The organism is Frigoribacterium sp. ME-P-080, assembly GCF_030209595.1.
GTDB lineage: Bacteria > Actinomycetota > Actinomycetes > Actinomycetales > Microbacteriaceae > Frigoribacterium.
On record NZ_JARVRR010000004.1, the window covers coordinates 344,949 to 460,291 of the forward strand.

Sequence of the window (115,343 nt, forward strand, 5' to 3'; positions counted from 1 at the left end):
CGTCCCAGGCGGCCGCCGGATCGGCCGAGGGATCCGTGGCGACCAGTCGCGTGGCGGAGTACTTGCGGGTGGCCTGGGGCCAGGCGCCCGCGAGGAGCACGGTGGCGACTCCGAGGAGCGCGGCGAGGACGCCGGCCACGAGCCCGAGCCAGGGCCAGGCCGTGGGCTCGACCGAGGAGACGATGGCCCGGATCGAGTCGGTGCCGTCGACGCCCGTGGCGGTCGTCACGGCGCTCCCCGAGGCGCGCACGGGGTCGGCCAGGGCGGTCGACGTCGTGACGACCACGCTGACGCCCAGTGCCACCTGGAGAACCCCCAGGACGACGCGGAAGACGCGGCCGGCGATCGTGAGCGCCCCGAAGAGCGCCAGGCTGGCCAGCGACAGGGCGGACAACGGCGCACCGGCGACGTCACCGGCGACGTCGAGCGGGAGGTCTCCGCCCTGGGGGGAGGCGACGACGACGTGGAACCAGTCCTGCGTCCAGGACAGCAGGGCGAGTCCCGCGAGCAGGATGCCCCCGAGGATCGTCGTGAGCTTCAGGCGACGAGCGGGCATCAGCGGAGCCGTGCCATGGCGTTCGCGACCGCGACGGCACGCAAGGGGGCCGCGGCCTTGTTGCGTGCCTCCTGGTTCTCGGCGACCGGGTCGCTGTCGGCGACGAGACCGGCACCCGCCTGCACGCGGGCCACGCCGTCCTGCAACAGGACGGTGCGGATCGCGATCGCGACGTCGGCCGAGCCGGCGAAGTCGAAGTAGCCGACCACTCCCCCGTAGACGCCCCGCTGGGCGGGCTCGAGCTCGTCGATGATCTCGAGGGCCCGGGGCTTGGGAGCACCCGACAACGTGCCGGCCGGGAAGGTGGCACGGAACGCGTCGATGGCGTCCTTGCCGGGAGCGAGGTCGCCCTCGACGCTCGAGACGAGGTGCATGATGTGGCTGAACCGTTCGACCTGCATGAACTCGGTGACCTCGACGGTTCCCGGCGTGCACACCTTGAGCAGGTCGTTGCGGGCGAGGTCGACCAGCATGAGGTGCTCGGCGCGTTCTTTCTCGTCCGAGGCGAGTTCGTCGGCGAAGCGCTGGTCCTCGTCGGGCGAGGCTCCGCGGGGCTTCGACCCGGCGATGGGATGCGTGTAGGCCCGCCGGCCGTCGACCTTGACCAGCGCCTCGGGCGACGAGCCCACGATCGTGTACGGCCGGCCCTGCACGTCGTCGAGGGTCACCAGGTACATGTACGGGCTCGGGTTGAGCGTCCGCAGCACCCGGTAGACGTCGAGCGGCTCGGCCGTGACCTCGTGGTCGAAGCGCTGGGAGACGACGACCTGGAAGACGTCGCCGTCGTGGATGAACTGCTTCGACCGCCGGATCGCATGCGCGTACTCGTCGTCGGTCGAACGCCGGGTCGGCGTGGCCTCGATCGTCAGGTCGACGTCGGACAGGAACGCCTCGCTCGGGGCTGCGAGTCGGGATTGGAGGTCGTCGAGTCGGGACTGAGCGTCGGCCCACAGGACGTCGGGCTCGTCGGTTCCGTCGTTCAACGCGGTGGCGACGAGCAGGACGGCACCCGTGCGGTGGTCGAGGGCCACGAGCTCGGACACGAAGCTGAGCGCCTGGGAGGGCACCGTGAACTCGGCCGGCGGCGCGTCGGGAAGGTGTTCGAGCTCGCGCACGGCCTCCCAGCCGATGAACCCGACGAGGCCACCGGTGAGGGGCGGCATGCCGTCGATGCGCGGGGTCGCCCACCGGTGGTGCAGGGCGGAGAGCACCTCGAGGGGACGGCCGACGGCATCGCCCAGCGCCCGATCGCGGTCGATGCCGTAGTCGATCCAGCGGGCCTCGCCGTCGTCGGTCGTGAGCACGCCGAACGACGAGACGCCGACGAAGGACCACCGGGACCAGATGCCGCCCTGGGCAGCCGACTCGAGGAGGAAGCTGCCGGGCCTGCCGTCGGCGAGCTTGCGGTACACCCCCACGGGCGTCTCGCCGTCGGCGAACAAGTCGCGGACGACCGGAACGACCCGGTGCCCGGCCAGCCGCTCGTCGAACTGGGCCCGGGTCGTCGAGGTGCGGATCGGGGCGTCAGCCACGGAGGCCTCCGGTGGGGTCGGTGTCGCCGGACGGCAGGGACGAGGAGGCGGTGGCCGGCTCGAGCGGGTCGACCTCGAAACAGGAGTGCGAGCCCGTGTGGCAGGCGGCGCCGATCTGTTCGACCGTGACGAGCAGCACGTCGTCGTCGCAGTCGAGGGCGGCGGCGCGGACGAACTGCGCGTGACCGGACGTGTCGCCCTTCCGCCAGTACTCCTGTCGAGAGCGGGACCAGAAGGTGACGCGCCCCTCGGTGAGGGTGCGGCGGAGCGCCTCGGCGTCCATCCACCCCATCATGAGCACGTCTTTCGTGCCCTCTTGTTGGATGATGGCGGGCAGCAGGCCCGACGCGTCGAACCGGGCACGGGCGACGACGGGCTCGACCGTCTCACGCGTCAGCTGGTCGGTCATGGTGTGCTCCTCGATGCGATGCGATGCGATGTCGGCTGGTCGGCTGCGGACCGGTGCGGTGACGGCCCGCCTCAGCGGACGACGGCCCCCGACCGGGCCAGCTCGTCCTTGACCTGGCCGATGGTGAGTTCGCCGTTGTGGAAGACCGACGCCGCGAGCACGGCGTCGGCACCCGCCTCGATGGCCGGGGCGAAGTGCTCGAGCCGACCCGCCCCTCCGGACGCGACGACCGGCACCCGGCTGAGCTCGCGCATGGCGCGGACGAGTTCGAGGTCGAAGCCCTGCTTGGTGCCGTCGGCGTCGATCGAGTTGACGAGCAGCTCGCCCGCCCCGCGTTCGATGGCCTCACGCGCCCAGGCGAGCGCGTCGAGGGTCGTCTCGGTGCGACCGCCGTGGGTCGTGACGACGAAGCCGGAGGGAGTGCCGCTCGAACGCTTGACGTCGAGCGAGAGGACGACCGCCTGGGCTCCGAACCGGTCGGCGATCTCGCCGATCAGGTCGGGCCGCGCGATGGCGGCGCTGTTCACGCCGATCTTGTCGGCCCCCGCCGCCTGCAGCCGGGCGACGTCGTCGGTGGTGCGCACGCCGCCCCCGACCGTCAGCGGGATGAAGACCTGCTCGGCCGTCGCCCGGACGACGTCGTAGGTCGTCGACCGCTCGTCGACCGTGGCGGTGACGTCGAGGAAGGTGATCTCGTCGGCACCCTGCTCGTAGTACGTGCGGGCCAGCTCGACCGGATCGCCCGCGTCGCGCAGGTCGAGGAAGTTGACGCCCTTCACCACGCGGCCGGCGGCCACGTCGAGGCACGGGATGACCCGGACGGCGAGGGAGGCGTCGGCGGCGACCGCGCCGGGGACGACCGCGTCGTCGGCGGTCACGGCTACAGCCTCGCGGCGTGGATCGGGCTGACCAGGATCGCCCGGGCGCCGAGGTCGTAGAGGGCGTCCATGACCTGGTTGGTGTCGGGCCGAGGGACCATCACGCGGACGGCGGCCCAGTCGCGGTCGTGCAGCGGGGAGACGGTGGGCGACTCCATGCCGCCGGCGACGGCGGTCGCGGCGTCCAGCTTGTCGACCGGGACGTCGTAGTCCATGAGGACGTACTGCCGGGCCACGAGGACGCCCTGCAGGCGACGGTGGAGGACCGCCAGACCGTCCACCTCGGCGTCGGACGAGATGAGGACGGCCGTCGACTCGAGGATGACCGGCCCGAAGATCTCGAGCCCGGCCGCACGCAGGGTCGCACCGGTCGACACGACGTCGGCCACGGCGTCCGCGACGCCCAGCTGCACGGCGCTCTCGACCGCTCCGTCGAGCGGCACGAGGGTCGCGGTCACGCCGTGGCTCTCGAGGAACGAGCCGACGAGGCCGGCGTAGCTCGTCGCGACCCGGGTGCCCTGCAGCTGACGGAGGTCGGCGAAACGGCCGGGAGGGCCCGCGAAACGGAAGGTCGAGCCGCCGAAGTCGAGGGGTGCGACCTCGTGTGCCGGCGAGTGCGAGTCGAGCAGCAGGTCGCGACCCGTGATGCCCACGTCGAGGGCGCCCGACCCCACGTAGGTCGCGATGTCGCGCGGGCGGAGGTAGAAGAACTCGACGCCGTTGCGCGGGTCCTCGACGTGGAGGGTCTTGGGGTCTCGGCGACCGGTGTAGCCGGCCTCGGCGAGCATGGCGGAGGCGGTCTCGCTGAGCGATCCCTTGTTGGGCACTGCGACGCGGAGCATGGGGTTCTCTGTCTGCTGGGGTGCCGCGCGAGCGGCGTGACGAACGGGGGTGACGGAGGCCGACTCAGAGATGTCGGTAGACGTCGGCCGGGGTGATGCCCTTGGCGATCATCATGACCTGCAGGTGGTAGAGCAGCTGGGAGATCTCTTCGGCGGTCGCGACGTCGCCCTCGTACTCGGCGGCCATCCAGACCTCGGCGGCCTCTTCGACGATCTTCTTGCCGATCTGGTGCACGCCGGCGTCGAGTTCGGCCACGGTGCCCGACCCCTCGGGCCGGTCGCGGGCCTTGTCGCTGAGCTCGAGGTACAGGTCGTCGAAGGATTTCACGACGTCAAGGCTACCGTCGCGGCGGCGGCCCGGAGTGCAGCGATGTTGTCGACGGGCGACCCACCGTAGACGGCGGACCCGGCGACCACCGTGTCGGCACCGTTCTCGACGGCCGTGACGATGGTCTCGGTCGTGATGCCGCCGTCGACCTCGAGCCACACGTCGAGCCCGGAGGCGCGCACGGCCTCACGGGCACGGGCCAGCTTGGCCATCGTCTCGGGCATGAAGGACTGCCCGCCGAAGCCCGGCTCGACCGTCATGACGAGGATCATGTCGTACGAGTCGAGGGTCTGGAGGTAGGGCTCGAGGTCGGTGCCCGGCTTCACGGCGACGGAGGCGCGGGAGCCGTTGCTGCGGATGGCCTGCGCCGTCGAGACGGGATCGGACGCCGCCTCGGCGGAGAAGGTCACCGAGAAGGCGCCCGTCTCGGCGTAGCGGGGTGCCCAGCGGTCGGCGTCGTCGATCATCAGGTGCAGGTCGAGCGGTACGGGGCTGACCTCGCCGAGACGCTGCACGACGGGGAGTCCGAGGGTGAGGTTGGGCACGAAGTGGCCGTCCATCACGTCGACGTGCACGAGGTCGGCGGTCGAGATGCGCTCGAGGTCGCGCTCGAGGTTCGCGAAGTCGGCCGAGAGGATGCTGGGGCTGATGCGGATCGACACGGGACGAGCCTACCGTCCGGCACGTTTCTCGATCAGGGCGACGAACATGGCGTCGGTGCCGTGACGGTGCGGCCAGAGCTGGACGAACGGTGCCGACGCCAGGTCGACGGCGCGGCCGGCGATGCGCTCGACGCCGGCCGTCGCGTCGAGCAGGACGAGATCGTCGTCGCGGCCTCGGAGGCCCGCCTCGACGACTCCGCGCGTCTCGGCCGTGTGCGGGGAGCAGGTCACGTAGGCCAGGACTCCCCCGGGCGCCAGCGCGTCCAGGGCGCTGGCGAACAGGCGCGACTGGAGGGCCGTGAGCTGACCGACGTCGGCCGGCTGCTTGCGCCACCGGGCCTCGGGTCGCCGCCGCAGGGCCCCGAGACCGGTGCAGGGGGCGTCGAGCAGGATGCGGTCGAAACCTCCGGGCCGTTCCGCCCCGAAGCGGGTGGCGTCACCCTCGAGGACCTCGACGTCGCCCGGGACGGCCTCGAGCGCCTGTCGGACGAGCCCCGCCCGTGCCGGGACGAGCTCGTTGGCGACGAGGTGGGCACCCGCCCGAGCGGCCTCGGCACCGAGCAGGGCGGCCTTGCCGCCGGGCCCGGCGCACATGTCGAGCCACCGTTCTCCGGGTGTGGCGGGGCGGTGGCGGCTGAGGAGGAGTGCGGCGAGCTGCGACCCTTCGTCCTGCACGCGGGCACGCCCCTCGCGGACGGCCGTCTGCTGGGCCGGATCACCCCCACCGCTCGTCGCCGCCAGCGGCGACAGGCGCCCGCTCGGGGCGCCGAGCTCGGACACCTCGGCGAGGCCCGGCAGGGCGACGAGGCTGACCTTCGGGGCGTCGTTGTCGGCCGACAGCAGATCGACGAGCTCGCCCTCCCGCCCCTCGGCGGCCAGCGAACGACGGAACGCCCGCACCACCCAGGCGGGGTGCGACCACTCCGCGGCCAGACGGTCGTCGTCCCCGGTCGTGCCGGCCAGGACCCGCTCGCGCCACTCGTCGGGCGTCGACCGCGAGATGGTGCGCAGGACGCCGTTGACGAATCCGGTCCCCGATCGGCTGCCCACCTGACGCGCGAGCTCGACGCTCTCGTCGACGGCGGCGTGGACGGCCACGCGCGTCGAGAGGAGCTGGTGCGCGCCGAGGCGGAGGACGTCCAGGAGTGCCGGGTCGATCGCATCGGTGCCCCGACGGGCGGCCAGCGCGATGACGCGGTCGTAGTAGCCCCGGAGGCGCAGGGTGCCGTAGGTCAGTTCGGTCGCGAGCCCCGCGTCCTGGGCCCCAAGACGGGCCCGGACGATGCGCTGCGGCAGCAGGAGGTTGGCGTAGGCGTCGTCCTGCTCGACGGCCCGGAGGACGTCGAGGGCGACCTGGCGGGCGGGCTGGACTCGGCTCATGAGGTGCTCTTCGGGTCGGTGTCGGTGTCGGTGTCGGCCGGGACGGGCGGGGTGGGCGGGGTCACGCGACGGTCGACCCCGCGGGGCAGCCCCCGCCACCAGTCGGCCGCCGACATCTCTTTCTTGCCCGCCGGTTGCACCCGGACCAGCTCGACGGGCGAGGAGGCGGTGCCCAACAGCACACGGCGGCCCCGGGACTCGAGGCGACCGGCCTCGAGAGGTGCCTCGTCGTTCGACGTCGTCCGCGCCTCCGTGATCTTGAGGCCCGAGCCGTCGAGGTCGACGCGGGCGCCGGGCTCCGGCGTGACGCCTCGGAAACGGGCGATCACCTCGGTCGCCGGTCGCGAGGCGTCGAGGACGCCGTCGGCGAGGGTCAGCTTGGGGGCGAGCGTGACCGCGCCGGTCTGGGGCGTCGCCGTGGCCGTGCCGTCGGCGAGGCGGTCGACGACGTCGACCAGCAGGCCGGCACCGGAACGCGCGAGCTCGGCGAGGAGCTGGCCTGCGGTCTCGGTGCCGTCGAGGAGGCGCTCGAGGGTGCCGTAGACGTCCCCCGCGTCGAGCTCGGGGACGAGCTGGAACACCGCGGCGCCCGACACGGCGTCGCCCGCCATGAGCGACCGCTGGACGGGGGCGGCGCCGCGCCAGGCGGGAAGGAGGGAGAAGTGCAGGTTGACCCAGCCGAGCCGGGGGGCGCCGAGGAGGGGCTCGCGGAGCAGGGCACCGTAGGCCACGACGACGCCGAGGTCGGGATCGAGCCCCGTGAGCTCGGCCGTGACCTCAGGCGTGATGCGGCGGGCCTTGACGACGCGGAGACCGAGGCGGTCGGCCTCGACGGCGACGGGGGTGGGGGTCAGGACACGTCTGCGTCCCTGCGGGGTGTCGTCGCGGGTCAGCACGGCGACGATCTCGTGAGGACCGTCGGCGAGGGCGGTGAGCGAGGGAACGGCAGCGGCGGGGCTGCCGGCGAAGACGAGGCGCATGGGGTTCCTGGCGGGTCAGTCGGCGAACGGCTCGACGTCGTCGAACCGCACTCTGAGTGTAGGGACGGCCCGCGCACGCTTCTGACCGAGCGCCTTGCGTCGGTCCGTGGCCGCCCGGATGACCTGGGAGCGGAGGGCCAGCGCCACGTCGTGACCGCGCGAGTAGTCGAAGCGGACGATGGCGCGGACGCCGGCGGACTCGACGTCCACCGGGCCGAGGGTCTCGGCACGGACTTCGTCGGGAAGGTCGTCGAGCGCACGCGCGACGGTGTCGACCGTGCCGGTCACGGTCGCCACTCGGACGGCCGGGGGGAAGCGCAGGACGCGACGGTCGGCGAGCTCCGAGGAGACGAAGCGGGCGAGCTCCCACGTCGCGAGGGCAGAGGCGATGGCGCCACCCACCCCGACCAGCACGACCGGGGCGCGACGTGCGGCCAGGGCCGTGGCGTTGGCCCACCAGCGGAGGCAGTCCTCCGCGACGCGGAGGCTCTCTCGGGCGAGCATGCGCTCACCGTCGAGCAGCAGCACGGCTCGGTAACCGCCGGCGGCGATCGGCTCGGCCCCGCGGGTCGCGACGACGATCGCCGGGTCGGCGTCGACGTGGGTCAGGGCCCTCGCGCCGTCCGAGACGATGACGCGCACCCCGGGGAACGCCTTGCCGAGTTCGTCGGCCGTCCGCGACGCGCCGGTGCCGACGGCCCGCATGCGCGTTCCCTCGCAGGTGCGGCAGTGCCACGAGACGGCCAGGGCGCCACACCAGGCGCAAGCCGGGGTCACCCCTCGCTCGCGTTGCTGGAGTGGGCCGTTGCAGCGCAGGCAGCGTGCCGTGTCGCCACAGTCGACGCAGGCCAGGCGTGGCGAGTAGCCGGGCGAGGCCACCTGGATCAGGACCGGTCCGTGCTCGACCGCGGCCCGCGCCTCGGCGTAGGCCGAGGAGGGGATGCGGGCCTGCGCGGCGAATCCGTCCGTGGCGGCCTGACGGACGGTCGGCACGACCCGGGGCTGGTAGCGCGGATCGGGACGCACCTCGGCCAGGAAGCCGATCTCGACCAGGCGCTGGACGTCGGTGCTGCGGGAGTGGCCGAGGAACACCAGGGCGCTGTCTTGTTGGGCCTGCCGGAGCAGCGCGGTGTCGCGGGCGTGCACGTACGGGGCGAGCGGCTCGCCGAAGGACGGGTCACCGTCGTCGAACACCACGACGACCCCGAGCCTGGCCGAGGGGGCGAGCAGGACGGACCGGTTGCCGACGACGACCACGGGCTCGTCGCCTCGGGCACGGAGGAGCGCTCGGTAGCGGTCGGCGTTCGACTGTCGGGAGTCGAGCCGGACGACGCGGTCGGGCGGGAGGACGGCGGCGAGGGCCTGGAGGACGTGCTCTTCGTCGCGGTAGTCGGGGACGGCGACCACGGCGTTGTCGCCTGCTCCGACGGCGACCGCGGCGAGCTGGGCGGCCGTGAGGGCCCAGTGACCCACCCATGCCCCGTCGGGCAGTTCGACCAGCAGCGGAACGGCGTCGACCGCCGCGCGACCGCGGGCCGCAACGAGCCCGGCGAGGTCGGTCGACCGATAGCCGACGACGACCGGGACGGGTTCGGGGTGGGCGTCGGCGTCGTGGTCGGGAGTCGAGGGTGCCACGGGAGCCACGGTCGGGGCAGTGAGGCCGGTGGGGCCGGAGGCCGGTGAGGACGAGTTGTCGGCGGCGGCCAGGTGGGCCTTCTCGACCCGGACCTGACGCGGTGGGATCGCGAGCCGCACGACGTCGCTGGCCGATCCGCCGGCCCGGTCGGCCACGGCGCGCGCGAGGCGCCACACCTCGGGTGCCAGGACCGACACGGTCGACACGACGTCTTCGATCTCGGACAGGTCGCCGCCGTGCTCGGACGACGACGCGACCTCGACGACGAAGCCGTCGGCGATGCGCCCGGCGGAGCGGAGCGGAACCTTGACGCGGATGCCCGGGGCGATCTGGTCGCGCAGCCGCTCGGGCACGGCGTAGTCGAACAACCGGTCGAGTTGCGGCAGCGGCGATTCGACCATCACCCGGACGACGCGCGGCACGCTGTCGACGGGGACGTCGGCGACCGCCGCCACGGTCAGAGCCCGGCGGCGGCCCGGAGGGCGTCGACGCGGTCGAGCGCCTCCCAGGTGAAGTCGGGCAGGTCGCGACCGAAGTGGCCGTAGGTCGACGTCGCCGCGTAGATCGGCCTCAGCAGGTCGAGGTCGCGGATGATCGCCGCCGGGCGGAGGTCGAACACGCTTTCGATGGCGGCCGTGATGACGTCGTCGCCGACGTGCCCGGTGCCGAAGGTCTCGACGTAGAGGCCGACGGGTGCGGCCCGCCCGATCGCGTAGGCCACCTGGAGTTCGAGCCGGTCTGCGAGGCCCGCGGCGACGGCGTTCTTGGCCACCCACCGCATGGCGTACGCGGCGGACCGGTCGACCTTCGAGGGGTCCTTGCCCGAGAACGCGCCCCCACCGTGACGGCTCGCCCCGCCGTAGGTGTCGACGATGATCTTGCGGCCGGTGAGTCCGGCGTCGCCCTGCGGGCCGCCGATCTCGAACCTGCCGGTCGGGTTGATGATGAACCGGGTGTCCGTGGACGAGAACCCTGCCTCGTCGAGGACGGGGCGGATGACGTGCTCGATGACGTCGGACTCGAGCTGAGCGCTCGAGACCGCAGGCGAGTGCTGGGTCGACAGGACGACGGTGTCGACGGTCGTGGGCACGACCCCGTCGTAGCCGACCGTCACCTGCGTCTTGCCGTCGGGCCGGAGGTAGTCGAGGGTGCCCGACTTGCGCACGGCCGCCAGTCGCTCGGCGAGCCGGTGGGCCAGCCACACGGGGAGCGGCATGAACTGGGGGGTCTCGTTGGTGGCGTAGCCGAACATGATGCCCTGGTCGCCGGCACCCTGGCGGTTGAGCAGGTCGTCGTCGCCGCCACGCGCCTCGAGGGCGGTGTCGACGCCCTGGGCGATGTCGGGCGACTGGGACCCGATCGACACCTCGACGCCGCAGGTACGGCCGTCGAAGCTCACGGCCGACGAGTCGTAGCCGATGCCCACGATGAGGTCGCGCACGATCGTGGGGATGTCGACGTAGCCCTTGGTGGTGACCTCGCCGGCCACGTGCACGAGTCCCGTGGTGACCATGGTCTCGACCGCGACCCGGCTGGCGGGGTCGACAGCCAGCAGCGCGTCGAGGATGCCGTCCGAGATCTGGTCGCAGATCTTGTCGGGGTGGCCCTCGGTGACCGACTCGGAGGTGAAGAGTCGAAGGGAGGTCGATGCCGTCGGGGCGGGGGCGGTCGTCGTGTCGGTCGGGGTCACGGTGTTCCTCTGGGTGTCGTTCTGGGTGGGGACGCGATGAGGCCCCGCGGGATGGACTCCCGGGGGCCTCGTCAGATGATAGGACCGACCACCGTCAGAGGGGCTGGTCGTGTCGCCCCGCTACTCGGAGGGGACGGCGAGCGGCTTCACCTCGAGCTTGTCCTCGTTGATCTCGTGCATCGCGACCGACAGGGGCTTGTCGTCGATGGAGCTGTCGACCAGGGGGCCGACGTTGTCGAAGAGGCTGCCCTCGTGCAGGTCGGCGTAGTAGTCGTTGATCTGACGCGCGCGCTTGGAGGCGAAGATGACGAGTGCGTACTTCGACTCGACCTTCGACAGCAGCTCGTCGATGGGGGGATCGATGATGCCCTGGTTCTTGTCGGCCATTGGTTGCTCCTCGTGTCGATGGGGGACGGTGCCGGCTCCGCTCGGGACGAGCGTGGGCACCAAGATGGGGGCGCGGGTCACGCGCGGGTGCGGCCCGGTTCGGGCGCAGTCATCAATTCTACGACCTCCCGGGCCGCTTCGGCCACGTCGTGGTTGACGACACGCGCGTCGAACTCGTCCTGGGCGGCCAGTTCGACCTTCGCGGTCTCGAGTCGGCGTTGCTGTTCGGCGGCGTCCTCGGTACCCCGACCGATGAGTCGACGGACGAGTTCGTCCCAGGTCGGGGGCAGCAGGAACACGAGCACGGCCTCGGGCATGGCGGCCCGGACGAGTCGAGCCCCCTGCAGGTCGATCTCGAGCAGCACGCTGCGCCCCTCGTTCAACGCGGCGTCCAACGGAGGGCGGGGCGTGCCGTAGCGGTACGAGTTGTGCACCGTGGCGTACTCGAGCAGTTCGCGGTCGCGGATCATGCGGTCGAACTCCGCGTCGTCCACGAAGTAGTAGTGGACCCCGTCGACCTCGCCGGGTCGCGGGGCACGGGTCGTCGCCGACACGCTGAGGTGCACGTCGGGGTAGTTCTCGCGGATGTAGGTCGAGACCGTGCCCTTGCCCACGGCCGTGGGGCCCGCCAGGACGACCAGCCGGGACCGGAGGCGTCCCTTCGACTCGCGGACGGCCAACCAGTCGCCGAGGATGCGGCGTTGCCTCACCCCGAGGCCGCCGACGCGCTTCGACTCGGCGATGCCGAGCTCGGTCATGATGCGGGCGACGCGGGTCGGACCGATGCCCGGGATGCTGGTGAGCAGTTCGCGGACCCTGAGCGACCCCTCGGGGCTCGTGGGTTCACCGGCCCAGGCGGACTCGGCGACGTCGAGGGCGCTGCGGGTCCGGGAGGCGACGGCGTTCTTGACGGCGGCACGACCGCGACGCGCGGCCACGGCGGCTCGGGCCGCCGCGGCACGGTCGACGGGAGGCGGGGTCAGACGAGGCACGAACGCACCTCGTCGGCATCACGACGGACCGCGTCGGCGAAGCCTTGCGGACCCGCCGAGAGGAGGGCTCGGGAGGCGGAGACGAGCACGGCACCGGCCGCGGGGCCGAAGAGCCGCGGCAGGTCGGCATAGGTCGCGCCCTGGTGGCCGAACCCCGGGGCGAGCACCGGCGTCGTCGTCAGTCGGGCGGCGTCGATGCCGTAGTCGTCGAGGTCGACGGTCGCGCCGAGCACGAGGCCGACGCTGCCGAACGGAGCGTCGCCCGCCGTCTGGTTGTCATGGAGCACGTCGTCGACGATACCGCTCGCGACGGTGCCCTCCGCGCCGTGGTCGTCCGTCCGGACGGCCGTCTGGGTGGCGAGGGCCTCGACGTTGGACGTCGCGGCCAGCACGAAGACGCCGGCGCCGACGGCCCGTGCCCGGGTGACCAGTCCGGTCATGGAGTCGAAGCCGAGATAGGGCGAGACCGTCAGCGCGTCGACCCGCAGCGGTGACGACGCGTCGAACCAGGCCTCGCCGTAGGCGTCCATCGTCGAGCCGATGTCGCCCCGCTTCGCGTCGCCGATCTGCACCAGGCCCCGCTCGCGACCGGCCTCGAGGACGTCTTCGAGGGCTGCGAACCCCGCGGAGCCCCACCGTTCGAAGAACGCGACCTGCGGTTTCACGATCGTCGCCGAGCCGACCAGACCGTCGAGGACGCGCAGGCCGAACTCACGGACACCCGAGGCGTCGGACGGCAGGCCCCACTGGTCGAGGAGGTAGGGATGCGGATCGATGCCGACGCAGAGCGGACCGGTCGCGGCGAAGGCCGCCGCGAGCCGGTCGCCGAACGACGAGCTCACCGTCGGGCCGCCCGGGCGAGGCCGTAGTCCTGCAGGCTCGTCACCTCGAGGTCGCTCTGGACGGCCTCGATGGAGGCGACGGCCGCACCGAGCTGGGCGATGGTCGTGAAGAGCGCCTTGTCCGCTGCGACCGTCGCCGCACGGATCTCGTAGCCGTCGGCCCGGGCGCTCGAGCCGCTCGGGGTGTTGATCACGATGTCGACCTCGTCGGCGTTGATCAGGTCGACGACCGAGTGGCCTCCGGCGCTGAACTTGTCGACGGTGTCGGCGTGGATGCCGTTGCGGACGAGGACGGTGGCCGTCCCCTCGGTCGCCAGGATGCGGAAGCCGAGCTGCTGGAGGCGCAGCACCGGCAACACGATGGCCCGCTTGTCACGATCGGCGACGCTGACGAAGACGGTGCCCGAGGTGGGGAGGCCGCCGTACGCCGCCGTCTGGCTCTTCGCGAACGCCCGGGGGAAGTCGCGGTCGATGCCCATGACCTCGCCCGTGGAACGCATCTCGGGGCTGAGGACGCTGTCGACGACCTGGCCCTCCTTCGTGCGGAACCGCTTGAAGGGGAGCACGGCTTCCTTCACCGAGATCGGCGAGTCGAGGGGGACGTCCGAGCCGTCCTGCTCCGGCAGCAGGCCGGTCTCCACGAGGTCGCGCACGCTGTGGCCGACCATGATGAGCGAGGCCGCCTTAGCCAACGGGATGCCGAGGGCCTTCGAGACGAAGGGCACCGTGCGGCTCGCCCGGGGGTTGGCCTCGATGACGTAGAGCACGCCGGCCGCGATCGCGAACTGCACGTTCAGCAGACCGGACACGCCGATGCCCTTCGCGATGGCGAGGGTCGCGTCGCGGACGCGGTCGATCTCGCCCTTCCCGAGCGTGACGGGCGGAAGGGTGCAGCTCGAGTCACCGGAGTGGATGCCAGCTTCCTCGATGTGCTCCATGATGCCGCCGACGTAGAGCTCGGTGCCGTCGTAGAGCGCGTCGACGTCGATCTCGACGGCGTCGTCCAGGAACCGGTCGACCAGCAGGGGTGCCTCCGGTCCGATGATGGCCTGGTCGGCGACCCGCTCGAAGTAGTCGGCGAGCGAGGGGCTGTCGTAGACGATCTCCATGCCGCGGCCACCGAGCACGTACGACGGGCGCACCAGCACCGGGTAGCCGATCTCTTCGGCGACGGCGACGGCGCTGTCGTAGTCGGTCGCCGTGCCGTTGCGCGGCGCGAGCAGGCCGGCGGCGTCGAGGATGCCCTGGAAGAGGCCTCGTTCTTCGGCCGAGTCGATCGCGTCGGGCGTCGTGCCGAGGATGGGCACGCCCGCGGCCTCCAGGCCCTTCGACAGGCCGAGGGCCGTCTGGCCGCCGAGCTGCACGACGACGCCGACGAGCTCGCCGCTGGCGCTCTCGGCGTGGACCACCTCGAGGACGTCCTCGAGGGTGAGCGGCTCGAAGTACAACCGGTCGCTCGTGTCGTAGTCGGTCGACACCGTCTCGGGGTTGCAGTTGATCATGATCGTCTCGAACCCGGCGTCGCTCAGGGCGAAGCTCGCGTGGACGCACGAGTAGTCGAACTCGACGCCCTGCCCGATGCGGTTCGGCCCGGAGCCGAGGATGATCACCTTGCGGCGATCGCTGGCCACGACCTCGGTCTCGGCGTCGTAGCTCGAGTAGTGGTACGGCGTCAGCGCGGGGAACTCCCCCGCGCAGGTGTCGACGGTCTTGAAGACGGGACGCACGTCGAGGGCGTGCCGGTGATCGCGGACCTGCTGCTCGGAGAGACCGCGCAACTGGCCGATCTGGTCGTCGCTGAAGCCGTGGTCCTTCGCGAGCACGAGCACGTCCGCGTCGAGCTCGGCCGCCGCGGCGACCTGCTCGGCGACCTCGTTGATCAACACGACCTGGTCGATGAACCAGGGGTCGATCTTCGTGGCGTCGAAGACCTGCTCGGCGGTGGCGCCGGCCCGCAGGGCCTGCTGGACGGTGACGATGCGGCCGTCCGTGGGCGTCGACGACAACGCGAGCAGCGCCTCCTCGTCTCCGGGCTCGCCCTGCCAGTGGAAGCTCGAGCCACGCTTCTCGAGCGACCGGAGCGCCTTCTGCAGCGCCTGCGTGAAGTTGCGGCCGAGGGCCATGGCCTCGCCCACGCTCTTCATCGTCGTGGTCAGCGTCGTGTCGGCCGCCGGGAACTTCTCGAAGGCGAACCGGGGCACCTTGACGACGACGTAGTCGAGCGTCGGCTCGAAGGAGGCGGGGGTCACCTTCGTGATGTCGTTCGGGATCTCGTCGAGACGGTACCCGAGGGCGAGCTTCGCCGCGATCTTGGCGATCGGGAAGCCGGTCGCCTTCGACGCCAGGGCGCTCGAGCGCGACACGCGGGGGTTCATCTCGATGACGATGACGCGGCCGTCCGCGGGGTCCACCGCGAACTGGATGTTGCAGCCGCCCGTGTCGACGCCCACGCGACGGATGATGTCGATGCTGATGTCGCGCAGGTTCTGGTACTCGCGGTCGGTGAGGGTGAGCGCCGGGGCGACGGTGATCGAGTCGCCGGTGTGGACGCCGACGGGGTCGACGTTCTCGATCGAGCAGACCACGACCGTGTTGTCGGCCGTGTCCCGCATCATCTCGAGCTCGTACTCCTTCCAGCCGAGGATGCTCTCCTCGAGGAGCACCTCGGTGGTCGGGCTCTGGTGCAGGCCGTCCGTGACCATGCGGACGAGCTCGTCACGGGTGTAGGCGAAGCCCGATCCGAGCCCGCCCATGGTGAACGAGGGCCGGATGACCAGCGGGTACCCGAGGTCTTCGGCGTACTCGACGGCCTGGTCGACCGTCGTGGCGATGTACGACTTGGCGACGTCGGCACCGGACTCCAGCACGAGCTTCTTGAAGAGCTGGCGGTCCTCGCCCTTCTGGATGGCCTCGACCTTGGCGCCGATCAACTCGACGCCGTGCTTGGCGAGGATGCCTTCTTCGTCGAGGGCGATGGCGGCGTTCAGGGCCGTCTGCCCGCCGAGGGTGGGCAGGATCGCGTCGGGGCGCTCCTTCACGATGATCGCCTCGAGCACCTCGGACGTGATGGGCTCGATGTACGTCGCGTCGGCGAAGTCGGGGTCGGTCATGATCGTGGCCGGGTTCGGGTTGACGAGGATGACCCGGACCCCTTCTTCACGCAGCACGCGGCACGCCTGGGTGCCCGAGTAGTCGAACTCGGCCGCCTGGCCGATGACGATCGGCCCGGAGCCGATCACGAGGACGGAGTTGATGTCGTCACGCTTGGGCATCAGTTGCTGCTTTCGATGTCGGAGCCGAAGTCGACGGCCTGGCCGTTCGTGCGGGCGACGACCGCCTCGCGGAAGCGGTCGAAGAGGTGGTTGCTGTCGTGGGGGCCCGCGGCGGCCTCGGGGTGGTACTGCACCGAGAACGCGGGGATGTCGAGGGCACGGAGGCCCTCGACGACCTGGTCGTTCAGGCTGTAGTGGCTGACCTCGACCCGGCCGAAGCCGGCCGGGGAGTCGAGGACGCCGTCGATGGGTGCGTCGACCGCGAAGCCGTGGTTCTGGCTGGTGATCTCGACCTTGTTCGTCGTCTTGTCGAGCACGGGTTGGTTGATGCCGCGGTGGCCGAAGGGCAGCTTGTACGTGCCGAATCCCAGGGCCCGGCCGAAGAGCTGGTTGCCGAAGCAGATGCCGAAGTAGGGCAGCCCGTCCCGCAGGGCACCCTGCAGCAGTTCGACCTGGGAGTCGCTCGCCGCGGGGTCGCCCGGGCCGTTCGAGTAGAAGAGGGCGTCGGGGGCGAGGGCACGGAGCTCGTCCAGGGTCGTGGACTGCGGCAGCACGTGCACCTCGAAGCCGCGCTGCGCGAGGTAGCGGAGCGTCGAGGTCTTCACGCCCAGGTCGAGCACCGCGACGGAGCCGATGCGGTCGCCCTCGGCGTGCAGGACGTACGGCTCGACCGTCGACACCTGGCTCGAGAGGTTGAGGCCGCGCATGTCCGCCCCGGCGGTGACGAGGGACAGCTGCTCGTCGGGGTCGAGCTCCGCGTCGGGCCCGCTGAAGACCCCGCCCTTCATCGAGCCGACTTCGCGCAGCCGGCGCGTGACGGCGCGGGTGTCGATGCCGCGGATGCCGACGATGCCGTCGGCGACGAGCTGGTCGTCGAGGCTGCCCTGCGCCCGGTGGTTCGAGACCACCCGGCTCGCGTCCCGCACGACGTACCCGGCGACCCAGATGCGGCGTGACTCGGGGTCCGTGTCGTTGACCCCCGTGTTGCCGATGTGCGGTGCCGTCATGACGACGATCTGCCCGGCGTACGACGGGTCGGTGAGGGTCTCCTGGTAGCCGGTCATGCCGGTCGCGAAGACGACCTCGCCGAGGGTGCGTCCGACGGCGCCGTAGGCACGACCCGTGTAGCGGGTGCCGTCGGCGAGGACCAGCACGGCCCTCTCGGTGGTGGAGGCGTCAGTCAATGGTCTTCTCCTTGGTGGTGCCGGCCCCGGGGGCCGTGGGGACGAGGGGGCGGATCGCGGCGACGACGGGTGCCGGGTCGTCGGTGATGCGCAGGTAGGTGTCGAGGTCGACGTCGCCGAGGCGCCAGCCGACGAGGACGAGGCCGTCCCGCTCGACGACGCGGTCGATTGTCCAGGTCGCACGGTCGACCCCCCGCAACGAGGAGGCGCGGATCAGCACGGCCGGTTCGCCCGCGATCTCGAGGCGCACGCCCTCGGCGTGGACGGACACGATCGCCCGACCGCGGAACCCGAGGCCGTGCACGACGACGCGGTCGAGCGGGTCACCGCCCCGTGACGTGGCGACGTAGAGGGCGTCGACGGCGAGGACGGGGGCCGAGAGGTCGTCGGGCGCCCGGTCGGGCGCGGGGATGTCGGACTGACGCCGCCCCCTGGCGCGCCAGGAGCGGGCCATCAGACCGATCAGCAGTCCGACGCCGACGAGGATGAGCGCGGCGATGATCCACTGGCTCATCGGGCGGGCGTCCCCTCGGAGGCGGCGAGGGCGGCGGCGCTGTCGACGAGTCGAGCCGCGTGGGCGACGACCTCGCTCTCGACGACGTTCCCGTCGACCACCGTCGCGTAGCCCTGGTGGAAGGTCGCCCGCACCTGTCCGGGCAGGACGCGACCGAGGTAGGGCGAGTTGCGGCTCTTGCCCGCGAGGTGCTCGGTCGAGAACGTGCGGGTCACCCCACGATCGTAGAGCGTGAGCTCGGCGGGCTCGCCCACGGCGAGGGGACGGCCGTGGCCGGCGACCTGCCCGATCTCGGCCGGGGCGATCGACATGACGCGGGCGACGTCGGCCCAGCCGACGAGCCCGGTGTCGACCATCGTGTGGTGGACGACCGACAGGGCCGACTCGAGGCCGACCATGCCGTTCGCGGCCGCATCCCACTCGCAGCACTTGGCCTCGGACGTGTGCGGGGCGTGGTCGGTGGCCACGATGTCGATCGTGCCGTCGGCCAGGGCGGCACGCAACGCCTCGACGTCTTCGGAGCGACGCAGCGGCGGATTGACCTTGAACCGTGAGTCGTAACCCGACACGAGGTCCTCCGTCAGCAGGAGGTGGTGCGGCGTCACCTCGGCCGTGACCTCGATGCCGCGCGACTTGGCCCAGCGGATGACCTCGACGCTGCCCGCCGTCGACACGTGGCAGACGTGCAGTCGGGCGCCGACGTGGTCGGCGAGCAGGACGTCGCGGGCGATGATCGCCTCTTCGGCGACCGCGGGCCAGCCTCCCAGGCCCAGTTCGGCCGACAGTGCGCCCTCGTTCATCTGGGCGCCCTCCGTGAGCCTCGGCTCCTGGGCGTGCTGGGCGAGGACTCCCCCGAACCCCTTGATGTACTCGAGGGCCCGACGCATCAGCAACGGGTCGGCGACGCAGGAACCGTCGTCGGAGAAGACCCGGACGGCGGCCCGCGAGCGGGCCATGGCACCGATCTCGGAGAGGTGGGTCCCCTTCAGCCCCTGGCTCACGGCACCGATCGGGCGGACGGTCACGAAGCCGGCCCGCTCCCCCAGCGCCTGCACCTGTTCGACGACCCCCGCGGTGTCGGCCACCGGCGACGAGTTCGCCATGGCGTTGACCGCGGTGTACCCGCCGGCGGCCGCTGCGCGCGATCCGGTCAGGACGGTCTCGCTGCCCTCGCCCCCCGGCTCGCGCAGGTGGGTGTGGAGGTCGACGAGGCCGGGGAGCAGGAGCAGGCCGTCGGCGTCGGTGACCGTCGCACCGGCGGCGGTGAGGCCGGTGCCGAGTTCGGCGACGACGCCGTCACGGACGACGACGTCGGTGCGGGTGCCGTCGACGGTCTCGGCGCCCCGGATGAGGTGGGTGGTGGTCACGATGCGTCCTCCCGGTCGCCGGCGAGGGTGAGGTAGAGCACGGCCATGCGGACGGCCACGCCGTTCGTGACCTGCTCACGGACGGTGGACCGCGGCGAGTCGGCGGCCTCGTCGCTGATCTCGAGGCCGCGGTTCATGGGGCCGGGGTGCATGACGAGCGTGGACTCGGGCAGAGCCCGGAACCGCATCGCACCCAGCCCCCAGGACCGGGCGTACTCGCGGGGATTGGGGAAGAACGCGTCGTTCATGCGCTCCTGTTGGATGCGCAGCATCATGACGACGTCCGGTCGCACCTCGGCCAGGGCCTCGTCGAGGTCGTAGCGGACGGAGACGCCGAAGCGGCTGACGTCCACCGGGATCAGCGTGGGAGGCGCGACCACCGTGACGTGCGCCCCGAGCGTCCGCAACAACCACGCGTTGGAACGGGCCACCCGCGAGTGCAGGATGTCACCGACGATCATCACCTCGACGCCGTCGAGGTCGCGCCCCCGGCTCGCCGCGCCGTGGACGCGCCGGCGGATCGTGAACGCGTCGAGCAGGGCCTGCGTGGGGTGTTCGTGGGTGCCGTCGCCGGCGTTGACGATGCCGGCGTCCACCCAGCCGCTGTCGGCCAGCACACGAGGTGCGCCGCTCGACGGGTGGCGGATCACGATGCCGTCGGCCCCCATGGCGGCGAGGGTCTGGGCCGTGTCCTTCAGGGACTCGCCCTTGGAGACGCTCGACCCCTTGGCGGCGAAGTTGATGACGTCCGCACTGAGCCGCTTGGCGGCGGCCTCGAACGAGATGCGCGTGCGGGTGCTGTCCTCGTAGAACAGGTTGACGACCGTGATGCCGCGGAGCGTCGGCAGCTTGCGCACCTCGCGGGTGGCGACGTCCGCCATGTCCTCCGCGACGTCGAGGACGCGGATCGACTCGTCGCGCGAGAGGTCGGCGGTGCTGAGCAGGTGCCTCATCGGTTCGCCCCCGGGGTGGTGACGGGCGCGGAGGCGGCCCCCGCGCCTCCTGCGGTCGTGGCGTCGTCGATGGCGACGAGTTCGTCGTCGTCGACGCCGTGCAGCCGCACGAAGATGCGCTCGACGGTCGAGGTCGGCAGGTTCTTGCCCACGAAGTCGGCACGGATGGGCAGTTCTCGGTGGCCGCGGTCGACGAGGACCGCGAGGCGGACGGCCCGGGGCCGACCGATCGAGCTCAGGGCGTCCAACGCGGCACGGATGGTACGGCCCGAGTAGAGGACGTCGTCGACGAGGACGACGGTCTTGCCGTCGATGCCGCCGGAGGGCACCGAGGTGGGGCGGGGCGACCGGGTGGGCTGGCGCCGGAGGTCGTCCCGGTACATCGTCACGTCGACGGACCCCACGGGAACGGTGCTCCCCGAGATGGACGAGAGGGTCGCGGCGAGCCGATCGGCGAGCACGACCCCCCGCGTCGGGATGCCCAGGACGACCAGGTCGTCGGCACCTTTGTTCGACTCGAGGATCTCGTGCGAGATGCGCGTGAGGGCACGCGCGATGTCAGCCTGACTCAGCACGGTACGGGTGCTCAATCGGACCTCCTTCCCCGCCTCTCGGGACGGAATTTAAAGGATGTCGGTGTGGGTCGCTCAACCCTAGCGGTTCGTCGGACGCCCGACGAGCCGGCCGGCGACGACGGCGGCCGGTCGGCGGTCAGTCCGCGGTCGCGATCCGACCGAGCAGTCCGTTGACGAACGAGGCGGAGTCGTCGGTGCTGAGGGTCTGGGCCAGTTCGACGGCCTCGCTGATCGCCACGGCGTCGGGGATCTCGTCGTTGTGACGCAGCTCCCAGATGCCGATCCTGATGATGCCGCGGTCGAGGGTGGGCATGCGCGCGAGGGTCCAGCCCTGCGAGTACGTCTCGATCAGTTCGTCGATCTCGTCGCGGTGGTCGATGACGCCCTGCACGATGTCGCGCGCATAGCCCCAGCTCGAACCCCGCTCGGGCTGGTCGAGGGCCCGCTGGGTCTCGGCGACGAGCGCGTCGGTCATGCTGATCTGTCGGATGTCGGCGACGTACAGGACGTCGAGGGCGCGCTTGCGCGCCTTGGTGCGTGCGCTCACCGACTAGTCGTTGACGCGGCCGAGGTAGCCGCCGTCGCGGGTGTCGACCTTGACCTTGGTGCCGGTCTCGAGGAACAGCGGTACCTGGATCTCGTAGCCGGTCTCGACGGTGGCGGGCTTCGTCCCGCCGGTCGAGCGGTCGCCCTGGAGGCCGGGCTCGGTGTACGTGACCTCGAGGATGACCGAGGCGGGCAACTCGATGTACAGCGGGTCGCCGTCGTGCAGGGCCATCTGCACGTTCTGGTTCTCGAGCATGAAGTTCTTCGCGTCGCCGACGATCGTGGCGGGCACGTTGATCTGGTCGTAGTCGCTCGTGTCCATGAACACGTAGCCGTCGGCCTCGGCGTAGAGGTACGTGTACTCACGACGGTCCACGTTGGCGAAATCGATCTTGGTGCCCGCGTTGAACGTCTTGTCGACGACCTTGCCCGACATCACGTTCTTCATCTTGGTGCGGACGAACGCGCCACCCTTGCCCGGCTTGACGTGCTGGAACTCGATGACGTTCCAGAGTTGACCGTCGAGGTTGAGGACGGCACCGTTCTTGATGTCGTTGGTAGTCGCCATGCGCGGATGATCCGTTCGGGGTGGTGGGAGGTCGGCCGGAATCGGCCATCGTCGAGTGTAGCGGACGCCCCGAAGGGCCGAAGGGCTACGAACCGATCTCTTGGTACGCCGCGAAGAGCAGGCTCTGGTCGGGCCCCTGCAGCACGGTGGGCCGACCGATCTCGTCCAGGACGATGAAGCGCAACAGGCCCGCGCGGGCCTTCTTGTCCCGTTGCATGGTGGCGAGCAGGGTGTTCCAGCGCCCGAGCGGATACGACACGGGAAGGGTCAGCGACTCGAGGATGCGGCGATGACGGTCGACCGCCTCGTCGGACAGCCGGCCGGTCAGGCGGGCGAGTTCTGCGGCGAACACCATGCCCACGGACACCGCAGCCCCGTGGCGCCACTGGTAACGCTCGGCGTGTTCGACGGCGTGGCCGAGGGTGTGGCCGTAGTTCAGGATCTCGCGCAGGCCCTGCTCGGTGAGGTCTTCGCCCACGACGCGGGCCTTCAGCCCGATCGCCAGTTCGACCACCCGCCGGAACTCCGGCGTGGTCGGGTCGGTCGCCCGGTCGACGTCCGCCTCGACGATGTCGAGGATCTCGGGTTCGGCGATGAACCCGACCTTCACGACCTCGGCGAAGCCGGCGAGGATCTCGTTCTTCGAGAGCGTGTCGAGGTGGTCGAGGTCGGCGAGCACCGCCACCGGCGGGTGGAAGACACCGACGAGGTTCTTGCCCTCGGCCGTGTTCACTCCGGTCTTGCCGCCGACGCTCGCGTCGACGAGCCCCAGCACGCTGGTCGGCATCTGGACCAGCGGGACGCCTCGGAGCCAGGTGCCGGCGACGAAGCCGGCCAGGTCGGTGATCGCCCCGCCGCCGAGACCGATGACGGCGTCGGTGCGGGTGAAGTCGGCCTGGCCCAGCACCTGCCAGCAGAAGGCGGCGACCTCGACGCGCTTGGCGTCCTCGGCGTCGGGCACCTCGGCGATGAGGGCCTCGTAGCCGGCCGCCACGAGCGCGTCGCGGACCTCTCCGGCCTTGCGGCCCAAGGTGGGGGCGTGGACGATCAGCACCTTCTTGGTCTGCGGGTGCAGGACCGCCGGCAGGTGGCCGGTGAGGCCCCGACCGATCAGGACGTCGTACGGGGCGTCTCCCCCGACGTGGATGGTGGTGGTGTCGGTCGCGTCGGTCATGCGGTGCCTCTCTCGGAGTCGAGCCAGGTCTCGATGTCGTCGACGACGGTCGAGACGGGTCGGTGGGACGTGTCGAACACGGCGGACGCCAGTGCCCGGTAGACCGGATCGCGCTCGGCGGCGATGGCTCGCCAGGCCTCGATCCCGCCCCTCTGCAGCAGCGGCCGGGTGCTCCCGGCCAGCCTCGACTCGACGGCCTCCGCCGTCACGGTCAGCAGGACGACGGGCAACCCGGACAAGGAGGCGCGAGTGCGTTCGTCGAGGACGGCTCCCCCGCCCAGCGACACCACCCCGTCGCCGGTCAGGGCCTCGAGCACGGCCTCGTGTTCGAGTGCCCGGAAGTGGGCCTCGCCGTGACGGTCGAACAGGTCGGCGATGGGCCCGTGCCGCCGGACGACGAGACGGTCGCTGTCGACGAACGGGACGCCGAGACGACGGGAGAGCTTCTTGCCGATGCTCGTCTTGCCCGCCCCCATGGGCCCGATCAGGACGACCGGCCGCGCGACCGTCACTCGGCGGCGGACGCCGGCTGAGTCCGCAGGTTCTCGGGGATGGCGTCGAGGTAGCCCCGCAGGTTGCGCGCCGTCTCGCCCAGCGAGTCGCCGCCGAACTTCTCCAGGATCGAGTTCGCGAGGACGAGGGCGACCATCGACTCGGCGACGACGCCGGCGGCCGGGACCGCGCAGACGTCCGAGCGCTGGTGGTGCGCCTTGCTCTCTTCGCCGCTCGTGACGTCGACGGTGGCCAGCGCCCGGGGCACGGTCGCGATGGGCTTCATGCCGGCACGCACGCGGAGGACCGTGCCGGTGCTCATGCCCCCCTCGGTGCCGCCGGCTCTGTCGGTGTCACGCGAGATGACCCCTCCCGTGCGGTGGAGCTCGTCGTGGGCGACGGAACCGCGCCTCCGGGTGGTCTCGAAGCCGTCGCCGACCTCGACTCCCTTGATCGCCTGGATGCCCATCAACGCGGCGGCCAGCTGCGAGTCGAGACGGCGGTCCCACTGGACGTGCGAACCGAGCCCGGGCGGCACCCCGTAGGCGAGCACCTCGACGACGCCGCCCAGGGTGTCGCCGTCTTTCTTGGCGGCCTCGACCTCGTCGACCATGAGGGCGCTGGTCGCCTGGTCGAAGCAGCGCAACGGGTCGTCGTCGAGACGGTCCACGTCCGTCGGGACGGGCACCGGGCTGCCGTCGGGCACGCGCACGGGCCCGATCGACAGGGTGTGGCTGACGAGCTCGATGCCGAGCTCGGCGAGGAACGACCGGGCGACGGCTCCGAGCGCGACGCGCGCTGCCGTCTCGCGTGCGCTCGCCCGCTCGAGGATGGGACGGGCCTCGTCGAAGTCGTACTTCTGCATGCCGACGAGGTCGGCGTGGCCGGGACGGGGTCGGGTGAGGGGCGCGCTCCGCCCCCGGGAGGCCTCACTCACCTCGACGGGCTCGGGGTTCATCACCTCGACCCACTTCGGCCATTCGGTGTTGCCGATCCGCAGGGCCACGGGGCTCCCCATGGTCAGACCGTGACGGACGCCGCCCGAGATGTTGAGTTCGTCCTGCTCGAACTTCATGCGGGAACCGCGGCCGTAGCCCAGTTTGCGTCGGGCGAGGTCGGCACGGATCGCGTCGAGCGACACCGGCACGCCGGCCGGCAGCCCTTCGAGGACGGCGACGAGCTCGGGCCCGTGAGATTCTCCAGCGGTCAACCAACGAAGCATGGTGTCGATCTTCCCACAGAGAGAGGGGCCGATCGACCGTGTGACGGTCGATCGGCCCCTCGGGACCGGTGGGTCGGCCCAGAGGTCGACCGTGGGTCGGTCACTGGTACTCGGGGTGCTCCCGCATCCAGGCCTGCCACTGCTTGACCGCGGCCTGGTGCTCCGCGAACGTGGTCGAGAACGCCGTCTCGCCCGAGTCGAGATCGACCGTGACGAAGTAGAGCCAGGTCCCGTCGGCCGGCTTGAGGGCGGCGTTCAGGGCGAGGTCCCCGGGGTTCGAGATCGGCCCGACCGGCAGACCCTCGTGGACGTAGGTGTTGTAGGCGTTGTTCGCGTCACCGCGCTCTTCGTCGGTCGTCGTGACCCGGTGGGTGTTGCCGGTGCCGTAGGCCACCGTCGCGTCGGACTGGAGGAGCATGCCCTGGTCGAGACGGTTCTGGAAGACCCGCGCGACCTTCGGGTAGTCGTCGGCCAGACCGGCCTCTTTCTGGACGAGCGACGCGAAGACGATGGTCTTCTGGTAGTCGGCGGGCTGTGCGCCGGCGGACTGCAGGTGCTGGGTCATGGTCGTCACCATGTCCTGCAGGTAGTCGTGGGCGGTCTTGCCCGGGTCGAGTTCGTAGGTCGCCGGGAAGAGCCATCCCTCGAGGCTCGTGGCCTCGGCGGGCAGCCCGAACGTCGTGTAGTCCGCAGCGGCGGCCTGGACGTCGGCGATGGGGATCGACGTCGCGGTGGCCAGGAGTTCGTAGACGTCCGCCGCCACGGTCCCCTCGGGGATGACGACCTTGTTGGTGATGCGGTTGGCGCTGTCCTGCAGTGCATCGAGGGCCGACTGGGCGCTCATCTGCTGCTGCAGGGTGTAGGTGCCCGGTTGGAAGGTCATCGACGGGTTCGACAGGAGGAGCGAGTAGGCCGACTCGTAGCTCTGCGTGACGCCCGCGTCCGCGAGGTTCTGCGCGATGTCGGAGCCGACCTGACCCGAGACGATGGCGAACTCGACGGGCGTGCCGTTGCCGCTGCCGGCGTAGTCGGCCGGTTCGTCGTCACCCGTGAACTTGGCGATCAGGGGCTGCACCTGCCCCCAGGCGGCGGCGACGCCGGCGGTTCCGCCGGCCAGGACGAGCACGAGGATGGACGCGAGGACGATCGGGCCCTTCTTGGAACGCCGTTCGCGCGGCTCGCGCGTCGTGCGTCCGCGGGGGCGGTCCCCCCCACCGTCGGAGGGGGGAACGACGCCGGGTTCGGCCTGTCGCTCGCGCTCACGCTGTTCGCGGCGGGACAGGGCGGGGGCGTCGACGTGGGTGCTGCGGCGGAGGGGTGCACCGTCGGCGTCGCCCGGTCGACCATCACCCGGATCACCCCGTCGTCGTCCGGAGGTGTCGGCAGGGCGGTCGTTCTGGGGTTGGGACGCGAAGATGTCGTCCCAGTCGGGTTCGTCGGCCACGAATCACTGTCTCTCGTCGGTGGCGGGTGCGGCACCGTCGCCGCTCGCCTCTCGGGTCACGTCGACCATCCGCCCGGGCGGTCGACCACTCGAGCGCTCGAGGTCGAGCGCGTGCTGGACGATGATAACAGCGGCCACTTGGTCGATGACGGACCGCTGGCTCCTGCCCTTCCGGCCCGAGGCCCGGAGGGCGCCCTGGGCGCTCACGGTCGACAGGCGCTCGTCGACGAGGCGCACGGGCACGGCCACGGCCTGGGCGACGGCCGCGGCGAAGTCCCGGGCGTCCTGGGTGGAGGCCGTGTCGCGACCCGAGAGGGCGATGGGCAGCCCGACGATCACCTCGAGCGCGTCGAGTCCGACGACCAGGTCCCGGACGGCACCGATGTCGGCCACGCCGTCGGCCGAACGCGCCAGCGTCTCGACCGGGGTGGCGAGCAGACCGTCGGGATCGGTGCGGGCGACACCGACCCGGGCCTTGCCCACGTCGATGCCGATCCGGACTCCGCGCCGCACGAGCGTCCTCAGGACCCGAGCTCGGCGACGATGCCGGCCAGCGCGGTGGGGATGGCCGAGACGTCGGATCCGCCGCCCTGGGCGAGGTCGTCCTTGCCGCCGCCCCCGCCACCGAGAGCTGCGGCGGCGCCCTTGGCGAGACGGCCGGCCTTGACGCCGGCCTGGCGCGCGCCGTCCGTGGTGGCCACGATCACGGCGGGCTTGCCCGCGACGTCGGCTGCCAGGGCGACGACGGAGGCGCTGGACGCGCCCAGGCGTTCGCGGACCGACAGGGCGAGCGACCGCAGGTCGTCGGTCGAAGCGAGCGACCCGACCGATTCGGCGACGACCGTGAGGTCGCCGATCCGACTCGCCGTCTCGGCCAGCGCCGGGACGCGGGTGGCGAGGCGGGCGGACTCGAACTCGGCGATCTTCTTCTCTGCCGTCCGGAGGCCCGTGACCAGGTCGCCGATGCGGTCGGCCAGCTGATCACGGGGAGTCTTGAGCGACGAGGTCAGTTGGGACACGAGAGCCCGCTCGGCGGCGAAGTCACGGAATGCGTCCATGCCGACGAGGGACTCGACGCGGCGGTTGGTCGACCCCACCGAGCTCTCGCTGACGAGGTTGATGAGGCCGACCTGCGAGCTGGTCGAGACATGGGTGCCCGCGCAGAGCTCGCGCGACCAGGGACCACCGATGTCGACCATGCGGACCGTCTCGCCGTACTTCTCGCCGAACAGCGCCATGGCGCCCAGCGCGCGGGCGTCGTCGAGGGGCATCTCGCGGGTGACGACCTGCAGGTCGTCGCGGATGGCGTTGTTCGCGATCTCCTCGATCTCGGAGCGTGTCTGCGGGCTCAGCGCCTGGTTCCAGTTGAAGTCGAGCCGCATGTATCCGGCCTTGTTGTACGACCCCGCCTGGTGCGCCTCCGGGCCGAGCACCTCCCGGAGGGCGGCGTGGATCAGGTGCGTCGCCGAATGCGCCTGCGTCGCGCCGCGGCGGTAGGCCGGGTCGACCACGCTGGTCGCCGTGTCGCCGACCCCCACCTCGCCGGACGTCACCTGGACGCGGTGGCTGATCAGACCCTTGACGGGCTTCTGCACGTCGAGGACCTCGAGGTCGAAGCCCACGCCGACGATGCGGCCCGAGTCGGCTTCCTGACCGCCGGACTCGGCGTACAGGGAGGTCTCGGCGAGGATCACCTCGGCGATGTCACCCGCCACGGCCCGGTCGACGTCGGCCCCGTCGACGATCAGGCCCAGCACGCGCGTCTCGGTGTCGAGCTCGTCGTAGCCGGTGAAGACCGTCTCGCCCTGGGCCCGGAACGCGCTGTAGACGCTCAGGTCGGCCAGCGCCACCTTCCGGGACTTGGCATCGGCCTTCGCCCGGGCACGCTGCTCGGACATGAGTCGGTCGAATGCCTCGCGATCGACAGTCAGACCGCTCTCTTCCGCGATCTCGAGCGTCAGGTCGATGGGGAACCCGAAGGTGTCGTGCAGGAGGAACGCCGTGTCGCCCTGCAGCTGCGGGGTCGTGCCCGCCGAGGCACGCTGCTTCGTGTCGTCGACGGCGATGTCGAGGATGTTCGTCCCGGCGGCCAGGGTGCGGAGGAAGGTCTCCTCCTCGGCGTAGGCCAGGCGCGAGATGCGCTCGTAGTCGGTCTCGACCTCGGGGTAGGCGGCCTTCATCGCGTCGCGGGACTCGGGGAAGAGCGAGGGGAACGTGGGGCCGTCGACGCCGAGCAAGCGCATCGACCGGACCGTGCGGCGCAGGAGGCGGCGGAGGATGTAGCCCCGACCCTCGTTGGACGGGCGGACCCCGTCGGACATCAACATGAGCGAACTGCGGACGTGGTCGGCGATGACCCGCATCCGCACGTCGTCGTCGTGGACGGCTCCGTAGCGCCGTCCCGACAGCTCGGCGGCCTTGTCGAGGACGGGGCGCACCTGGTCGATCTCGTACATGTTGTCGACGCCCTGCTTGAGGAACGCCACGCGCTCGAGACCCATGCCGGTGTCGATGTTCTTGTTCGGCAGCTCGCGGACGATGTCGAAGTCGACCTTCGAGCGCACGTTCTCGATCTGGTACTGCATGAACACGAGGTTCCAGATCTCGACGTAACGGTCGTCGTCCGTCGCCGGGCCACCGTCGGCACCGTAGGCGGGACCACGGTCGAAGAAGATCTCCGAGCACGGACCCGCGGGCCCCGGCTGGCCGGTGTGCCAGTAGTTGGAGTCCTTGCCGAGTCGCTGGATGCGCTCGTCGGGCAGACCGGCGACCTTCTTCCAGAGGGCGATGGCCTCATCGTCCTCCTCGTACACCGTCACCCAGAGATCGTCGGGCGAGAACGCGAGTCCTCCGTCGGCCTCGCTCGAGGTCAAAAGCTCCCAGGCGTAACCGATCGCCTCTTCCTTGAAGTAGTCGCCGAACGAGAAGTTGCCGTTCATCTGGAAGAACGTGCCGTGCCGCGGCGTCTTGCCGACCTCTTCGATGTCGTTGGTGCGGATGCACTTCTGGACGCTGGTGGCACGCGGGTACGGCGTCGGGACGAGCCCCGTGAGGTACGGGATGAACGGGACCATGCCCGCGACCGTGAAGAGCAGGCTGGGATCGTCGCTGACCAGGGACGCGGACGGGACGACGGTGTGGCCCCGATCGCCGAAGTAGTCGAGCCAACGGCGGCGGATTTCGGCGGTCTGCATGGTTCTCCCGAGGGTGGGTTGGTCGTGTGTCAGGACGAGGAGGCGCGGCGGCGCACTCAGGACTCGTCGCGGTCGGAACGCAGTTCGGCTTCGCGGGCCTTGTAACCGTCGACCACGGCGGCACGGAACGACTTCACGTTGCCGTCGAGGTCGCCGAAGAACTGCTGACCCCGAGGCGTCTTGTTGAGCTGGTGGGCGACGGCGAAGCCGCCGACGACACCGACGGCGAGCAGGAACAGGCTCTTCACGGGGACTCCTCTTGGGGCTGGTGCCGCGACGTGCGAGCGCGACGACTCGACAGCTTACCCGGCCCCGGGAACGCGAAAGGAGCGGGCCACGACCGTGGCCCGCTCCTGACGGGGTGACGAGTTCTAGCGCGCGGCGTAGTACTCGACGACGAGCTGGACCTCGCAGGTCACCGGGACCTCGACGCGCTTCGGGCGACGCACGAGGCGGGCCTGCAGCTTGTCGATCTCGACCTCGAGGTAACCGGGCACCTTGGGCAGCAGGTCGACGTGACCGCCGGCCGCGGCGACCTGGAAGGGCTCGGTCTTCTCGCTGCGCTCCTTGACGTGGATCATCTGACCCGGCTTGACGCGGAACGACGGGCGGTCGACGAGCTTGCCGTCCACCAGGATGTGGCGGTGGACGACCATCTGACGGGCCTGGGCCGTCGTGCGGGCGAAGCCGGCACGGAGGACGAGGGCGTCGAGACGGGTCTCGAGGAGCTCGACCAGGTTCTCACCGGTCAGGCCCGAAGCCTTGCGGGCCTCGTTGAAGACGATCTTGAGCTGGGCCTCGCGGATGCCGTACTGGGCGCGCAGGCGCTGCTTCTCACGCAGACGGACGGCGTAGTCGCTGTCGGTCTTGCGCTTGGTGCGGCCGTGCTCGCCGGGAGCGTAGGGGCGCTTCTCGAGGTAACGAGCAGCCTTCGGGGTCAGGGCGATGCCGAGGGCACGCGAGAGACGGGTCTTGCTGCGGGTACGTGACTTGGTGGACACTTGTTCCTTTTTCTTGTCGGTGGTTCGTCAGGGACCGCCCCAGCGCGCGAGCGCCGGGCGGCGTAACAAGAGGGGTGAGTGCCGCGGTGGCGACCGGCTACAGGTCGTCGCACCTTGATCGGGTCGTCGTCAGCAGCCGCGCGTCGACGCCCGAGAACAGGCAACCCCCCGAGCATACAGGAGCCCGGGCGCCGATGCGAGCAGCCAGCGATCGTGGCGTCAGTGCCCCCGGGTGATCCGGCGCAGCTTCTCGAGACGGGCCGCCACGTCGCGTTCGTTGCCGTTGGCGGTGGGATCGTAGTACTCGTGGCCGACGAGTTCGTCGGGGAGGTACTGCTGCTCGACCACCCCGAACTCGGAGTCGTGGGCGTAGCGGTAGCCCTTCCCGTGGCCGAGGCGTCGGGCCCCGGGGTAATGGGCGTCGCGCAGGTGCTTGGGCACGCGGCCCGCCTTGCCGGCCCGGACGTCCGCGATCGCGGCGTCGAGGGCGGAGTAGGACCGGTTCGACTTGGGTGCGGTCGCCAGGTAGACGACGGCCTCGGCCATCGGGATGCGTCCCTCGGGCATGCCGATCATCTGCACGGCGGTCGCGGCCGAGACCGCGACGGTGAGTGCGTTCGGATCGGCCATGCCGATGTCCTCACCGGCCGACACGATGATCCGACGGCAGATGAAGCGGGGGTCCTCACCCGCCTCGATCATGCGGGCGAGGTAATGGAGCGACGCGTCGACGTCGGACCCCCGGATGGACTTGATGAAGGCGCTGATGACGTCGTAGTGCTCGTCGCCGTTGCGGTCGTACCGCAGCAACGCCCGGTCGACCGACTGGGCGACGATCTCCGACGTGATCGTCGGACGGTCGTCGTCGGGATCGTTCTCGTCGTACTCGGCGTCGGGATCGAAGTCGGCGTCGGACGCGTCGTCGGCCGAGGCCGCCGGCACCGCGTCGGCCTCGAGCTTCGTGGCCCACGCCGACTGGGCGGACGCCTCGAGGGCCGTGAGCGCACGTCGGGCGTCACCGGAGGCCAGTCGGACGATGGTGGCCAGGGCTTCGTCGTCGAGGCGCACGGATCCGTCGAGACCGCGGGGGTCGCCGACCGCCCGCTGGACCAACTGGGCCAGGTCGTCGTCGCTGAGCTGTTCGAGCGTCAGCAGGAGCGAACGGGACAGCAGGGGCGTGATGACCGAGAAGGACGGGTTCTCGGTGGTGGCGGCGATGAGGATGACCCAGCCGTTCTCGACGCCGGGCAGCAGGGCGTCCTGCTGGGCCTTGGTGAAGCGATGGATCTCGTCGAGGAAGAGCACGGTCGTCGTGCCGTAGAGGTCACGGTTCGACAGGGCCTTCTCCATCACCTGTCGGACGTCCTTGACTCCCGCGGTCACGGCTGACAGCTCGATGAACTGTCGGCCGGAGCTGCGGGCGATGGCCTGGGCGAGGGTGGTCTTCCCCGTACCCGGCGGACCCCAGAGGATGACGGAGACGGCCCCCTGGTCGGCACCCGTGTCGGACGCCAGGGTGACCAGAGGCGAGCCGGGCCGCAAGAGGTGCCGTTGACCGGCGACCTCGTCGAGGGTGGTGGGACGCATGCGGACCGCGAGAGGGGTCGAGCTCTGCGGGAGCGGGCTCATGGTGACCCATGCTAGACCGGCCCTCCGATACAGTGCAGGCTGGACATCACCGAGCTGGAGGACCCGTGGCACCGAGCAAGAACCCGGACCGTGAGAGCCGGGACCGGCTCCGCAGGTACACCGCTCGTCAGCAGGTGCACGCGACGCAGGTCGCCCGACGCCGTCGGGACAACGTCCTCGCCGTGACCGCCGTCGTGGTCGTGGTCGGAGTCGCGGCCGTGTCCCAGGTGTTCTGGTCGACCAGCGGTCCCGGTGCCCCCGCGGCGGCTCCGTCTGACGCGCCCAGCGCCTCCTCGACGCCCGCCGCCGGCGAGAACGTCGGGGACGTGCCCAGCGAGGCGATCGCCGACGGCCGCTCCTGGACGGGCGGCCTCACGCTCAACGACGGCGTCGAGCTCGGGATCGAACTGGACGGGGCGAAGGCCCCGCAGGCGTCGAGCGTCGTCATCGACCTCATCCAGAAGGGCTTCTACACGGGGACGACCTGCCACCGCATGAGCGACGCTGCGACGGCGAAGTTCATCCAGTGCGGGTCCGCCAACGGCGACGGGACGGGCGACGCCGGTTTCACCTTCGGCCCACTCGAGAACGTCCCGTCGGACGGCGTGTACCCGACGGGGACGATCGCCATGGCTCGGAGCACCGACCCGTACTCGCAGTCGACGCAGTTCTTCATCACCTACGGCGACACCACCCTCGACGGCTCGACGGGTGGTTACACCGTGGTCGGACGCGTCACGAGCGGACTCGACCAGCTCGAGGCGCAGATCACGGACGCGGGCCTGACTCCCGGTACGAGCGAGACCGACGGCGCTCCCGTCGTGCCGACGACGATCACGGGCGCGACCATCGAGTAGTCCGCCGCGGTCCGCTGTGCAATAGGCTGAGCACCCATCGTGGTGGCCTGTCCTGGTCCCGCGACGAGCACGTTCAGCAAGGGATAAAAGTGGCTACTGACGATCAGGCACCCTGGGGCCGCGTCGCCGACGACGGCACGGTCTACGTCCGCGAGGGCGACGGCGAACGCGCCGTGGGGCAGTACCCCGACGCGACGCCCGCCGAGGCTCTCGCGTACTACGAACGCAAGTTCATCGAACTCGCCGGGCAGGTGACGTTGCTCGAGCAGCGCATCAAACGCGGCGCATCGGCGGGCGACGTCGTCAAGACGGTCACCCACCTGCGCGAGCAGCTCGTCGAACCGAGCGCGGTCGGGGATCTCGAGGCCCTGCGCCTTCGGGTGTCGGCACTCGACTCCACGGTCGATGAGCTGACGCAACAGCAGAGCGCCGAGGCACAGAAGGCCCTCACCGAAGCGGTCGCCTACCGCACCGCTCTCGTCACGGAGGCCGAGGCCCTGGCGGCCCAGGACCCCGCCCGCGTCCAGTGGAAGCAGGTCACGGCCACCCTCGACGACATCTTCGCCCGGTGGCAGAAGCATCAACAGGACGGTCCTCGCATCCCGAAGGGCGAGGGCAACGACCTCTGGAAACGATTCCGTGCTGCGCGCACCACCATCGACCAGCACCGCAAGGCCTTCTACGCCGAACTCGACGCGACCCACCGTGACGCTCGTCAGCGCAAGCAAGCCCTCGTCGAAGCGGCCGAGGCCCTGGCGCCGAAGGGTGTCGACGGCATCTCGGCCTACCGGGGGCTGCTCGACGACTGGAAGCGCGCCGGCCGTGCCGGAAAGAAGTACGACGACGCCCTGTGGGCGAAGTTCAAGCGTGCAGGCGACGTCCTCTACGCAGCCAAGTCCGAGGTCGTCGCGCAGGACACCGCCGAGTACGAGGGCAACCTCGAACAGAAACTCGAGCTGCTCACCGAGGCCGAGAAGATCCTGACGGTCACGGACCGGGTCCCGGCGCGCGAGGCCCTCACCTCGATCCAGCTGCGATGGGACGAGATCGGTCGCGTTCCTCGCGAGCAGGTCCGGGTGGTCGAGGATCGCCTCCGCAAGGTCGAGTCCCACGTGCGTCAGCTCGACGAGCAGTTCTGGGAGAAGAACAACCCCGAACGCCAGGCACGGTCCCAGGGGCTCGCGAGCCAACTGCACGACGCCATCAGCAAGCTCGAGGACGAACTCGCGACGGCCGAGGCCAGCGGCGACGCTCGTCGTGTCCGCGAGGCTCGTGAAGCTCTGGACGCCCGGAAGGTCTGGCTCGACGCCCTGGGCTGACCGTCAGGGGCCGACCGCCCACCGACGTCGCGAACCGTCCGATTCTCCACAGGGAGGGCCGGGCGGTTCGTCGTCGTCGGCAGGGTCGGCCAGGCTGGGCGCATGCCTGCTCGTCTCCCCCTGGTCCTGACCGACGACGACCTGCCCGAGCCCGAACTGCGTGCGGCTGCACTGGACGGGCAGGTCTACGCGGTCGGTGGCTCGTGGCGGAGCGTCGCCGAGATCGACGACGCCGGGGGCAGGGCGATCGCGATCGGGATCGCCCTCGGCGCCGGAGTCGTCGCGGCCGAACGGAGTGCCGCCTGGGTCTGGGGTGCCCGAGGCCCGGCACCACTCCCCCACTCCGGGCTGGTGGTGTCGCCGGCCAGGGTGAAGCATCGTGGTCGGGGTTCGATCGTCCGACAGGTCGTCATCGACGAGGGCGAGATCGTCACCGTCCATGGTGTCGCCGTCACCACACCGGCCCGGACCGTCGTCGACCTCGCTCGCTGTGAGGGCTGGGCGTCTCAGGACGAGACGGCCGCGCGGGACGTCGCGTCTCAGCAGGGCGTGACGTACGCCGACGCGATCGCCGTCCTCGATCGACGTGGACGGCTCCCCCACCGAACGCGAACCGTGGAGCGACTCGATCGAGTCTGTCCAGCCGGCGCCGACGCGGCCCGCGCCGACGACGAGGTGCGACGAGACGCAGACGCACCCGGTCGGTCGGCGGAGGCAGCGTCTCAGCCGGCGCTGACCCGGTAGACGTCGTACACGGCGTCGATGCGTCGGACCGCGTTCAGGACGCGATCGAGGTGGGTGGTGTCACCCATCTCGAACACGAAGCGGCTGAGGGCCAGGCGTTCGTCAGAGGTCGAGACGCTCGCCGACAGGATGTTGACGTGGTGCTCGCTCAGGACCCGGGTGACGTCCGACAGCAATCCGCTGCGATCGAGGGCCTCGATCTGGATCTGCACCATGAACACGCTCTTGGAGGACGGAGCCCACTCGACCTCGATCATCCGCTCGGGCTCTTTCAACAGGCCCTGGACGTTGTGGCAGTTCGCCTGGTGGACGCTGACGCCCTGGCCGCGGGTCACGAATCCGACGATCTGGTCGCCCGGCACGGGCGTGCAGCACTTGGCGAGTTTCACCAGGATGTCCGGGGCCCCTCGGACCAGCACGCCCGAGTCGCTGTTGCGCAACGGCCGTGCTCGTCCTTGGCTGGGGAACTCGAACTCGCCTTCGTCGACCTCGGTCTGCGTGTGAACCGCGGCGAGGATCTTCTCGATGACGGACTGGGTCGAGATGTGGCCCTCGCCGACGGCCGCGTAGAGACTCGACACGTCGTCGTACCGCATGGTGGCGGCGACTTCGGCGATGCTGTCCTGGGTCATCAGCTTCTGGAGCGGCAGGTTCTGCTTCCGCATGGCACGGGCGATGGCGTCCTTGCCCTGCTCCATGGCCTCGTCGCGGCGTTCTTTCGTGAACCACTGCCTGATCTTGTTCCGGGCGCGGGGGCTCTTGACGAAGGCGAGCCAGTCCTGGCTCGGCCCCGAGTCGGGGTTCTTCGAGGTGAAGACCTCGACGACGTCGCCACTCGACAGGACGCTCTCGAGGGGCACGAGGCGGCCGTTGACCTTGGCGCCCATCGTGCGGTGTCCGACCTCGGTGTGCACGGCGTACGCGAAGTCGACCGGGGTCGCTCCCGACGGTAGGCCGATGACCTTGCCCTGAGGCGTGAAGACGTAGACCTCCTTCGCGCCGATCTCGAAACGGAGGCTGTCCAGGAACTCACTGGGGTCCGCCGTCTCGGCCTGCCAGTCCGAGATGTGGGCGAGCCAGGCCATGTCCGTCTCGGTCTTCGCTCCGCCCTGGTCGTCGCGCCCGCCGTTCATGCGCTGCTTGTACTTCCAGTGGGCGGCCACGCCGAACTCGGCCCGCTGGTGCATCTCGTGCGTGCGGATCTGGATCTCGACGGGTCGCCCCTTGGGACCGATCACGGTCGTGTGCAGCGACTGGTAAAGGTTGAACTTCGGCGTGGCGATGTAGTCCTTGAAGCGGCCGGGGATCGGGTTCCAGCGGGCGTGGATCGATCCCAACACGGCGTAGCAGTCGCGGAGCGAGTTGACGAGGATGCGGATGCCGACGAGGTCGTAGATCTCGTCGAACTCCCGACCCCGGACGATCATCTTCTGGTAGATCGAATAGTACTGCTTGGGTCGACCCATGACGTCGCCGCGGATCTTCGTCGACTTCAGATCGGACTTGACGGCGTTGATGACGTTCTGCACGAACTGCTCGCGTTGCGGCGTGCGCTGTTTGACCAGGTTGTCGATCTCGACGTAGAGCTTGGGGTGGAGCACCGCGAACGAGAGGTCCTCGAGCTCCCATTTGATGGTCTGGATGCCGAGCCGGTGCGCCAGGGGGGCGTAGATCTCGAGGGTCTCGGTGGCCTTGCGGGTCGCTGACGCCGACTCGACGAAACCCCAGGTCCGGGCGTTGTGCAGCCGGTCGGCGAGCTTGATGACGAGGACCCGGATGTCTTTCGACATGGCCACGACCATCTTCCGGACGGTCTCGGCCTGAGCGCTGTCGCCGTACTTCAGCTTGTCGAGTTTGGTGACCCCGTCGACGAGCATCGCGATCTCGTCCCCGAAGTCGCGTTGGAGCATCGCCAGCGTGTAGTCGGTGTCCTCGACGGTGTCGTGCAGCAGTGCAGCCGCGACGGTCTTGGCGCCGATGCCCAGGTCGGCGAGGATCTGCGCCACCGCGACGGGATGGGTGATGTACGGTTCGCCGCTCTTGCGCAGTTGCCCCGTGTGCGCCTTCTCGGCCACCGAGTAGGCCCGCTCGATGATGACGATGTCGGCCTTGGGATGGTGCATGCGCACGGTCTTGATCAAGCGGTCGACGGCGCCCGCCGGTTGGCTGCGCGAGAAGAGTCGAGGCAGGAGCGTCCGCAACGAGGCCGTGTTCTGACCGCCGGGCGTCTCGGGCGGTGCGGAGTTGTTCCGTGTGGTGATCTCGGTCACGGCTGCACCTCGTTCTCTCGGGTCGGAGCGCCACCGCCGGCCGTCGTGGTCGGACGTGGACTCCGTGGGGTCAAGGGTACCCGTCGGCCGTCAGTCGACCGACGCCCCGGGGCGGCCGTCGTCTGCCACGACCGTGCCCCCCGCGTCCCGCCAGGCGAGCATCCCACCGACGACGTTGCGGGCGTCCACGCCGACGCCTCGGAGGGCGTCCGTTGCGCGGGCCGACCGCATGCCGGAGTGGCAGACGACGAGGACGGGGCGGTCGGTGGGGACCTCCCCGACCCGTTCGTTCAGCTCGGACAGTGGGATGGACGTCGCGCCGGGCGCATGACCTTCATCCCATTCGTGCGGTTCTCGGACGTCGAGCACGTAGGTGCCGTCGGACAGGGCGTCGATGGCGGCGTCGGCCCCGATCTCGGGTCGACGGTGGTCGCCGATCATGCGCCCACCGTCTCGTCGACGGTGAGGGGCTCGGTCTTCTGTGCCTCGAGCTTGCGGGCATCGCGTTTCGCGATGTCCGGCTCACGGAGGCGGAGCGTGGCGTAGAGCGGTGAGGCGATGAAGATCGTCGAGTAGGTACCGACCAGGATGCCGATGAAGAGCGCCAGGGAGATGTCGCGGAGGGTGCCCGCTCCCAGGACGAATGCCCCGATGAAGAGGATCGCCGCGACGGGGAGGAGCGCCACGACCGACGTGTTGATCGACCGGACCAACGTCTGGTTGACGGCCAGGTTCACGGACTGTCCGAACGTGCGTCGTGAGCCCTCGCCGTCGTCGGCGGTGTTCTCGCGGATCTTGTCGAACACCACCACGGTGTCGTAGAGCGAGTAGCCGAGGATCGTCAGGAAGCCGATGACCGCCGCCGGGGTGACCTCGAAGCCGACGATGCCGTAGATGCCCGCGGTCAGCACGAGGTCGTGCAGCAGGGCTGCCATGGCGGCCAACGACATCTTCCAGGTTCGGAAGTACAGCGTCATGCCGATCGCGGCGAGGATCAGGAAGATCACGAGACCCTTGATGGCCTGGCTCGTGATGTCGGCACCCCATGAGGCACCGATGAAGGACGAGGTCACTCGATCGTCGGGGACGTCGTACGCGGTGGCCAACGCCGCCGCCACGTCGTTCGTCTGAGCGGCTTCCAGCTGCGAGGTCTGCACGCGGATCGTGTCGGTGCCGACCTGGGTGACCCGCGGGTTCGAACCGGGTACGACCTCGTCGACGGTCGTCGTGGCGACGTCCTGGTCGAGTTCGGCCGGCTGGGCGACCTGGAACTCCGACCCACCCGTGAACTCGATGCCGAAGTGGAAGCCGCCGCGGAGGAACGGGACGGTGACCGAGATGAGGATGACCAGGGCGGCGATCCAGTACCAGCGGCGGCGGTGGCCGACGATGTCGTACGACCGGGCACCCGTGTAGAGGTCGTTGCCGAATTTCGAGAAACTGGCCATCAGGAGTCCTTCTTCCCTTCACCGGCGGTCGACGAGTCGACGCGCTCGGTGTTCTTCTCGGCGGCTTTGCGCTCGGCGATGGTCTGACGCTTGACGGCCTCGCGACCGCCCGCTTGCTTGCGGCCGACGACGGCCGGGGTTCGGAACTGCGCCCGCCCCCGGTAGACGGCGCCGAGGGCGCGTGGGTTGAGCCCGCTGAACGAGTGGCCTTCGCCGAAGAACCGCGTCCGGGCGATGAGCTGGAGCATGGGGTGGGTGAACAGCGAGACCACGATCAGGTCGATCACCGTGGTGATGCCCAAGGTGAGCGCGAAGCCCTTGACGTTGCCGACCGCGAGGATGAAGAGCGTGATGGCCGCCAGGAAGTTCACCGTGTCGGACGCGATGATCGTGCGGATGGCGCGCTTCCAGCCCGATTCGACGGCGCTCTCGAGGATGCGACCGTCGCGGAGTTCGTCCCGGATGCGTTCGAAGTAGACGATGAATGAGTCGGCCGTGATGCCGATGGCCACGATCAGACCGGTCACCCCCGCCAGCGAGAGGCGGTAGCCCTCTCGCCAGGACAGGATGGCGATCACGAGGTAGGTGAGCACGGCGGCGATGACCAGCGACAGGACGGTCACGAAGGCGAGGGCCCGGTACTGGATCAGCGAGTAGATGACCACCAGGATCAGGCCGATGAGGCCGGCGATCAGGCCGCTGATCAGCTGGGTCTGTCCGAGGGTCGCGGTGATCGTCTCGTTGCTCTGGACCGAGAAGCTGAGCGGGAGGGCACCGAACTTCAGCTGGTCGGCGAGGGTCTTCGAGGAGTCCTGCGTGAACTGGCCCGTGATCTGGGCCCGGCCGTCGGTGATGGCGGCGTTCGCGGACGGCGCCGTGATGACCTGGTTGTCGAGGGTCACGGCGAACTGGTTCTGCGGCGCCTGCAACGAGACGAGGCGCGAGGTGACCTGGGAGAACCGGTCGGTGCCCTGGCCGTTGAACTCGAGGTTCACGGCCCAGGTGTTCGTCGAGTTGCCCTGCGAGTCGGCGGCGAGGCCGTTCGTGGCGTCGCTGATGTCGGAACCCTGCACCTCGACCGGGCCGAGGATGTACTTGGCCGTGCCGTCGGTGGAGCAGGTGACCAGTGGCTCGTCGTCACGGGCCGTGGCCAGGTCGTTCTCGGCCGCGCAGTCGTAGTTCTGGTAGAGGTCGGCGAGTTGGGGGGTGATCCACGCCAGGTCGGACGCGTTCGTCGGGGACGCGGTCGGCGTGCTCTCGAGCTCGGGGTTGGGGGTGTAGGGCGTGGCGCTCGGGCTGGCAGTGGCGCCGTCGCCTTCTCCGCCGACCGCGGCGTTCGAGACCGCCTCGGTGTAGAGCACGGGGCGGAAGGTCAGCTTGGCCGACGCCTCGATGCGTTCGAGGGTCGCGTTGTCGGGTCGTCCGGGGATGGACACGACGATGTTCTGCGTGCCCTGCTTGGTGATCTCGGATTCCGAGACGCCGGCCGAGTCGATGCGCTGCCGAATGATCGTGACCGCCTGGTCCAGCTGCTCCGACGACACCGTCTCGCCGCTCTGGAGCTGGGCCGCCAGGGTGATCTGCGTGCCGCCCTGCAGGTCGAGGGCCAGTTCGGGTACCCAACTCGCTCCGTTCCACCACCCGTCACGACCGGAGTCGTTCAGGAACGTGGCCGTGCCGTTCAGGGCCGTGAGGCCGGCGATGATGACCAACAACCAGGTCAGGGATCGTATTGCTTTCTTCACCGGCGTCGAGCGTGCCACGGAGGAACTCTGCTTTCTCATGGGAGCGCGCGCTCACGTGGAGCGCGCGCCGTGGATCGGACCCGGCCGCGCCAGGCGGCCGAGGCGGTCGTCGGGTCAGGCCTTGGTGTCGGAGTCCTTGGCGACCGTCGAGTCGACCGGGGCGGACGTGGCGCGTTCACCGAACTCGGGAGCGTCGTCGATGACGCGGTCGTGCTCGGTGGAGCCGTCGGCCAGCGAGTCGGCGTCGTCGGCGACGGGCTCGTCGATGACCGGTTCGACGACGCGACCCAGGGTCTGACGGTGGACCTTGAGGACGGTGCCGGGCGAGACCTCGACCTCGGCGACGTTGTTCTCGTCGTCGATGGAGACGACGGTGCCGTAGACGCCGAACGAGAGCATGACCTCGACGCCGGGGACGAGCTTGTTCTGCAGTTCGGCCTGCTGACGGTCGCGCTTCTTCTTGTTGCGGAACATGAAGACGACGAGGACCACCAGGAGGAGGACCATGATGAGGGTTGCGGGATCCATGCGGAACTCCCTTTCGCTGTTGGGGGTGTGGGCCGAGCGGGACTCGCTTCAGCGAGCGAAGGCCTCGGACCTGCAGGAATTATAGGTCATCGCCGAAGAGCGCCCCTGAGGCGTGCGCCAGACCGAAGTGCCGCCAGGCCTCGGGAGTGGCGATGCGTCCCCGCGGCGTGCGGGTGAGCAGGCCCACCCGGACGAGGAACGGCTCGACGACCGACTCGATCGTGTCGGCTTCTTCTCCCACCGAGACCGCAAGGGTGTTGAGGCCGACGGGTCCGCCGCCGAACCGGGTCAGCACCGTGCGGACGACCTCACGGTCGAGCCGGTCGAGCCCCAGCGAATCGACGTCGTAGAGATCGAGCGCTTCGCGCACGGTCGTCAGGTCGGCATCCCGCCCGTGGACGAGCGCGTAGTCGCGGACGCGTCGGAGCAGGCGGTTCGCGATGCGAGGCGTGCCCCGGCACCGTCCGGCGATCTCGGCCAGGGCGGCACCGTCGATGACGATGCCGAGGAGGGACGCCGCCCGGCGGAGGACCTCGGTCAGCTCGGCCTCGTCGTAGAACTCGAGGTGCGCCGTGAAGCCGAACCGGTCGCGCAGGGGGTTGGGCAGCAGTCCGCTGCGGGTGGTCGCACCGACGAGCGTGAAGGGCGACAACTCGAGGGGGATGCTGGTCGCTCCTGCCCCCTTGCCCACCATGATGTCGATCCGGTAGTCCTCCATCGCGAGGTACAGCATCTCTTCGGCCGGCCGTGCCATGCGATGGATCTCGTCGATGAAGAGCACCTCCCCCGGCACGAGCGCCGAGAGGACCGCGGCCAGGTCGCCCGCGTGCTGGATCGCGGGACCCGACGACATCCGCAACGGCCGAGCCCCTTCGTGGGCCACGATCATGGCCAGGGTCGTCTTGCCGAGCCCGGGCGGTCCGGCGAGCAGGATGTGGTCGGGGGTGCGGCCCTGCATCGTCGCGGCCTTGAGCAGCAGCTCGAGCTGGCCCCGCACCTTGGACTGCCCGACGAACTCGCCGAGCGAGGTGGGCCGCAGCGCCCCTTCGAAGGCCAGCTCGGCCTCGGACTCGAGCGTGGGACGGGTCAGGTCGTCGTCGCTCACGCTCGGGACCCGGTGGACTTCTGCGGACCGAGGTGACCGAGTGCGGCACGCAGCAACTGCGGCACGGCCACCGCGACGGCGTCGCCACGGTCCGCCACGACGGCGTCGATGGCGGCCTGCGCCTCACGGTCGGACCACCCGAGCCCGACCAACGCGACGAGCACGTCGGCAGCCGTCGTCGACGCCGCCGTGACGGTCGGCGCGGTCGGTGCCACGTCGAGCTTGCCGGTGAGCGAGAGGACGATGAGCTTGGCCGTCTTCGGCCCGATGCCCGAGACGCGTCGGAACGCGGCGTCGTCGTCGTCGGCGACGGCGGTGGCGACCTGATGGGGCGTGAGCGTCGACAGCACGCCCTGGGCCGACTTCGGGCCGACGCCGGTGACGCTGCGGAGCAGGTCGAAGACCTCGAGTTCTTCGCGGTCGGCGAAGCCGAAGAGCGAGAGGTCGTCTTCTCGGACGATCAACGCCGTGTGGACGAGCGCCTGCTCGCCGACGCGGACCGTCAGTGCGAGCTGTGGGGTGACCGAGACGCGGAGGCCCACCCCGCCGACCTCGACCACGACCGATGTGCCGGACGCGGACAGGACGGTACCGCGGACACTCGAGATCATGCCCCCAGCCTAGGAGTGCGCACCGACTTCTCGGCGTCGCGCCACGCTCGCTGGGCCGGCGTGAGGGAACCCGAGGAGGCGCGGGCAGCGACGGGCGCACCCCGCCAGGCATGGCAGATGGCCAGGGCCAGGGCGTCGGCGGCGTCCGCCGGCCGGGGCGCCTCGGCCAGCCCGAGCAACCGGGCGACCATCGTCCCGACCTGCTTCTTGTCGGCCGACCCGTACCCGGTCACGGCAGCCTTCACCTCGGACGGCGTGTGCAGCGTGACGGGGATCTCGCGTTCGGCTGCGGCACGCAGGGCGAGGCCGCTGACCTGTGCCACCCCCATGACGCTGCGGACGTTCTGTTGGGCGAAGACCCGCTCGATCGCCATGGCGTCCGGCCGGTGCTCGTCGATGAGCGCCTCGAGACCGCGACCCAGGGCGAGGAGACGCAACTCGAGGGCGAGGTCGGGGGCGGTGCGGATGACCTGCACGTCGACCAGGGTCGCACGCCGCTGGGCGTCGACCTCGACCACCCCGACCCCGCATCGGGTGAGCCCGGGGTCGATGCCGAGCACCCGGAGGGTCACCGCGGCGGCCTATTCTTCGTCGTCGAGCGCGGCCTGCACGTCGGCGGGGACGTCGTGGTTCGCGTAGACGTTCTGCACGTCGTCGTCGTCGTCGAGGGCGTCGATGAGTCGGAAGACCTTGCGCGCCGTCTCGAGGTCGACCTCGATCTTGAGCCCGGGCACGAACTCGATGTCGGCCGAGTCGTAGTCGATGCCGGCGTCCTGGAGGGCCGAACGGGCCGGGACCAGGTCGGAGGCCTCGGTGACGATCTCGAAGCCTTCACCACGATCGGTGACCTCTTCGGCTCCGGCGTCGAGGACGGCGGCGAGGACGTCGTCTTCGGTGAGGTCGTCCGTCTTCATGACGGCGATGACGCCCTTGCGGCTGAAGTTGTAGGCCACGCTGCCGGGGTCGGCCATGGTGCCGCCGTTGCGCGACATCACCGTACGGACGTTGGCGGCCGCGCGGTTCTTGTTGTCGGTGAGGCACTCGATCAACAACGCGACGCCGTTGGGGCCGTACCCCTCGTACATGATCGTCTGGTAGTCGACGCTCTCGCCGCTGAGACCGGCACCGCGCTTGACGGCCCGGTCGATGTTGTCGTTGGGGACCGAGGTCTTCTTGGCCTTCTGGACGGCGTCGACCAGCGTGGGGTTGCCGGACATGTCGGCCCCGCCCTGCTTGGCCGCGACCTCGATGTTCTTGATGAGCTTGGCGAACGACTTGGCACGTCGACTGTCGATGACGGCCTTCTTGTGCTTGGTCGTTGCCCACTTGGAATGCCCGGACACGGTGCTCCTTCAGACTGCTGACGTGGATCGCGACGAGTCTACCGCGACGCCCGCGCGCGGGCCTTGTCGAGGAACCGCGAGTGGAACCGCAGGTCGTCGGTGACCTCCGGGTGGAACGAGGTGCCCATCAGAGGACCCTGCTCGACGGCGACGACCCGGCCGTCCTCGAGGACGCCGATCGCCGTCGCGGCCGGCCCGACCGCGTCGACCACCGGGGCACGGATGAAGACCGCGTGCACGGGTGGACCGTCGAGCACGGGGACGTGGACGTCGGTCTCGAACGAGTCGGTCTGCGAGCCGAACGCGTTGCGCCGGACCGAGACGTCGAGGCCCCCGATGCTCTGCTGGCCGGGGATGCCGTCGACGATGCGGTCCGCGAGCATGATGAGGCCGGCGCAGGTGCCGTATACGGGCAACCCCGAGCCGATCGCCCGTCGGAGCGGCCCGTCCAGGTCGAACATCCGCGACAGCTTGTCCATGACGCTGGACTCGCCGCCCGGGATCACGAGACCGTCGATCTCGTCGAGCTCGGAGGCTCGGCGTACGGGGACGGCCTCGGCCCCCAGCGAGGTCAGGACGGCCAGGTGTTCACGGAAATCGCCTTGCAGGGCCAGGACGCCGACCCGGGGCGTTCGGTCGGGCATCACCGACGATCGACCGCCGAGGTCACCAGCCGCGCTCGGCGAGGCGGTGCGGTGCGGGGAGGTCGGGCACGTTGATGCCGACCATCGCCTCGCCGAGACCGCGCGACGCGTCGGCCACGACCTGGGGGTCGTCGAAGAAGGTGGTGGCCTTGACGATCGCCTTGGCACGGTCGGCCGGGTTGCCCGACTTGAAGATGCCCGAACCGACGAAGACGCCGTCGGCACCGAGCTGCATCATGAGCGCCGCGTCGGCGGGTGTCGCGACGCCGCCCGCGGTGAAGAGGACGACGGGGAGCTTGCCGGTCTCGGCGATCTCTTTCACGAGCTCGAAGGGAGCCTGCAGTTCTTTCGCGGCGACGTAGAGCTCGTCGGACTTGAGCCCACGGAGCTGGGCGATCTCTTTCGAGATCGTGCGGATGTGCTTGGTGGCCTCGGACACGTCACCGGTGCCGGCCTCGCCCTTGGAGCGGATCATGGCCGCGCCCTCGGTGATGCGACGCAGCGCCTCGCCCAGGTTGGTGGCCCCGCAGACGAAGGGGACGGTGAAGTTCCACTTGTCGATGTGGTTGACGTAGTCGGCCGGGCTCAGCACCTCGGACTCGTCGATGTAGTCCACGCCGAGGGTCTGGAGGATCTGGGCCTCGACGAAGTGGCCGATGCGGGCCTTCGCCATGACGGGGATCGAGACCGCCGTCACGATCTCGTCGATCATGTCGGGGTCGCTCATGCGGGCGACACCGCCCTGGGACCGGATGTCGGCGGGAACGCGCTCGAGGGCCATGACGGCCACGGCCCCGGCGTCTTCGGCGATCTTCGCCTGCTCGACGTTGACGACGTCCATGATGACGCCGCCCTTGAGCATCTCGGCGAGACCGCGCTTGACGCGGCTCGAACCGGTGGTGGAGGACTGGTGGGAGGCAGGGGTCGTGTCGCTCATGATGGCCCCTATCTTAGGCCCGATCAGACCGCCGACGCCGCCGTCGGCGTCGTGCCGTCGCCGTCCCTCGGCCAGGCCTCGGAGACCGCGACGCGGACGTCGCCGAGCAGCTGCGTGACGGCCTTCGTCTGAGCGATGATCGGGAAGAAGTTCGAGTCGCCGCCGTAGCGCGGCACCACGTGTTGGTGCAGGTGGGCCGCGATGCCGGCGCCGCCGACCTGCCCCTGGTTCATGCCGATGTTGAAGCCCTGTGCGTGGGACACCTGCGTGAGGACCCGCATGGCGATCTGGGTCAGGGACGCGATCTCGGCCACCTCGTCGGGGGTGGCGAGGTCGTAGGTGGAGACGTGCCGGTACGGGCAGACCAGCAGGTGCCCCGGGTTGTAGGGGTAGAGGTTGAGCAACACGTAGGCGTGTTCGCCCCGAGCCACGATGAGCGCCTCGTCGTCCGACCTCGAGGGGGCACTGCAGAACGGGCAGGAGTCGTCGTGGGCGCCCTGGCCCGCCTCGACGTAGACGGCGCGGTGCGGCGTCCAGAGTCGCTGGAACGCGTCGGGGACCGCGGCGAAGTCGGCGGAGGACTCGGCCGCGGACCCGTCGGCGACCACGCTCAGACCTGGGCCTTGGTCTCGATGGCCGCGACGATCTTGGCGATCGCCTCGTCGAGCGGCACGCCGTTCTCCTGTGAGCCGTCCCGGTAGCGGAAGCTGACGGCCCCGGCCGCGCGGTCGTCCTCGCCGGCGATCAACTGGAACGGCACCTTGGCCTTGGTGTGCGTGCGGATCTTCTTCGGCATGCGGTCGTCGCTGTGGTCGACCTGCGCCCGGACGCCGACCTCGCGCAGACGTGCCACGACGCCGTCGAGGTAGTCGCCGTACTCGTCGGCGACGGGGATCGCCACGACCTGGACGGGCGCCAGCCAGACCGGGAAGGCCCCGGCGTAGTGCTCGGTGAGCACGCCGAAGAAGCGCTCGATCGAACCGAACAACGCCCGGTGGATCATGACCGGACGCTGACGCGACCCATCGGCAGCCGTGTACTCGAGGTCGAAGCGCTCGGGCAGGTTGAAGTCGAGCTGCACCGTCGACATCTGCCAGGTGCGTCCGATCGCGTCGCGTGCCTGGACCGAGATCTTCGGCCCGTAGAACGCCGCGCCGGCCGGGTCGGGTACGAGTTCGAGGCCGGTCTCTTCTGCGACCTGCCTCAGCGTCGCCGTCGCCTCGTCCCAGGTGGCGTCGTCGCCCACGTACTTCTCGGGGTCCTTGGTGGACAGCTCGAGGTAGAAGTCGTCGAGGCCGTAGTCGCGCAGCAGGCTGAGGACGAAGTCGAGCGTGCCCTTGAGCTCGGCCGCCATGTCGTCACGGGTGGTGAAGATGTGCGCGTCGTCCTGGGTCATGCCGCGCACGCGGGTGAGCCCGTGGATGACGCCGGACTTCTCGTTGCGGTACACGGTGCCGAACTCGAACAGGCGCTGTGGCAGGTCACGGTAGGACTTGGCCGACGAACGGTACGCCAGGATGTGCATCGGACAGTTCATCGGCTTGAGGTAGTAGTCCGCACCCTGACGGGTGATCTCGCCCTCGTCGTTGCGTGCCTCGTCGAGGTGCATCGCCGGGAACATGCCGTCCTTGTACCAGCCCAGGTGGCCCGAGGTCTCGAACAGGGCCGCCTTGGTGATGTGCGGCGTGTAGACGAACTCGTACCCGGCCTTCTCGTGGCGTTCGCGCGAGTAGTCCTCCATCTGGCGACGGATGATGCCGCCCTTCGGGTGGAAGATCGCGAGACCCGAGCCGATCTCGTCGGGGAACGAGAAGAGGTCGAGCTCGGCGCCGAGCTTGCGGTGGTCGCGCTTGGCGGCCTCCTCGAGTCGGGCCTGGTAGGCGCGCAGGTCGTCCTTGGTGGGCCACGCCGTGCCGTAGATGCGCTGCAGCTGGGGGTTCTTCTCGGACCCGCGCCAGTAGGCGGCCGCCACGCGCATCAGCTTCGTGGCGTTGCCGAGGAGGCGCGTGCTGGGCACGTGGGGACCGCGGCAGAGGTCGAACCAGACGACCTCGCCGGTCTTCGGGTCGAGGTTGTCGTAGACCGTGAGCTCGGCCCCGCCCACCTCGACCGACTCGCCGTCGGCGCCGAGCTCGTCGGCCGACCCGCCCTTGAGCCCGATGAGCTCGAGCTTGAACGGTTCGTGGGCGAGCAGCTCGCGGGCCTCGTCGTCGGTCACGACGCGACGACGGAAGCGCTGGCCCTGACGGATGATGCGCTCCATGCCCTTCTCGATGGCCTTGAGGTCGTCGGGGGTGAAGGGCTCCGCGACGTCGAAGTCGTAGTAGAAGCCGTCGGTGACGGGCGGTCCGATGCCGAGCCTGGCCTCGGGGTTGATCTGCTGCACCGCCTGGGCCATCACGTGCGCAGCCGAGTGCCGGAGGATGGCCAGGCCGTCGGGCGAGTCGATCGTGATCGGCTCGGCCACGTCGCCCGCGTGCAGTTCGGTCGCGAGGTCGCGGAGTTCGCCGGACACGCGGACGGCCACGACCGACTTGTCGGTGAACAGCTCGGAGCCGGTCGTCGTCGCGGTGGCCTCGACGGCCGAGAGGCCGGGCGCGGCTGAGGAGGCGGTCGGGTCGATGTCGGTCTGGTCGGACACGGCGGTGGTTCCTATCGTCGAGGGGCGGGGACCACTTTAGTCGCCGACCGACCGCCGACCGGCCGACCAGGGCCTCGACGGGCGACGAGGCCCGGGTCGGCTCAGACGGCGCGCAGTTCGGTCGAACAGGCCTCCGCCGCGACCCACGCGAGCATGCCGCACTTCACCCTCATGACGAACTTCGAGACACCGTGGAACACGACCGCGTCGCCGAGGACCTCGTCGTCGGGCTCCCCGGCGCCCCGGGACCGCATCATCTCGCGGAACTCCCCGACGAGTGCGTCGAGCTCGGTCAGCGTGCGACCCGGAGCCAGCTGCGCCAGCACCGAGGCGGAGGCCATCGAGATGCTGCAGCCGGCGCCCTGCCAGCGGAGGTCGGCGATGCGGTCGGTCCCGGGCTCGAGGGCGACGCGGACGGTGATCTCGTCACCGCAGGTCGGGTTGCGTTCGTGGTGCTGCGCGTCGGCCCCGGGCAGCTCGCCGTCGCCGTGCCGCGCCTTGGCGTGGTCGAGGATGACCTGCTGGTACAGGCCGTCGAGGGCGGCGCTCACCGCGCCTCCTCGACCTTCTCGTCGACGGGCTCCGGGCCGACGACGCCGAAGTAGCCGCGGACCTCGGCGATCCCGGCGACCAGCCGGTCGACCTCGTCGCTCGACGAGTACAGGTAGGTGCTGGCCCGCGTCGTGGCCGTCACCCCGAGACGACGGTGCAGTGGCTGGGCGCAGTGGTGGCCGACCCGCACGGCGACGCCGCGCGCGTCGAGGAACTGGCCGACGTCGTGGGCGTGCACCCCGTCGACGACGAAGCTGGCGAGTCCCGATCGCGGCACGCCGGCCGGCGGACCCACGACCGTGACGCCGTCGACGGCCTCGAGGCCGCGGACGAGCAGGTCGGCGAGGGCCTCCTCGTGGGCGCGCACCCGGTCCATGCCGACGGCGTCGAGGTAGCGCACGGCCTCGGCCAGGGCGACGGCCTGGGACACGGGCTGCGTGCCGGCCTCGAAGCGCTGCGGAGCGGGGAGGTACTCGGAGCCCTCCATCGTCACCGTCGTGATCATCGAGCCGCCGGTCCGGAACGGCGGCAGGGCGTTCAGCAGCTCGGCCCGGCCGTAGAGGACGCCGATGCCCGTGGGCCCCAGCATCTTGTGGCCCGAGAATGCGGCGAAGTCGACGTCGAGGTCGTGGAGGTCGACGGGGCGGTGCGGGACCGACTGGCAGGCGTCGAGGACGACGAGGGCGCCGACGTCGTGCGCCAGCGCCACCAGCTCGGCGACGGGCGCGACGAGGCCGGTGACGTTCGAGACGTGGGCGAAGGCGAGGAGGCGCGTGCGGGGTCCGATCACGGCGGCCGCGTCGGCGGTGGTCCAGGTGCCGTCATCGCGGACCGGCACGAATCGCAGGCTGGCACCGGTCGTCGCGGCGAGTTCTTGCCACGGGACGAGGTTCGCGTGGTGTTCGGCCTCGGTGACGACGATCTCGTCGCCGGGCGCGAGGGCGAAGCGTCGCGCGGCCTCACCACCCCGCCCGTGCGTCGCGTTCGCGACGCCGTACGCGACGAGGTTGAGGGCGTCGGTGGCGTTGGAGGTCCAGACGATCTCGTCGACGTCGGCACCGACGAAGCGGGCGACCGTCTCGCGCGCCTCTTCGTAGGCCTCGGTCGACAGGGCGGCGAGCGTGTGGGCGCCCCGGTGCACGGCCGAGTTCGTCGTCTCGAGGAAGCGCCGCTCGGCGTCGAGCACGGACGCCGGCCGTTGGGCGGTCGCCCCCGAGTCGAGGTAAGCGAGCGGCTCGCCGTTGACGTCCTGCCCGAGGAGCGGGAAGTCGGCGCGCAGACGGCGGGCGTCGTCGTCGGACAGCCCCGGACGGTGGGTGGATGGTGCGGAGGAGGTGGTGGTCACGGTGTCCCTTCCCGTCGATCGTACCGAGACCCCCCGAGGGGCCCGGCTCCGGCCGACACGGGACGCAACGGCCGACGGCCGCCCGATGTTCCCGAGCGCACGGCTGTGACGTCCCGTGTCGTGCCCGTCGCACTCGTCCGGGGTCGGGGGCCAGAGTGGTGGCGACGAACGGAGCACCCCATGACGACCACCCCCGGCCGCATCGAGACCACCCACGCGGGAAGCCTGCCGCGCACGCCCGAGCTGATCGCCGCGAACGACGCACGCGCCCTCGGCGAGGACGGCTTCACCCTCGAGCGCACCCCCGAGTTCGACGCCCTGCTGACCGACGCCGTCGTCGATCTCGTCCGGCGCCAGAGCGATCTCGGCATCACCATCGTCGGCGACGGCGAGTACGGGAAGGCCATGACGAGCGCGGTCGACTACGGCGCCTGGTGGTCGTACTCGTTCCAGAGGGTCGGCGGGCTGTCGCTGACCGGGTCGGACGTCTTCAGCCAGCCGGCCGTGCGGTCCTCGCCCGGCGACGTACGACTGACGTCGTTCCCCGACCGCCGGGACTGGCGGGCCTTCCACGACGCCTACACCGACCCGACCTCGGGCATCGGCACGGGCTCGGGTGCCACGCCGTTCCCGAGCACGACGGGACCCCTGGCCTACGTCGGACACGCCGCCATCGCCTCGGACATCGCCAACCTGAAGGCCGGGCTCGAGGCGAGCGGTTCGACCTCGGGCTTCCTCACGTCGTTGTCCCCGGGCAGCGGTGCCCGCATCGCCAACGACTTCTACGCCACCGAGGAGGAGCACATCTGGGCCTGGGCCGAGGTGCTGCGCGAGGAGTACACGGCGATCGTCGAGGCCGGCCTGACCGTCCAGATCGACGACCCCTCGATCGCCGAGAACTGGGACCAGATCAACCCGGAGCCGAGCGTCGAGGACTACCGGGCGTTCACCCGAATCCGCGTCGAGGCGCTCAACCACGCCCTCCGCGGCCTGCCGCCGGAGCACGTGCGCTTCCACCTCTGTTGGGGCTCGTGGCACGGTCCCCACACGACCGACGTCGAGTTCCGTCACATCGTCGACCTCATGCTCGAGATCGACGCCGGCTCGTACTCGTTCGAGGCGGCCAACGTCCGTCACGAGCACGAGTGGAAGCTCTGGCGCGACGTCGAGCTGCCGACCGGCAAGACGATCGTGCCGGGTGTCGTCAGCCACGCCACGAACGTGGTCGAACACCCCGAACTCGTGGCCGACCGCATCGAACGGTTCGCCTCGCTGGTCGGCCCCGAGAACGTCGTCGCCTCGACCGACTGCGGCCTGGGCGGTCGCATCCACCCGCAGATCGCGGTGGCCAAGCTGGCCTCGCTCGGCGAGGGCGCGCGCATCGCCTCGCACCGCCTGTTCGGCTGAGCGTCCGCGGGGTGACGACCCGCGCCTCCTGGTCCGGTGGACGAGGAGGCGCGGGTCGACTCGCGAGCGGACGCCCCGTCAGTCGTCGAGCGGCTTGAGCACCCGCCGCAGGAACTGCTGCGTGCGGGCCTCGCGCGGGCGGGACAGCACGTCGGCGGGACGGCCCCGCTCGACGACGACACCGGCGTCCATGAAGAGCAGCTCGTCGGCCACCCGGCGGGCGAACTCGAGCTCGTGGGTGACGACGATCATCGTCCAGCCCTCGTCGGCGAGTTCTTTGACGACCGTGAGGACGTCGCCGACCAGTTCGGGGTCGAGGGCCGAGGTCGGCTCGTCGAAGAGCAGCAGTTCGGGCCGCAGCGCGAGTGCGCGCACGATGCCGACGCGCTGCTGCTGGCCGCCCGAGAGCTCGGACGGGTAGGCGTCGGCCTTCTCGGCGAGGCCCACCCGCGCGAGGAGCGCCTCGGCCTCGGCCCGCGCCTCCTTCGGATCGCGTCCCTGGACGCGCACCGGGCCCTCGACGACGTTCTGCAGCACCGTGAGGTGCGGGAACAGGTTGAAGTGCTGGAACACCATCGACGACCGGTCGCGCAGGGCGAGCAGGTCGCGCTTGCCGACCTTGGCCCCGAAGTCGATCGACCGACCGTCGGAGAGCGTGACGACTCCCCCGTCGGGCACCTCGAGGCTGTTGAGCGACCGCAGCACGGTCGTCTTGCCCGACCCCGAGGGGCCGATGATCGCGACGACGCGTCCACGCCGCACCTCGAGGTCGATGCCGCGCAGCACCTCGTTCGCGCCGAACGCCTTGTGCAGGCCGCGGACGGTCAGCACGGGGGCACCGGTCGCCCCGGAGGGCCGTGGCGGGGTGACGTCAGCGGGCAACGTGGCGGTCCAATCTCTTCTCGAGGGCGTCCTGCCCGAACGACAGGATCAGGCAGATCACCCAGTAGACCAGGGCGGCCTCGAGGTAGATGAGCAGGAACTGGTTCGAGACCGTCGCGATCTGCTGCGCCTGACGGAAGAGCTCGACGACGAGGATGACACTCGCCAACGAGGTGTCCTTGACCAGGCTGATGAAGGTGTTCGACAGCGGCGGCACCGAGACGCGGGCCGCCTGCGGCAGGATGATCCGCCGCAGGGCGAGCCCCCGCGACATGCCGATCGTGTGGGCGGCCTCCCATTGACCCTTGGGCACCGAGAGGATCGCGGCCCGGATGACCTCGGCGGCGTACCCGCCGACGTTCAGCGAGAACGCGATGATCGCGCTCGGCCAGGGATCGAGCCTGACGCCGATCGACGGCAGCCCGTAGAAGACGACGAAGAGCTGCACGAGCAGGGGCGTGCCCCGGATGATCGAGATGTACACCCGGGCGATGCCCGCGAGCACCGCCTTGCCCGACAGGCGCATGAGCGCGATGACGACGGCGATGACCAGCCCGATCGCCATCGACGCGAAGGCGAGCGGGATCGACGCCACGAGCGCCCCCGACACGATCGGCCAGAGCGACCGCAAGAAGAGGTCGAGGGAGGACTGCACGCCTACTCGCTGACGTCCTGGCCGAAGTACTTCTCACTGATGGTCGACAGCGTGCCGTCGGCCTTCAGCTCGGCGAGGGCGTCGTCGATCGCCGTCACGAGGTCGTCGCTGCCCTTGGTGGTGACCAGGGCCGAGCGCGACACGTCGTCGGTGGTCGCCGCGATCTTGATGCCGGCGGCCTGGTCCGGGTTGGTCTTGACGTAGTCGAGGAAGGTCAGCTCGTCGTTGACCGTCGCGTCGATGCGGCCCTGCTCGAGGAGTGCGACCGACTGGGCCCAGCCCTCGACGACCTGCACGTCGGCGCCCGCGTCCTTTGCGGTCGTGTAGAAGTTGCTCGACTGCGACTGGGCAGTCGTCTTGCCCTTCAGGTCGGCGAGCGAGGTGATGTCGGTGTTGTCGGCGGGCGTGATCACGACACCGCGGCTGACCGTGTAGGGCGTCGAGAAGTCGTACGTCGCCTCGCGCTCGTCGGTGATCGAGATCTGGTTCGCGACGAGGTCGAAGCGGCCGGCGGTGAGCCCGGCGAGCAGGGCGTCGAACTGAGTCTCTTCGAAGGTCGGCGTGACGCCGAGCTTCTCGGCGACGGCCGTGGCGACGTCGACGTCGTAGCCGGTCAGCGCGCCGGCCCCGCCCTCGTGGTAGGTGAAGGGCTGGTAGGTGCCCTCGGTGCCGATGACGATCTCGCCGGCCGCCTGGATGTCGGACAGGCTCTTCGCCGCGCTCGTGTCGGCGGTCGCGCTGCCGGTGGACTGGACGACCCCGTCGGTGGAGGCGGGCGCGCAGGCGGCCAGGGCGACGGCGGCGGCGGCGATGACGCCGACGGAGGCGAGGCGGCGGACGGTGCGGACGGCGGTGATCTTCACGAGGGTTCCTTTGCTGCGGCTCGGGGGTCGGACGAGCCTCCCGACACTAACGCCGCGGGGGCGGGCGTGATTCCCGATGACTCCGCATGACCTTGCGGCCACGGAGGCCGGGCGTCGTCGCACACCCGTCGGCGTCGCCACGCGCCCGTCAGCGTCGCGCGATCGCCTCCGCCACCGAGGGGGCGCCGTCGAGCCGCACGTGCCGGTGGGCCACGTCGTCGGCCGAGACGGCGACGGTGCTCAGCGACAGCGAATGGAAGAGGTGACCGTCGACCAGGTCGGCCCGCACGAGCGCGTCGTCGTCGTCGGTCGGCAGCGCGCTGCTCTCGCGCAGCAGGTCGAGCCACGGCGTCCAGCTGCCCTCGCCCTCTTCCGCCGTCGGCAGCGGACCGGTCGGAGGCGCGACGTCACGGAACCGAGGCAGCCAGCGGTCGACGCGCGGCACGGACCGGTCGTCGGGGGCGGCGTGCGTGAGCAGGTGCACCCCGGGGGCGAGGCGGGCCGTCTCGGTGGCGGTGCCGTCCCAGACGGAGTGCACCGCGCCTCCTGCGTCCGCCGTGAGCAGGTTGAAGGTGCGGGTCGTCTGCGGGCCGTCGGGCAGGACGCCGTCGGCGGCCGCCCAGAGGGGCAGGGCACCGCGGGTGGTCCATCCACCGGGCGGTGACGCGGGGGCCTCGTGACGGTTGAGCACCACGCTCGCCCGGCTCGGGCCCCGGGCGGTCGCCAACCAGGCCCCGCCCGCCTCGCGGTCGTGCACCCCGGTCACCCGCTCACCGAGGCCGGGCCACCAGGCGCCGGGCTCGTCCCAGGGGCGGTCGGGCGACTCGTCCCGGAGCCCGAGGAAGACGACGGGCCAGGGCGCGTCCGGCTGGACGGCGACGACGACGGTGCACATGGGGTCCTCAGGGTGGGGGCTCGTCGGGGCGGGTGCCGACGCTCGACCGCGGGATGCGGCATCGTGGTGGGCAACGCTACCGACCCGGCACCGGGTCGGCCGACCGACGCATCGATCGACGAGGCCCACCGTGACGCACGACCACCCCCGCTCCTCCCCCGCCGACGCCCCGCGTCGCCTGTCCGTCGTCGTCGGCGTCTCGGGCGGCATCGCGGCGTACAAGGCCGTCGGGGTCGTCCGCGGCCTCGTGCTGCGGGGACACGACGTCCACGTCGTGCCGACCGAGGCCGCCCTGCGCTTCGTCGGGGCGCCCACCTGGGAGGCCACGAGCCGCAACCCCGTGCACACGTCCGTCTTCGACGACGTCGCGGAGGTGCGGCACGTGGCCCTGGGGCAGCGCGCCGACCTGATCGTCGTGGCCCCCACGACCGCCCACACCCTGGCGAAGATCGCCCACGGCCTGTCCGACGACCTGCTCGGCACGACGATCCTCGCGAGCACCGCGCCGCTCGTCGTCGCGCCCGCCATGCACACCGAGATGTGGCGGAACCCGGCGACGGTCGCGAACGTCGACCTGCTGAGGTCGCGCGGGGTGACCGTCGTCGGGCCGGACGACGGGCCGCTGACCGGGGGCGACGTGGGGCCCGGCCGGCTCAGCGAACCCGACGAGATCGTCGCCGCGGCACTCGCCCTCGTGACCGGCCCGGGCTCCCTCGACGCCCCACCCGCCGCCGTCCCGGGGGCTGGGGACCAGGAGGCGCGGGTCGGTGACCTGGACGGCCTCCGGTTGGTCGTCTCGGCCGGCGGCACCCGTGAGCCCCTGGACCCCGTGCGGTTCGTCGGCAACCGGTCGAGCGGTACGCAGGGGGCGGCGCTCGCCCTCGGGGCGGCCCGCCGCGGTGCCCACGTCACCGTCGTCGCGGCCGCACTCGACGGAGCCGTGCGGCAGACGCTCGAGACGGAGGGGACGATCGACGTCGTCGAGGTCGGCACCGCCCTCGAGCTCGACGCCGCGATGGGCGAGCACGCCCCGGCGGCGGACGTCGTGATCATGGCGGCCGCGGTGGCGGACTACCGGCCGTCGTCGGTGGCCGACGGGAAGATCCGGAAGGACGACTCGGGCGACGAGCTGACCGTCCGTCTCGTCCGGACCCCGGACGTCCTGGCCGGGCTCGTCGCCCGTCGGGCCGTGGGGCAGGTGGTCGTCGGCTTCGCGGCCGAGACGGCCGCCGACCGGGACGAACTGCTCTCGCTCGGGCGCGCCAAGCAGCGGCGGAAGGGAGCGGACCTGCTCGTCCTCAACACGGTGGGCTGGACGACCGGCTTCGGCAGCGACGACACGGCCGTCGTCGTGATCGACGCCGACGGTGACGTGGTGTCCGAGGCCGAGGGGTCGAAGACCGCCGTGGCCGAGACGGTGCTCGACGCCGTGGTGTCCCGTCGGGTCGCGAGTCGGGGGTCGGGTGGCGGCACTCCTCCCGTGCTCCCCGGCGCGTCGACGGGAGCGGGCGCATGAGCCCCCGCGAGCAGGCCGATCCCCGCCTCGGCACGACCGTCGGCGGTCGCTACCGCCTCGACGCGATCGTCGGGCGCGGAGGCATGGGGGCCGTCTACCGGGCGAGCGACCTCGAGCTCGGCCGGGTCGTCGCCGTCAAGCTCTTCTCCTCGGACGGGCACGACGTCCACGACCTCAGCCGCCAGGTCAGCGAGGTGCGCCTCCTCGCCTCCCTCAACCACCCGGGGCTCGTCACGCTCTACGACGCCCGGGTCGAGGGCGACGGCCACGACGACGACGCCTACCTCGTGATGGAGTACGTCGACGGCCCCACCCTGCAGACCGTGCTCGCCGACGGTCCGTTGTCGCACGGCGAGGCCGCGGCGTTGCTCGGCGACGTCGCGGACGGCCTGGCGGCGGTGCACCGCGCCGGCGTCGTCCACCGGGACGTCAAGCCCGCGAACATCCTGCTCGCCGCGCCGCACCACGAAGGCGACCCCCGACGGGCCAAGCTCGCCGACTTCGGCATCGCCTACCTGATCGACTCGACGCGGGTGACGGCCACGGGAACCCTGATGGGCACCGCCGCCTTCGTCAGCCCGGAGCAGGCCGAGGGGCGTCCGCCGGCCCCCGCGTCCGACGTCTATTCGCTCGGGTTGGTGCTGGTCGAGGCGCTGACCGGGCGGCGCGTCTTCACGGGGTCGGTCGTCGAGTCGGTCATGGCCCGTCTCACCCGCGACCCCGAGATCCCGGCCTCGATCGGCTCGGGGTGGGCGGAACTGTTGACGCGCATGACCGCGCGAGCACCCGACGACCGTCCGGCCGCCGCCGAGGTCGCCCGAGCGGCCCGCACGCTGGCCGTCGAGGGCGCCGGGTCGACCGATGCCGTCACGCGCGTCATGGCCGCTCCCGACGTGCCGACGGCTGCCCTGCCCGGCGGCGACGCCCCCACTCGCGTCCTGCCCCGGGACGATGCCCGCACGCCGGTGTTCGGGGCGGGGGCGGCCTCCCGCGCCGACGCCACGGACCTGGTCGCCGACGTCACGGCGGACGACGGGACCCGGAAGCGTCGGCGTTGGCCCCTCGTGCTGGCGGCGATCGTCGTCGCCGGGCTGCTGGCGGCGGGCATCGGTTGGGCCGCCACCCGCGACGCTGGGACGGTCGACCCGACGGAGAGCACGAGTCCGAGCGTCGAGACGGATCCCTCGACGACGCCGTCCGAGTCGTCGGACGTCGACTCGCCGTCACCGTCCGACGACTCCACCGACGACTCACCGGCGGACCCGGCTCCCTCTGACGAGGTGAGCCCCACCCAGGAGGCGCCGGTCGAGCCGACGACGCAGCCGACGGTCGACCCCGTGACGCCCCCGACGGTCGACGTCCCTGGCGTCGACGTCCCCGGAGGGAACAGCGGGCCCGGCAACAGCGGCAACGGCGGCCCGGGCACCAACGGGAACGGGAACGGGAACGGCCGGGGCAACGGGGTCGGTCTCGGGACGGGGACCGACACCCCCTAGGCGGATGCCGCGGGACGTCACGACCCGTCGCTCGCATCGTGAGGTGGGCGACAGGTCGTGGCCTCTCGGCAGGAGAGGCGGGCCACCCGTGAGAGAGGAAGCCCGGACATGACGAAAGCCCCGGCCGAGGCCGGGGCTTTCTGTGTGTGAGCGATACTGGGATCGAACCAGCGACCTCTTCCGTGTCAGGGAAGCGCGCTACCGCTGCGCCAATCGCTCATGTCTCAACGATCCGAGAATCTTCCCTCGAACCGCACTATTCAATTGCAACATCGAGTCTAGACCTAGGTCTAGATCGAATGGAGGTGGAGACGGGATTTGAACCCGCGTGAACGGCTTTGCAGGCCGGTGCCTCGCCTCTCGGCCACTCCACCATACGAGTAGCCCCCCAGAGGGAGGCCACCAGTCGGTGGACCACCCTCTGGTGAGCATTACACTCGAGCGGATGACGAGATTCGAACTCGCGACCCTCACCTTGGCAAGGTGATGCGCTACCGCTGCGCCACATCCGCATTTCGCTTTGCATTTCTGCGTGCAAAAGAACAATACCCACACCCCGGGGCAGAAACCAAATCGAGGGAAGTTCGTGTCTTGATCGATCACGGGGCAGCTCACGACGGTGCCCTCGACGACCGGCCGAATGGCGTTCGAGCACCGCGATGCACTAGCATCGTCGAGTCCCACACGGGCGATTGGCGCAGTTGGTAGCGCGCTTCCTTCACACGGAAGAGGTCATCGGTTCGAGCCCGGTATCGCCCACGATCATCATCGAGAGGCCCTGCTCCTGCAGGGCCTTTCGTCGTTCCTGGCCCGCGATCCCCGGCCCGGTGCCGCGGTCGGGGCATCGACGCCGCCCGCTGCCGAGACGTGGCATCCTCGCCCCATGACCGACTCCCCCACCTCCCGCGCCGCCGCGACCCGCCCGACGCCCGTCCCCGACGCCGACTGGTGGCGGCAGGCCGTGGTGTACCAGGTGTATCCGCGCAGCTTCGCCGACGCGAACGACGACGGCATCGGTGACCTGGCCGGCGTGACCTCGCGCGTGCCGTACCTGCAGCGGCTCGGGGTCGACGCCGTCTGGCTGAGCCCCTTCTATCCGTCCCCGCTCGCCGACGGCGGGTACGACGTCGCCGACTACCGCGACGTCGACCCCCGCCTCGGCACCCTCGACGACTTCGACGAGATGGTCGCCGCCCTCCACTCGGCCGGGCTGAGGGTCGTCGTCGACATCGTCCCGAACCACACCTCGAGCGACCACGAGTGGTTCCGTGAGGCGGTGGCATCCGAGCCCGGCAGCGCCGCCCGTGGCCGGTACGTGTTCCGGGACGGCCTCGGCGAGGGAGGAGACACTCCCCCGTCGACCTGGGTCTCGAACTTCGGCGGTGGCGCCTGGACCCGCCTGCAGCGCCCCGACGGCACGCCCGAACAGTGGTACCTGCACCTGTTCGCCCCCGAGCAACCCGACCTCGACTGGACCAACCCCGAGGTCCGCACCGACTTCGAACGCACGCTGCGGTTCTGGTCGGACCGTGGCGTCGACGGATTCCGGGTCGACGTCGCCCACGGGCTCGCGAAGGACCTCACCGAGCCCCTCCGCGACGCGGCCGAACGTCAGCTCCTGCCGGTCGACGGCAGCGATCCGCTCTACGACCGTGACGAGGTGCACACGATCTTCGAGGGGTGGCGCCGGGTCCTCGACGAGTACGACCCGCCCCGGAGCGCCGTGGCCGAGGCCTGGGTGCAGCCCGAGCGGGTGCCGCTCTACGCCCGCCCCACCGAGCTCGGCCAGGCCTTCAGCTTCGCCCTGACGCGCGCCGACTTCGATGCCGACCAGTACCGGACCATCATCGCGTCGACCCTCGAGCAGGCGGCCGTCAGCGGGGCGACGAGCACGTGGGTGCTCTCGAACCACGACGTCGTCCGTCACGCCACGCGCTACGGCCTGCCGAAGGGGCAGGACCTCGACGCCTTCGTGCTGAGCGACGGTCGCCGACCCACTCTCGACCCCGATGCGGGCCTCCGTCGGGCCCGCGCGGCGACGGTGCTCATGCTCGCCCTCCCGGGTTCGGCCTACGTCTACCAGGGAGAAGAACTGGGCCTCTTCGAGGTGGCCGACCTGCGTCCCGACGACCTGCAGGACCCGGTCTGGGTCCGCACGGGCCACCGGCGCAAGGGCCGTGACGGCAGCCGGGTGCCGCTGCCCTGGGACACGAGCGAGCCCGCCCTGGGCTTCGGGGACCACGCCCCGCACCTGCCGCAACCCGAGTGGTTCGAGGACCTCGCCGTCTCGGTCCAGGACGACGAGGACGAGTCCACGTTGTCGATCTACCGGCGCGCCCTCGCCCTCCGCCGCGAGCTGCAGCGGGGTGAGGCGTTCCTCTGGGCCGACGGCACCTCGGAGGACGTCGTGCACTTCTCCCGCCACGAGGGGTGGCACTCGCTGACGAACTTCGGCGGCGGCCCGGTCGACCTGCCCACCGGGGCACGCGTCCTGGCCTCCAGCGAGCCGTTGCACGACACGCTCGCCGGCGTCACCGAGGTGCCGGGCGAGACCACGGTCTGGTTCTCGCTGACCTGAGACCCGGGCCCGGTCCGACCGGGCGACCACCCGCAGGAGGCGCGGTGCGACGCGGTCGCGCGCCGCGCCTCCTGCGTTCTGCCGCGGTCCGGACGCAGAACGGCCCCGGTCCGAGGACCGGGGCCGTTCGTCGTGCGACGTGGGTCAGGCGCGCGAGTTCTCGAGGACGTAGCCCTCTTCACCGTGCAGGGCGAGGTCGATGCCGGCCACCTCGTCCTCGTTCTTCACGCGGAAGCCGATGGTCTTCTCGATGACGAAGCCGATGACGAAGGCCAGGACGAACGAGTAGAGCATGACGGCCAGGGCCGAGAGGGCCTGGATGCCGAGCTGCGTGAAGGTGCCCGAGAAGATGAGGCCGGTGTCGTTCGCGAAGATGCCGAGGTACAGCGTCCCGATGAGGCCACCGACGAGGTGGATGCCCACGACGTCGAGGGAGTCGTCGAACCCGAGTTTGAACTTGAGGTCGATGGCGAGGGCGCAGACGGCACCCGCGACGACGCCGAGGACGACGGCCCACCCCGGGGTGAGGGCGGCGCAGGCCGGGGTGATGGCGACGAGGCCGGCGACGGCACCCGAGGCGGCGCCGACCGAGGTGGCCTTGCCGTCCTTGAGCTTCTCGACGACCAGCCAGCCGAGCACGGCGGCGGCCGGTGCGGCGATGGTGTTCAGGAACGCCAGGGCGGCCACGCCGTCGGCCGCGAGCTCGGAGCCGGCGTTGAAGCCGAACCAGCCGAACCAGAGCAGCCCGGCACCCAGCAGGACGAAGGGCGGGTTGTGCGGCTTGTCGGCACCCTTGGCGAAGCCGACGCGCTTGCCGAGGACGAGTGCCAGGGCGAGGGCCGCGGCACCGGCGTTGATGTGGACGGCCGTGCCGCCGGCGAAGTCGATGACGCCCATGGCGGCGATCCAGCCACCGACGGTGTTGCCGTCGGCGTCCTTCGTGAAGTTGAAGACCCAGCTGGCGACCGGGAAGTAGACGACCGTGGCCCAGACGCCGGCGAAGATCATCCACGCCCCGAACTTGGCCCGGTCGGCGATGGCGCCCGAGATGAGGGCCACCGTGATGATCGCGAAGGTGGCCTGGAAGGCGGCGAAGGCGATCGTCGGGTAGGCGCCGGTCGGGTCCAGGCTGTCCTCGAAGGCGGCGCCGAGGCCGAGGTTCGCGACGTCGAGGCCGATCAGGCCCTGGACGCCCACGAAGCTCTCGCTCCCACCGGGGATCGAGGTCGGGTTGCCGAAGGCGATCGCGTAGCCGAAGAGCACCCACAGGACGCCGATGAGGCCCATCGCGCCGAAGCTGAGCATCATCATGCTGATGACGCTCTTGGCCTTGACGAGGCCGCCGTAGAAGAAGGCCAGGCCGGGGGTCATGAGCAGCACGAGTGCCGCGCAGATCAACATGAAGGCGGTGTTGCCTTGGTCCATGGGTGGGTCACCTCTCGAGTTTCGGAGCCGGGGAGGCACCGACGTCGAGGCCGACCGTGTGGGTTCACGGGCTGTGGTGACGAACGCTCTCGTCCGGTGCGGCCCCCAGTGTCGCGGGGAGAGGTTTCGGGCCGTGTGCGGGATTGTTTCCCCGATGTAACACGATTCGGGCGCAGGTAAACAACGTGTTACCGGATGCCCGGTGCGGGGTGGGGATCTCGTCAGAGCGAGGTCAGGGCCACCAGGCGCGACACGGCCCGCAGGTACTTCTTGCGGTAGCCGCCGGCGAGTATCTCGTCCGAGAAGACCTGGTCGAGGGGCGTGCCCGAGGCGACCACCCGGATCTGCGCGTCGTACAAGCGGTCCACGAAGGCCACGAGGCGCAGGGCGTCCACCTGGCTCGTGAGGACGTGGACGTCACGCAGCCCCACCGCGTCGAGGTCGTCGACGAGCTTCACGTACTTGCTGGGGTGGACCGTCGCGAGGTGGGCGACCACGCCGTCGAAGTCGTCGAGCGACACGGTCCCGCCGAGGGCGGCCGCCGCCGCGTCGACGTCGTCGACCACGTGCGCCCGGGCCTCGACCTCGCGACGCCGGTAGTCGTCCCCGTCGATGCGCAGGGTGAGGAACTTGTCGCTGAGCCCCTGGATCTCGCGGAGGAAGTCGGCGGCGGCGAACCGGCCCTCACCGAGGGCGTTGGGCGGCGTGTTCGAGGTGGCGGCGATGCGCGTGCCGTCGTCGGCCAGGTCGCCGAGCAGTCGGGTCATCATCATCGTGTCGCCCGGGTCGTCGAGCTCGAACTCGTCGATGCAGACCAGGGCGGCGCCCTTCAGCTGCGACGCGGCCCCGGCGTAGCCGACGGCGCCGACCAACGCGGTGTACTCGATGAAGGTGCCGAAGTACCGCCGGCCGGGCGTGCGGTTCCAGAGGGCGGCGAGCAGGTGGGTCTTGCCCACGCCGAAGCCGCCGTCGAGGTACAGGCCGGGACGCACGGCCGGGGCAGCCGGCTTCTTGCGGAACAGGCCCCTCCGCGGCGCGTCGGGACCCGCGCCTCCGAACGCCGTCACGGCGGCCACCGCCTCGGCCTGGGAGGCGAAGGCCGGGTCGGGACGGTAGTTCTCGAGCGAGGCCTCCGCGAACTGACGAGGAGGCACGAGTTGCGTCACGATCTCGGCCCCCGTGATCGCCGGGGTGCGGTCGCTCAGCGAGACGAGGGTGCTGACGGATTCGGGGGGCATGGGCGCGGCCTCGCGGTGGGGTGGGCGGGGATTTGTGTCAGAGTCGTACGGTTCCCGGGCGACGGTCACGCGGCATGCGTAACCTCGACGGGGCCGACCAGAGGCGATCCTACGCCGCCGGGCACCACGCGTCGCCCGGCGTCGGCTCCACCCCGACCCCCGCACAAGGAGACACCATGGCCGTCGAGCACGACACGTCCGCCCGCTTCGGCGAGTACGCCCATCCCGAGCGTCTCGTCGGCACCGAGTGGCTGCAGCAGCACCTCGGCACCCCCGGGCTCGTCGTCGTCGAGTCCGACGAGGACGTCCTCCTGTACGAGACCGGCCACATCGCCGGCGCCGTCAAGATCGACTGGCACCTCGACCTCAACGACCCGGTGCAGCGCGACTACGTCGACGGCGAGGGCTTCGCCGCGCTGATGAGCCGCAGCGGCATCACGCGCGACAGCACGGTCGTCATCTACGGCGACAAGAACAACTGGTGGGCCGCCTACGCGCTGTGGGTCTTCTCGCTCTTCGGGCACGAGGACGTCCGTCTGCTCGACGGTGGCCGCGCGAAGTGGGAGGCCGAGGGACGCGACTACACGACCGAGGCGCCCGAGGTCGAGGCCACCGACTACCCCGTCGTCGAGCGGGACGACAGCGTCATCCGCGCCTACAAGGACGACGTGCTGGCGCACCTCGGCAAGCCCCTGATCGACGTGCGCTCGCCCGAGGAGTTCTCCGGCCAGCGCACCACGGCCCCGGCCTACCCCGACGAGGGCGCCCTGCGGGCCGGTCACATCCCGAGTGCCCAGAACGTGCCGTGGGGCAAGGCCGCGGCCGACGACGGCACCTTCCGGCCGCTCGCCGAACTCGACGCCATCTACCGCGACGGGGCGGGCCTCTCCGACGGCGACGAGGTCGTCGCCTACTGCCGCATCGGTGAACGGTCGAGCCACACCTGGTTCGTCCTGACGCACCTGATGGGCTTCGAGGACGTGCGCAACTACGACGGCTCCTGGACCGAGTGGGGCAGCGCCGTGCGGGTCCCCATCGTGCAGGGCACCGAGCCGGGCGAGGTGCCGGCCCGGTGACCGACGCGGCCCTGCCCGAAGCGCTCGTCGAGATCCGCGAGGAGTTCCTCGCCCTCGACGTGCGGAACCGTCTTCAGTTGTTGCTCGAGTTCTCGAACGAGCTGCCCGAGCTGCCCGCCCGGTACGCCGACCATCCCGACCTGCTCGAACGGGTGGTCGAGTGCCAGTCCCCCGTGTTCCTGTTCGTCGAGGTCACCGACGGTCGGGTGCACCTGCACGCGACGGCACCGCGTGAGGCGCCGACGACCCGGGGCTTCGCCTCGATCCTCGCCCAGGGGCTCGACGGGTTGACCGTCGAGCAGGTGCTCGACGACGTCCCCGACGACTACCCGCAGACGATCGGCCTGACCGAGGCCGTGAGCCCGCTGCGCATCCGCGGCATGACCGCGCTGCTCGGCCGCGCCAAGCGTCAGATCCGCGAACGGACCGCCGCCGCGTGACGCTCCGGGTGCTGCACGCCCTCGGACGTCCCGGCGACGTCGGGCTCGAACTCGAGATCGACGAGGACTCGACCCCCGACCGGATCCGCGAGCTGTACGCCCCGCCGAGCGAGACGTGGCTGCGACTCAACCTGATCGCGGCGGTCAGCGGTGACGCCGCGGGGTCCGACGGCACCTCCGAGACGCTGAGCAACGCCACCGACCGCACGATCCTGGCCGCCATCCGCTCGCTCGCCGACGGTGTCCTCGTCGGTGCGGCGAGCGTGCGCGCCGAGGGCTACCGGGTGCCGAAGTCCTCGCGACTCGTCGTCGTCACGGCGTCGGGCGACCTCTCGGGCCACCGGATGGACCCGGCCGAAGCCGAGCGGGTCGTCGTGGTCTGCCCCGAATCCGCGCGGGCACGGGTCCGCGAGACCCTCGGTGAGGCGATCTGGGCGGCCGCCCGCGTGCTGACGGCGACCGACGACGGTGGCCGGTTGGAGCCCGCCGCGATCCTCCGGTGCCTGCGCGAGCAGCGCCTTCGTTCGCTCGTGTGCGAGGGCGGTCCCTCGCTCGCCGGGCAGTTCCTCCGGGACGGCCTCGTCGACGAGCTGTGCCTGTCGACCTCGCCGGTCGTGATCGGCAGCGGCTTGCCCGTCTTCGGTCGCGAACGTTTCGACCCGGCGTCGCTCGTGCTCGGCCAACTGCTGGTCGACGAGCAGAGCACGCTCTACGCGCGGTGGTCGGTGGACGGTGGCCCCGCGAGTCGGTGACGGTCGAGCCATCGACCGATCGCCCCCTCGAACCGCTCGGGGTCGAGGTTCCAGAGCTTGGTGTGCCGGGCGACGTCGAACACCTCGAAGGTCACGATGTCGGGCCGGGCCTCGGCCAGCGCGTGTGACGCGGTGGACGGCACGAAGCCGTCGTCGTCGCTGTGCAGCACCAGCACCGGGAGGTCGAGCTCGCCCGCGCGTGAGACGAGGTCGAGCCGGTCGAAGTCGATGGGCTCGGCGCGGCCGGCCAGCCGGCAGAGCAGGGGCGACCCCAGGAGGCGCAGCACCAGACCCTGGACGACCCCCGGCACCCGCATGGCCGCGCCCTGGTAGGCGAGCGTCGTCCGCCAGTCGACGACGGGCGACTCGAGCACGAGACCCGAGACGGCGCCGCGCAGGGTGGAGCGGGTGGCGGCCTGCAGCACCAGCGCTCCACCCATGGACCAGCCCATCAGCACGACGGACCTCGCCCCGTGGTCGAGGGCGAACCGGATCGCCGCCTCGACGTCGCGCCACTCGGAGTCGCCCAGCGCGTAACGGCCGTCGGGCGAACGGGGCGCCTCGCCGTCGTTGCGGTACGACACGAGGAGCGAGGTGAAGCCCTCTCGCCGGAAGACCGGTGCCGCACGGATCGTCTCGGCGCGCGTCACCCCGCGACCGTGAACCCCGATCATCCACGGGCCGTCGAGCCCGCCCTCGGCGGGGACCAGCCAGGCGGGCGCCGGACCGACCTCGGTGTCGACCACGACCTCGTCGGCCGTGAGGCCCGCGTCGTGCGGCGTCGGGTACAGCCAGCCGCCGATGCGACCCCGGTGGGCGCGCCGCAGGCCGGATGCCTCGACTCCTTCGACGCCCCCGACGCCGTCCTCGTGTTCGACCCGACGTTCGACGTACCGGCCGTCGTCGTGCACCACCTCGCCGATGCGGGCGTGCCCTCGGCCCCGGTCGTACCAGAAGCTGTAGCGACCGGGGAGGCGCGTGTCGGGCGTCGAACGCAGGGTGATCGTCCCGGCCACGGCGTCGTGGGCCTCGATGCGCACGTCGTCGCGTCGCCTCCGGGCAGGGGTGACGATCTTCCGGGCCATGGCGACGATCCCCGAGACGAGGGCTGCGGACGACACCACCACGGTGCCCCCGACCGCGATCGAGACGACGGTGAGCGGGCCGACGCCCCGTCGACCGGTGGATGCGGGGCGGTTCACGGGCGGCTCCTCGGACGGCGTGAGGCGGGTCGAGGAGACCTGTGGATCTGCTGAGCCGGGCGCGGCGTGCCGCGGGGGTCGCCCTCGGGATCGACCCTAGTCTTCCAGGGTGTCCGAGATCCCCCCGACGTCGACCCGCCCGCCCGCGTTCGCCGCGGCCGTCGAGTCCGTCCACCGTGCCGCCGCGCGGGATGCCCTCGCCGTGACCGAGATCCCCGCTCCGAACGGCCTCGCCCCCCACGCCCTGGCCCTCGCCGGGGACGTCATCGGCGCGTCCGGTCGCCCGGACCCCGACCTCGGCACCGGACGCTTCGTGTTGCTCTACGACGACGACGAACCCGAGGCGTGGGGCGGACCCTTCCGGGTCGTCAGCTTCGCGCAGGCGCCCCTCGAGACCGAGATCGCCCTCGATCCGTTCGTGGCCGACGTCGCGTGGTCCTGGCTCGTCGACAGCCTCGACGCCCGCGGTGCCGTCTACGACCGGGCATCGGGCACCGCCACCAAGATCCTCTCGACCGGATACGGTGAGCTGGCCAACCACGGTGACGGGGCCCAGCTCGAACTCCGGGCGTCCTGGAGCCCCGCCACCACCGACCTGGCCCCGCACATCGAGGCCTGGAGCGAGCTGATCTGCACGCTCGCCGGCCTGCCCCCGACCGTCGAGGGCGTCACCCTCCTCGCCTCGAGGCGGGTCGGACGAGACTGAACCACCGGAACAGAACAGCGCCCCCGGAGAGAACAGCGGAGACATGACCACAGCGACACCAGACGAAGCCGCACCAGACGCGGCGGCGGCCGACGCGGCAGCACCCCACGGCTCCGAGCCGCGCGACACCCGCCCCCGGGTCTCCGTCCGACCCGTCGTCGAGACCGCCGACTCGCAGCACGGCGAGGTGACCGTCATCGACGACCGCGAGGGGTACCTGGCCGCCGTCGAGGCGATCCGCGCCGGGACCGGGCCGGTCTCGATCGACGCCGAGCGCGCCTCCGGCTATCGCTACTCGCAGCGGGCCTACCTCATCCAGGTGTTCCGACGCGGCTCGGGGGTGTTCCTCCTCGACCCACCCGCCATCGGCTCGTTCGCCGAACTGCAAGCCGTCATCGGCGACGAGGAGTGGGTGCTCCACGCCGCCAGCCAAGACCTCGCGTGCCTGCGCGAGGTCGGCCTCGATCCGAGCCGCATCTTCGACACCGAACTGGGTGCGCGCCTCGCCGGGCTCCCCAAGGTCGGGCTCGGAGCCGTCGTCGAGCAGCTCCTGGGCGTCCACCTCGCGAAAGAACACAGTGCCGCCGACTGGTCGACGCGACCGTTGCCGCAGAGCTGGCTCGTCTACGCGGCGCTCGACGTCGAGCTGCTCGTCGACCTCCGGGACGCCATGGAGGCGGTCCTCGCGGACGCGGGCAAGCTCGAGATCGCGCGCCAGGAGTTCGACGCGACCCTGAGGCGGGAGGCAAAGCCCGCGAAGGTCGACCCGTGGCGTCGACTGACCGGGCTGCACAGCCTGCGCGGGTCCCGTTCCCTCGCCGTGGCTCGTGAACTCTGGCAGGCGCGGGACGACTACGCGCGCGAGATCGACACGGCCCCGGGCCGTCTCGTCCCGGACTCCTCGCTCCTGGCCGCCACGAAGGCGATGCCCACCGACAAACGGTCCCTCGCCGGCATCAAGGAGTTCGTCGGCCGGGCCAGTCGCAGTGAGCTGGACCGCTGGTTCGCGGCGATCGAACGCGGCCGTGAGACGACGGACCTGCCCTCGCACCGGGGGCCGGCGAGCGACACCCTCCCCCCGCCCCGATCGTGGGCGGACAAGAACCCGCTGGCCGACGCGCGCTACAAGGCCGTCCGCCCCAAGGTGACCGAGATCGCCGAGGGGCTCGACCTGCCGGTCGAGAACCTGCTCACACCCGAGACCCTGCGCCGGCTGGCCTGGGACCCTCCCATCCCCTTCGACGCACCGACCATCGCGGCTGCACTCGTCGAGCTCGGTGCGCGGACCTGGCAGGTCGAGGCCGTGGCCGAGGCGGTCGCCGAGGCCTTTGTCGACGCCCACCAAGAGCCCGAGGCGACGGGCGACGGCGCTTCGTAGGATTGCTCGAACGATTCTCGGGCCCCCGGCGTCGTCCCTAAGATCAGGACCAGATCCTGACACTGGAGGCACTGTGGCCGAGAGCAACGATGTCGTGTTCGTCGACGGGGTACGCACCCCGTTCGGTCGGGCCGGCGACAAAGGCATGTACTGGCAGACCCGCGCCGACGACCTGGTCGTCAAAGCGATGAAGGGTCTGCTCGAACGCAACCCGTCCCTACCGCCCGAACGCATCGACGACGTCGCCATCGCGGCGACCACTCAACAGGGCGATCAAGGCCTCACCCTCGGACGCACGACGGCGCTCCTCGCGGGTCTCCCCCAGTCCGTGCCCGGGTACGCCATCGACCGGATGTGCGCCGGCGCCATGACGAGCGTGACGAGCGTCGCCGGCGGCATCGCCTTCGGCGCGTACGACGTCGCCCTCGCCGGCGGAGTCGAGCACATGGGGCGTCACCCCATGGGGTTCGCCGCCGACCCCAATCCGCGCTTCGCCGCCGAGAAGCTCGTCAGCGGCGAGGCCCTGAACATGGGCAACACCGCGGAGCGCATCCACGACCGGTTCCCCCAGCTCACCAAGGAACGCTCCGACCGGTACGCCCTGCGATCGCAACAGAAGCTCGCAGCGGCCTACGACGCCGGCCAGATCCAACCCGACCTCGTCCCGGTGGCCATCAAGACGGACCAGGGCTGGGGGCTCGCCACCCGAGACGAGGCGCCTCGACCCGAGACCACGATGGAGGGTCTTGCCGGGCTGCGCACTCCCTTCCGGCCGCACGGCCGCGTCACGGCGGGCAACTCGTCGGGTCTCAACGACGGAGCGACGGTCAGCCTGATGGCGTCGGGTGCCGCCGCGAAGGAACTCGGGCTCACCCCCAAGATGCGTCTCGTCAGCTTCGCCTTCGCCGGCGTCGAGCCCGAGATCATGGGCATCGGTCCCGTGCCGTCCACCGAGAAGGCCCTCCGCAAGGCGGGGCTGTCGATCGACGACATCGGCCTCTTCGAACTGAACGAGGCGTTCGCGGTGCAGGTCCTCTCCCTGCTCGACCACTTCGGCATCGACGACGACGACCCGCGCGTGAACCCCTGGGGCGGGGCCATCGCCGTCGGTCACCCCCTCGCGTCCTCGGGCGTGAGGCTGATGATCCAGCTCGCCCGCCAGTTCGAGCAGCACCCCGAGGTGCGGTACGGCCTCACGGCCATGTGCATCGGCCTCGGTCAGGGCGGCAGCGTCATCTGGGAGAACCCCCACTACTCGAAGAAGGCGGCACGCGCATGAGCACGGCGACCGAACAACTGACCGAGCTGTCGGCCGACGAGGTCGTCACGCACTCTTACGTCCGCGACGTGCCGTTGCCCTCCGGCGGCGTCCTGGCCCTCATCACCCTCGACAACGGCCGCGACCACACCCGGCCGAGCACGCTGGGGCCGGCGACGCTGCACGAGTTCGGCGCGACCCTCGACGCCGTCCGCAGCCGCGCCTCCTCGGGTGAGATCGCGGCGATCGCCGTCACGGGCAAGCCGTACTTCCTGGCGGCGGGTGCCGACCTCAGCAAGGTGAGCGCCATCCCCAGCCGCGAGGTCGCCCGCGAGCTCGCCCGGCTCGGCCACGCCGTGCTCGGCAAGCTGCACGACGCCCCGGTGCCCACGTTCGTCTTCGTCAACGGGCTCGCCCTGGGCGGTGGCGTCGAGATCGGGCTGCACGCCGACTACCGGACGGTCGACTCGTCGGCCGCCGCCATCGCCCTGCCGGAGGTCTTCCTCGGCATCATCCCCGGGTGGGGTGGCGCCTGGTTGTTGCCGAACCTGATCGGCATCGAGAACGCCCTCAAGGTCGTCATCGAGAACCCCCTGAAGAACAACCGCACCCTGAAGCCCGCCCAGGCGCTCGAACTCGGCATCGTCGACGCGATGTTCGGCCCCGCGTCGTTCCTCGAGGACAGCATCCGGTGGGCCGACGGGGTGCTGACCGGCCGCGTCGGCGTCAAGCGGCCGAACGTGCCGGGCAGGCTCGAGCGTGCCGTCAAGTGGGACGTCGCGATCTCGGTGGCGCGCAAGTCGCTCGAGTCGAAGATCGGCACCGTCGCGAAGTCGCCCTACGCCGCTCTCGACCTGCTGAAGGCCGCGAAGAACACCGACCGGACGACCGGCTTCGCGGCCGAGGACGAAGCGCTGGCCGACCTCGTGGCAGGCGACCAGTTCCACGCCAGCATGTACGCCTTCGATCTCGTCCAGAAGCGGGCCAAGAAGCCCGCCGGTGCGCCCTCCCCCGACCTCGCCCGGAAGATCGGCAAGGTGGGCATCGTCGGCGCCGGACTCATGGCGAGCCAGTTCGCGCTGCTCTTCGTGCGCCGTCTGCGCGTCCCGGTCGTCATCACCGACCTCGACCAGGCTCGGGTCGACGCGGCACTCGCCCGCATCAGAGGCGAGATCGACGAGTTGCAGGGCGGGGGCAGGATCTCGCGGGACGAGTCCAACCGCCTCAAGGCGCTCATCACGGGCACGACCGATCTCGCCGACTTCGCCGACGCCGACTGGGTCATCGAGGCCGTATTCGAAGAGCTGTCGGTCAAGCAGGAGGTGTTCGCGAACGTCGAGGCCGTCGTCTCGGACACCACGGTGCTGGCGACCAACACGTCGTCGCTCAGTGTCGAGCAGATCGGGGCGCGCCTCGCTCATCCCGAGCGACTGGTCGGATTCCACTTCTTCAACCCGGTCGCGGTGATGCCCCTCGTCGAGGTCGTCAAGACCCCGGCGACCGACGACGAGACGCTGAGCACGGCGATGGTGACGGCGAAGGCCCTGCGGAAGAACGCCGTCATCACGGCCGACACCCCGGGGTTCGTGGTCAACCGGATCCTGGCCAAGCTGCTGGGCGAGGCCATGCACGCCGTCGAGACGGGGACGCCGTTCGAGGTCGTCGATCGGGCGACGGCGCCGTTCGGCCTCCCGATGACGCCGTTCGAGTTGCTCGAGCTGGTGGGACTGACCGTCGGGGCGCACGTCCTGGACACCCACCATGCCGCCTTCCCCGACCGGTTCTTCGCCAGTGACGGACTGCACCGCCTGGCCGAGCACGGCACGATCTTCGAACGCGACTCGAAGGGCCGTCGCAAGGGATTCGACAAGAAGGCCGTCGCCCTCGCCGCCGGACCGGGAACGGCCCTGACCGACGACGAGTTGCGCGTCCGCATCGAGGACGGTCTCGCCGACGAGGTCGGGCGCATGCTCGACGACCACGTCGTGGCCGCGGCCGAGGACGTCGACCTCTGCCTGATCCTCGGCGCCGGGTACCCGTTCCAGATGGGCGGGGTCACGCCGTACCTCGACCGGGTCGGTGCCTCACGTCGGGTGCGGGGACGCGACTTCCACGAACCCGCGATCCGCGGCGTCGAGTAGACCACCCACGCCGAACGCCCCGTCTCGAGAGGGACGGGGCGTTCGACGTCTGTCGTGTGGCGTGACACCGCACCGGGGCTCAGTCGTGCCGGGCATCCTCGTGCCGAGACGCGGCAGCGGTCTCGTCCAGTGGCCTCGCCACCGGGATTCGGCTGCCGAGCACCTGGGCGACGACGTCGCGAGCGATGTGCTGCGGCGTGAGGCCGGCCTCGTCGAGGATCTCGGCCCGGGACCCGTGTTCGAGGAACTCGTCGGGCAGTCCCAACTCGGTCACGGCCGTGTCGACGCCTGCGCCACGGAGGTCCTGTCGCACACGGGTGCCGATCCCGCCCACCCGCACGCCGTCCTCGATCGTGATGACGAGCCGGTGGGCCGCCGCCAGCTCGATGATGCTGGCCGGGACGGGGACGACCCATCGAGGATCGACGACCGTGGCACCGATGCCCTGGGCCTCCAGTCGTTCGGCGACCTCGAGTCCGATGCCGGCCATCGGGCCGACGCAGACGATGAGGACGTCGTCACGGCCGGTGCGTCGCAGCACCTCGACACCGTCCTCGAGTCGTTCGACGGCGTCGTGCTCGACGCCGACGGCGCCTTTCGAGAACCGGATGACGGTGGGAGCGTCGTCGACCGCCACGGCCTCCCGGAGCTCTTCGCGGAGTCGCGTCGCGTCACGAGGGGCGGCCAGACGGATGTGCGGCACGATCTGCAGGAGGGCGAGGTCCCACATTCCGTGGTGGCTCGGGCCGTCCGGTCCGGTCACACCGGCGCGGTCCAGGACGAAGGTGACACCGGCCCGGTGGAGGGCGACGTCCATCAGCACCTGGTCGAAGGCTCGGTTCACGAAGGTGGCGTACAGCGCGACGACGGGGTGCAGTCCACCGAACGCGAGACCCGCGGCACTCGTGACCGCGTGCTGTTCGGCGATGCCGACGTCGAAGACCCGCTTCGGGAACCGTTCGGCGAGCTTGTGCAGGCCCACCGGACGCAGCATCGCCGCCGTGATGCCGACGACCTTCTCGTCGTGCTCGGCGATGTCGACGATCTCGTCGGCGAAGACCGACGTCCACGACGGCGAGGTGGCCGCCTCGAGGGGTTCGCCCGTCTCGGGGTCGATCTGCCCGACCGCGTGGAACTGGTCGGCGACGTCGGCGCGCGCCGGATCGAATCCCCGGCCCTTCTCGGTGATGGCGTGCACGATCACGGGCGCCCCGTAGTTCTTCGCCTGGAGCAGCGCTTCTTCCATGGCGACCTGGTCGTGACCGTCGACCGGCCCGATGTACTTGATGTCCAGGTTCGAGTAGAGGGCCTCGTTGTTCGTGAACCGGCTCAGGAAGCCGTGCAGACCACCCCGGACGCCGCGGTAGACCGCGCGACCCGGATGTCCGAGTCGGTCGAAGACGGCCCTGCTGCCGACGTGGAGCTCGCGGTAGGCCTGGCGGGTGCGGACCGTGTTGAGGAAACGGGCCATTCCTCCGATCGTCGGGGCGTAGGACCGGCCGTTGTCGTTGACCACGATGGTGAGGCGGCGGTCGTTGTCGTCGCTGATGTTGTTCAGGGCCTCCCACGTCATGCCCCCGGTCAACGCGCCGTCGCCCACGACGGCTACCACGTGCCGATCGTCCCGGCCCGTCAGTTGGAAGGCCCGGGAGATGCCGTCGGCCCACGAGAGCGAACTCGAGGCGTGTGAGCTCTCGACGATGTCGTGCTCGGACTCGGACCGCTGCGGGTATCCGGCGAGACCGCCCCGGAGCCGGAGCCCCGAGAAGTCCTGGCGACCGGTGAGGAGCTTGTGGACGTACGACTGGTGGCCGGTGTCGAAGACGAAGGCGTCGTGCGGCGAGTGGAACACCCGGTGCATGGCCAACGTCAACTCGACGACGCCGAGGTTCGGCCCGAGGTGGCCCCCGGTCTTCGACACTTCGGTCACGAGGAACCGGCGGATGTCGGCGGCCAGTTCGACCATCTGTTCGTTCGTCAGGCGGTCGAGGTCACGAGGCCCCGTGATCGTCTGCAGCAGGCTCATGCTGGCCTTCCCTCTCGGCCCTCTCGGGCATCCCGCCAGTCTAGGCACGCGTCCGGCGAGAACGCCGTGCGACCCCCGGACGACGCGGGCGATCGTCCGGGGGCCTGGTCACTGCGGGGTCCGTCGCTCAGACCAGGCTGCGCAGGACGTACTGCAGGATGCCACCGTTGCGGTAGTAGTCGGCCTCGCCGGGGGTGTCGATGCGTACGACGGCGTCGAACTCGACCGGCTGCTTGCCCGCGGGCGAATGGGTGGTGGGGGTCGCCGTGACGTGGACCGTCTTCGGCGTCGTGCCCTCGTTGAGCTGCTCGATGCCGACGATGTCGATCTGCTCCGTGCCGTCGAGACCGAGCGACTCCCAGCTCTCGCCCTGCGGGAACTGCAGGGGAACCACTCCCATGCCGATCAGGTTCGACCGGTGAATGCGTTCGAAGCTCTCGGTGATGACCGCCTTGACCCCGAGCAGGCTCGTGCCCTTCGCGGCCCAGTCCCGGGACGAGCCCGAGCCGTACTCCTTGCCGCCCAGGATGACCAAGGGCGTGCCCTGCTCCTGGTAGCGGGCACTGGCGTCGTAGATGAACGACTGCGGCCCCTCGGCCTGGGTGAAGTCGCGGGTGTAGCCACCCTCGACCCCGTCCAGCAACTGGTTCTTGAGACGGATGTTCGCGAACGTGCCCCGGATCATGACCTCGTGGTTGCCGCGACGGGACCCGTACGAGTTGAAGTCCTTGCGGTCCACGCCGTGCTCGTCGAGGTAGTGGCCGGCCGGGCTGTCGACCTTGATCGACCCGGCGGGGCTGATGTGGTCGGTCGTGACCGAGTCGCCGAGCTTGGCCAGCACGCGGGCGCCCTGGATGTCGGTCACCGGCGTGGTCTCGATCGTCATGCCCTCGAAGTACGGAGGTTTGCGCACGTAGGTCGACTCGGAGTCCCACTCGAAGGTGGCGCCCGTCGGGGTCGGCAGGGAGCGCCAGCGCTCGTCGCCGTCGAACACCCCGGCGTACTCGTGGGTGAACATCCCCGTGTCGATGGACGAGTCGATCGTCTGCTGCACCTCGGCCGCGTCGGGCCAGATGTCGCGGAGGTAGACGTCGGAGCCGTCGTCGGCGGTGCCCAGGGCGTCGTTCTCGAAGTCGAAGTTCATCGACCCGGCGAGGGCGTACGCGATGACCAGCGGCGGGCTGGCGAGGTAGTTCATCTTGACGTCGGGGTTGATGCGACCCTCGAAGTTGCGGTTGCCCGACAGGACGGCCGTGACGGCGAGGTCGTTGTCCTGCACCGCCGTGGAGATCTCGTCGAGCAGCGGGCCCGAGTTGCCGATGCAGGTCGTGCAGCCGTAGCCGACGGTGTAGAAACCGAGGTCCTCGAGATAGGTGGTCAGGCCGGCCTTCTCGTAGTAGTCCGTGACGACCTTCGACCCGGGCGCGAGGGTCGTCTTGACCCACGGCTTGGCCTTGAGCCCCTTCTTGCTGGCGTTGCGGGCGAGCAGGCCCGCGGCGAGCATGACGGAGGGGTTCGACGTGTTCGTGCACGACGTGATGGCCGCGATGGCCACGGCGCCGTGGTCGAGCGTGAAGGTCGAGCCGTCGCCGAGTGCCACGGAGGTGGGCTTGGAGACCTTGGCCGGTGCGTGCGACGTGTGCGAGATCGAGTGCGGCTGGGCGTCGTCGTCGTCTTCGGCCGTGAAGCCGATCGGGTCGGAGGCCGGGAACGTGCCCTCGACCGCGGCGTCGACGTGCGAGTGGTCCGTCGTGGCGTAGTTCTCGAGGTCGACCTCGAACTGCGACTTGGCCTCGGTGAGTTCGATGCGGTCCTGCGGACGCTTCGGCCCGGCGATGGACGGGACGACCGTCCCGAGGTCGAGCTCGAGGTACTCGCTGAACACGGGTTCGGTCGAGGGGTCGTGCCACAGGCCCTGCAGCTTGGAGTACTGCTCGACGAGGTCGATCTGCTCCTCGGAGCGCCCGGTCAGACGCAGGTAGTCGAGGGTCACGTCGTCGATCGGGAAGATCGCCGCCGTCGAACCGAACTCGGGGCTCATGTTGCCGATGGTCGCCCGGTTGGCCAGGGGCACCTCGGCGACGCCTTCGCCGTAGAACTCGACGAACTTGCCGACGACGCCGTGCCGGCGCAGCTGCTGCGTGATGGTGAGCACCACGTCGGTCGCCGTCACGCCGGTCGGAATCGAGCCGGAGAGCTTGAAGCCGACGACCTTGGGGATCAACATCGACACGGGCTGACCGAGCATCGCGGCCTCGGCCTCGATGCCCCCGACGCCCCAGCCGAGCACGCCCAGGCCGTTGACCATCGTCGTGTGCGAGTCGGTGCCGACGAGGGTGTCGGGGTACGCCTGCAGCACTCCGCCGACCTCGCGGCTGTAGGTGACGCGCGCCAGGTACTCGATGTTGACCTGGTGGACGATGCCGGTGCCCGGCGGGACGACCTTGAAGTCGTCGAAGGCCGTCTGCCCCCAGCGGAGGAACTGGTACCGCTCGCCGTTGCGCTCGTACTCGATCTCGACGTTGCGTTCGAGCGCGTTCTCGGAGCCGAAGAGGTCCGCGATGACCGAGTGGTCGATGACGAGCTCGGCCGGTGCCAGCGGGTTGATCTTGGTCGGGTCTCCGCCGAGCTCGGCGACGGCCTCTCGCATGGTGGCGAGGTCGACGATGCAGGGCACCCCCGTGAAGTCCTGCATGACCACGCGCGCCGGCGTGAACTGGATCTCGGTGTCGGGCTCGGCGGTGGGCTGCCACGAGCCGAGGGCCCGGATCTGGTCACCCGTGACGTTCGCACCGTCCTCGGTGCGGAGCAGGTTCTCGAGCAGGACCTTGAGGCTGAACGGAAGCGTCGAAGAACCCTCGACCGCGTCGATGCGGTAGACCTCGTAGTCGGTGGACCCGACCGTGAGGGTGTTCTTCGAGCCGAAACTGTTGATTGCAGACACGTGCCGTCTCCCTTGCTGACTACGCCCTCATCTTGGCCGGTGCGCGCGACGCCCACCAGCGAGGTCAGCCTAAGTCCGCGGGGTGTCCCCGGGGCCGATCCCAGCGATTTGTCTCGATGTCGAGACAAAACATAGCACCAGGAGGCGCGGGTCAGGCCGAGGGGCCCCGCGCGTCGTCCGCCGCCTCGCGTCCGCGGTAGACCGTCCGCACGAGGAGCCAGGTCACCCAGAGCAACCCCGCGTAGAGGGGCACGCCCATGACGAGCTTGAGCGTCCCGAGGAGAGCGACGTCCCCGGCCAGCCACAGCGGCACCTGGACGGCGAGGCGGGCGGCGAACAGTCCGGCCCACAACCAGGTGGCCAGGACGAGGACGCGTCGTTTCGCCCGGTCCCCCCGCCAGCCCGTGCCGTCGTTCGTGAGGAGTCCGACCACGATGCCGATGAGCGGCCAGCGCACGGCGATGCTGACGAGCATCGCGGCGAGCGACGCGGCGTTGATCAGGAGGCCGGGCACGAAGTTGTTCTCGGCACGGCCGGAGAGCAAGGCGATCCCCGCGGAGAGGGCGATGCCGAAGACACCCGCGAGGGCCTGGGCGACCGGACCGCGCTGGACCGCGCGTGCGACGACGAACGCCACGGCCAGGACCAGCGGGATGAGGACCGACGGGACGACGTCCTGCGTGATCGTGTAGACGACCACGAAGCCGAGCCCGGGGACGATGGACTCGACGAGCCCCCGCACCCCGCCGATGGCGGTGAGCAGCGCCGACGCCGTCGGGACCTCGCCGGGGGCGACCTGGCCGATGCCGGCCCGTCGGGCGGCGGCTTGCAACTGGGCCGCGAGCGACACCCGGGGGTCGTCGAGCGGCGACGGATCAGCCGGATCGGGCCGGTCGTCGGACGCGGACACGTCGGGTCAGACGACCGAGGGCGTGGTGCCCGGGGCGTCGGTCGGGCCGGCCTTCGGCATCGACAGCGGGATCAGCTCGCGCGGAGGCATCGGGGTCGTCCCGCGGACCACGACGATGCTGCGGAAGAGTTCTTCGATCTTCTCGGCAGCGTCGCCTTCGTGAGCCGCGTCGCCCGCGATCACGCCGCGGAGGAACCAGCGGGGCCCGTCGACGCCGATGAAGCGTGCTCGCCGGGTCGTGCCGGGGTCACCGCCCATCACCGGGATCTCGGCGCGGACCTCGGGACCGAAGGGCCCCTCGACCTCGGCCGTCGTGCCGCCCTGCTTCTCGATCTGCTCGCTGATCTGACCTCGGATCTCGTTCCAGAGTCCCGTCGTGCGGGGCGCCGCGAACGGCTGCACCTGCAGCGTCGACTTGGCGAAGTCGAGGCCGACGGCGACGACCCTCTTGCTTCCCTCTTCGACTTCGAGTCGGAGGTGGAGCCCTTCGCGGGGCAGGATCTTGACGCCACCGAGATCGACGTACGGGCGGACGGGGTTGGCCTCGGTCTCGTCCAGCGGGCCCACCTCGGAGCGGTCCGCGGGTGCCGACTTGGAGTCGTCGAACACCTCGACCTCGGCGTCGTCGAGGGACTCGATGTCGATCTCGACGTCGGCGACGTCGGCCGACTCGACGTCGATCTCGACTGCGGCCAGTTCTTGCTCGCGGCGTTTGGACTTCCTCACGCGGTGCCTCCTGGGTTGTGTGCGTATCCGGTGGATCCGTGACCGTCGACCCCTCGGACGCTCTCGGGGAGCGTCGCGACGGGGACGAAGGTCGCGCGGACGACCGGCATGATGACGAGCTGGGCGATCTTGTCACCGACGGCGACGTGGTGCTCGGCCTCGAGGTCGGTGTTGAGCAGCGAGACCTTGATCTCTCCGCGGTACCCCGCGTCGACGGTGCCCGGGGCGTTCACGACGGTGATGCCGTGCTTGGCGGCGAGGCCGCTGCGGGGCATGACGAACGCGGCGAAACCCTCGGGAAGGGCGATGGAGACGCCCGTGCCGACCAGGGCGCGGTGGCCGGGCCTCAACACGAGGTCCTCGGTCGAGACCAGGTCGGCACCGGCGTCGCCCGGGTGGGAATACACGGGCACCGACATCGCCTCGGCGGCGATGAGGACGTCGAGGGTCTGGATCACGTGTCGAGGGTAGTGCAGAAGTCTGGTCGAATGGACGTCATGAACCCCTACCGTGAGCGCCTGCTCCCGCCGCTCTCCGTCTTCGTGGCCTGCGCGCTCCTCGTCCCCGCCACCCTCCTGGTCTTCCTGCCGATCAACTCGACGGTCGGCGTGGTGATGGCCGTCGTGTTCTACGCGGCCGCCGTCGTCCTGCTCGTCCTGACCTCGCCCGTGCTGACGATCGACGACGAGGGCTTCACCGCGGGGCGGGCCCGTCTGTTCCCCCACGAGATCGGTGACGCCGAGGGGTTCACCGGCGCCGACGCGACACGAGAAAGAGGGCCCCGGCTCGACGCGCGAGCCTGGACCCTCTTCCGGGGGTGGGTGCGACCGGTGGTCAAGATCTCGTTGACGGACCTCGACGACCCGGCGCCCTACTGGTTGGTGTCGACCCGTCGACCCGACGAGGTCGTGCGACGGTTGGAGGCGCTCAGGCGGCGCACTCCCGGCAGATAGCGCCCAGCTTGGTCTCGTGGTCGAGCTGCGAACGGTGCTTGACCAGGAAGCACTCGACACAGGTGAACTCGTCGACCTGCGGGGGGAGGACGACGACGTCGAGGTCGAGGTCCGAGAGGTCCTGCCCGGCGAGCTCGAACGAGCCCGGGTTGTCGGCGTCGTCGTCGACGACGCCGGTCATCTTGTCGGGGACCCTCTCTTTGAGCCCCTCGATCGACTCCGAGCCGTCGTCGTCGTTCTTGCGAGGTGCGTCGTAGTCGGTGGCCATGCCCATCCAGTTCTTCGGTGATTCGTGTGCCCGATTCGGCGGGTGCAGTTTGCATCACTCGTTGTCGAATAGCAAACCAGTTCCCACGGCCTTTCAGCCGCCTCGGAAGAACTGACGGCACGCCCGTCGTATTCCCGTGAGAACGGCCGCCGACGTGCGACTCTTGGCACCGGATCACGACGGTGAAAGGCGTGGAAAATGCAGGATCTCAGGGTCATAGGCGTCCAGAGCGGAGCTCTGCTCGTCGCCACCGACGCCGGTGGCGAGTACCGCCTTCCCGTCAACAACACCCTCCACTCCCAGCTGAGGGCGGCAAGCCCCGGTGACGCCCCGGTCGAACGGAAGGCACCGCCCCGCGAGATCCAGGCCCTGGTCAGGGCTGGCAAGACCCCTCAGCAGGTGTCCGACCTGACCGGCGCCGACCTCGACTACGTGCACCGGTTCGAAGGGCCGGTCCTCGCCGAGCGCGCCTTCGTGCTCGAGAGCGCCAGGGCCGTCCCGGTGTCCGTCGACGACGACGCGGCGTCCGGTGTGCAGGCGACCACCTTCGGAGCCGTCATCGACGAGCGACTGGACGGTGCCGAGACCTCGCAGCGCGACTGGAGCGCCTACAAGGACGCCGAGCACGGCTGGGTGGTCCACCTGGCCTTCGTCACGCACGAGGTCGAGCGCGACGCGACGTGGCGCTTCGACCCGAAGAAGTCGGTCCTCGCCCCCCTCGGGGGCGACGCCCACCGCCTCTCGCAGCACGGCGAGGACGTCGGTCCACTCGTCCCTCGTCTCCGGGCCGTCTCCCGTGAGCCGCGCCACGACGACACCTCGGGCCGTTTCGACAGCGGCGCCTTCCTGGTCGAGCAGGCCGACGCGGTCGAACTGCCGGCCGAGACCGCGACCGACCGGTTGCGTCCCGGCGTCCGCAGCACCGCCTCCTTCGCTGCCGCCAACCGGGCACCCGACGACGAGAGCGGGCACGACCAGACCGCGGACCTCCTCGAGGCGCTGCGACGCCGACGCGGAGAACGCGAGGCCGCCCGGTTCTCCGACGACGACGGGCGCCCGGACCACCAGGCCACCGGGGCGATCCGCGTGATCGACGTCCCCCTGGACGACTTCGACCTGCCCGAAGGGGCCACCAAACCCACACCCGTGCTGCCCGACCGGTCGACCCGAGGTGACGCCCCGGCGGGCGACGCACCGGTCCAGCCCACGGGCATCCGGGGCAGCCGGGGACGCGCTGGCCGACGCGAGATGCCCAGCGCGGCCCAGTCGACCAAGAAGGCGCGGGGGCGCACCTCGATGCCGAGCTGGGACGAGATCGTCTTCGGAGCGCGTACGGACGACGACCCCGCCTGACCCTCCTGGCCCGCCCCGGCGGCCACGATCACCGCCGGTAGGCGCCGAACGTCCTCAAGGGCACGAGCGTCTCGTCGTCGGACCACGATCCGTGGTGACCGACCATGGTTCCCGGAGCACCACCGCGATCTCGTCCGTCGTAGTAGGCGACGCCCCGCCGGGCGGCGACGATCACGTCGCCGATGCGGGGCAGGACCGCCGGGTCCACGGCCCCGAACCAACCGGCGTCGACGGCCTCCGACCGGGACAACACCCAGGCTCGGTCGCCTTCGGCTGCTCGCCACGCGTCGAGCACCGCATCCCGGCGGCCCTCGTCGGCATCGGGCTCGAGGTGCAGTTGCAGGCAGCGGGGCTCCCCCGCCACGTGCCTCACCCCGTCGACCAGGGCGGGCATGCCCCCGAAGACGATGCGCCTCCGTTCGGCCACGTCGACGATGCCGTGGTCGGCCGTGACGATCACCCCGACGTCGGGCGCGACCGAGGCCTCCAGCCTCCGGACCTCGCCGTCGACGCCTTCGAGGGCATCGATCCATTCGTCCGATTCCCAGCCGGCACGGTGAGCGATCATGTCGAGCTCGGGGACGTAGAGGTACACCAAGGAGGCGCGGGTCGAGTCGACGAGCATCGCCGCGGTCTCGAAGCGGTCGGCCACGCTCTCCGCCACGTCGTAGGTGGCGCCCCGGAGGATGGCCTCGGTCAGGCCGGACGAGCGGTAGCGCTTGGGGCCGACGGCGTGGGACTCCACGTCGGTGGCCGTCTCGAACAGCGTGGGACGCCGCTGCCACTCGTCGGGCCGCATGCGATCGTCCCACCCCGAGAGCTGCTTCACCACTCGATCGTTCTCGGGGTCGAGAGCCGAGTAGCCAACGAGGCCGTGCTCGCCGGGGAGTGCCCCGGTCGTCAGCGTCGTGAGCGCCGCGGCGGTGGTCGTGGGCCACCCGGACCACAGGCTGCCCTTCACCCCCGACAACGTCCGGGCGTGGCCCCGACGGGCGCCGAGGGCCGCCTGGCCGAGACCGTCCACCAGGACGACCACCGCGGCCCGCGCGGCGGGCAGGCGGAGCGCGTTCGGTTCGCCCCGCAGGGACGCGAGAGTCGAGGGCACCACGTCGGCCAGGCTCACGGCCCCACGGGGGCGCGCCGGTACGATGGAGGACACCGGCCCCAGTCTGGCACAGCGACGATCGGGTGCCCCGTCCACCCCGATCCGTGAGAAGTGCATGACCACCACCGAGAACACGAGCAGCTCCGACCACGGCGAACGCATCGAGGACATCGACGTCTCGCTCGAGATGCAGGGGTCGTTCCTCGAGTACGCGTACTCGGTCATCTACTCCCGAGCGCTGCCCGACGCCCGGGACGGCCTCAAGCCCGTCCAGCGTCGCATCCTCTACCAGATGTCCGAGATGGGCCTCCGGCCCGACAGGGGCCACGTCAAGAGCGCGCGCGTCGTCGGTGAGGTCATGGGCAAGCTCCACCCGCACGGCGACACCGCGATCTACGACGCCATGGTCCGTCAGGCGCAACCCTTCACCATGCGGGTGCCGCTCATCGACGGGCACGGCAACTTCGGCTCGCTCGACGACGGGCCCGCGGCACCGCGGTACACCGAGGCTCGTCTCGCCGAGGCGTCGTTGGCCATGACCCAGGGACTCGGCGAGGACGTCGTCGACTTCGTCCCCAACTACGACAACCAGTTGATGCAGCCCGAGGTGCTTCCGGCGGCCTTCCCGAACCTGCTCGTGAACGGTGCGAGCGGCATCGCGGTGGGCATGGCGACCAACATGGCGCCCCACAACCTCGTCGAGGTCGTCGGTGCCGCCCGGCACCTGATCGACCACCCCGACGCCAGCCTGGACGACCTGATGGCGTTCGTGCCGGGTCCCGACCTGCCGACCGGCGGCACGATCGCCGGGCTGGCCGGGGTCCGCGACGCCTACGCCACGGGTCGGGGCAGCTTCAAGACCCGGGCGCGGGTCGGCGTCGAGAGCATCACCGCACGGAAGAACGGTCTCGTGGTCACCGAGCTGCCGTACCTCGTGGGGCCCGAGAAGGTGATCGAGAAGATCAAGGACGGGGTGCAGGCGAAGAAGCTCACCGGCATCACGGACGTCACCGACCTGACCGACCACAAGCACGGTCTCCGTCTCGTGATCGGCATCAAGACGGGTTTCAGCCCCGAGGCGGTCCTCGAGCAGCTCTATCGCTACACCCCGCTCGAAGACGGCTTCAGCATCAACAACGTCGCCCTGGTCGAGGGGCAGCCGCGGACCCTCGGCCTGAAGGAGATGCTCGAGGTCTACGTCGCGCACCGCCTCTCGGTCGTCACACGTCGCAGCCGCTACCGGCTGGCCAAGAAAGAGGACCGCCTCCATCTCGTCGAGGGCCTCCTCGTCGCCATCGTCGACATCGACGAGGTCATCCAGGTGATCCGGACGAGCGACGACACGCCTGCCGCCCGGGCACGCCTGCGCGAGGTCTTCGACCTCAGCGAGATCCAGGCCGAGTACATCCTCGACCTGCAGCTGCGCCGACTCACCAAGTTCAGCCGCATCGAACTCGAAGCCGAGCGCGACGAGCTGCTCGCGGCCATCGCCGACCTCAAGGACCTCCTGGCCGACCCCGCCCGCCTCCGGGCCCTCGTCTCGAGCGAACTCGCCGACATCGCCGAGCAGTTCGGCACGCCGCGTCGAACCCTGCTCACGGAGGCCAAGGCGAGCGTCGCGACGACCGGTCGCGGCAGCAGGTCGGCACCGGTGCTCGAGATCGCCGACACCCCGACCCGGGTGTTCCTCTCGACGACGGGCCGCGTCCTGCGGGTGGACCACCTCGACCCCGACTCCGCGGCCCCCACTCCCCCGACCCGGCGCACGAAGCACGACGCCGTCCTCTCGTCGATCGACACGACGACGCGGACCGAGATCGGCGCCGTGACGAACCTCGGCCGCCTCGTCCGGTTCACCCCCGTCGACCTCCCGTCCGTGCCGCCCACGTCCGTCCAGCTGGGTGCGGGGGTGCCCATCCGGGACTACATCGGCGTGGTCGACAAGAAGGAGCGCGTGCTCGGGCTCGTCTCGCTGACCGCCGACCGGAGCATCGCGCTCGGCACGGCCCGCGGGGTCGTCAAACGGGTCGCGACCGGCCAGTACCCCGCCCGACCCGACTTCCCGGTCATCACCCTGAAGAAGGGCGACCAGGTCGTCGGCGTCGCCCAAGGGGTCGACGAGGACGAACTCGTCTTCGTCACGTCCGCCACGCAGTTGCTCCGGTTCACCGCCTCCGCCGTCCGGCCGCAGGGGCCCGCGGGTGGCGGGGTGGCCGGCATCAACCTTCCGGACGACGCGACCGTGATCTTCTTCGGTGCCGTGCCCGCGGGTCGCGAGGCCGTCGTCGCGACGGTCTCGTCGAGCAGCTCGACGATCGCCGGCACCGACCCCGGACGTGCCAAGCTCAGCGCGTTCGACGAGTACCCGGGCAAGGGGCGTGCCACGGGCGGCGTCCGGACCCACTCGTTGCTGAAGGGCGAGGACGCCCTGTCGCTGGCCTGGGTCGGCCCGGCTCCCGCTCAGGCGGTCGGGCCGGACGGTTCGGTCCGCACTCTGCCCGCCGAGCTCTCACGCCGTGACGGATCGGGCACGCCCCTGGACGCGCCCGTGGGCTCGGTCGGCGCCTCGGTGGCGCACATCGCCGATTCGGCCACCGGCCTCGAGGCGGGTGCCGAACCGGACGAGTGACCCCTCGACGGACCGACCGAGACGGCGTCCTCGACGTCGAGACAGGGCGTCCTCGTTCTCGGTGACGGCCTGGTCAGGACTCAGACGTCGATGCGGTCCCGGCTGAGACCGGCGCCGTCGATGATGAACTCCTTGCGAGGAGCCACGTCGTTGCCCATCAGCAGTTCGAAGACGCGGGCGGCGTTCTCGGCGTCGTCGACCTTGACGCGCCGCAGCATGCGGTTCTGGCGTTCCATCGTCGTGGTGCGGAGCTGTTCGGCGTCCATCTCGCCGAGTCCCTTGTACCGCTGGATGGGGTCCTGGAACTTCTTGTTCGTGCGTTTGAGCCCTGCGAGGACACCGTGCAGCTCTTTCTCGGAGTACGTGTAGATCGTCTCGTTCGGCTTGCTGCCGGGGTGCATCACGACCACTCGGTGCAGAGGGGGGACGGCCGCGAAGACGCGACCGGCTTCGATCATCGGTCTCATGTACCGGAAGAACAGCGTCAGCAGCAGCGTCCGGATGTGAGCACCGTCCACGTCGGCGTCGCTCATGATGATGACCTTGCCGTAGCGGGCCGCCTCGAGATCGAAGGACCGTCCTGACCCGGCTCCCAACACCTGGATGATGGAGGCGCACTCGAGGTTCGAGAGCATGTCGCTGACCGAGGCCTTCTGCACGTTGAGGATCTTGCCGCGGATGGGCAGGAGTGCCTGGAACTCGCTGTTCCGGGCGACCTTGGCCGTGCCCAGCGCGGAGTCCCCTTCGACGATGAACAGCTCGCTGTTCGCCACGTCGTTCGACCGGCAGTCGACCAGTTTGGCCGGCAGGGTGGAGTTCTCCAGGGCGTTCTTGCGACGCTGGGTCTCTTTGTGCGCCCGTGCGGCGATGCGGGTCTTCATCTCGGCGACGACCTTGTCGAGCACGAGGGCGGTCTGCGCCTTGTCTTCTCGCCGGGTCGACGTGAACAACGCGCCCAGCTCGTTCGCCACGACGTTCGCGACGATCGCGCGGACGGCCGGCGTGCCCAGGATCTCTTTCGTCTGGCCCTCGAATTGCGGCTCGGGCAGGCGCACCGTGAGGACCGCCGTCAGACCGGCCAGGACGTCGTCCTTCTCGATCTTGTCGTTGCCCACCTTGAGGCGACGGGCGTTGGCCTCGACCTGCTGCCGCACGAACTTCAGCAGCCCGGCCTCGAAGCCGGTCTGGTGCGATCCGCCCTTCGGCGTCGCGATGATGTTGACGTAGCTGCGGAAGACCGTCTCGTACCCTCCGCCCCAGCGCAAGGCGATGTCGACGTCGCACTGCCGTTCGAGTTCGGTGGCGATCATGGCACCACCGTCGGTGAGCACGGGCACCGTCTCGGTGTAGGTGCCCGACCCGGTCAGACGCCACGTGTCGGTCACGGCGGTGTCGGGGGCGAGGAACTCGACGTATTCGCTGATGCCTCCGTCGAAGCGGAAGGTGCTCTCGAGGGGGAAGCCGCCGTCCGTGAGCGAACCCACGCGTTCGTCGCGCAGGGTCAGCGTCAGCCCCGGGATGAGGAAGGCCGTCTGCCGGGCCCTGGCCGACAGTTCGTCCGTCTGGAACGAGGCCCCTCGGGTGAAGATCTGGCGATCGGCCCAGTAACGCACCCGCGTGCCGGTGACGCCGCGCTTGGTCTTGCCCACTTCTCGGAGCACGCTGCCGGACACGAAGGGGGTGAACGGTGAATCGGGCGTGGGTTCGTCGACGTCCTCGAAGGTGCCGGGTTCACCGCGTCGGAACGACATGGCGTACGTCTTGCCGCCCCGGTCGACCTCGACGTCGAGCCTCTCGGACAGTGCGTTGACGACGGAGGCGCCGACGCCGTGGAGGCCGCCGGACGACGTGTAGGACCCGCCGCCGAACTTTCCGCCGGCGTGCAGCTTCGTGAACACGACCTCGACACCGCTCAGACCCGTCTTGGGTTCGATGTCGACGGGCACCCCGCGTCCGCTGTCGCGGACCTCGACGCTGTCGTCGGGGTGCAGCACGACGTCGATGGTGTCGCCGTGCCCGCCCAGCGCCTCGTCGACCGAGTTGTCGATGATCTCCCACAGACAGTGCATCAGGCCCCGGGAGTCGGTCGACCCGATGTACATGCCGGGGCGTTTGCGCACGGCCTCGAGGCCTTCGAGCACCGAGAGGTGCCGAGCCGAGTAGTCGGAGGCGGGGGCGGACGAGGTGGGGGGCATTGTTCTCCTGAGGGGCCCGCCGCCATCTCTCGACGACGGGAATGCGGGGAGGCGGTGACCGCGTTACAGCCTACCGAGGGCCGCCGACACGGCAGTCCCGACACTCGACCGGCCCCTCGCCGCTACGCGATGAGCGAAATCCGGTGCCGATGGCACGCGATACCGACGTCGGCGTGTTTTGATGAGTGTCTCACCCACCGCACCACCGTCAGGAGGAGCATCACATGACTCAGATGGCCACCGACCAGACCGCCGTCGACGAGCTCGGCTCCCGTTACCAGTTGAGCGCCGCGGACCGCTGCGACAGCTGCGGAGCCCAGGCCTACATCCGCGCGACCATGGCCACCGGCGAACTGCTCTTCTGCGCCCACCACGGCGCGAAGTTCAAGGAGAAGCTGCAGCCCACCGCCATCGAGTGGCTCGACGAGAGTTCGAAGCTCCTCGCCCACTGAGACGCCGCGCCTCCCCGGACCACAGCCCGGGCCGGCGGTACGACGAAGGCCCCGCATCCGATCGATGCGGGGCCTTCGTCGTGTCTGCGGACCGACGTCGTCACATGGCCTTGAACGAACGCTCGAGGTTGTCGGCGATGACCTTCTGCGACGCGGCGGCGTACTCGTCGAGCTTCGCGTGCCCGGGGCCTGCCGAGTAGGAGATCATCCGGCGGCTCAGGGCGACGCGGAGCACCCGGTCGGTGAGGACGGGGTTGAGCGGCAGGACCGGGCCCTTCAGCTGCGTGCCGAAGGAGACCCCGCGTCGGACGCCCTCGCGACCGTCTCCGTTGCCGCCTCCGTGGACGACGGTCCCGAAGGGCTCCGCCTCCGCCCCGAGTTCGAGATGAGCGGCGTGGTCCTCGAAACCGAAGAGGGTGACCTCGTCGCCCTGGTAGTCAGTGCTCACCTGCAGGTAGTTCGTCCGTCGCGGAGCCCCGCGGCGGACCACGGCGTCGAAGAAGCCGACACCCTCGACCGTCGCCCCGTCGACGTCCTCGACGCCGCGGCTGAGGAGCTCGAGACCGCCCCCCACCGCCACGACCGGCACACCGGACGCCGCGAACGACTCGAGCGCCGGCGCGAGGCGGCGAGCATCGGCGGCGACGGCTCGCACGCCGGACAGGGGGCCGTGCCCCACGACGACCACGTCGGCCACGGTCGGCACGTCGTCGCCCACGCGGTACTCGAGCACGCGGCTGTCGACCCCGGCTCGCCGCGCGCGCACCGAGAGCGACGTCACGTTGCCCCGATCGCCGCTCACGCCGAGCTCTTCCGGGTAGAGGTGGACGATTCGGAGGACGTCGTCGCTCACGCGGTCTTCTCCAGGTCGGGGTGGCCGAGGATGCGACGGGCCAGCATCATCTGCTCGTAGTTCGTCACGAAGTGCTTGGTCTTGTCGCTCGGGGACGGAAGCGCTCGCATCAGACGGATGGCCTTCGAGATGTCTTCTTCGATCACGTGGACCGGGATGCCCTCGTGCTCGAGCCTCAAGGCCAACTGCCACGCCTTCGCGCCGGCGAGGACGTCGACGTGGTCGAGGTGCGAGAAGTCGATGTCGTAGATCCACGAGATGTCGGGCGTGCCCTCGTCGATGGCCAACATGACCTGCTCGACGCCCTGCGGGAGTGCGTCGAGGTTCATCTGGAGGCTCGCCGCGTTCTTGAACATGATGAACTCGGCTTCGTCGGCGCCGAGGGACATGCGCTCACCACGACCGTAGGCCGGCTTCATGCTCTCGAACGCCCGCCGGACGGCGGCCGGGTCGACCGGGTGCCCCAGGACGACCGAGGCCGTCTGGAGCGCCGCTGCCGCGTCGACCGCGTAGTGGAGACCACGGGCCGGCAGCCGGACGTCGATCGGAGTGCCCGAGACCGTGATGGTGGCACCTGTGCCCGTGAGCGCGGTCACCTCGGTCTCCGCGGTCAACGAGGAGTCGGCCTCACGGCTGAAGTCGTGCGCGTTCTGCAGGCCGTTGGGTGACGCGGAGACGACCTCGGAGGAAGCGCCGAACCGGGTCACCGTCTGGCGACCGACCGGCTGGTAGGGGCCGAGGTGCTGGTCGTCGCGGTTCGTGACGACCGCGACCGTCGCCTCGGCGGCGGTGTCGGTCATCATCGTGCCGACCCGCTCGGTCTCGAAGAACCGGTACAACTGGTCGACCTGCACGTTGAGCATGAGCACCGTGGAGGGGTGCAGGGACTTCGTCAACTCGACCGCGAAGGCCTCGTCGACCTCGATCACCCCGATGTCGTCACGGACGCGACCGAAGGGCGTCACCTCACGGAGAAAGGCCGACGCGATGCCCTGCGGGAGGTTGGCACCCGTGGGGTTCGTGAACACCTTCAATCCGTGGGCACGAAGCGTCTCGGTGAGCATCATCGTGGTCGTCGACTTGCCGTTCGACCCGAGCACGAAGACGACACCGCGATCGAACTGGGACGACACATGGGTGAGGAAGTCGGGCGCGAGCTTCAGGACCGTCTGCCCCGGGTACGCCGACCCGCCACCACGCAACCGGGCGACCGCCCGGACGAGACGGCCGGCCAGCACGGGGACCAGGTAACGCACGGGCCTACTCGAGGTAGTCGCGGAGCGACTGTGAACGCGACGGGTGGCGGAGTTTCGCCATCGTCTTGGACTCGATCTGGCGGATGCGCTCGCGCGTCACGCCGAACGTGTCACCGATCTGGTCGAGGGTCTTCGGCATGCCGTCACCGAGCCCGAAGCGCATGCGGATGACACCGGCCTCGCGCTCGGACAGGCTGTCGAGCAGCGATTCGAGCTGTTTCTGCAGCATCGTGAACCCGACGGCGTCGGCTGGCACGACGGCCTCGGTGTCCTCGATGAGGTCGCCGAACTCGCTGTCGCCGTCCTCACCCAGGGGCGTGTGGAGCGAGATGGGCTCGCGGCCGTACTTCTGGACCTCGACGACCTTCTCGGGCGTCATGTCGAGTTCACGCGAGAGCTCTTCGGGCGTGGGCTCGCGTCCCAGGTCTTGCAGCATCTGACGCTGGACACGGGCGAGCTTGTTGATGACCTCGACCATGTGCACCGGGATGCGGATGGTGCGAGCCTGGTCCGCCATGGCCCGCGTGATGGCCTGACGGATCCACCAGGTGGCGTAGGTGGAGAACTTGAAGCCCTTGGTGTAGTCGAACTTTTCGACGGCGCGGATCAGGCCGAGGTTTCCCTCTTGGATCAGGTCGAGGAACTGCATGCCACGGCCCGTGTAGCGCTTGGCGAGGCTGACCACGAGTCGGAGGTTGGCACCGAGCAGGTGGCTCTTGGCCCGCTGACCGTCGCGCGACACCCAGCGCAGCTCACGCTCGAGCTCGCGGCTCAGGCCGGTGCTGTTCGCGAGCTTGTCGTCGGCGAAGAGACCCGCCTCGATCCGCATGGCGAGCTCGACCTCTTCGGCCGCGTTCAACAGGGCGACCTTGCCGATCTGCTTCAGGTAGTCCTTGACGGGGTCGGCCGTCGCACCCGTGATCGTCGTCGAGTAGACGGGCATCTCGTCGTCGTCGTCCTGCGAGATGACGAGCGCGCCGGTGGGGAGGATCTCGGGGACGGGCTTGGCGCCCTCGCCGTCCGCGTCGTCGGCGGCAGCCGGGTCGACCGCGGCCTCGGCGTCGACCTCGTCGTCGGCGGGTTCGGCTGCGGCGGCCTTCTTGGCCGCGGCGGTCTTGGCCGGAGCCTTCGTCGCCGCCTTCTTGGCGGGAGCCCTCTTGGCCGGCGCCTTCTTGGCGGGAGGAGCCGTGGTCTCGGCCTCGACGGCCGTGTCGTCGGTCACGGCCTCGTCGGAGGCCGTGGTCGCCTTGCTTCGTGTAGCCATGCGAACACCTTTCAGTTCTCGGTACGTTCCGGACCGGACGCGATCGTCGCGTTCACGTACGCCGGTGGGGACGTCGACCGGCACTGGGCGTCGGCCGAATTCGGGCAGTACTAGGACCCATGTCAAGTCCTCGATCGAATGCGCGTCGACGACGTCGACGCGGTAACTCGATCGATGGACATGAACGGGTCCGTATCCCATTATTGCACGTCCGACCGGTGCCGAGCGACAAGGGCGACCTCAGGCGGTCGGTCCCCTCCGGGCCCGGGTGCGTGCGGCATGCCATCTCTTGTTGAGGGCAACCCAGAGCGGCGCCACCTCTATTCCTTCCTCCAGCCGCAGGCCCCGGCGGGTGCGCCGACGCTCGACGAGCAGAGCCACCACGCCACCGCCGATCACCACGTACTGCACGAGCAGCGCGATGCGGAACGACTCGAACGCGAAGAGGTCGCTCGGCTGGCCCGAGGCGATGCGGGCGGCATCGAGTCGATCGAGCACGACGCCGATGAGGAACATCATCACGAAGCTCGCCAGGAAGCCACCGACGTTGACCACCCCGTTGGCCACGCCGAGGCTGCGAAGCGGGTTGAAGGTCCGCGCGAAGTCGAAGCCGATCAGGGAACCGGGCCCGCCCACTCCGAGCACGACCACGAGCACGTAGGCGAGCCAGTGCGGGGGTGTCCCCGGCCACGCGAGCAGCGTCGTCCAGACCACGGCCAGAACCGTGACGATGCCGAGGACCAGGTTGGAGCGTCGCATCGGGTACCGGGCGACCAGCACCCCGAGGACCGGCCCCGCCACGACACCGGACAGCACGAGGAGGGAGAGCATGCCCGAAGCCTCGGCGGTCGTGAAGCCCAGACCGCCCACCAACAGGGGAACGCCCCACAGCAGACTGAAGACCGTGCCCGACGACTGCGTCACGAAGTGCGACCAGAACCCCAGCCGGGTACCGGGACGCCGGACGCTCTGTCCGAGCTGTCGCCCCGCGTCGGCCCAACTGACGACCGTCTCGGAGCGGACGCGACCGGTCGGCGACTCCTTGACGACCATGAGCACCACCACGGCGGCCACGACCGACAACGCCGCCGCGCTGAGGAAGGCCGGGCCCCACCCCGCCCCGTGCAGGACGATCGACAGCGGCACGGCCGACAGCACCTGACCCAGTTGTCCGACGTTGCCGGTCCACTGCGACACCTGCGGCAGGATCGGACCACGGAACCACGAGGGCAGCAGACGGATCACCGAGATGAAGGTCATCGCGTCGCCGGCGCCGACGAGCACGCGGCCCACGACGGCCACGCCGATCGTCGGGGGCGAGAGCGCCACGACCAGCTGGCCCGCCGCCAGCATGACGGCCCCTGCGACGATGAGCCTCTTGGGCCCCACCCGGTCGAGCAGGACGCCGACCGGGATCTGCAGCCCGGCGTAGACGACGAGTTGGACGACGGCCAGGGTCGACAGGGTGGAGGCGGAGACGCCGAAGAGCTGCTGGGCCTCGACGCCCGAGACGCCAAGTGACGACCGCTGCAGGACGGCGACGACGTAGGCGAAGACGGCGGCGCCCCAGACGAGCCAGGCGCGTGCGGAGTTCACCCCGTGACCCTAGCCGACCGGGCGCCGGACGCCGGCCCGCGCCTCCTGCGTCCGCGGATCGGAACGGACCCGGGAGGTGCGGTGCCGGTCAGGCGCGGTCGTCGCCCTCGCCGTCGACCCGCCGGGTGGCGAGGAACTTCTCGAGTTCGGCCGCCAGTGCGTCGGCCGTGGGCACCTGGCCGTCCTGGTCGGTCAACGGCGACGGCAGCGGGTTTCCCTGCATGTAGGTGTCGTGACGTTCCTCGAGCGTGGCGACCAGGCGCGAGAGCTCGTGGTTGCCGGCGACCTGCTCGTCGACCTTGACCATGAAGTCACGACCCTCTTCGCGGAGGCGGTCGGTCGGGAAGATCAGACCCGTCGCGGCACTGATGCTCGACAGCGCCGCCACGGCGGCGTCGGGGAACTCGGTGTCGGCCAGGTAGTGCGGGACGAGCAGGACGAAGCCCGCCGTGGGGTGACCCGTCTCGCCGAGCCGGTGTTCGACGAGGTGCAGAGCGTTGGCGGGGGCCTGGGTCACGGGCTTCCAGACGGACATCGCCTCGACCAGGTCGGACCGGTTGCCGCTGACCGTCACGCCGATGGGACGGGTGTGGGGCACGGGCATCGGGATCGAGTGCACCCAGGTCGTGGTCGAGACGCGGTAGCGCTCGACGAGCTGCACGACGGCCGCGGTGAAGCGCTGCCACTGGAAGTCGGGTTCGAAGCCCGCCAGGAGGAGGAACCGCTGACCCAGGTCGTCGTGGACGAGGTAGAGGGAGAGGGTCGACGGCTCGATCTCGGAGATGTGGTCCTGGTCGAACGTGAAGGTCGGGCGACGGGCCCGGTAGTCGAGGAGCTCGTCGGCGTCGAACGTCGCCACGAGGGTGTGGTCGAGGGTGTCGAGGACGTACTCCGCGAGCTGGCTCACCGCCGAACCCGCGTCGGCGAACCCGGTGAGTCCGGCGACGAGCGGGAGGCCCTCGGGCACGCCGTCGGCGTCGGGGGTGAAGTCGTAGAGAGCTGCGGGGTCGTGCATGGTCTCCATGCTAGGCACCGGTCGTCGCCAGGAGGGCGCGCGACCACGTGCCGAGAGCGAACACCACGGTGGATACGATGGATGGATGACCGTCGCCACCCTCTCCGTCCTGCCGTCCGATCCGATCACCGCCGAGGCCGACGTCCTCGTCGTCGGAGTGGTGAAGGGGGCCGACGGTCCCGAGCCGACCCTCGAGGTCCCGGGGCTCGCCGAGTCCTTCGCCGCCCTCGGTGTGACGGGCGCCCGGGACGAACTCGTCAAGGTCCCCGCGTCCGGCGTCACGGCCACCATCGTGGCGCTGGTCGGCCTGGGCGACGCCGTCACGGCCGAGAGCCTGCGCTACGCCGCCGGCTCGGCCGTCCGTCAGCTCACGGCCGTCGACCGGGTCGTCCTGGCCCTGCCCGTGGGCGACGCCGCCGACGCACTGGCCGCCCTCGAGGGCGCCGCGATCGCCTCGTACGAGTTCGACGCGTTCCGGCACTCCTCGGCGTCCGACACCCGTCGACACGCTCGCGACATCGCCCTCGCGACGGCCACGGAGGTCCAGGAGTCCGTCCTCGACCGTGCCGCCGTGGTGGCCGAGGCGGTCCACACCGTCCGTGACCTCGCCACGACTCCTCCGCAGCAGATGTACCCCCAGGCTCTCGCGGACTTCGCCGTCGCGCACGCCTCGGACGACGCCCTCTCGGTGACCGTGCTCGACGAGAAGGGCCTCCGTGACGGCGGGTACGGGGGCATCCTCGGCGTCGGTCAGGGCTCGAGCCGCGGTCCCCGACTCGTCAAGGTCGAGTACTCCCCCGCCGGAGCCGCCAAGCACCTCGCCCTGGTCGGCAAGGGCATCACGTACGACACGGGCGGGTTGTCCCTCAAGCCCGCCGCGAGCATGCTCGGCATGAAGGACGACATGACGGGGGCCGCCACGGTCCTCGCCGTGACGGTGGCCGTGGCCAAGCTGCGGCTCCCCGTGCGGCTGACCGCCTGGCTCTGCATCGCCGAGAACATGCCGAGCGGCACGGCGATCCGACCCGACGACGTCCTCACCATCAAGGGCGGCACGACCGTCGAGGTGACGAACACCGACGCCGAGGGCCGCCTGGTCATGGCGGACGGGTTGGTCGCGGCGAGCGACGAGCAGCCCGACGCCATCGTCGACGTGGCCACCCTCACGGGTGCCCAGGTCGTCGCCCTGGGCATGCGCTACGTCGGCGTCATGGGCAACGACGACCTCGCGTCCGAGATCGTGTCGCTCGCCGACGCGGCCGGAGAGACCTTCTGGCGCATGCCGCTGGCCTCCGAACTCCGCGCTCGCCTGAACTCCGACGTGGCCGACCTCGTGAACGCGACCCCGGGCAACACGGCCGCAGGCATGCTGCTCGCCGGCGTCTTCCTCAACGAGTTCGTCGGCTCGCGGGAGGGTACGACGACACCGATCCCCTGGGCCCATCTCGACATCGCCGGTCCGTCCAACAACAAGGGCGGCGGATACGGCTACACGGCCAAGGGCTCGACGGGCGTGACCGTCCGTACCCTGATCGAGCTGGCCGACAAGTTTTCTGCTGCGTAGTAGGGTCGAGGGGGCGGGAGAAACCCGCTGAGATCGGTCCCCCGAGAGCATCCTCCGACGCGCGTCACGACGACGCCGCCGGACGATGCGGTCGGTTCGGGGACGGGCGTCGTCGCCACCGCGACGGCCCCGCCCCGGCGTCGGGGCACCGCGGACGCACGAGGGAGTTGCTGGGTGTCGGAACAGAATTTTGACCTGGTGGTGCTCGGTGGCGGGAGCGGCGGATACGCCGCAGCGCTGCGAGCGAGCGAGTTGGGCCTGAGCGTCGCACTCGTCGAGAAGGACAAGGTCGGGGGCACCTGCCTCCACCGAGGCTGCATCCCCACCAAGGCGCTGTTGCACTCGGCCGAGGTGGCCGACGTGTCGCGCGAATCCGCCAAGTACGGCGTCAACACCGATTTCCACGGCATCGACATCGCCGCCGTGACCTCGTACCGCGAGGGCATCGTCGCCAGCAAGTACAAGGGTCTCCAGGGGCTCGTCAAGGCCCGTGGCATCACGACCGTCGAAGGCGAGGGCAAGCTCACGTCGCCCTCGACCGTCCAGGTCGGCGAGACCACGCTCAAGGCCAAGAACGTCGTGCTCGCGACGGGTTCGTACTCGCGGAGCCTCCCCGGTCTCGAGATCGGCGGCAAGGTCATCACCAGCGAGCACGCCCTCGCGCTCGACCACGTGCCGAACAAGGTCGTCATCCTCGGCGGCGGCGTCATCGGCGTCGAGTTCGCCAGCGTCTGGAAGAGCTTCGGCGTCGACGTGACCATCGTCGAGGCCCTGCCGCACCTCGTCCCCAACGAGGAGGAGTCGATCTCGAAGCAGTTCGAGCGCGCGTTCCGCAAGCGCGGCATCGCCTTCTCGCTGGGCGTCCGGTTCCAGGGCGTCGAGCAGAACGAGGACGGCGTCGTCGTCACCCTCGAGGACGGCAAGACGTTCGACGCCGACCTCATGCTCGTCGCCGTCGGCCGTGGCCCCTCGACCGCCGGTCTCGGCTACGAAGAGGTCGGCATCACGATGGACCGCGGTTTCGTCCTGACGAACGAACGTCTCGCGACGAACGTCCCCGGCGTCTACGCCCTGGGCGACATCGTGCCCGGCCTGCAGCTCGCGCACCGCAGCTTCCAGCACGGCATCTTCGTCGCGGAAGAGATCGCCGGCCTCAAGCCGCAGGTGATCTCCGACGTGAACATCCCCAAGGTCACCTACTCCGACCCCGAGGTCGCATCGGTCGGCCTGACCGAGGTCAAGGCCGCCGACCAGTTCGGCGCCGACAAGGTCACCAGCTACGACTACAACCTCGCGGGCAACGGCAAGAGCCACATCATCGGGACCAGCGGCTCGGTCAAGGTGGTCCGCGTCGTCGACGGACCCGTCGTGGGCGTGCACATGATCGGCGCCCGTGTCGGCGAACTGATCGGTGAGGCACAGCTCGCCGTCAACTGGGAGGCCTACCCGGAGGACGTCGCTCCCCTGATCCACGCGCACCCCACGCAGAACGAAGCCCTCGGCGAAGCCATGCTGGCCCTCGCGGGCAAGCCGCTGCACGCGATGTAGATCCCTGGCACCATCGCTCCTGCTCAGCAGGGGCCCGCACCACCACCACAGCAACCACAGACACACATGTCGTCAAAGGAGCCCCACAGATGAGCGAATCCGTCAACCTCCCGGCACTCGGAGAGAGTGTCACCGAGGGTACGGTCACCCGCTGGTTGAAGAACGTCGGTGACCGCGTCGAGGTCGACGAGCCGCTGCTCGAGGTCTCGACCGACAAGGTCGACACCGAGATCCCTTCGCCCGTCGCCGGCGTGATCGAGGAGATCCTCGTCGCCGAGGACGAGACCGTCGAGGTGGGCACGGCCCTCGTCCGCATCGGAGACGGCAGCGCCTCCGAGTCGCCGGCGGACGAGCCGGAAGCCGCCGAAGAGCCGGAGCAGGCACCCTCGGCACTCGCCGAGCCGGAGGCCGAGGAGCCCGAGCTCCCGTCGTCCGCGGCCCCTGCCCCGGGTGAGGACTCCGCCGCCAGCGCGCCCGAGCCCGCCCCCGCGGTGGACCCCGCGCCCGCCGCCCAGCAGGATGGCGCACAGCAGGACGCCGCCGGCCAGCAGCCGGCCGCCGCACAGCCCCAGGCCGCCCGGCCCAGCAGCGAGCAGCCGGCCCCGTCGGCACCGACGCCGTCACCCGCCACGGGATCGTCCGAGACGTCGGCACCCGCCACGCCGGCCCCGAGCAGCGGTGCGCCGGTCGGTTACGTCACCCCGCTCGTCCGCAAGCTGGCGAACGAGAAGGGTGTCGACATCTCGACCCTGTCCGGCAGTGGCGTCGGCGGTCGCATCCGCAAGGAGGACGTCCTCGCCGCCGCCGAAGCGGCCGCGACCTCGACGACCTCGGCGCCGGCCTCCTCCGGTCCCGCCCCGATCGAGGTGTCGCCGTTGCGCGGCACGACCGTTCCGATGTCGCGCCTCCGCAAGGTCGTCGCCGAGCGTGCGGTCCAGTCGATGCAGGCCATGGCCCAACTCACCAGCGTGGTCGAGGTCGACGTCACCAAGGTCGCGGCCTTCCGCGACGCCAACAAGGGTGCCTTCCTCGAGAAGACCGGCAACAAGCTGTCCTTCCTGCCGTTCTTCACCCTGGCGGCCGCCGAGGCGCTCAAGGCGCACCCGAAGCTGAACGCCACCGTCGACGGTGACTCGATCGTCTACCCCGACCACGAGCACGTTGCCATGGCGGTCGACACGGAGCGCGGCCTGCTGACGCCGGTCATCAAGGACGCCTCGGACCTCGACCTCGCGGGCATCGCCGGCCAGATCGCCGACCTCGCGCAGCGCACGCGTGACAACAAGCTGAAGCCCGACGAGCTGGCCGGTGGCACCTTCACCGTCACCAACACGGGATCGCGCGGCGCCCTGTTCGACACCCCCGTGGTCTTCCTTCCGCAGGTGGCCATCCTCGGCACCGGCATCGTCGTCAAGCGCCCCGTGGTCATCAAGGCAGACGGTTCGGAGTCCATCGCCATCCGGTCGATGGTCTACCTGGCCCTGTCGTACGACCACCGCATCGTCGACGGCGCCGACGCGGCGCGCTTCCTGGTCGCCGTCAAGGAGCGCCTCGAGGGCGGGGACTTCACGTCCAAGCTCGGCATCTGATGTCCCCCGCGTGAGGCCCGAGCGGCCTCACCGATCGACGATCACGTCGCGAAGCCGCCAACCGGCCTCGGTCCTCATCACGAGGACCGAGGCCGTTTCGCCGTGCGGGCCCGTCGCCTCGAGCAACGCCGTCCCCCCGGTTCGGGACACTCGTCCCGTGAGCTCGAGAGGGACCATCGCCGCCGCGGCGAGCGAGGGGTCGTCGAGCACGTCGGCGTCCCGGAGGGCGATCGGCGAACCGGGTTGATCGACGGCGTCGAGACAACTCGGCGTGGCGTCGCGCAGGCACGTCAGCCGTGCCTGGAGGAGCACCTCGGCGGCTGCACCGGCATCGTCACCCCCCACCAGGGCTTCGACCTGACCGGGCGTCACCGCCCCGCCCGTCCGAGCGGGTGCCGGCGTGCGGGTGTCGGCGGAGTCGCCGGACGGGCTCACCGGCGCCGACGACTCGGACCCGGGCGCGACCGGACCCACACCGTCGGCCGGTCGGTCCTGACGTGGACCGTCATCACGTGTCGAGGCGGCCGCTCCGAGGACGAGAGCCACCCCGGCGACGACGACGCCTGCGGCCGCGAGCAGTCGGTATCGCCGACGGACGGCTCGCAGGGCCTCGACCAGCCGCCGTGGGCGGAGGTCGGCCACGCCCGCGATCACCCGGTCGATCGCCTCCGACTCGGGCAGGAGTGCGAGCCAGCCCGGCATGACGGGTTCGTCCTCGGCGACCGACTCGACGCGATCGCCCCGGGGGACCTCGTCACCCTCGACCACGGCGTCGACACTCGAGAGCGGGACCGCTTCGCCGAGGTCGAAGACCGATTCGACCAAGGACTCGAAGCTCGTCGAATCCAGGACCGGCGCCGAGGATCGCGAGGCCGGTCGCACCGCCCGCTCGACCAGGGCCCGGGCGAACTCGGCCGCCACGGGCAGCGACGTGCGCTCGGCGTCCGGCCCCGCATCCGACCCCGCGTCCACAGGACGGACGCCGACCAGGACGGGTGCCCCGCGGGCGTCGATCTCGACGTCGTCGACGTCCAGGGCACGGACGGCCGTGCCCCGACGGGCCAAGTGCTGGACTGCACCGAGCACGGGGACGACGAGGGTGATGACCTCCCCGGTCTCGGGTCGACCGCGGGCGGCCAGCCACGAGGCGAGTGGGTCGCCGCCGACGTCCGCGAAGACGAGCACGACCTCGCCGGACGGGTCCGTCACCACGTCGACGAGGGTGGCGACGTGGGCGTGGTCCGCCCGGGAGAAGGCGACCGCCTCGGCGACGGGAGAGCGCCCGGTCGGACGCGACCCGCGCCTCCTGAGCACGACGCGTGAGCCGTCGGGTGCCTCGGCGAGGATGCGCTCCACCCCGCCGTCGAGGCGCCGGGAGAGCACGCGGTAGGGGCCGATCGACTCGTTCGTCATGAGGCGATGGTGTCGTCCGGTGGTCGTCGGCGCCCTCGCGCCGGGGAGCCCTGTCGACCGGCGACGGACCGGAGTCCCTGGGGAGGATTCGTCGGGACCGCCGACCCCGTATCCTGGTGCACATGGCTCGACGCACGTCTCCCGAGAACACGTCCCCGAAACCGCCGAAGGAACCCGGCCGTTTCAAGCAGATGTGGCAGGTCTTCCAGATGACCCGCCGCGTCGACAAGACGGCGCTGCCGATGATGCTGCTGGCGTTCTTCGTGCCCGTGCTGCTCGGCGTGGCCGCGGCGCTGCTGCTCACGGGTGGCAACGTGCTCGCGCTGGTGCTCTACATCGTCGTCGGCGTCATGCTCGGGTTCCTGCTGCTGCTGATCGTGCTGGGTCGTAAGGCCGAGCGCGCGGCCTACTCGCAGATCGAGGGGCAGCCGGGTGCCGTCGGTGCCGTCATGAAGAGCGGCCTGCGTCGTGCGTGGCGTGCCGCCGAGATGCCCGTCGCCGTCCAGGGGCGCAGTCAGGCCGCGGTGTACCGCGCGGTCGGCCGGCCGGGCGTGGTGCTCATCGCCGAGGGCGGCGCCGGCCAGACCCGCCGACTCGTCGACGAAGAGCGTCGAAAGGTCACGCGCATCCTGCCGAACGTGCCGGTCCACGTGCTGAACGTCGGCCCCGATGCCGATTCCGTGCCCCTCCACAAGCTCGCCGGACGCATGAACAAGCTCAAGTCGTCCATCAACCGCAACGAGGTGCTGGCCGTCAGCAACCGCCTCCAGTCCCTCGGCCAGAACGGCCTGCCCATCCCCAAGGGCGTCGACCCCTTCAAGGTGCGGTCGGGCCGTCCGCGCTGACCCGGCGACCCCCGCCTCGACGTGACGTGACGACGGCGCCCCTCCGATCAGGAGGGGCGCCGTCGTGCGTGCGGGACGGGTGCCTCAGACGCGGACGAGCAGCGTCCCGGCGACGCGATCGTGCAGCCCGCGCTGGTCGAGGTCCCAGACGACGGCCGGGATGACGAGCACGAGCAGCACCGACCGCAGGACCGGCCGGCCGACGCCGATGCGACCGCCCGCCATCGGCACGAGGCGCATGCCCAGGGCGAGGTGCCCGAGGGTGCCGCCGAAGAGCACCAGGAACAGGATCTGCATGAGCAGGAAGACCCCGGTGATGGCCAGGCCCTCACCGCCGAAGAAGAGTGCGGCGACGGCGTAGGCGATCGCCCAGTCGACGGCGAGCCCCGCCACGCGCCGTCCGAGTCGGGCCACGGAGCGCGGCCCCTTCTCGGGCAGCCCGAGACGCTCGCCCGGCCAGCGTTGCGCGCCGTCGTCGGGGCCGCCCACGGAGGCGGGACGGGAAGGAGGCGCGGTGCGATCGGGCATGCATCGAGCCTACCGACGGGCCGAGCCGTAACATGCCCGAAACATCAGGGACACCGCAGCGAAACGGCCCCTCCGTAGCCTCGACGGAGGCTGCGTCCCGCATCCGATCCGTTCCAAGCCCATTGGAGAGACATCTAGATGTTCACTGATTCTTCCGAGGTGCTGAAGTTCATCAAGGACACCGACGTCAAGTTCCTTGACATCCGCTTCACCGATCTTCCCGGTGTCCAGCAGCACTTCAACATCCCCGCCTCCACGGTCGACGAGGAGTTCTTCTCCGTCGGACAGCTCTTCGACGGGTCCTCCATCCGGGGCTTCGCCTCGATCCACGAGTCGGACATGCAGCTCATCCCCGACGTCACGACCGGGTACGTCGACCCGTTCCGCGCCGAGCGCACGCTCGTCCTCGTGTTCGACATCTTCAACCCGCGCAACGGCGAGCTGTACAGCCGTGACCCGCGCCAGGTCGCCAAGAAGGCCGAGAAGTACCTCGCGTCGACCGGCATCGCCGACACCGCCTTCTTCGCCCCCGAGGCGGAGTTCTACATCTTCGACGACGTCCGCTACGAGGTGAAGCAGAACGCCAGCTTCTACAGCGTCGACTCCGAAGAGGGCGCCTGGAACACCGGCCGCGTCGAAGAGGGCGGCAACCTCGCCAACAAGACGGCGTACAAGGGCGGCTATTTCCCCGTCAGCCCCGTCGACAAGACGGCCGACCTGCGCGACGACATCAGCCTCAAGCTGATCGACTCGGGTCTGGAGCTCGAGCGTGCTCACCACGAGGTGGGCACCGGCGGCCAGCAGGAGATCAACTACAAGTTCGACACGATGGTCCACGCCGCGGACGACATCCTCAAGTTCAAGTACATCGTCAAGAACACCGCCGAGCAGTGGGGCAAGGTCGCGACCTTCATGCCGAAGCCCCTCTTCGGCGACAACGGCTCGGGCATGCACACCCACCAGTCGCTCTGGAACGACGGCAAGCCGCTGTTCTACGACGAGAACGGCTACGGCGGCCTGTCCGACCTCGCCCGCTGGTACATCGGTGGCCTGCTCAAGCACGCTCCCGCCGTCCTCGCCTTCACGAACCCGTCGATCAACTCGTACCACCGTCTGATCCCGGGCTTCGAGGCGCCCGTGAACCTGGTGTACTCGGCCGGCAACCGTTCGGCGGCCATCCGCATCCCGATCACCGGCACGAACCCGAAGGCCAAGCGCATCGAGTTCCGCGTCCCCGACGCCGCCTCGAACCCGTACCTGGCGTTCGCCGCGCAGCTGATGGCCGGCCTCGACGGCATCCAGAACCGGATCGAGCCGCACGAGCCGGTCGACAAGGACCTCTACGAGCTGCCGCCCGAGGAGGCGAAGAACATCCCGCAGGTGCCCGCGTCGCTCGAGGGTGCGCTCGACGCGCTCGAGGCCGACCACGAGTTCCTGACCAAGGGCAACGTGTTCACCGAGGACCTCATCGAGACCTGGATCGCCTACAAGCGCGAGAAGGAGATCCTGCCCATGGCGCAGCGTCCTCACCCCTTCGAGTTCGAGCTGTACTTCGGCGTCTGACGCCGTCGCACCACGAGAGGCCCGCATCCCCCCAGGGGGTGCGGGCCTCTCGCGTCGCTGCCCCAGCGGGCCTCGGGGTGACGACCCGCGCCTCCTCTGGGTCACCCCGGACCAGGAGGCGCGGGGGCGCACGCAGGACGGGCCGCCTCCCGAGGGAGACGGCCCGTCAGCCCGTGCCCGACGATCCGGTCAGGCGGGTACGGCGGTCGGCGTCAGCACACGACGCTGGGCCGGCGTGCGACGGCCGCCCAGCGGACGGACCTCCCAGCCGGCGGCCGACCAGACCTCGGCGTCGAGCACGTTGCGCGCGTCGATCACCACGGGGTTGGCGGCGAGCTCGGCGAGCCCGGCCGCGTCCGCCCCGACGAACTCGGGCCACTCGGTGAGGAGCAGCACCGCGTCGGCGTCCGTCACGGCCTCGGCGGCCGAGTCGGCGAACGACAGCGTCGGGAAGCTCCGCTGGGCCGTCTGGGTGGCCTCGGGGTCGACGACGAGCACCTGGGCGCCCCGGAGGTGCAGGGCCGCTGCGACGTTGAGGGCCGGCGAGTCGCGCACGTCGTCGGTGTGCGGCTTGAAGGCCGCCCCGAGCACGGCGATGCGTCGGTTGAGGACCGAGCCGCCGCAGGCGTCGATCGCCTGGTCGATGACCCGCTGGCGCTGGGCCATGTTGATCTCGTCGACCTGTTGCATGAGGCCGACGACGCGGTGGGCGGACAACTCGTTGGCCCGGAACATCAGGGCACGGATGTCCTTCGGCAGGCACCCGCCGCCGAAGCCGAGCCCCGCGTTCAGGAACTTGCGTCCGATGCGGTCGTCGAAGCCCAGGGCGTCGGCGAGGGTCGAGACGTTGGCACCGGCCGCCTCGCACAACTCGCTGATGGCGTTGATGAACGAGATCTTCGTCGCGAGGAACGCGTTGGCGCTGACCTTGACGAGCTCGGCGGTCGGCAGGTCGCACGAGATGACGGGCGTGCCCGTCGCGATCGGCAGGGCGTAGACCTGACGCATCAGGGCCTCGGTGCGGACGTCGGTACCGCCGAAGACGATGCGGTCGGGACGCAGCGTGTCCTCGACGGCATGGCCCTCGCGGAGGAACTCGGGGTTCCAGACGAGGTCGGCCGAGACACCGGCGGGGACGACGCCCGCCACGATCTCGCGCAGGTGTGCCGCCGTACCGACCGGGACGGTCGACTTGCCGACGATGAGACCGTCGTGGCTGAGGGCGGCGGCGACGTTGCGGGTCGCCTCCTCGACGTACGAGAGGTTCGCGGCGTGACTCCCCCGGCGCTGCGGCGTGCCGACGCAGATGAAGTGCACGTCCGACAGGGCCACGGCCTCGGCGAGGTCGGTGGTGAAGGAGAGTCGACCGGAACCCACGTGCTCGAGGATGAGTTCGGGCAGGCCGGGCTCGAAGAACGGCACGCGCCCCTCGGCCAGGGCGGCGACCTTGGCGGGGTCGGTGTCGACCCCGATGACGTCGAAGCCCATCTCGGCCATGGCCGCCGCGTGCGTGGCGCCGAGGTAGCCGGTGCCGATGACGCTGATTCGGGGCTTCACCGAGGTGGCGTCGGCCCCCGTCGCGGCGACGGCGGACTCGGGGGTGCTGGCGTCTTTCTTCATGATGCGCTCCTGGGGATGGGGAAGAGGCGGGAGAAGGGGAAGGTGGTGGCTGTCGTCACGGCGACGGCTGCAGGTCGTAACCGACGTCGCGTCGGGTGATCCCCGCGGTGAAGGCGGCGAGGCTGTCGGACCGGGACGTGAGGCGCCAGTCGTTGGTCGACCGCACCCCGTCCACGACCGTGGTGGCGACGAGGTCGAAGTACGAGAAGCCGATGATGTCCGCGTTCGCCGGATCGGCCAGCGCGGCGAACAGCGAGTTGAACCACTGCGCCTTCTCGCTCGTGGCCGTCGGATCCGACGAGCCACCCGTCTCGCTGGCGCCGATCTCGGCGAGCAGGATGTTCTTGCCCGGTGCGATCGCCCGGAGCTGCTTCAGGGTGGCCCCGAAGGTGCTGTCGAAGGTCGGCTTGGACTTGTCGTCGTACGGCGGGCGGTAATAGCCCGACATGCCCACGATGTCGACGTACTCGGGGCCCGGGTAGAGGGTCGCCAGGAAGGCCTCCGTGGTGTGGTTGCTCCCGCCCGTCTTGCCCGTGGCCAGACGGTCGACCCGAGTGGGCGCCCAGATCCAGGCGACCAGGTCGTTCGCACCCTGCCGCTCGAACAGGTCGTGGACGTGCTGCCAGGCCTTCACGTAGTCCCCGGGACCGTTGCCGTTGACGGCGCCCTTGCTGTTGCCGTAGTCGGTGCTCCAGGGGTACCAGGTGCCGTTCATCTCGTGGTCGAACCGCAGGGCCAGCGGCATGCCGTTGGCCACGATGTCGTCGGCGTAGGTGGTCAGATACGAGTCGAAGCTGCCGTCGATGATCTTCGTCAGGCTGTAGTCGGGCTGTTCGGGCTCGTTGTTGCCGGCCTTGATCGGCTGCGACTCCCACGTCAGGACGGGCAGCTTGCCCCGCGACCAGGACGAGCGGACGGCGTCGGCACGGAACTCATGGTCGAAGCCCTGGAAGTAGCCGACCATGTTGGCCTCGGAACCGACCGCCGCCTCCTGCGCGTCGTAGGTCGCCCAGTTGAACGGCGCCTGGTCCGTGAAGAGCCCGAAGTACCGCGAGCCGGGGTCGATGATCGAGGCGAGGGACGGCGTCTCGACCGTGACGGGGCCCGTGGCGCCGCCTCCGGTCGATCCGTTCGACCCCGTGCCACCCGACCCGGAGCCGGTCGACGCGCCGGTCCCCCGACCACCGGCGGTGCCTGCGGCGCCCGACCCGGTGCCCGCGCCCCCCGACTCCGCGGCGGACTGTGCCTGGGCCAGCGCCGACTCGGCGGAGGCGAGCTTCGCCTGCGCCGCGGTCAGCTGCCCCTCCGACGTCCAGGCCTGCTGCTGCACGTCGGCCAGGGCGGCCTTGCTCTCGGCGAGCTGCTTCTTCGCGGAGACCAGCTGGTCGAGCAAGGCGGACCGGTCCGCCTTGAGCGACGAGACGTTGATCGACGGGTCGACGCCCGTGACCTCGGTGACGGCACTGCGGACGATGTTGTCGGACGGCGAGACCCAGATGAGCCACGAGATCATCGCGAGCAACACCACCACGGCGGTGGCGCCGAGCGCCGTGCGTCGGGCGTTGCCGTGCGAGGTGGCCCACCAGGCGCCGGAATGCATGTGGACGGGAGTGACGAAGTCCTGTGTCGAGTCAGACAATGAAGAAGACCTCCAGGGCAACGATGGCGGCGCCGATCAGGTACGGGAACCCGGCTTTGGGGTTGAGGCGACGACGAGGAGGCGCGGTGGCGGTGGCCACGGCGGCCACCGGTGCCGGCGTGGTCGCGCCGTCGGCCTCGGCGGCCAGGGCCGCCTTGCGGCTCCGGACGAGGACCGCACCCTGTTCGTCCGTCTCGTCGGCAGTCGAGCCGAAGTCGAAGAGCGTGTCGACCCCCGGGTCGACGCCGTCGCGGAACTGCCGTTCGAGGGCGTCGATGGGGGCCTCCTCGGCCACCTCGTCGAGCGCACCCTGCATCTCGTCGTTGGCCGCGCCTCCTGCGTAGGCCCCGGCCCGGGTGCCCCAACCGCTGGCGTGACCCATGCGGAAGAACCCGATGACCCGGATGGGCATGAGGAAGAACGTCGACACGATGATGAACACCGGGAGGCGGAAGAAGTCCGAGGGCTTCTCGGCCAGGTGGCGCATCTGACGGATCGACATGCTGAGCACGGACGAGACCACCATGAGGACGACGATGCTGATGAGACCGGTCTGCACGCCGTACTCCTCGAGGATGCCGCGGTACAGGTTCACGCCCTGGCCGGTGATCCCCCGGTAGATCCAGCCGCCGATGACGCCCATGAGCATGAAGGGCAGCACGATGTCCATGGCGAAGAAGAACGCGAGGAGCGGGGCGTGCCCGACCATCCACGGCATCATGCGGAGGGTGTTGTACTGGCTCCCGCGAGCCCAGCGCAGCTGCTGCTTGTAGAGCTTCTTGACCTGGAGCGGGGCGTCCGTGTAGACGAGGCTGGTGTGCTGGTAGACGGTGCGGTAGCCCTCCTTGAGCGTGAGGTTCGTCAGGGTGCGGTCGTCACTGACCTCGAGGAACACGCCCATGAACTTCTCCGTCATGAACTTGTCCATGACCCGGACGAGGATCTCGCGGCGGAAGGCGATGGTGCGGCCCGGCAGGCAGCCGATCTGCCCCAGCACGCTCTGCGCCGGCATCGAGTAGAGGGCACGGGAGTTCTCGAGCCAGTCGGCCCACCGCGTGATCCAGCTGCGCTCGGGCTCGAGGATGCGCTGGCGGGTGGTGACTCCCCCGACGTTCTCCTGGGCGAACGGACGGAGCAGCTCGGAGAGGGTGCCCGGCGTCCAGACCGTGTCGGAGTCGACCAGGACGGTGATGTCTCCCCGGCTGAGCTCGGTGCCGATCATGACGGCGTTGCGCTTGCCCGGGATCGGCGTGTGCACCCACCGGACGAGCGGCCCGAACTCCTCGCAGACGGCGGCGAGCTCGGGGTTGGGCTTGCCGTTGATGACGACGATGATCTCGCCGGGACCCTGTTCGACCATGCGGCCGATGACGTCCCGGAAGAGGTCGAGCGGTTCGTCCACGACGGGGACGACGACGCTGGTCGTGCCGCGGAACTCGCCCGTGAAGGGGCGGTAGCGGCGGGAGAGCAGGACCTTCATGATCCAGAGCACCCAGATGAGGGCGCTGTAGGCGGCGAAGAGGTAGATCTCGGGGTATCCGCCCGCCATGGATCGGATCTGCAGGATGAAGGTCAACACGATGGCCACCTGAGGTGTGAGAAGGGATCGGCTTCCGCAACGCTGGGGAATTGGTCTATCGGGTTGAGGGAATTCTCAGTCACTCACGGGCGGCTCACAACCACCCCCCGACCGCGGGTGGCCGGGCGCGCCGGTCGGGGTACGTCGGGTCGGGCAAGGTGCTGTCGACAGAAGTGCTGACACGTCGGTGAGGGCTCGACGTCCGAACGGAACCGTTCGATCGGTCCGCAGGTGGGACGGGCAGCCGTGATCCGACGCCGAACGAAAAGCCTGGTCACGAGCCCGGAATCAGCGCCCGGCACGGGCGTTGCCCAATGGGCAGCGATGGGCCTCGACGCCGCCGTCGACGACCACCCCCCACCCGTGGGTCATCTGCCCGAAATCCGATGGACACGTGCACAGGGGTACAACACCGCCAAACGGGGTACAGCGAAATGGCCCGACGTCGACCCGAGCGGATCGACCGCCTCCGGCGCAGCCCGGGCGTGTCGCACGTCCCGGACGGGTCAGCCGAGCGGCTCGGGTGCCTCGTCGATGCCGTAGAACTCGCGCTCGAAGACGGCGCGTGACCGACGGGTGGCCGCGAGGTAGTCCTCTTCGAGGGTCGTGGCGGAGCCCGGCGGGTACTCCATCAGGCGCGCCACGCCTTCCAGCTGCCGACGGTCCCGTGGCAGGACGTCCTGTGTCCGGGAGGTCCAGAGGGTGACCGCCGAGCGCGCCCGGGAGGCCATGATCCAGGCGTCGTGCAGCCGCCGGGCGTCCTCGTCGGCCACCAGGCCGGCGTCCACCGCCGCGGCGAGGGCGTCGAGCGTCGACGGGGTCCGGAGGCCGGGCACGTCCACCCCGTGCTGCAGCTGGAGCAGTTGGACGAACCACTCGACGTCGCTCAGCGAGCCCCGACCGAGCTTGAGGTGACGCGAGGGCTCGGCGCCCTTGGGCAGACGCTCGGACTCGACCCTGGCCTTGATGCGCTTGACCTCGCGGATCTGCTGCTCGGTCAGCTCGGCGGGGTACCGCACCGCGTCGGCGACGGCCATGAAGTCGTCGAGGAGCGTCTCGTCACCGGCCACGGGCCGGGCGCGCAACAACGACTGGGCCTCCCAGGTGAGCGACCAGCGAGCGTAGTAGGCCCGGTACGAGGACAGCGATCGGACCACCGGCCCGTTCTTCCCCTCGGGGCGCAGGCCGGTGTCGAGGTCGAACGGCACGAGGGCGTCGGACGTGAGTCGGCTCATCTCGGCGGCCACCGTGAGGGCACGCCGATGGGCCGTCTCGTCGCCCTCGGGAGCGCGGTAGACGTAGAGCACGTCGGCGTCGGAACCGAACCCGAGTTCTTCTCCCCCGTACCGGCCCATGGCGATCACGGCGAACTCGAGGTCGCCGGCGTCCCGGCGGGCGAGGGCCAACGCCCCGGTCACCGAGGCCGTCGTCACCGCGGTCAGGCCCCGGGCCAGGGTGCCGATGTCGAGGATGCCCAGGATGCCGCCCACGGCGAGCCGCAGGATCTCGCGGCGCCGCGCCTGCCGCAGGACCGTCGCCGCCGCGTCGGGCGAACGGTGCCGCGCCAGGGTGGCGGCCGTCTCGTCGAGGAGGCTCGAGAGGGAGCGGGCCTTGAGCTCCGCGTCGTTCTCGAGCCACGCCGCGGCCTCGGGGATGCGCTCCAGCAGGTCGGCGGCGAAGGTCGACGACGACAGGACGGTCGTCAGTCGGTGGGCGGCCCCCGACGAGTCCCGCAGCATGCGGAGGAACCAGTACGACTCGCCGAGGCCGTCGCTCAATCGCCGGAACGCGAGCAGACCGAGGTCGGGGTCGGTGCCGTCGGCGAACCACTGCAGCATGGCCGGCAGCAGGTGGCGCTGGATGCTCGCCCGGCGGGAGACGCCGGCCGTCAGGGCGGCGATGTGACCGAGCGCGCCCTTCGGGTCGGCGAATCCGATGGCCGCGAGCCGCGCCGACGCCTGGTCGGAGCTGAGCGCCAGGTCTTCTTCGGGTCGCGCCGCGACGGCCGACAGGAGCGGGCGGTAGAACAGCCGCACGTGCAACGTACGGACCCGACGCTTCACCCCTTGCCACAGGTCGACGAGTTGGGCGGCACCCGGCGCGAGACCGGTGCCGCGGGCGAGGACCCGGAGGGCGTTCTCGTCCGTCGGCATGAGGTGCGTGCGCCGCAGTCGCGTCAGCTGGATGCGGTGCTCCAGCAGGCGGAGCACGCGGTAGTCGCGGTCGAACTCCGCGGCCTCGGCTCGTCCGACGTAGCCCCGCGCGGCCAGGGCGCCCAACGCGTCGAGCGTCGAGCGCTGGTGCACGCGTTCGTCGGCCTGCCCGTGGACGAGCTGCAGCAGCTGGATGGTGAACTCGATGTCGCGCAGTCCGCCGGGACCGAGTTTGAGCTGCTGGTCGACCTCGCCCGCCGGGATCAGGGCCGTGACCCGTTCGCGCATGGCCTGGACCGACTCGACGAAGTTCTCGCGTGAGGCGGCCGACCAGACGAACGGCGCGACGGCCGCGACGTAGCGCTCGCCGAGGTCGACGTCGCCCGCGAGGGGCCGCGCCTTCAACAGGGCCTGGAATTCCCACCCCTTGGCCCAGCGCACGTAGTACGCGACGTGCGACTCGAGCGTGCGGACGAGGGCGCCGTCCTTGCCCTCCGGCCGCAGGTTCGCGTCGACCTCCCAGAGGTCGGGTTCGACGGCGAGGTCCGAGATCGCCCGAGCCGCGTGCATCGCCAGACGGCTGCCGATCTCGACGGCCCGACCGTTCTCGAGCCCGTCGACGCCCTCGGCGACGTAGACCACGTCGACGTCGCTGAGGTAGTTCAGCTCGCGGGCCCCGGCCTTGCCCATGCCGATGACGGCGAGCCGGGTGCGCTCGACGTCGGCGGCGGGGAACGGGACCTCGCGTCGGGCCACGTCGACGGCGGCGTCGAGGGCGGCGCCCGCGAGGTCGGCGAGGGCGGCGGCCACGCGGGGCAGGACCTCGACGGGGTCGTCGGCCTCGAGGTCGAACGACGCCAGCTGCAGCAGGTGACGCCGGTACCGGACCCGGAGCGCGACGCGCGCCTCGTCGCCGGTCAGCCCGGTCGCCGCCCGACGGACGTCGTCACGGTACGTCGCGGCCGGCGGTGGTTCGTCCAGCGGTTCGAGCAGGACGCCCGCCTCGGCCGGGCGACGCGCGACGAACTCGGCAAGGCCCTCGGAGGCACCGAGCACCCTCAGGAGGCGCGGGCCGGCCTCGCCGTCGAGCAACTCGACCACGCCGGCACGATCCCGCTCGACCGATCGCTCGAGGTGCGCCAGGGCCGCGTCCGGGTCGGCCACCGTGGCGAACCACGGGACCAGGTCGCGCACCTGGGGCACCTCGGCGACGAGGCGGTCGAGCCGGTCACGCCCGGCACCGAGGTCGGAGAACCCGAGCCGCGCCAGCTCGGAGAGACCGGTCGCGGATCGGGGCATGAGGGCGGGGTGGCCGGTCGACTAGAGGATCTCGAGGTTCGAGCGCAGCTCGAACGGCGTGACCTGTGCCCGGTACTCTTTCCACTCTTGTCGCTTGTTGAGGAGCACGTAGTTGAAGACCTGCTCGCCCAACGTCTCGGCGACGAGTTCGCTGTTCTCCATGATCGACAGGGCGTGGTCGAGGCTGGCGGGCAGCTGACGGTAACCCAGGGCACGACGCTCGGCGTCGCTCAGGCCCCAGACGTTGTCCTCGGCCTCGGCGGGCAGCTCGTAGCCCTCTTCGATGCCCTTGAGCCCCGCCGCCAGCATCAGCGAGAAGGCCAGGTACGGGTTCGCCGCGGAGTCGATGGCACGGTACTCGACCCGGCTCGAGTTGCCCTTGTTCGGCTTGTAGAGCGGGACGCGCACGAGCGCCGAGCGGTTGTTGTGGCCCCAGGTCACGAAGCTCGGCGCCTCGTCGCCGCCCCAGAGGCGCTTGTAGCTGTTGACGAACTGGTTCGTCACGGCCGTGATCTCGGGGGCGTGCTTGAGCAGGCCCGCGATGAACTGACGACCGATGGTCGACAGCTGGTACTCGGCGCCCGCCTCGTAGAAGGCGTTGGAGTCGCCCTCGAAGAGCGACATGTGCGTGTGCATGCCCGAACCGGGGTGCTGGCTGAACGGCTTCGGCATGAACGAGGCGAAGACGCCCTGCTCGATGGCGACCTCTTTGATGACCGTCCGGAAGGTCATGATGTTGTCGGCCGTCGTCAGCGCGTCGGCGTAGCGCAGGTCGATCTCGTTCTGACCGGGCCCCGCCTCGTGGTGGCTGAACTCGACCGAGATGCCGAGGTCTTCGAGCATGCGGACGGAGCGGCGACGGAAGTCGTGGGCGGTCCCGCCGGGGACGTTGTCGAAGTAGCCGGCCGAGTCGACCGGCTGGGGGCCGTCGGCGCCGAGCTGGGCGCTCTTGAGGAGGTAGAACTCGACCTCGGGGTGCGTGTAGAAAGTGAAGCCGCGCTCGCCCGCCCGGGCCAGGGTGCGCTTCAGGACGTTGCGCGGATCCGCCACGGCGGGCTGGCCGTCGGGCGTCGTGATGTCGCAGAACATGCGGGCGGTCGGATCGATCTCGCCCCGCCAGGGCAGGATCTGGAAGGTCGTCGGATCGGGCTGCGCGAGGACGTCGGCCTCGTACGAGCGCGTCAGGCCCTCGATGGCCGAACCGTCGAAGCCGATGCCCTCGGCGAACGCCCCCTCGACCTCGGCCGGGGCGATGGCGACGGACTTGAGGGTGCCGATCACGTCGGTGAACCAGAGGCGGATGAACTTGATGCCGCGCTCTTCGATCGTGCGGAGGACGAAGTCCCTCTGTTTGTCCATGCCACGGCCTTTCTGCTCCGCCACTACGGTAGTGGACATGCCCCGACTCCGCTTGGCGCTCGCGCAGACCAACCCCGTCGTCGGCGACCTCGCCGGCAACTCCGCCCAGATCGTCGAGGCGGCCCGCCGGGCCCACGCCGCCGGCGCCGACCTCCTCGCCGCGGGCGAGATGAGCGTCACGGGGTACCCGATCGAGGACCTGGCCAGCCGGCCGAGCTTCCTCCAGGCCAGTCGGCACGCCGTCGAGGTGCTGGCCGAGACCCTCGAGGCCGAGGGCCTGGGCGACCTCCCCGTGGTGGTCGGCCACGCCGACGGACCGTTCGAGCCGCGCCTCCTGGGCACGAGCAACGCCCCGACCGCCATCGCGAAGAACTGCGCCAGCGTCCTGCAGGGCGGTCGCGTCGTGACGACCACCGCCAAGTACCACCTGCCCAACTACTCGGTCTTCGACGAGTACCGCGTGTTCATCCCCGGCGACGAGTTGCTCGTCGTCCGCGTGGCGGGCGTCGACGTCGCCCTCGTGATCTGCGAGGACCTCTGGCGCGACGGCGGCCCCGTCGAGCGCGTGCTGCACGCCGACGCGGGCCTGCTCGTCGTGATCAACGCGAGCCCGTTCGTCCGCGACAAGGACGAGGTGCGCCTCCCCCTCGTCACCCGCCGGGCCGTCGAGAACGACACCCTGGTGGCCTACGTCAACATCGTCGGCGGTCAGGACGACCTCGTCTTCGACGGCGACAGCGTGGTCGTCGACGGCAGCGGCACGATCCTGGCCCGGGCCCCGCAGTTCGACGAGCACCTGCTCGTCGTCGACCTCGACCCCGAGCCGGCCACGGACACCGAGCTGCCCGAGGGCATCCGCCGCGTCGAGCTCGACCCGGCGTCCGACGCGACCGTCGTCGGTTCCGGTGGCTCCGGGCCGGACGCGGGGCGCGCCTCCTCGTCCCCGGTCGAGCGCGACGTCGCCGACCTGCCCGACGACCGCCAGCAGCTCTGGAACGCCCTGGTGCTGGGCACCCGCGACTACGTGCGGAAGAACGGGTTCCGCAGCGTGATCCTCGGGCTCTCGGGCGGCATCGACTCGGCCGTGTGCGCGGCGATCGCCGCCGACGCCATCGGGGCCGACGCCGTGTACGGCGTCTCGATGCCCAGCCAGTGGTCGAGCGAGCACAGCCGCAGCGACGCCGACGACGTCGCCGAGCGGATCGGCGTGCGGTACTCGACCGAACCGATCGCCGGCCTCGTCGCACCGTTCGAGGACCAGTTGCACCTCACCGGCCTCGCCGCCGAGAACGTCCAGGCCCGCGCCCGGGCGCTCGTGCTGATGGGGTTGTCGAACCTGCACGGCCACCTCGTGCTGACCACGGGCAACAAGACCGAGCTCGCCGTCGGCTACTCGACGATCTACGGCGATTCGGTCGGTGGGTTCGCCCCGATCAAGGACGTCCCCAAGACGATGGTCTGGGAGCTCGCCCGGTGGCGCAACGCCCACGCCGAGTCGATCGGCGAGACCGCGCCCATCCCCGAGAACTCGATCACGAAGCCGCCGTCGGCCGAGCTGCGGCCGGACCAGAAGGACGAGGACTCGTTGCCGCCCTACGAGGTGCTCGACGGCATCCTCGAGGGGTACATCACGAACGCCCTCGGGGCGGCCGACGTCGTGGCGCTCGGCTACGACGCGGACACGGTGGCCGAGATCACGAAGCTGGTCGACCGCTCCGAGTGGAAGCGCCGCCAGGGGGCGATCGGCCCGAAGATCTCGGGCATGGCCTTCGGCCGGGACCGCCGTCTGCCGATCACCTACCGGCCGACGACGGTCTGACGCCCGATCGGCCCGTCGACGACCGGTCGTCCCGTCGGCGACGCGCCGACGGGACGACCGGACCGGTCAGTCGTTCGCGGCCTCTTCGGCGTCGAGGGCGGCGTTGCGGGCCTTGATCGTCTCGATCGCGCGGGCCGCCTCGTCGCGGGTGGCGTAGGGCCCGGCGCGGTCGACGGCCGGAGAGACCTTGCCTTCCTCGACCTCGTGCGTCTTCGTGTTGAACCAGAACTCGGCCATGGTGTCGTCCTCTCGGTGCGGCTGTCGAGAACGCGAGCCCGTCGCGCTCCCCCTAAGCTTGATCGTATGCCCCGGGACTCCCACGGATTCTTGACCCCGGGCCGGATCTCAGCGCAGCGTCCGGTCCCCCCGTCGATCGCCCGACCCGAGTACGTCGGCAAGGCCGCTCCGGCCGACTACACCGACGGCGACGTCTACGACGCCGAGACCGTCGAGCTGATCCGCGAGAGCGGCCGCATCGCCTCGCAGGCCATCGACGCCGTCGAGGCCGCCCTCCGCCCCGGCGTGACGACCGAAGAACTCGACCGCATCGCCCACGAGTTCGTCGTCGCCCACGACGCCTACCCGTCGACCCTGGGGTACCGCGGGTACCCCAAGTCGGTCTGCACCTCGGTGAACGAGGTCATCTGCCACGGCATCCCCGACGACACCGTCCTGGTCGACGGCGACCTGATCAACGTCGACATCACGGCGTTCAAGAACGGCGTCCACGGCGACCTGAACCGCACCTTCGTCGTCGGCGAGGCCGCCCCCGAGACCGTCGACCTGGTCGACCGCACCCGTGAGGCGCTGAGGCGCGGCATCAAGGCCGTCGCCCCGGGCCGTCAGGTGAACGTGATCGGTCGGGCGATCGAGTCGTACGCCAAGCGCTTCGGCCTGGGCGTCGTGCGCGACTACACCGGTCACGGCGTCGGACGCGCCTTCCACTCCGGCCTGATCATCCCCCACTACGACGCGCCGCAGTACGACGACGTCATCGAGGTCGGGATGGTGTTCACCATCGAGCCCATGTTGAC

The 115,343-nt window shown here is 70.5% G+C and carries 99 protein-coding genes and 4 tRNA genes (2 of these 103 cut by a window edge); 26 read left to right on the forward strand and 77 right to left on the reverse strand.

Going from position 1 to position 115,343, the window contains the following annotated elements:
* From QRN23_RS10195 to QRN23_RS10345, 31 genes are all read right to left on the reverse strand, one after another.
* On the reverse strand, positions 1–556 hold the 5' portion of the coding sequence (locus QRN23_RS10195; protein ID WP_123570086.1) for a Trp biosynthesis-associated membrane protein. It extends 89 nt beyond the left edge of the window; 556 of the gene's 645 nt are visible here — the first part of the coding sequence; its start codon is at positions 554–556; its stop codon lies off the left edge, out of view.
* Positions 556–2,088, reverse strand: coding sequence for an anthranilate synthase component I (locus tag QRN23_RS10200; protein ID WP_369794370.1), 1,533 nt, complete (start codon positions 2,086–2,088; stop codon positions 556–558). The genes QRN23_RS10195 and QRN23_RS10200 overlap by 1 nt, the downstream gene beginning before the upstream one ends.
* Complete coding sequence (gene hisI / locus QRN23_RS10205; RefSeq protein WP_054146066.1) at positions 2,081–2,497, reverse strand: phosphoribosyl-AMP cyclohydrolase; 417 nt, start codon at positions 2,495–2,497, stop codon at positions 2,081–2,083. The genes QRN23_RS10200 and hisI overlap by 8 nt, the downstream gene beginning before the upstream one ends.
* 71 nt (positions 2,498–2,568) lie before the next feature.
* A complete protein-coding gene (gene hisF / locus QRN23_RS10210) occupies positions 2,569–3,375 on the reverse strand; it encodes an imidazole glycerol phosphate synthase subunit HisF (protein ID WP_192123637.1) in 807 nt (268 codons plus the stop codon).
* A gap of 2 nt (positions 3,376–3,377) precedes the next feature.
* Positions 3,378–4,217, reverse strand: a complete 840-nt coding sequence (gene hisG / locus QRN23_RS10215) for an ATP phosphoribosyltransferase (RefSeq protein WP_285063494.1) — start codon at positions 4,215–4,217, stop codon at positions 3,378–3,380.
* Between the two features lie 64 nt (positions 4,218–4,281).
* Complete coding sequence (locus QRN23_RS10220) at positions 4,282–4,545, reverse strand: phosphoribosyl-ATP diphosphatase (RefSeq protein WP_043592769.1); 264 nt, start codon at positions 4,543–4,545, stop codon at positions 4,282–4,284.
* The gene (rpe, locus tag QRN23_RS10225) at positions 4,542–5,207 is read right to left on the reverse strand and encodes a ribulose-phosphate 3-epimerase (protein WP_192123634.1); all 666 of its coding nucleotides are present in this window, start codon (positions 5,205–5,207) and stop codon (positions 4,542–4,544) included. Before rpe ends, QRN23_RS10220 begins: the two co-directional genes overlap by 4 nt.
* A 9-nt stretch (positions 5,208–5,216) precedes the next feature.
* On the reverse strand, positions 5,217–6,587 hold the full coding sequence (locus tag QRN23_RS10230) for an RsmB/NOP family class I SAM-dependent RNA methyltransferase (RefSeq protein WP_192123632.1): 1,371 nt from the start codon (positions 6,585–6,587) through the stop codon (positions 5,217–5,219).
* Positions 6,584–7,567, reverse strand: coding sequence for a methionyl-tRNA formyltransferase (gene fmt, locus QRN23_RS10235; RefSeq protein WP_192123630.1), 984 nt, complete (start codon positions 7,565–7,567; stop codon positions 6,584–6,586). Before fmt ends, QRN23_RS10230 begins: the two co-directional genes overlap by 4 nt.
* Before the next feature lie 15 nt (positions 7,568–7,582).
* Entirely contained in the window at positions 7,583–9,658 is a 2,076-nt protein-coding gene (locus QRN23_RS10240; RefSeq protein WP_285063495.1) for a primosomal protein N' family DNA-binding protein, read from the reverse strand.
* A 2-nt stretch (positions 9,659–9,660) separates the two neighbouring features.
* Positions 9,661–10,893: a methionine adenosyltransferase gene (metK, locus tag QRN23_RS10245; protein ID WP_056045305.1), complete on the reverse strand. Its 1,233-nt coding sequence runs from the start codon at positions 10,891–10,893 to the stop codon at positions 9,661–9,663.
* 120 nt (positions 10,894–11,013) lie between these two features.
* A complete protein-coding gene (rpoZ, locus tag QRN23_RS10250; protein ID WP_056045308.1) occupies positions 11,014–11,280 on the reverse strand; it encodes a DNA-directed RNA polymerase subunit omega in 267 nt (88 codons plus the stop codon).
* A gap of 77 nt (positions 11,281–11,357) precedes the next feature.
* Entirely contained in the window at positions 11,358–12,272 is a 915-nt protein-coding gene (gmk, locus tag QRN23_RS10255) for a guanylate kinase (protein WP_056045311.1), read from the reverse strand.
* Entirely contained in the window at positions 12,260–13,114 is an 855-nt protein-coding gene (gene pyrF / locus QRN23_RS10260; RefSeq protein ID WP_277959237.1) for an orotidine-5'-phosphate decarboxylase, read from the reverse strand. Before pyrF ends, gmk begins: the two co-directional genes overlap by 13 nt.
* On the reverse strand, positions 13,111–16,386 hold the full coding sequence (gene carB / locus QRN23_RS10265) for a carbamoyl-phosphate synthase large subunit (RefSeq protein WP_056045319.1): 3,276 nt from the start codon (positions 16,384–16,386) through the stop codon (positions 13,111–13,113). The genes pyrF and carB overlap by 4 nt, the downstream gene beginning before the upstream one ends.
* Positions 16,386–17,570, reverse strand: a complete 1,185-nt coding sequence (gene carA, locus QRN23_RS10270) for a glutamine-hydrolyzing carbamoyl-phosphate synthase small subunit (RefSeq protein WP_123570094.1) — start codon at positions 17,568–17,570, stop codon at positions 16,386–16,388. The genes carB and carA overlap by 1 nt, the downstream gene beginning before the upstream one ends.
* Positions 17,563–18,084, reverse strand: coding sequence for a PH-like domain-containing protein (locus tag QRN23_RS10275; protein ID WP_056045324.1), 522 nt, complete (start codon positions 18,082–18,084; stop codon positions 17,563–17,565). The genes carA and QRN23_RS10275 overlap by 8 nt, the downstream gene beginning before the upstream one ends.
* A complete protein-coding gene (locus tag QRN23_RS10280) occupies positions 18,081–19,451 on the reverse strand; it encodes a dihydroorotase (RefSeq protein WP_123570096.1) in 1,371 nt (456 codons plus the stop codon). The genes QRN23_RS10275 and QRN23_RS10280 overlap by 4 nt, the downstream gene beginning before the upstream one ends.
* The gene (locus QRN23_RS10285) at positions 19,448–20,404 is read right to left on the reverse strand and encodes an aspartate carbamoyltransferase catalytic subunit (RefSeq protein WP_056045330.1); all 957 of its coding nucleotides are present in this window, start codon (positions 20,402–20,404) and stop codon (positions 19,448–19,450) included. Before QRN23_RS10285 ends, QRN23_RS10280 begins: the two co-directional genes overlap by 4 nt.
* Complete coding sequence (gene pyrR, locus QRN23_RS10290) at positions 20,401–20,994, reverse strand: bifunctional pyr operon transcriptional regulator/uracil phosphoribosyltransferase PyrR (protein WP_056045333.1); 594 nt, start codon at positions 20,992–20,994, stop codon at positions 20,401–20,403. Before pyrR ends, QRN23_RS10285 begins: the two co-directional genes overlap by 4 nt.
* Positions 20,995–21,115: 121 nt before the next feature.
* On the reverse strand, positions 21,116–21,526 hold the full coding sequence (nusB, locus tag QRN23_RS10295) for a transcription antitermination factor NusB (RefSeq protein WP_043592748.1): 411 nt from the start codon (positions 21,524–21,526) through the stop codon (positions 21,116–21,118).
* Positions 21,527–21,529: 3 nt separating this feature from the next.
* Positions 21,530–22,093 carry an elongation factor P gene (gene efp, locus QRN23_RS10300; RefSeq protein ID WP_043592746.1) on the reverse strand — a complete coding sequence of 188 codons (564 nt, stop codon included), beginning with the start codon at positions 22,091–22,093 and terminating at the stop codon, positions 21,530–21,532.
* Positions 22,094–22,178: 85 nt separating this feature from the next.
* The gene (gene aroB, locus QRN23_RS10305; RefSeq protein WP_056045338.1) at positions 22,179–23,267 is read right to left on the reverse strand and encodes a 3-dehydroquinate synthase; all 1,089 of its coding nucleotides are present in this window, start codon (positions 23,265–23,267) and stop codon (positions 22,179–22,181) included.
* Positions 23,264–23,743: a shikimate kinase gene (locus QRN23_RS10310; RefSeq protein WP_159828566.1), complete on the reverse strand. Its 480-nt coding sequence runs from the start codon at positions 23,741–23,743 to the stop codon at positions 23,264–23,266. Before QRN23_RS10310 ends, aroB begins: the two co-directional genes overlap by 4 nt.
* Before the next feature lie 32 nt (positions 23,744–23,775).
* On the reverse strand, positions 23,776–24,981 hold the full coding sequence (aroC, locus tag QRN23_RS10315; RefSeq protein WP_123570099.1) for a chorismate synthase: 1,206 nt from the start codon (positions 24,979–24,981) through the stop codon (positions 23,776–23,778).
* 100 nt (positions 24,982–25,081) lie between these two features.
* Complete coding sequence (gene mltG, locus QRN23_RS10320) at positions 25,082–26,425, reverse strand: endolytic transglycosylase MltG (protein WP_285063496.1); 1,344 nt, start codon at positions 26,423–26,425, stop codon at positions 25,082–25,084.
* Positions 26,426–26,428: 3 nt separating this feature from the next.
* Positions 26,429–26,938 carry a Holliday junction resolvase RuvX gene (ruvX, locus tag QRN23_RS10325; RefSeq protein ID WP_056045348.1) on the reverse strand — a complete coding sequence of 170 codons (510 nt, stop codon included), beginning with the start codon at positions 26,936–26,938 and terminating at the stop codon, positions 26,429–26,431.
* A gap of 8 nt (positions 26,939–26,946) precedes the next feature.
* The gene (alaS, locus tag QRN23_RS10330) at positions 26,947–29,619 is read right to left on the reverse strand and encodes an alanine--tRNA ligase (RefSeq protein WP_285063497.1); all 2,673 of its coding nucleotides are present in this window, start codon (positions 29,617–29,619) and stop codon (positions 26,947–26,949) included.
* Positions 29,620–29,675: 56 nt separating this feature from the next.
* Complete coding sequence (locus QRN23_RS10335; RefSeq protein ID WP_285063498.1) at positions 29,676–29,867, reverse strand: hypothetical protein; 192 nt, start codon at positions 29,865–29,867, stop codon at positions 29,676–29,678.
* A 123-nt stretch (positions 29,868–29,990) separates the two neighbouring features.
* Positions 29,991–30,620, reverse strand: coding sequence for a 30S ribosomal protein S4 (gene rpsD, locus QRN23_RS10340; RefSeq protein ID WP_043592736.1), 630 nt, complete (start codon positions 30,618–30,620; stop codon positions 29,991–29,993).
* A 219-nt stretch (positions 30,621–30,839) separates the two neighbouring features.
* The gene (locus QRN23_RS10345; protein ID WP_285063499.1) at positions 30,840–32,249 is read right to left on the reverse strand and encodes a replication-associated recombination protein A; all 1,410 of its coding nucleotides are present in this window, start codon (positions 32,247–32,249) and stop codon (positions 30,840–30,842) included.
* Between the two features lie 65 nt (positions 32,250–32,314).
* Between QRN23_RS10345 and QRN23_RS10350 the strand changes: the two genes are divergently transcribed.
* From QRN23_RS10350 to QRN23_RS10360, 3 genes are all read left to right on the forward strand, one after another.
* Entirely contained in the window at positions 32,315–33,106 is a 792-nt protein-coding gene (locus QRN23_RS10350; protein WP_082460230.1) for a peptidylprolyl isomerase, read from the forward strand.
* Between the two features lie 89 nt (positions 33,107–33,195).
* Entirely contained in the window at positions 33,196–34,425 is a 1,230-nt protein-coding gene (locus tag QRN23_RS10355) for a DUF349 domain-containing protein (protein WP_056045363.1), read from the forward strand.
* A 102-nt stretch (positions 34,426–34,527) separates the two neighbouring features.
* Positions 34,528–35,169 carry a type IV toxin-antitoxin system AbiEi family antitoxin gene (locus QRN23_RS10360; protein WP_285063500.1) on the forward strand — a complete coding sequence of 214 codons (642 nt, stop codon included), beginning with the start codon at positions 34,528–34,530 and terminating at the stop codon, positions 35,167–35,169.
* Here QRN23_RS10360 and QRN23_RS10365 read toward each other — a convergent pair.
* The 15 genes from QRN23_RS10365 to QRN23_RS10435 all read right to left on the reverse strand — a co-directional run bounded on the left by QRN23_RS10365 (position 35,148) and on the right by QRN23_RS10435 (position 50,296).
* Positions 35,148–37,292 carry a RelA/SpoT family protein gene (locus QRN23_RS10365; protein WP_235452715.1) on the reverse strand — a complete coding sequence of 715 codons (2,145 nt, stop codon included), beginning with the start codon at positions 37,290–37,292 and terminating at the stop codon, positions 35,148–35,150. The two genes, QRN23_RS10360 and QRN23_RS10365, sit on opposite strands and share 22 nt — an antisense overlap.
* 237 nt (positions 37,293–37,529) lie before the next feature.
* Positions 37,530–37,880: a rhodanese-like domain-containing protein gene (locus tag QRN23_RS10370; RefSeq protein ID WP_192123612.1), complete on the reverse strand. Its 351-nt coding sequence runs from the start codon at positions 37,878–37,880 to the stop codon at positions 37,530–37,532.
* Positions 37,877–38,887 (reverse strand): protein translocase subunit SecF, encoded by a 1,011-nt coding sequence (secF, locus tag QRN23_RS10375; RefSeq protein WP_123570107.1) that lies wholly within the window; start codon positions 38,885–38,887, stop codon positions 37,877–37,879. The genes QRN23_RS10370 and secF overlap by 4 nt, the downstream gene beginning before the upstream one ends.
* The gene (secD, locus tag QRN23_RS10380) at positions 38,887–40,650 is read right to left on the reverse strand and encodes a protein translocase subunit SecD (protein ID WP_056045374.1); all 1,764 of its coding nucleotides are present in this window, start codon (positions 40,648–40,650) and stop codon (positions 38,887–38,889) included. The genes secF and secD overlap by 1 nt, the downstream gene beginning before the upstream one ends.
* A gap of 96 nt (positions 40,651–40,746) precedes the next feature.
* Positions 40,747–41,160, reverse strand: a complete 414-nt coding sequence (locus QRN23_RS10385; protein ID WP_123570108.1) for a preprotein translocase subunit YajC — start codon at positions 41,158–41,160, stop codon at positions 40,747–40,749.
* A gap of 79 nt (positions 41,161–41,239) precedes the next feature.
* Positions 41,240–42,265, reverse strand: a complete 1,026-nt coding sequence (gene ruvB / locus QRN23_RS10390) for a Holliday junction branch migration DNA helicase RuvB (RefSeq protein WP_056045381.1) — start codon at positions 42,263–42,265, stop codon at positions 41,240–41,242.
* Positions 42,262–42,876, reverse strand: coding sequence for a Holliday junction branch migration protein RuvA (gene ruvA, locus QRN23_RS10395; RefSeq protein WP_277959229.1), 615 nt, complete (start codon positions 42,874–42,876; stop codon positions 42,262–42,264). The genes ruvB and ruvA overlap by 4 nt, the downstream gene beginning before the upstream one ends.
* Positions 42,873–43,448 carry a crossover junction endodeoxyribonuclease RuvC gene (gene ruvC / locus QRN23_RS10400; RefSeq protein WP_043592720.1) on the reverse strand — a complete coding sequence of 192 codons (576 nt, stop codon included), beginning with the start codon at positions 43,446–43,448 and terminating at the stop codon, positions 42,873–42,875. Before ruvC ends, ruvA begins: the two co-directional genes overlap by 4 nt.
* A gap of 9 nt (positions 43,449–43,457) precedes the next feature.
* Positions 43,458–44,219, reverse strand: coding sequence for a YebC/PmpR family DNA-binding transcriptional regulator (locus QRN23_RS10405; protein WP_056045387.1), 762 nt, complete (start codon positions 44,217–44,219; stop codon positions 43,458–43,460).
* A 38-nt stretch (positions 44,220–44,257) separates the two neighbouring features.
* Positions 44,258–44,863: a pyridoxal 5'-phosphate synthase glutaminase subunit PdxT gene (gene pdxT / locus QRN23_RS10410; RefSeq protein ID WP_285063502.1), complete on the reverse strand. Its 606-nt coding sequence runs from the start codon at positions 44,861–44,863 to the stop codon at positions 44,258–44,260.
* 22 nt (positions 44,864–44,885) lie between these two features.
* Positions 44,886–45,800 carry a pyridoxal 5'-phosphate synthase lyase subunit PdxS gene (gene pdxS, locus QRN23_RS10415; protein ID WP_285063503.1) on the reverse strand — a complete coding sequence of 305 codons (915 nt, stop codon included), beginning with the start codon at positions 45,798–45,800 and terminating at the stop codon, positions 44,886–44,888.
* A gap of 23 nt (positions 45,801–45,823) precedes the next feature.
* A complete protein-coding gene (locus QRN23_RS10420; RefSeq protein WP_502874814.1) occupies positions 45,824–46,408 on the reverse strand; it encodes an HIT family protein in 585 nt (194 codons plus the stop codon).
* A 2-nt stretch (positions 46,409–46,410) separates the two neighbouring features.
* A complete protein-coding gene (gene thrS, locus QRN23_RS10425) occupies positions 46,411–48,348 on the reverse strand; it encodes a threonine--tRNA ligase (protein ID WP_236557085.1) in 1,938 nt (645 codons plus the stop codon).
* Positions 48,349–48,542: 194 nt separating this feature from the next.
* Positions 48,543–48,992 carry a Fe-S cluster assembly sulfur transfer protein SufU gene (gene sufU, locus QRN23_RS10430; protein WP_123570113.1) on the reverse strand — a complete coding sequence of 150 codons (450 nt, stop codon included), beginning with the start codon at positions 48,990–48,992 and terminating at the stop codon, positions 48,543–48,545.
* Positions 48,989–50,296, reverse strand: a complete 1,308-nt coding sequence (locus tag QRN23_RS10435; RefSeq protein ID WP_285063584.1) for an aminotransferase class V-fold PLP-dependent enzyme — start codon at positions 50,294–50,296, stop codon at positions 48,989–48,991. Before QRN23_RS10435 ends, sufU begins: the two co-directional genes overlap by 4 nt.
* Positions 50,297–50,518: 222 nt before the next feature.
* On the opposite strand from QRN23_RS10435, the gene QRN23_RS10440 reads away from it, so the two are divergent.
* Positions 50,519–51,745 (forward strand): cobalamin-independent methionine synthase II family protein, encoded by a 1,227-nt coding sequence (locus tag QRN23_RS10440; protein WP_285063504.1) that lies wholly within the window; start codon positions 50,519–50,521, stop codon positions 51,743–51,745.
* 78 nt (positions 51,746–51,823) lie between these two features.
* Here QRN23_RS10440 and QRN23_RS10445 read toward each other — a convergent pair whose 3' ends face one another.
* From QRN23_RS10445 to QRN23_RS10460, 4 genes are all read right to left on the reverse strand, one after another.
* Entirely contained in the window at positions 51,824–52,627 is an 804-nt protein-coding gene (locus QRN23_RS10445) for an amino acid ABC transporter ATP-binding protein (RefSeq protein WP_055972646.1), read from the reverse strand.
* Entirely contained in the window at positions 52,617–53,282 is a 666-nt protein-coding gene (locus tag QRN23_RS10450) for an amino acid ABC transporter permease (RefSeq protein ID WP_055972644.1), read from the reverse strand. The genes QRN23_RS10445 and QRN23_RS10450 overlap by 11 nt, the downstream gene beginning before the upstream one ends.
* 2 nt (positions 53,283–53,284) lie before the next feature.
* The gene (locus QRN23_RS10455) at positions 53,285–54,139 is read right to left on the reverse strand and encodes an amino acid ABC transporter substrate-binding protein (protein ID WP_055976940.1); all 855 of its coding nucleotides are present in this window, start codon (positions 54,137–54,139) and stop codon (positions 53,285–53,287) included.
* 154 nt (positions 54,140–54,293) lie between these two features.
* Positions 54,294–55,040 carry an NRDE family protein gene (locus QRN23_RS10460; protein WP_285063505.1) on the reverse strand — a complete coding sequence of 249 codons (747 nt, stop codon included), beginning with the start codon at positions 55,038–55,040 and terminating at the stop codon, positions 54,294–54,296.
* A gap of 178 nt (positions 55,041–55,218) precedes the next feature.
* Between QRN23_RS10460 and coaBC the strand changes: the two genes are divergently transcribed.
* Both coaBC and QRN23_RS10470 read left to right on the forward strand, forming a co-directional pair.
* Positions 55,219–56,556 (forward strand): bifunctional phosphopantothenoylcysteine decarboxylase/phosphopantothenate--cysteine ligase CoaBC, encoded by a 1,338-nt coding sequence (gene coaBC, locus QRN23_RS10465; RefSeq protein WP_123570776.1) that lies wholly within the window; start codon positions 55,219–55,221, stop codon positions 56,554–56,556.
* On the forward strand, positions 56,553–58,052 hold the full coding sequence (locus QRN23_RS10470) for a serine/threonine-protein kinase (RefSeq protein ID WP_285063506.1): 1,500 nt from the start codon (positions 56,553–56,555) through the stop codon (positions 58,050–58,052). Before coaBC ends, QRN23_RS10470 begins: the two co-directional genes overlap by 4 nt.
* Before the next feature lie 147 nt (positions 58,053–58,199).
* Here QRN23_RS10470 and QRN23_RS10475 read toward each other — a convergent pair.
* The 3 genes from QRN23_RS10475 to QRN23_RS10485 all read right to left on the reverse strand — a co-directional run bounded on the left by QRN23_RS10475 (position 58,200) and on the right by QRN23_RS10485 (position 58,564).
* Positions 58,200–58,271, reverse strand: a tRNA-Val gene (locus QRN23_RS10475).
* Between the two features lie 81 nt (positions 58,272–58,352).
* Positions 58,353–58,426: transfer RNA gene (locus QRN23_RS10480), tRNA-Cys, on the reverse strand.
* A gap of 66 nt (positions 58,427–58,492) precedes the next feature.
* A tRNA-Gly gene (locus tag QRN23_RS10485) sits at positions 58,493–58,564 on the reverse strand.
* A 174-nt stretch (positions 58,565–58,738) separates the two neighbouring features.
* Here QRN23_RS10485 and QRN23_RS10490 point away from each other — a divergent pair.
* Positions 58,739–58,811, forward strand: a tRNA-Val gene (locus QRN23_RS10490).
* Between the two features lie 124 nt (positions 58,812–58,935).
* Positions 58,936–60,630 (forward strand): glycoside hydrolase family 13 protein, encoded by a 1,695-nt coding sequence (locus QRN23_RS10495; protein ID WP_285063507.1) that lies wholly within the window; start codon positions 58,936–58,938, stop codon positions 60,628–60,630.
* Positions 60,631–60,774: 144 nt separating this feature from the next.
* Here QRN23_RS10495 and QRN23_RS10500 read toward each other — a convergent pair whose 3' ends face one another.
* Together QRN23_RS10500 and zapE are read right to left on the reverse strand one after the other, a co-directional pair.
* Positions 60,775–62,055, reverse strand: coding sequence for an ammonium transporter (locus tag QRN23_RS10500; protein WP_285063508.1), 1,281 nt, complete (start codon positions 62,053–62,055; stop codon positions 60,775–60,777).
* A 221-nt stretch (positions 62,056–62,276) separates the two neighbouring features.
* Entirely contained in the window at positions 62,277–63,293 is a 1,017-nt protein-coding gene (gene zapE, locus QRN23_RS10505) for a cell division protein ZapE (RefSeq protein WP_285063509.1), read from the reverse strand.
* A 176-nt stretch (positions 63,294–63,469) separates the two neighbouring features.
* On the opposite strand from zapE, the gene QRN23_RS10510 reads away from it, so the two are divergent.
* From QRN23_RS10510 to QRN23_RS10520, 3 genes are read left to right on the forward strand one after another with little or no spacing between them, the layout of a single operon-like run.
* On the forward strand, positions 63,470–64,369 hold the full coding sequence (locus QRN23_RS10510; protein WP_123570777.1) for a sulfurtransferase: 900 nt from the start codon (positions 63,470–63,472) through the stop codon (positions 64,367–64,369).
* Positions 64,366–64,809: a SufE family protein gene (locus tag QRN23_RS10515; protein ID WP_285063510.1), complete on the forward strand. Its 444-nt coding sequence runs from the start codon at positions 64,366–64,368 to the stop codon at positions 64,807–64,809. The genes QRN23_RS10510 and QRN23_RS10515 overlap by 4 nt, the downstream gene beginning before the upstream one ends.
* A complete protein-coding gene (locus tag QRN23_RS10520; RefSeq protein ID WP_285063511.1) occupies positions 64,806–65,561 on the forward strand; it encodes a dihydrofolate reductase family protein in 756 nt (251 codons plus the stop codon). Before QRN23_RS10515 ends, QRN23_RS10520 begins: the two co-directional genes overlap by 4 nt.
* On the opposite strand, the gene QRN23_RS10525 is transcribed toward QRN23_RS10520, so the two are convergent.
* Positions 65,519–66,763: an alpha/beta hydrolase family protein gene (locus QRN23_RS10525; protein ID WP_285063512.1), complete on the reverse strand. Its 1,245-nt coding sequence runs from the start codon at positions 66,761–66,763 to the stop codon at positions 65,519–65,521. The genes QRN23_RS10520 and QRN23_RS10525 overlap by 43 nt on opposite strands.
* A gap of 109 nt (positions 66,764–66,872) precedes the next feature.
* Between QRN23_RS10525 and QRN23_RS10530 the strand changes: the two genes are divergently transcribed.
* The 4 genes from QRN23_RS10530 (at position 66,873) to QRN23_RS10545 (ending at position 72,246) form a co-directional block, all read left to right on the forward strand.
* Complete coding sequence (locus QRN23_RS10530) at positions 66,873–67,469, forward strand: DUF3000 domain-containing protein (protein WP_267658081.1); 597 nt, start codon at positions 66,873–66,875, stop codon at positions 67,467–67,469.
* Between the two features lie 43 nt (positions 67,470–67,512).
* Entirely contained in the window at positions 67,513–68,847 is a 1,335-nt protein-coding gene (locus QRN23_RS10535) for an HRDC domain-containing protein (protein ID WP_082460233.1), read from the forward strand.
* A gap of 73 nt (positions 68,848–68,920) precedes the next feature.
* Positions 68,921–70,126: a thiolase family protein gene (locus tag QRN23_RS10540; protein ID WP_123570125.1), complete on the forward strand. Its 1,206-nt coding sequence runs from the start codon at positions 68,921–68,923 to the stop codon at positions 70,124–70,126.
* Positions 70,123–72,246 (forward strand): 3-hydroxyacyl-CoA dehydrogenase NAD-binding domain-containing protein, encoded by a 2,124-nt coding sequence (locus tag QRN23_RS10545; RefSeq protein ID WP_285063513.1) that lies wholly within the window; start codon positions 70,123–70,125, stop codon positions 72,244–72,246. The genes QRN23_RS10540 and QRN23_RS10545 overlap by 4 nt, the downstream gene beginning before the upstream one ends.
* 79 nt (positions 72,247–72,325) lie before the next feature.
* Here QRN23_RS10545 and dxs read toward each other — a convergent pair whose 3' ends face one another.
* From dxs to dut, 5 genes are all read right to left on the reverse strand, one after another.
* Entirely contained in the window at positions 72,326–74,272 is a 1,947-nt protein-coding gene (gene dxs, locus QRN23_RS10550) for a 1-deoxy-D-xylulose-5-phosphate synthase (RefSeq protein ID WP_056045446.1), read from the reverse strand.
* Between the two features lie 127 nt (positions 74,273–74,399).
* On the reverse strand, positions 74,400–77,216 hold the full coding sequence (acnA, locus tag QRN23_RS10555) for an aconitate hydratase AcnA (RefSeq protein WP_159826519.1): 2,817 nt from the start codon (positions 77,214–77,216) through the stop codon (positions 74,400–74,402).
* 151 nt (positions 77,217–77,367) lie between these two features.
* A complete protein-coding gene (locus QRN23_RS10560) occupies positions 77,368–78,126 on the reverse strand; it encodes a DUF3159 domain-containing protein (protein WP_056045452.1) in 759 nt (252 codons plus the stop codon).
* Positions 78,127–78,132: 6 nt separating this feature from the next.
* The gene (locus QRN23_RS10565; RefSeq protein ID WP_123570779.1) at positions 78,133–78,771 is read right to left on the reverse strand and encodes a DUF3710 domain-containing protein; all 639 of its coding nucleotides are present in this window, start codon (positions 78,769–78,771) and stop codon (positions 78,133–78,135) included.
* A 77-nt stretch (positions 78,772–78,848) separates the two neighbouring features.
* Complete coding sequence (gene dut / locus QRN23_RS10570) at positions 78,849–79,310, reverse strand: dUTP diphosphatase (RefSeq protein ID WP_173150895.1); 462 nt, start codon at positions 79,308–79,310, stop codon at positions 78,849–78,851.
* A gap of 39 nt (positions 79,311–79,349) precedes the next feature.
* Between dut and QRN23_RS10575 the strand changes: the two genes are divergently transcribed.
* Positions 79,350–79,805, forward strand: coding sequence for a DUF3093 domain-containing protein (locus QRN23_RS10575; RefSeq protein WP_056047483.1), 456 nt, complete (start codon positions 79,350–79,352; stop codon positions 79,803–79,805).
* Here QRN23_RS10575 and QRN23_RS10580 read toward each other — a convergent pair.
* Entirely contained in the window at positions 79,780–80,073 is a 294-nt protein-coding gene (locus QRN23_RS10580) for a DUF4193 domain-containing protein (RefSeq protein WP_043592858.1), read from the reverse strand. The two genes, QRN23_RS10575 and QRN23_RS10580, sit on opposite strands and share 26 nt — an antisense overlap.
* Positions 80,074–80,271: 198 nt before the next feature.
* Between QRN23_RS10580 and sepH the strand changes: the two genes are divergently transcribed.
* Positions 80,272–81,426 carry a septation protein SepH gene (sepH, locus tag QRN23_RS10585; protein WP_285063514.1) on the forward strand — a complete coding sequence of 385 codons (1,155 nt, stop codon included), beginning with the start codon at positions 80,272–80,274 and terminating at the stop codon, positions 81,424–81,426.
* Between the two features lie 28 nt (positions 81,427–81,454).
* Here sepH and QRN23_RS10590 read toward each other — a convergent pair whose 3' ends face one another.
* The gene (locus QRN23_RS10590; protein WP_123570130.1) at positions 81,455–82,585 is read right to left on the reverse strand and encodes an alkaline phosphatase family protein; all 1,131 of its coding nucleotides are present in this window, start codon (positions 82,583–82,585) and stop codon (positions 81,455–81,457) included.
* Positions 82,586–82,646: 61 nt separating this feature from the next.
* Between QRN23_RS10590 and QRN23_RS10595 the strand changes: the two genes are divergently transcribed.
* Entirely contained in the window at positions 82,647–85,160 is a 2,514-nt protein-coding gene (locus QRN23_RS10595) for a DNA gyrase/topoisomerase IV subunit A (RefSeq protein ID WP_285063515.1), read from the forward strand.
* Positions 85,161–85,240: 80 nt separating this feature from the next.
* On the opposite strand, the gene QRN23_RS10600 is transcribed toward QRN23_RS10595, so the two are convergent.
* Positions 85,241–87,355, reverse strand: a complete 2,115-nt coding sequence (locus QRN23_RS10600) for a DNA gyrase/topoisomerase IV subunit B (protein ID WP_285063516.1) — start codon at positions 87,353–87,355, stop codon at positions 85,241–85,243.
* Positions 87,356–87,579: 224 nt separating this feature from the next.
* On the opposite strand from QRN23_RS10600, the gene QRN23_RS10605 reads away from it, so the two are divergent.
* Positions 87,580–87,807, forward strand: a complete 228-nt coding sequence (locus tag QRN23_RS10605; RefSeq protein WP_043592677.1) for a DUF7455 domain-containing protein — start codon at positions 87,580–87,582, stop codon at positions 87,805–87,807.
* Between the two features lie 100 nt (positions 87,808–87,907).
* On the opposite strand, the gene QRN23_RS10610 is transcribed toward QRN23_RS10605, so the two are convergent.
* The 5 genes from QRN23_RS10610 to QRN23_RS10630 all read right to left on the reverse strand — a co-directional run bounded on the left by QRN23_RS10610 (position 87,908) and on the right by QRN23_RS10630 (position 93,791).
* The gene (locus tag QRN23_RS10610; RefSeq protein ID WP_123570133.1) at positions 87,908–88,660 is read right to left on the reverse strand and encodes a hypothetical protein; all 753 of its coding nucleotides are present in this window, start codon (positions 88,658–88,660) and stop codon (positions 87,908–87,910) included.
* Positions 88,657–89,916 (reverse strand): MurT ligase domain-containing protein, encoded by a 1,260-nt coding sequence (locus QRN23_RS10615; protein ID WP_285063517.1) that lies wholly within the window; start codon positions 89,914–89,916, stop codon positions 88,657–88,659. The genes QRN23_RS10610 and QRN23_RS10615 overlap by 4 nt, the downstream gene beginning before the upstream one ends.
* A gap of 4 nt (positions 89,917–89,920) precedes the next feature.
* Positions 89,921–91,180 (reverse strand): RNA polymerase sigma factor, encoded by a 1,260-nt coding sequence (locus QRN23_RS10620; protein ID WP_285063518.1) that lies wholly within the window; start codon positions 91,178–91,180, stop codon positions 89,921–89,923.
* A gap of 240 nt (positions 91,181–91,420) precedes the next feature.
* Positions 91,421–92,776, reverse strand: coding sequence for an MFS transporter (locus QRN23_RS10625; protein ID WP_285063519.1), 1,356 nt, complete (start codon positions 92,774–92,776; stop codon positions 91,421–91,423).
* Between the two features lie 88 nt (positions 92,777–92,864).
* A complete protein-coding gene (locus QRN23_RS10630) occupies positions 92,865–93,791 on the reverse strand; it encodes a proteasome assembly chaperone family protein (protein WP_056047489.1) in 927 nt (308 codons plus the stop codon).
* Positions 93,792–93,876: 85 nt separating this feature from the next.
* Here QRN23_RS10630 and QRN23_RS10635 point away from each other — a divergent pair, with 85 nt between their 5' ends.
* The 3 genes from QRN23_RS10635 (at position 93,877) to sucB (ending at position 98,492) form a co-directional block, all read left to right on the forward strand.
* Positions 93,877–95,355 (forward strand): leucyl aminopeptidase, encoded by a 1,479-nt coding sequence (locus QRN23_RS10635; protein ID WP_285063520.1) that lies wholly within the window; start codon positions 93,877–93,879, stop codon positions 95,353–95,355.
* 174 nt (positions 95,356–95,529) lie between these two features.
* Complete coding sequence (gene lpdA, locus QRN23_RS10640; protein WP_285063521.1) at positions 95,530–96,903, forward strand: dihydrolipoyl dehydrogenase; 1,374 nt, start codon at positions 95,530–95,532, stop codon at positions 96,901–96,903.
* Between the two features lie 89 nt (positions 96,904–96,992).
* Positions 96,993–98,492: a 2-oxoglutarate dehydrogenase, E2 component, dihydrolipoamide succinyltransferase gene (gene sucB, locus QRN23_RS10645; protein ID WP_285063522.1), complete on the forward strand. Its 1,500-nt coding sequence runs from the start codon at positions 96,993–96,995 to the stop codon at positions 98,490–98,492.
* 27 nt (positions 98,493–98,519) lie between these two features.
* Here sucB and QRN23_RS10650 read toward each other — a convergent pair whose 3' ends face one another.
* On the reverse strand, positions 98,520–99,905 hold the full coding sequence (locus QRN23_RS10650; RefSeq protein WP_285063523.1) for a serine/threonine-protein kinase: 1,386 nt from the start codon (positions 99,903–99,905) through the stop codon (positions 98,520–98,522).
* A gap of 122 nt (positions 99,906–100,027) precedes the next feature.
* Here QRN23_RS10650 and QRN23_RS10655 point away from each other — a divergent pair, with 122 nt between their 5' ends.
* The gene (locus QRN23_RS10655) at positions 100,028–100,750 is read left to right on the forward strand and encodes a DUF4191 domain-containing protein (RefSeq protein ID WP_056045492.1); all 723 of its coding nucleotides are present in this window, start codon (positions 100,028–100,030) and stop codon (positions 100,748–100,750) included.
* An 84-nt stretch (positions 100,751–100,834) separates the two neighbouring features.
* On the opposite strand, the gene QRN23_RS10660 is transcribed toward QRN23_RS10655, so the two are convergent.
* Positions 100,835–101,278, reverse strand: a complete 444-nt coding sequence (locus QRN23_RS10660; RefSeq protein ID WP_123570140.1) for an RDD family protein — start codon at positions 101,276–101,278, stop codon at positions 100,835–100,837.
* A 138-nt stretch (positions 101,279–101,416) separates the two neighbouring features.
* On the opposite strand from QRN23_RS10660, the gene glnA reads away from it, so the two are divergent.
* On the forward strand, positions 101,417–102,841 hold the full coding sequence (gene glnA / locus QRN23_RS10665) for a type I glutamate--ammonia ligase (protein ID WP_043592663.1): 1,425 nt from the start codon (positions 101,417–101,419) through the stop codon (positions 102,839–102,841).
* A 189-nt stretch (positions 102,842–103,030) separates the two neighbouring features.
* Here the strand turns inward: glnA and QRN23_RS10670 are convergent, their stop codons facing one another.
* The 5 genes from QRN23_RS10670 to QRN23_RS10690 all read right to left on the reverse strand — a co-directional run bounded on the left by QRN23_RS10670 (position 103,031) and on the right by QRN23_RS10690 (position 112,490).
* Complete coding sequence (locus QRN23_RS10670; RefSeq protein WP_285063524.1) at positions 103,031–104,461, reverse strand: UDP-glucose dehydrogenase family protein; 1,431 nt, start codon at positions 104,459–104,461, stop codon at positions 103,031–103,033.
* A gap of 55 nt (positions 104,462–104,516) precedes the next feature.
* Positions 104,517–106,100, reverse strand: a complete 1,584-nt coding sequence (locus QRN23_RS10675) for a glycoside hydrolase family 26 protein (protein WP_285063525.1) — start codon at positions 106,098–106,100, stop codon at positions 104,517–104,519.
* Entirely contained in the window at positions 106,093–107,679 is a 1,587-nt protein-coding gene (locus tag QRN23_RS10680) for a glycosyltransferase family 2 protein (RefSeq protein WP_285063527.1), read from the reverse strand. Before QRN23_RS10680 ends, QRN23_RS10675 begins: the two co-directional genes overlap by 8 nt.
* Before the next feature lie 506 nt (positions 107,680–108,185).
* The gene (locus tag QRN23_RS10685) at positions 108,186–111,131 is read right to left on the reverse strand and encodes a bifunctional [glutamine synthetase] adenylyltransferase/[glutamine synthetase]-adenylyl-L-tyrosine phosphorylase (RefSeq protein ID WP_285063528.1); all 2,946 of its coding nucleotides are present in this window, start codon (positions 111,129–111,131) and stop codon (positions 108,186–108,188) included.
* Positions 111,132–111,152: 21 nt separating this feature from the next.
* A complete protein-coding gene (locus QRN23_RS10690) occupies positions 111,153–112,490 on the reverse strand; it encodes a glutamine synthetase family protein (RefSeq protein ID WP_043592660.1) in 1,338 nt (445 codons plus the stop codon).
* A 37-nt stretch (positions 112,491–112,527) separates the two neighbouring features.
* On the opposite strand from QRN23_RS10690, the gene QRN23_RS10695 reads away from it, so the two are divergent.
* Positions 112,528–114,309, forward strand: a complete 1,782-nt coding sequence (locus tag QRN23_RS10695; protein ID WP_285063529.1) for an NAD+ synthase — start codon at positions 112,528–112,530, stop codon at positions 114,307–114,309.
* A gap of 66 nt (positions 114,310–114,375) precedes the next feature.
* Here QRN23_RS10695 and QRN23_RS10700 read toward each other — a convergent pair whose 3' ends face one another.
* Positions 114,376–114,546 carry an SPOR domain-containing protein gene (locus QRN23_RS10700; RefSeq protein WP_123570143.1) on the reverse strand — a complete coding sequence of 57 codons (171 nt, stop codon included), beginning with the start codon at positions 114,544–114,546 and terminating at the stop codon, positions 114,376–114,378.
* 66 nt (positions 114,547–114,612) lie between these two features.
* On the opposite strand from QRN23_RS10700, the gene map reads away from it, so the two are divergent.
* Positions 114,613–115,343 carry the 5' portion of a type I methionyl aminopeptidase gene (gene map / locus QRN23_RS10705; protein WP_285063530.1) on the forward strand. It continues 133 nt past the right edge of the window, so 731 of the gene's 864 nt are visible here — the first part of the coding sequence; the start codon lies at positions 114,613–114,615; its stop codon lies beyond the right edge, outside the window.

Excerpts from the sequence above, each read along its gene's own strand:
- hisI (WP_054146066.1), bottom strand. The coding sequence starts at position 2,497 with ATGACCGACCAGCTGACGCGTGAGACGGTCGAGCCCGTCGTCGCCCGT.
- hisG (WP_285063494.1), bottom strand. The coding sequence starts at position 4,217 with ATGCTCCGCGTCGCAGTGCCCAACAAGGGATCGCTCAGCGAGACCGCC.
- QRN23_RS10230 (WP_192123632.1), bottom strand. The coding sequence starts at position 6,587 with ATGAGCCGAGTCCAGCCCGCCCGCCAGGTCGCCCTCGACGTCCTCCGG.
- fmt (WP_192123630.1), bottom strand. The coding sequence starts at position 7,567 with ATGCGCCTCGTCTTCGCCGGCAGCCCCGCCGCTGCCGTTCCCTCGCTC.
- rpoZ (WP_056045308.1), bottom strand. The coding sequence starts at position 11,280 with ATGGCCGACAAGAACCAGGGCATCATCGATCCCCCCATCGACGAGCTG.
- carB (WP_056045319.1), bottom strand. The coding sequence starts at position 16,386 with ATGCCCAAGCGTGACGACATCAACTCCGTCCTCGTGATCGGCTCCGGG.
- QRN23_RS10275 (WP_056045324.1), bottom strand. The coding sequence starts at position 18,084 with ATGAGCCAGTGGATCATCGCCGCGCTCATCCTCGTCGGCGTCGGACTG.
- QRN23_RS10285 (WP_056045330.1), bottom strand. The coding sequence starts at position 20,404 with ATGAGGCACCTGCTCAGCACCGCCGACCTCTCGCGCGACGAGTCGATC.
- efp (WP_043592746.1), bottom strand. The coding sequence starts at position 22,093 with ATGGCGACTACCAACGACATCAAGAACGGTGCCGTCCTCAACCTCGAC.
- aroB (WP_056045338.1), bottom strand. The coding sequence starts at position 23,267 with ATGACCGACGCGACCGACACCACCACCATCCACGTCGGGGGAGACGCC.
- QRN23_RS10310 (WP_159828566.1), bottom strand. The coding sequence starts at position 23,743 with ATGGGGGCGGGCAAGACGAGCATCGGCAAGAAGCTCTCCCGTCGTCTC.
- aroC (WP_123570099.1), bottom strand. The coding sequence starts at position 24,981 with ATGCTTCGTTGGTTGACCGCTGGAGAATCTCACGGGCCCGAGCTCGTC.
- alaS (WP_285063497.1), bottom strand. The coding sequence starts at position 29,619 with ATGCAGACCGCCGAAATCCGCCGCCGTTGGCTCGACTACTTCGGCGAT.
- QRN23_RS10345 (WP_285063499.1), bottom strand. The coding sequence starts at position 32,249 with ATGAGCCCGCTCCCGCAGAGCTCGACCCCTCTCGCGGTCCGCATGCGT.
- QRN23_RS10360 (WP_285063500.1), top strand. The coding sequence starts at position 34,528 with ATGCCTGCTCGTCTCCCCCTGGTCCTGACCGACGACGACCTGCCCGAG.
- QRN23_RS10365 (WP_235452715.1), bottom strand. The coding sequence starts at position 37,292 with ATGCACCATCCCAAGGCCGACATCGTCATCATCGAGCGGGCCTACTCG.
- QRN23_RS10370 (WP_192123612.1), bottom strand. The coding sequence starts at position 37,880 with ATGATCGGCGACCACCGTCGACCCGAGATCGGGGCCGACGCCGCCATC.
- secF (WP_123570107.1), bottom strand. The coding sequence starts at position 38,887 with ATGGCCAGTTTCTCGAAATTCGGCAACGACCTCTACACGGGTGCCCGG.
- QRN23_RS10385 (WP_123570108.1), bottom strand. The coding sequence starts at position 41,160 with ATGGATCCCGCAACCCTCATCATGGTCCTCCTCCTGGTGGTCCTCGTC.
- ruvA (WP_277959229.1), bottom strand. The coding sequence starts at position 42,876 with ATGATCTCGAGTGTCCGCGGTACCGTCCTGTCCGCGTCCGGCACATCG.
- pdxT (WP_285063502.1), bottom strand. The coding sequence starts at position 44,863 with ATGCCCGACCGAACGCCCCGGGTCGGCGTCCTGGCCCTGCAAGGCGAT.
- pdxS (WP_285063503.1), bottom strand. The coding sequence starts at position 45,800 with ATGAGCGACACGACCCCTGCCTCCCACCAGTCCTCCACCACCGGTTCG.
- QRN23_RS10440 (WP_285063504.1), top strand. The coding sequence starts at position 50,519 with ATGACGACCACCCCCGGCCGCATCGAGACCACCCACGCGGGAAGCCTG.
- QRN23_RS10460 (WP_285063505.1), bottom strand. The coding sequence starts at position 55,040 with ATGTGCACCGTCGTCGTCGCCGTCCAGCCGGACGCGCCCTGGCCCGTC.
- QRN23_RS10470 (WP_285063506.1), top strand. The coding sequence starts at position 56,553 with ATGAGCCCCCGCGAGCAGGCCGATCCCCGCCTCGGCACGACCGTCGGC.
- QRN23_RS10495 (WP_285063507.1), top strand. The coding sequence starts at position 58,936 with ATGACCGACTCCCCCACCTCCCGCGCCGCCGCGACCCGCCCGACGCCC.
- QRN23_RS10500 (WP_285063508.1), bottom strand. The coding sequence starts at position 62,055 with ATGGACCAAGGCAACACCGCCTTCATGTTGATCTGCGCGGCACTCGTG.
- zapE (WP_285063509.1), bottom strand. The coding sequence starts at position 63,293 with ATGCCCCCCGAATCCGTCAGCACCCTCGTCTCGCTGAGCGACCGCACC.
- QRN23_RS10510 (WP_123570777.1), top strand. The coding sequence starts at position 63,470 with ATGGCCGTCGAGCACGACACGTCCGCCCGCTTCGGCGAGTACGCCCAT.
- QRN23_RS10535 (WP_082460233.1), top strand. The coding sequence starts at position 67,513 with ATGACCACAGCGACACCAGACGAAGCCGCACCAGACGCGGCGGCGGCC.
- QRN23_RS10545 (WP_285063513.1), top strand. The coding sequence starts at position 70,123 with ATGAGCACGGCGACCGAACAACTGACCGAGCTGTCGGCCGACGAGGTC.
- dxs (WP_056045446.1), bottom strand. The coding sequence starts at position 74,272 with ATGAGCCTGCTGCAGACGATCACGGGGCCTCGTGACCTCGACCGCCTG.
- QRN23_RS10575 (WP_056047483.1), top strand. The coding sequence starts at position 79,350 with ATGAACCCCTACCGTGAGCGCCTGCTCCCGCCGCTCTCCGTCTTCGTG.
- QRN23_RS10580 (WP_043592858.1), bottom strand. The coding sequence starts at position 80,073 with ATGGCCACCGACTACGACGCACCTCGCAAGAACGACGACGACGGCTCG.
- sepH (WP_285063514.1), top strand. The coding sequence starts at position 80,272 with ATGCAGGATCTCAGGGTCATAGGCGTCCAGAGCGGAGCTCTGCTCGTC.
- QRN23_RS10595 (WP_285063515.1), top strand. The coding sequence starts at position 82,647 with ATGACCACCACCGAGAACACGAGCAGCTCCGACCACGGCGAACGCATC.
- QRN23_RS10600 (WP_285063516.1), bottom strand. The coding sequence starts at position 87,355 with ATGCCCCCCACCTCGTCCGCCCCCGCCTCCGACTACTCGGCTCGGCAC.
- QRN23_RS10605 (WP_043592677.1), top strand. The coding sequence starts at position 87,580 with ATGACTCAGATGGCCACCGACCAGACCGCCGTCGACGAGCTCGGCTCC.
- QRN23_RS10620 (WP_285063518.1), bottom strand. The coding sequence starts at position 91,180 with ATGGCTACACGAAGCAAGGCGACCACGGCCTCCGACGAGGCCGTGACC.
- QRN23_RS10630 (WP_056047489.1), bottom strand. The coding sequence starts at position 93,791 with ATGCACGACCCCGCAGCTCTCTACGACTTCACCCCCGACGCCGACGGC.
- QRN23_RS10635 (WP_285063520.1), top strand. The coding sequence starts at position 93,877 with ATGACCGTCGCCACCCTCTCCGTCCTGCCGTCCGATCCGATCACCGCC.
- sucB (WP_285063522.1), top strand. The coding sequence starts at position 96,993 with ATGAGCGAATCCGTCAACCTCCCGGCACTCGGAGAGAGTGTCACCGAG.
- QRN23_RS10650 (WP_285063523.1), bottom strand. The coding sequence starts at position 99,905 with ATGACGAACGAGTCGATCGGCCCCTACCGCGTGCTCTCCCGGCGCCTC.
- QRN23_RS10655 (WP_056045492.1), top strand. The coding sequence starts at position 100,028 with ATGGCTCGACGCACGTCTCCCGAGAACACGTCCCCGAAACCGCCGAAG.
- QRN23_RS10660 (WP_123570140.1), bottom strand. The coding sequence starts at position 101,278 with ATGCCCGATCGCACCGCGCCTCCTTCCCGTCCCGCCTCCGTGGGCGGC.
- glnA (WP_043592663.1), top strand. The coding sequence starts at position 101,417 with ATGTTCACTGATTCTTCCGAGGTGCTGAAGTTCATCAAGGACACCGAC.
- QRN23_RS10670 (WP_285063524.1), bottom strand. The coding sequence starts at position 104,461 with ATGAAGAAAGACGCCAGCACCCCCGAGTCCGCCGTCGCCGCGACGGGG.
- QRN23_RS10685 (WP_285063528.1), bottom strand. The coding sequence starts at position 111,131 with ATGCCCCGATCCGCGACCGGTCTCTCCGAGCTGGCGCGGCTCGGGTTC.
- QRN23_RS10690 (WP_043592660.1), bottom strand. The coding sequence starts at position 112,490 with ATGGACAAACAGAGGGACTTCGTCCTCCGCACGATCGAAGAGCGCGGC.
- QRN23_RS10695 (WP_285063529.1), top strand. The coding sequence starts at position 112,528 with ATGCCCCGACTCCGCTTGGCGCTCGCGCAGACCAACCCCGTCGTCGGC.
- QRN23_RS10700 (WP_123570143.1), bottom strand. The coding sequence starts at position 114,546 with ATGGCCGAGTTCTGGTTCAACACGAAGACGCACGAGGTCGAGGAAGGC.